The 115343-nt window shown below is 57.2% G+C and carries 96 protein-coding genes, 3 tRNA genes, 8 pseudogenes and 2 riboswitches (2 of these 109 running past the window's edge); of the genes and pseudogenes, 65 read left to right on the forward strand and 42 right to left on the reverse strand.

Annotated elements, in window-relative coordinates; all coding sequences use genetic code 11:
* Positions 1 to 60 (forward strand) — tRNA-His (locus tag LN050_00850) (it extends 16 nt beyond the left edge of the window).
* A 79-nt stretch (positions 61 to 139) separates the two neighbouring features.
* Here the strand turns inward: LN050_00850 and LN050_00855 are convergent.
* Positions 140 to 1126 (reverse strand): NADPH:quinone oxidoreductase family protein, encoded by a 987-nt coding sequence (locus LN050_00855; GenBank protein UFS56469.1) that lies wholly within the window; start codon positions 1124 to 1126, stop codon positions 140 to 142.
* 148 nt (positions 1127 to 1274) lie between these two features.
* Between LN050_00855 and surE the strand changes: the two genes are divergently transcribed.
* The 4 genes from surE (at position 1275) to rlmD (ending at position 5426) form a co-directional block, all read left to right on the forward strand.
* A complete protein-coding gene (gene surE, locus LN050_00860) occupies positions 1275 to 2045 on the forward strand; it encodes a 5'/3'-nucleotidase SurE (protein ID UFS56470.1) in 771 nt (256 codons plus the stop codon).
* 29 nt (positions 2046 to 2074) lie between these two features.
* Entirely contained in the window at positions 2075 to 2938 is an 864-nt protein-coding gene (locus tag LN050_00865) for a protein-L-isoaspartate(D-aspartate) O-methyltransferase (protein UFS56471.1), read from the forward strand.
* A 71-nt stretch (positions 2939 to 3009) separates the two neighbouring features.
* Positions 3010 to 3816 (forward strand): peptidoglycan DD-metalloendopeptidase family protein, encoded by an 807-nt coding sequence (locus tag LN050_00870; protein UFS56472.1) that lies wholly within the window; start codon positions 3010 to 3012, stop codon positions 3814 to 3816.
* A 107-nt stretch (positions 3817 to 3923) separates the two neighbouring features.
* Complete coding sequence (gene rlmD / locus LN050_00875; protein ID UFS56473.1) at positions 3924 to 5426, forward strand: 23S rRNA (uracil(1939)-C(5))-methyltransferase RlmD; 1503 nt, start codon at positions 3924 to 3926, stop codon at positions 5424 to 5426.
* Between the two features lie 37 nt (positions 5427 to 5463).
* Here the strand turns inward: rlmD and LN050_00880 are convergent, their stop codons facing one another.
* Genes LN050_00880 through LN050_00895 form a run of 4 tightly spaced genes read right to left on the reverse strand, consistent with a single transcriptional unit; the run spans position 5464 to position 9190 of the window.
* Entirely contained in the window at positions 5464 to 6738 is a 1275-nt protein-coding gene (locus LN050_00880; protein ID UFS56474.1) for a cytochrome P450, read from the reverse strand.
* An 8-nt stretch (positions 6739 to 6746) separates the two neighbouring features.
* Positions 6747 to 7073 carry a DUF962 domain-containing protein gene (locus LN050_00885; GenBank protein ID UFS56475.1) on the reverse strand — a complete coding sequence of 109 codons (327 nt, stop codon included), beginning with the start codon at positions 7071 to 7073 and terminating at the stop codon, positions 6747 to 6749.
* Positions 7070 to 7885, reverse strand: a complete 816-nt coding sequence (locus tag LN050_00890; GenBank protein ID UFS56476.1) for an alpha/beta hydrolase — start codon at positions 7883 to 7885, stop codon at positions 7070 to 7072. The genes LN050_00885 and LN050_00890 overlap by 4 nt, the downstream gene beginning before the upstream one ends.
* Before the next feature lie 3 nt (positions 7886 to 7888).
* On the reverse strand, positions 7889 to 9190 hold the full coding sequence (locus tag LN050_00895) for an O-acetylhomoserine aminocarboxypropyltransferase (GenBank protein ID UFS56477.1): 1302 nt from the start codon (positions 9188 to 9190) through the stop codon (positions 7889 to 7891).
* A gap of 176 nt (positions 9191 to 9366) precedes the next feature.
* Between LN050_00895 and LN050_00900 the strand changes: the two genes are divergently transcribed.
* The 4 genes from LN050_00900 to aroQ are packed head-to-tail and all read left to right on the forward strand — an operon-like array spanning position 9367 to position 12686.
* Positions 9367 to 9828 (forward strand): CBS domain-containing protein, encoded by a 462-nt coding sequence (locus LN050_00900; GenBank protein UFS56478.1) that lies wholly within the window; start codon positions 9367 to 9369, stop codon positions 9826 to 9828.
* A gap of 45 nt (positions 9829 to 9873) precedes the next feature.
* Positions 9874 to 10980 (forward strand): chorismate synthase, encoded by a 1107-nt coding sequence (aroC, locus tag LN050_00905; protein ID UFS56479.1) that lies wholly within the window; start codon positions 9874 to 9876, stop codon positions 10978 to 10980.
* A 7-nt stretch (positions 10981 to 10987) separates the two neighbouring features.
* The gene (locus LN050_00910) at positions 10988 to 12184 is read left to right on the forward strand and encodes an MFS transporter (protein UFS56480.1); all 1197 of its coding nucleotides are present in this window, start codon (positions 10988 to 10990) and stop codon (positions 12182 to 12184) included.
* 49 nt (positions 12185 to 12233) lie between these two features.
* On the forward strand, positions 12234 to 12686 hold the full coding sequence (gene aroQ / locus LN050_00915) for a type II 3-dehydroquinate dehydratase (GenBank protein UFS56481.1): 453 nt from the start codon (positions 12234 to 12236) through the stop codon (positions 12684 to 12686).
* Here the strand turns inward: aroQ and LN050_00920 are convergent.
* The 6 genes from LN050_00920 to LN050_00945 form a co-directional block, all read right to left on the reverse strand.
* On the reverse strand, positions 12672 to 13691 hold the full coding sequence (locus LN050_00920) for a low specificity L-threonine aldolase (protein UFS57413.1): 1020 nt from the start codon (positions 13689 to 13691) through the stop codon (positions 12672 to 12674). The genes aroQ and LN050_00920 overlap by 15 nt on opposite strands.
* Positions 13692 to 13780: 89 nt before the next feature.
* The gene (gene gcvP, locus LN050_00925; protein UFS56482.1) at positions 13781 to 16711 is read right to left on the reverse strand and encodes an aminomethyl-transferring glycine dehydrogenase; all 2931 of its coding nucleotides are present in this window, start codon (positions 16709 to 16711) and stop codon (positions 13781 to 13783) included.
* 85 nt (positions 16712 to 16796) lie between these two features.
* Positions 16797 to 17159 carry a glycine cleavage system protein GcvH gene (gene gcvH / locus LN050_00930; protein ID UFS56483.1) on the reverse strand — a complete coding sequence of 121 codons (363 nt, stop codon included), beginning with the start codon at positions 17157 to 17159 and terminating at the stop codon, positions 16797 to 16799.
* 46 nt (positions 17160 to 17205) lie between these two features.
* Positions 17206 to 18336 carry a glycine cleavage system aminomethyltransferase GcvT gene (gene gcvT, locus LN050_00935; protein UFS57414.1) on the reverse strand — a complete coding sequence of 377 codons (1131 nt, stop codon included), beginning with the start codon at positions 18334 to 18336 and terminating at the stop codon, positions 17206 to 17208.
* A gap of 53 nt (positions 18337 to 18389) precedes the next feature.
* A riboswitch (glycine riboswitch) is annotated at positions 18390 to 18499 on the reverse strand.
* A gap of 14 nt (positions 18500 to 18513) precedes the next feature.
* Positions 18514 to 18629: riboswitch (glycine riboswitch) on the reverse strand.
* Positions 18628 to 20520 (reverse strand): radical SAM protein, encoded by a 1893-nt coding sequence (locus LN050_00940; protein UFS56484.1) that lies wholly within the window; start codon positions 20518 to 20520, stop codon positions 18628 to 18630. (Overlaps the previous riboswitch by 2 nt.)
* A gap of 216 nt (positions 20521 to 20736) precedes the next feature.
* Entirely contained in the window at positions 20737 to 22422 is a 1686-nt protein-coding gene (locus tag LN050_00945) for an electron transfer flavoprotein-ubiquinone oxidoreductase (GenBank protein ID UFS56485.1), read from the reverse strand.
* Positions 22423 to 22563: 141 nt separating this feature from the next.
* On the opposite strand from LN050_00945, the gene LN050_00950 reads away from it, so the two are divergent.
* Positions 22564 to 23607, forward strand: coding sequence for a DMT family transporter (locus LN050_00950; protein UFS56486.1), 1044 nt, complete (start codon positions 22564 to 22566; stop codon positions 23605 to 23607).
* A 36-nt stretch (positions 23608 to 23643) separates the two neighbouring features.
* Positions 23644 to 24079: pseudogene (locus tag LN050_00955) on the forward strand (acyl-CoA thioesterase).
* 37 nt (positions 24080 to 24116) lie between these two features.
* Here LN050_00955 and LN050_00960 read toward each other — a convergent pair.
* The 5 genes from LN050_00960 to ppc form a co-directional block, all read right to left on the reverse strand.
* Positions 24117 to 24656, reverse strand: a complete 540-nt coding sequence (locus tag LN050_00960) for a LysE family translocator (GenBank protein UFS56487.1) — start codon at positions 24654 to 24656, stop codon at positions 24117 to 24119.
* Between the two features lie 123 nt (positions 24657 to 24779).
* Positions 24780 to 25358, reverse strand: a complete 579-nt coding sequence (locus tag LN050_00965) for a peroxidase-related enzyme (protein UFS56488.1) — start codon at positions 25356 to 25358, stop codon at positions 24780 to 24782.
* A gap of 102 nt (positions 25359 to 25460) precedes the next feature.
* Complete coding sequence (locus LN050_00970; GenBank protein UFS56489.1) at positions 25461 to 26615, reverse strand: alpha-hydroxy-acid oxidizing protein; 1155 nt, start codon at positions 26613 to 26615, stop codon at positions 25461 to 25463.
* A gap of 135 nt (positions 26616 to 26750) precedes the next feature.
* Positions 26751 to 28187: an argininosuccinate lyase gene (gene argH, locus LN050_00975; GenBank protein UFS56490.1), complete on the reverse strand. Its 1437-nt coding sequence runs from the start codon at positions 28185 to 28187 to the stop codon at positions 26751 to 26753.
* A gap of 83 nt (positions 28188 to 28270) precedes the next feature.
* Positions 28271 to 31105 (reverse strand): phosphoenolpyruvate carboxylase, encoded by a 2835-nt coding sequence (gene ppc, locus LN050_00980; GenBank protein ID UFS56491.1) that lies wholly within the window; start codon positions 31103 to 31105, stop codon positions 28271 to 28273.
* 151 nt (positions 31106 to 31256) lie between these two features.
* On the opposite strand from ppc, the gene hemC reads away from it, so the two are divergent.
* The 4 genes from hemC to LN050_01000 all read left to right on the forward strand — a co-directional run bounded on the left by hemC (position 31257) and on the right by LN050_01000 (position 35789).
* Entirely contained in the window at positions 31257 to 32144 is an 888-nt protein-coding gene (gene hemC / locus LN050_00985) for a hydroxymethylbilane synthase (protein UFS57283.1), read from the forward strand.
* Positions 32145 to 32151: 7 nt separating this feature from the next.
* Positions 32152 to 32988: a uroporphyrinogen-III synthase gene (locus LN050_00990; GenBank protein ID UFS56492.1), complete on the forward strand. Its 837-nt coding sequence runs from the start codon at positions 32152 to 32154 to the stop codon at positions 32986 to 32988.
* A gap of 161 nt (positions 32989 to 33149) precedes the next feature.
* A complete protein-coding gene (locus LN050_00995) occupies positions 33150 to 34478 on the forward strand; it encodes a uroporphyrinogen-III C-methyltransferase (GenBank protein UFS56493.1) in 1329 nt (442 codons plus the stop codon).
* 12 nt (positions 34479 to 34490) lie between these two features.
* Positions 34491 to 35789, forward strand: coding sequence for a hypothetical protein (locus LN050_01000; GenBank protein ID UFS56494.1), 1299 nt, complete (start codon positions 34491 to 34493; stop codon positions 35787 to 35789).
* Between the two features lie 70 nt (positions 35790 to 35859).
* Here the strand turns inward: LN050_01000 and LN050_01005 are convergent, their stop codons facing one another.
* The 4 genes and pseudogenes from LN050_01005 to LN050_01020 form a co-directional block, all read right to left on the reverse strand.
* Entirely contained in the window at positions 35860 to 36603 is a 744-nt protein-coding gene (locus LN050_01005; GenBank protein ID UFS56495.1) for an amino acid ABC transporter ATP-binding protein, read from the reverse strand.
* A gap of 47 nt (positions 36604 to 36650) precedes the next feature.
* Positions 36651 to 37754, reverse strand: a complete 1104-nt coding sequence (locus LN050_01010; protein ID UFS56496.1) for an amino acid ABC transporter permease — start codon at positions 37752 to 37754, stop codon at positions 36651 to 36653.
* A gap of 10 nt (positions 37755 to 37764) precedes the next feature.
* Positions 37765 to 38862 carry an ABC transporter permease subunit gene (locus LN050_01015; protein ID UFS56497.1) on the reverse strand — a complete coding sequence of 366 codons (1098 nt, stop codon included), beginning with the start codon at positions 38860 to 38862 and terminating at the stop codon, positions 37765 to 37767.
* 289 nt (positions 38863 to 39151) lie between these two features.
* Positions 39152 to 40229 (reverse strand): annotated as a pseudogene (locus LN050_01020) (amino acid ABC transporter substrate-binding protein).
* A 324-nt stretch (positions 40230 to 40553) separates the two neighbouring features.
* Between LN050_01020 and LN050_01025 the strand changes: the two are divergent.
* Complete coding sequence (locus LN050_01025) at positions 40554 to 42281, forward strand: long-chain fatty acid--CoA ligase (protein UFS56498.1); 1728 nt, start codon at positions 40554 to 40556, stop codon at positions 42279 to 42281.
* Between the two features lie 78 nt (positions 42282 to 42359).
* Positions 42360 to 43296: pseudogene (locus LN050_01030) on the forward strand (oxidoreductase).
* A 20-nt stretch (positions 43297 to 43316) separates the two neighbouring features.
* On the opposite strand, the gene LN050_01035 reads toward LN050_01030, so the two are convergent.
* Positions 43317 to 44138, reverse strand: coding sequence for a DUF2189 domain-containing protein (locus LN050_01035; protein UFS56499.1), 822 nt, complete (start codon positions 44136 to 44138; stop codon positions 43317 to 43319).
* Positions 44139 to 44264: 126 nt separating this feature from the next.
* On the opposite strand from LN050_01035, the gene LN050_01040 reads away from it, so the two are divergent.
* The gene (locus LN050_01040; protein UFS56500.1) at positions 44265 to 45005 is read left to right on the forward strand and encodes a 2OG-Fe dioxygenase family protein; all 741 of its coding nucleotides are present in this window, start codon (positions 44265 to 44267) and stop codon (positions 45003 to 45005) included.
* A 40-nt stretch (positions 45006 to 45045) separates the two neighbouring features.
* Here the strand turns inward: LN050_01040 and LN050_01045 are convergent, their stop codons facing one another.
* The 4 genes from LN050_01045 to LN050_01060 all read right to left on the reverse strand — a co-directional run bounded on the left by LN050_01045 (position 45046) and on the right by LN050_01060 (position 48873).
* Positions 45046 to 46230, reverse strand: coding sequence for an acetyl-CoA C-acyltransferase family protein (locus LN050_01045; protein UFS56501.1), 1185 nt, complete (start codon positions 46228 to 46230; stop codon positions 45046 to 45048).
* A 66-nt stretch (positions 46231 to 46296) separates the two neighbouring features.
* Positions 46297 to 46482, reverse strand: coding sequence for a hypothetical protein (locus LN050_01050; protein ID UFS56502.1), 186 nt, complete (start codon positions 46480 to 46482; stop codon positions 46297 to 46299).
* Entirely contained in the window at positions 46473 to 46985 is a 513-nt protein-coding gene (locus LN050_01055; GenBank protein ID UFS56503.1) for a pseudouridine synthase, read from the reverse strand. Before LN050_01055 ends, LN050_01050 begins: the two co-directional genes overlap by 10 nt.
* 97 nt (positions 46986 to 47082) lie before the next feature.
* Positions 47083 to 48873 carry a glutamine--tRNA ligase/YqeY domain fusion protein gene (locus LN050_01060; protein UFS57284.1) on the reverse strand — a complete coding sequence of 597 codons (1791 nt, stop codon included), beginning with the start codon at positions 48871 to 48873 and terminating at the stop codon, positions 47083 to 47085.
* A 138-nt stretch (positions 48874 to 49011) separates the two neighbouring features.
* On the opposite strand from LN050_01060, the gene LN050_01065 reads away from it, so the two are divergent.
* Positions 49012 to 49836 (forward strand): undecaprenyl-diphosphate phosphatase, encoded by an 825-nt coding sequence (locus tag LN050_01065; GenBank protein ID UFS56504.1) that lies wholly within the window; start codon positions 49012 to 49014, stop codon positions 49834 to 49836.
* Between the two features lie 19 nt (positions 49837 to 49855).
* Complete coding sequence (locus LN050_01070; GenBank protein UFS56505.1) at positions 49856 to 51160, forward strand: MFS transporter; 1305 nt, start codon at positions 49856 to 49858, stop codon at positions 51158 to 51160.
* A 5-nt stretch (positions 51161 to 51165) separates the two neighbouring features.
* Here the strand turns inward: LN050_01070 and LN050_01075 are convergent, their stop codons facing one another.
* Together LN050_01075 and mutS are read right to left on the reverse strand one after the other, a co-directional pair.
* Positions 51166 to 52029 (reverse strand): alpha/beta hydrolase, encoded by an 864-nt coding sequence (locus LN050_01075; GenBank protein UFS57285.1) that lies wholly within the window; start codon positions 52027 to 52029, stop codon positions 51166 to 51168.
* A gap of 176 nt (positions 52030 to 52205) precedes the next feature.
* Positions 52206 to 54845, reverse strand: a pseudogene (mutS, locus tag LN050_01080) (DNA mismatch repair protein MutS).
* 133 nt (positions 54846 to 54978) lie between these two features.
* Between mutS and maiA the strand changes: the two are divergent.
* On the forward strand, positions 54979 to 55617 hold the full coding sequence (gene maiA / locus LN050_01085) for a maleylacetoacetate isomerase (GenBank protein UFS56506.1): 639 nt from the start codon (positions 54979 to 54981) through the stop codon (positions 55615 to 55617).
* Positions 55618 to 55619: 2 nt separating this feature from the next.
* On the opposite strand, the gene LN050_01090 is transcribed toward maiA, so the two are convergent.
* Positions 55620 to 56498 (reverse strand): inositol monophosphatase, encoded by an 879-nt coding sequence (locus tag LN050_01090; GenBank protein ID UFS56507.1) that lies wholly within the window; start codon positions 56496 to 56498, stop codon positions 55620 to 55622.
* Between the two features lie 145 nt (positions 56499 to 56643).
* Here LN050_01090 and LN050_01095 point away from each other — a divergent pair, with 145 nt between their 5' ends.
* Together LN050_01095 and cysE are read left to right on the forward strand one after the other, a co-directional pair.
* Positions 56644 to 57408 carry an RNA methyltransferase gene (locus tag LN050_01095; GenBank protein UFS56508.1) on the forward strand — a complete coding sequence of 255 codons (765 nt, stop codon included), beginning with the start codon at positions 56644 to 56646 and terminating at the stop codon, positions 57406 to 57408.
* 31 nt (positions 57409 to 57439) lie between these two features.
* Entirely contained in the window at positions 57440 to 58213 is a 774-nt protein-coding gene (cysE, locus tag LN050_01100; protein ID UFS56509.1) for a serine O-acetyltransferase, read from the forward strand.
* Between the two features lie 64 nt (positions 58214 to 58277).
* Here cysE and mog read toward each other — a convergent pair whose 3' ends face one another.
* Complete coding sequence (mog, locus tag LN050_01105) at positions 58278 to 58868, reverse strand: molybdopterin adenylyltransferase (GenBank protein ID UFS56510.1); 591 nt, start codon at positions 58866 to 58868, stop codon at positions 58278 to 58280.
* A 57-nt stretch (positions 58869 to 58925) separates the two neighbouring features.
* On the reverse strand, positions 58926 to 59603 hold the full coding sequence (locus LN050_01110; protein UFS56511.1) for a DUF615 domain-containing protein: 678 nt from the start codon (positions 59601 to 59603) through the stop codon (positions 58926 to 58928).
* Positions 59604 to 59707: 104 nt separating this feature from the next.
* Here LN050_01110 and pmbA point away from each other — a divergent pair, with 104 nt between their 5' ends.
* Together pmbA and LN050_01120 are read left to right on the forward strand one after the other, a co-directional pair.
* A complete protein-coding gene (pmbA, locus tag LN050_01115; protein UFS56512.1) occupies positions 59708 to 61048 on the forward strand; it encodes a metalloprotease PmbA in 1341 nt (446 codons plus the stop codon).
* 26 nt (positions 61049 to 61074) lie between these two features.
* The gene (locus LN050_01120) at positions 61075 to 61380 is read left to right on the forward strand and encodes an antibiotic biosynthesis monooxygenase (protein UFS56513.1); all 306 of its coding nucleotides are present in this window, start codon (positions 61075 to 61077) and stop codon (positions 61378 to 61380) included.
* Between the two features lie 38 nt (positions 61381 to 61418).
* Here the strand turns inward: LN050_01120 and LN050_01125 are convergent, their stop codons facing one another.
* The 4 genes from LN050_01125 to cobA form a co-directional block, all read right to left on the reverse strand.
* A complete protein-coding gene (locus LN050_01125; GenBank protein UFS56514.1) occupies positions 61419 to 61865 on the reverse strand; it encodes a GatB/YqeY domain-containing protein in 447 nt (148 codons plus the stop codon).
* 104 nt (positions 61866 to 61969) lie between these two features.
* A complete protein-coding gene (rpsU, locus tag LN050_01130) occupies positions 61970 to 62182 on the reverse strand; it encodes a 30S ribosomal protein S21 (GenBank protein UFS56515.1) in 213 nt (70 codons plus the stop codon).
* Positions 62183 to 62312: 130 nt separating this feature from the next.
* On the reverse strand, positions 62313 to 63569 hold the full coding sequence (locus LN050_01135; GenBank protein ID UFS56516.1) for an NAD(P)/FAD-dependent oxidoreductase: 1257 nt from the start codon (positions 63567 to 63569) through the stop codon (positions 62313 to 62315).
* A gap of 87 nt (positions 63570 to 63656) precedes the next feature.
* Positions 63657 to 64484, reverse strand: coding sequence for a uroporphyrinogen-III C-methyltransferase (cobA, locus tag LN050_01140; protein ID UFS56517.1), 828 nt, complete (start codon positions 64482 to 64484; stop codon positions 63657 to 63659).
* 102 nt (positions 64485 to 64586) lie between these two features.
* On the opposite strand from cobA, the gene tsaD reads away from it, so the two are divergent.
* From tsaD to LN050_01265, 25 genes and pseudogenes are all read left to right on the forward strand, one after another.
* Entirely contained in the window at positions 64587 to 65645 is a 1059-nt protein-coding gene (gene tsaD, locus LN050_01145; GenBank protein ID UFS56518.1) for a tRNA (adenosine(37)-N6)-threonylcarbamoyltransferase complex transferase subunit TsaD, read from the forward strand.
* A 233-nt stretch (positions 65646 to 65878) separates the two neighbouring features.
* Positions 65879 to 67075: a branched-chain amino acid ABC transporter substrate-binding protein gene (locus LN050_01150; GenBank protein UFS57286.1), complete on the forward strand. Its 1197-nt coding sequence runs from the start codon at positions 65879 to 65881 to the stop codon at positions 67073 to 67075.
* A gap of 110 nt (positions 67076 to 67185) precedes the next feature.
* Entirely contained in the window at positions 67186 to 67449 is a 264-nt protein-coding gene (gene rpsO / locus LN050_01155; GenBank protein UFS56519.1) for a 30S ribosomal protein S15, read from the forward strand.
* 317 nt (positions 67450 to 67766) lie between these two features.
* Positions 67767 to 69899, forward strand: a complete 2133-nt coding sequence (pnp, locus tag LN050_01160; GenBank protein ID UFS56520.1) for a polyribonucleotide nucleotidyltransferase — start codon at positions 67767 to 67769, stop codon at positions 69897 to 69899.
* Positions 69900 to 69936: 37 nt separating this feature from the next.
* Positions 69937 to 70934 (forward strand): annotated as a pseudogene (locus tag LN050_01165) (NAD(P)H-quinone oxidoreductase).
* A 40-nt stretch (positions 70935 to 70974) separates the two neighbouring features.
* Positions 70975 to 71715 (forward strand): triose-phosphate isomerase, encoded by a 741-nt coding sequence (gene tpiA / locus LN050_01170; protein UFS56521.1) that lies wholly within the window; start codon positions 70975 to 70977, stop codon positions 71713 to 71715.
* A gap of 48 nt (positions 71716 to 71763) precedes the next feature.
* The gene (gene secG / locus LN050_01175; protein ID UFS56522.1) at positions 71764 to 72132 is read left to right on the forward strand and encodes a preprotein translocase subunit SecG; all 369 of its coding nucleotides are present in this window, start codon (positions 71764 to 71766) and stop codon (positions 72130 to 72132) included.
* A 244-nt stretch (positions 72133 to 72376) separates the two neighbouring features.
* Positions 72377 to 72461: transfer RNA gene (locus tag LN050_01180), tRNA-Leu, on the forward strand.
* A 62-nt stretch (positions 72462 to 72523) separates the two neighbouring features.
* Positions 72524 to 72883: an NADH-quinone oxidoreductase subunit A gene (locus LN050_01185; protein ID UFS56523.1), complete on the forward strand. Its 360-nt coding sequence runs from the start codon at positions 72524 to 72526 to the stop codon at positions 72881 to 72883.
* An 80-nt stretch (positions 72884 to 72963) separates the two neighbouring features.
* Positions 72964 to 73446, forward strand: a complete 483-nt coding sequence (locus LN050_01190; GenBank protein ID UFS56524.1) for an NADH-quinone oxidoreductase subunit B — start codon at positions 72964 to 72966, stop codon at positions 73444 to 73446.
* A gap of 13 nt (positions 73447 to 73459) precedes the next feature.
* Positions 73460 to 74053 (forward strand): NADH-quinone oxidoreductase subunit C, encoded by a 594-nt coding sequence (locus LN050_01195; protein UFS56525.1) that lies wholly within the window; start codon positions 73460 to 73462, stop codon positions 74051 to 74053.
* A 33-nt stretch (positions 74054 to 74086) separates the two neighbouring features.
* A complete protein-coding gene (locus LN050_01200; protein ID UFS56526.1) occupies positions 74087 to 75340 on the forward strand; it encodes an NADH-quinone oxidoreductase subunit D in 1254 nt (417 codons plus the stop codon).
* The gene (gene nuoE, locus LN050_01205) at positions 75337 to 75867 is read left to right on the forward strand and encodes an NADH-quinone oxidoreductase subunit NuoE (protein UFS56527.1); all 531 of its coding nucleotides are present in this window, start codon (positions 75337 to 75339) and stop codon (positions 75865 to 75867) included. The genes LN050_01200 and nuoE overlap by 4 nt, the downstream gene beginning before the upstream one ends.
* Before the next feature lie 5 nt (positions 75868 to 75872).
* On the forward strand, positions 75873 to 77228 hold the full coding sequence (gene nuoF, locus LN050_01210) for an NADH-quinone oxidoreductase subunit NuoF (protein UFS57287.1): 1356 nt from the start codon (positions 75873 to 75875) through the stop codon (positions 77226 to 77228).
* A 24-nt stretch (positions 77229 to 77252) separates the two neighbouring features.
* Positions 77253 to 79355, forward strand: a complete 2103-nt coding sequence (gene nuoG, locus LN050_01215; GenBank protein ID UFS56528.1) for an NADH-quinone oxidoreductase subunit NuoG — start codon at positions 77253 to 77255, stop codon at positions 79353 to 79355.
* On the forward strand, positions 79352 to 80428 hold the full coding sequence (gene nuoH, locus LN050_01220) for an NADH-quinone oxidoreductase subunit NuoH (GenBank protein ID UFS56529.1): 1077 nt from the start codon (positions 79352 to 79354) through the stop codon (positions 80426 to 80428). The genes nuoG and nuoH overlap by 4 nt, the downstream gene beginning before the upstream one ends.
* A gap of 13 nt (positions 80429 to 80441) precedes the next feature.
* On the forward strand, positions 80442 to 80966 hold the full coding sequence (nuoI, locus tag LN050_01225) for an NADH-quinone oxidoreductase subunit NuoI (GenBank protein ID UFS56530.1): 525 nt from the start codon (positions 80442 to 80444) through the stop codon (positions 80964 to 80966).
* Positions 80967 to 81001: 35 nt separating this feature from the next.
* Entirely contained in the window at positions 81002 to 81646 is a 645-nt protein-coding gene (locus LN050_01230) for an NADH-quinone oxidoreductase subunit J (GenBank protein ID UFS56531.1), read from the forward strand.
* A complete protein-coding gene (gene nuoK / locus LN050_01235) occupies positions 81643 to 81951 on the forward strand; it encodes an NADH-quinone oxidoreductase subunit NuoK (GenBank protein UFS56532.1) in 309 nt (102 codons plus the stop codon). The genes LN050_01230 and nuoK overlap by 4 nt, the downstream gene beginning before the upstream one ends.
* A 20-nt stretch (positions 81952 to 81971) precedes the next feature.
* Positions 81972 to 84002, forward strand: a complete 2031-nt coding sequence (nuoL, locus tag LN050_01240; protein ID UFS56533.1) for an NADH-quinone oxidoreductase subunit L — start codon at positions 81972 to 81974, stop codon at positions 84000 to 84002.
* Between the two features lie 12 nt (positions 84003 to 84014).
* Positions 84015 to 85487 (forward strand): annotated as a pseudogene (locus LN050_01245) (NADH-quinone oxidoreductase subunit M).
* A gap of 16 nt (positions 85488 to 85503) precedes the next feature.
* Complete coding sequence (nuoN, locus tag LN050_01250) at positions 85504 to 87000, forward strand: NADH-quinone oxidoreductase subunit NuoN (protein ID UFS56534.1); 1497 nt, start codon at positions 85504 to 85506, stop codon at positions 86998 to 87000.
* Between the two features lie 18 nt (positions 87001 to 87018).
* Positions 87019 to 87327, forward strand: coding sequence for a DUF2818 family protein (locus tag LN050_01255; protein UFS56535.1), 309 nt, complete (start codon positions 87019 to 87021; stop codon positions 87325 to 87327).
* Positions 87328 to 87361: 34 nt separating this feature from the next.
* Positions 87362 to 87973, forward strand: a complete 612-nt coding sequence (locus LN050_01260; GenBank protein ID UFS56536.1) for an NUDIX hydrolase — start codon at positions 87362 to 87364, stop codon at positions 87971 to 87973.
* On the forward strand, positions 87970 to 88494 hold the full coding sequence (locus tag LN050_01265) for a DUF1178 family protein (GenBank protein ID UFS56537.1): 525 nt from the start codon (positions 87970 to 87972) through the stop codon (positions 88492 to 88494). Before LN050_01260 ends, LN050_01265 begins: the two co-directional genes overlap by 4 nt.
* Before the next feature lie 147 nt (positions 88495 to 88641).
* On the opposite strand, the gene LN050_01270 is transcribed toward LN050_01265, so the two are convergent.
* A complete protein-coding gene (locus LN050_01270; GenBank protein ID UFS56538.1) occupies positions 88642 to 89553 on the reverse strand; it encodes a bile acid:sodium symporter in 912 nt (303 codons plus the stop codon).
* A 5-nt stretch (positions 89554 to 89558) separates the two neighbouring features.
* On the reverse strand, positions 89559 to 91286 hold the full coding sequence (locus LN050_01275) for an AMP-binding protein (protein ID UFS56539.1): 1728 nt from the start codon (positions 91284 to 91286) through the stop codon (positions 89559 to 89561).
* Positions 91287 to 91715: 429 nt separating this feature from the next.
* On the opposite strand from LN050_01275, the gene LN050_01280 reads away from it, so the two are divergent.
* A tRNA-Leu gene (locus LN050_01280) sits at positions 91716 to 91808 on the forward strand.
* Positions 91809 to 91967: 159 nt separating this feature from the next.
* Complete coding sequence (locus LN050_01285; protein UFS56540.1) at positions 91968 to 92612, forward strand: hypothetical protein; 645 nt, start codon at positions 91968 to 91970, stop codon at positions 92610 to 92612.
* A 24-nt stretch (positions 92613 to 92636) separates the two neighbouring features.
* On the opposite strand, the gene LN050_01290 is transcribed toward LN050_01285, so the two are convergent.
* A complete protein-coding gene (locus tag LN050_01290; protein ID UFS56541.1) occupies positions 92637 to 93185 on the reverse strand; it encodes a pseudouridine synthase in 549 nt (182 codons plus the stop codon).
* 85 nt (positions 93186 to 93270) lie between these two features.
* Here LN050_01290 and LN050_01295 point away from each other — a divergent pair, with 85 nt between their 5' ends.
* A complete protein-coding gene (locus LN050_01295) occupies positions 93271 to 94572 on the forward strand; it encodes an MFS transporter (protein ID UFS56542.1) in 1302 nt (433 codons plus the stop codon).
* Between the two features lie 35 nt (positions 94573 to 94607).
* On the opposite strand, the gene LN050_01300 is transcribed toward LN050_01295, so the two are convergent.
* On the reverse strand, positions 94608 to 96167 hold the full coding sequence (locus tag LN050_01300; protein UFS56543.1) for a fumarate hydratase: 1560 nt from the start codon (positions 96165 to 96167) through the stop codon (positions 94608 to 94610).
* A gap of 158 nt (positions 96168 to 96325) precedes the next feature.
* On the opposite strand from LN050_01300, the pseudogene acs reads away from it, so the two are divergent.
* Positions 96326 to 98325: pseudogene (acs, locus tag LN050_01305) on the forward strand (acetate--CoA ligase).
* 61 nt (positions 98326 to 98386) lie between these two features.
* Here the strand turns inward: acs and LN050_01310 are convergent.
* Positions 98387 to 98692, reverse strand: coding sequence for a c-type cytochrome (locus LN050_01310; protein ID UFS57288.1), 306 nt, complete (start codon positions 98690 to 98692; stop codon positions 98387 to 98389).
* Between the two features lie 100 nt (positions 98693 to 98792).
* Positions 98793 to 100487, reverse strand: a complete 1695-nt coding sequence (ilvD, locus tag LN050_01315) for a dihydroxy-acid dehydratase (protein UFS56544.1) — start codon at positions 100485 to 100487, stop codon at positions 98793 to 98795.
* Positions 100488 to 100592: 105 nt separating this feature from the next.
* Here ilvD and lgt point away from each other — a divergent pair, with 105 nt between their 5' ends.
* From lgt to LN050_01350, 7 genes and pseudogenes are all read left to right on the forward strand, one after another.
* The gene (gene lgt / locus LN050_01320; protein UFS56545.1) at positions 100593 to 101402 is read left to right on the forward strand and encodes a prolipoprotein diacylglyceryl transferase; all 810 of its coding nucleotides are present in this window, start codon (positions 100593 to 100595) and stop codon (positions 101400 to 101402) included.
* Position 101403: 1 nt separating this feature from the next.
* A complete protein-coding gene (locus LN050_01325; GenBank protein ID UFS56546.1) occupies positions 101404 to 102210 on the forward strand; it encodes an enoyl-CoA hydratase-related protein in 807 nt (268 codons plus the stop codon).
* A 189-nt stretch (positions 102211 to 102399) separates the two neighbouring features.
* Positions 102400 to 104409: pseudogene (locus LN050_01330) on the forward strand (cation-translocating P-type ATPase).
* Between the two features lie 268 nt (positions 104410 to 104677).
* Positions 104678 to 104941, forward strand: a complete 264-nt coding sequence (locus tag LN050_01335) for a ferrous iron transport protein A (protein ID UFS56547.1) — start codon at positions 104678 to 104680, stop codon at positions 104939 to 104941.
* Positions 104938 to 106833, forward strand: coding sequence for a ferrous iron transporter B (locus LN050_01340; protein UFS56548.1), 1896 nt, complete (start codon positions 104938 to 104940; stop codon positions 106831 to 106833). Before LN050_01335 ends, LN050_01340 begins: the two co-directional genes overlap by 4 nt.
* A gap of 21 nt (positions 106834 to 106854) precedes the next feature.
* Positions 106855 to 107004: a FeoB-associated Cys-rich membrane protein gene (locus LN050_01345; GenBank protein ID UFS56549.1), complete on the forward strand. Its 150-nt coding sequence runs from the start codon at positions 106855 to 106857 to the stop codon at positions 107002 to 107004.
* Positions 107005 to 107083: 79 nt separating this feature from the next.
* The gene (locus LN050_01350) at positions 107084 to 108661 is read left to right on the forward strand and encodes a cation:proton antiporter (GenBank protein ID UFS57289.1); all 1578 of its coding nucleotides are present in this window, start codon (positions 107084 to 107086) and stop codon (positions 108659 to 108661) included.
* Positions 108662 to 108712: 51 nt separating this feature from the next.
* Here LN050_01350 and sulP read toward each other — a convergent pair whose 3' ends face one another.
* Both sulP and LN050_01360 read right to left on the reverse strand, forming a co-directional pair.
* Positions 108713 to 110440 carry a sulfate permease gene (gene sulP / locus LN050_01355; GenBank protein ID UFS56550.1) on the reverse strand — a complete coding sequence of 576 codons (1728 nt, stop codon included), beginning with the start codon at positions 110438 to 110440 and terminating at the stop codon, positions 108713 to 108715.
* A gap of 41 nt (positions 110441 to 110481) precedes the next feature.
* Positions 110482 to 112179, reverse strand: a complete 1698-nt coding sequence (locus tag LN050_01360) for a TIGR01244 family phosphatase (protein ID UFS56551.1) — start codon at positions 112177 to 112179, stop codon at positions 110482 to 110484.
* 149 nt (positions 112180 to 112328) lie between these two features.
* On the opposite strand from LN050_01360, the gene LN050_01365 reads away from it, so the two are divergent.
* The 4 genes from LN050_01365 to ccoO form a co-directional block, all read left to right on the forward strand.
* Positions 112329 to 113195, forward strand: coding sequence for an MBL fold metallo-hydrolase (locus LN050_01365; GenBank protein UFS56552.1), 867 nt, complete (start codon positions 112329 to 112331; stop codon positions 113193 to 113195).
* A gap of 23 nt (positions 113196 to 113218) precedes the next feature.
* Positions 113219 to 113359 (forward strand): cbb3-type cytochrome oxidase assembly protein CcoS, encoded by a 141-nt coding sequence (gene ccoS / locus LN050_01370; GenBank protein UFS56553.1) that lies wholly within the window; start codon positions 113219 to 113221, stop codon positions 113357 to 113359.
* Positions 113360 to 113525: 166 nt separating this feature from the next.
* Positions 113526 to 114977 (forward strand): cytochrome-c oxidase, cbb3-type subunit I, encoded by a 1452-nt coding sequence (ccoN, locus tag LN050_01375; protein UFS56554.1) that lies wholly within the window; start codon positions 113526 to 113528, stop codon positions 114975 to 114977.
* A gap of 36 nt (positions 114978 to 115013) precedes the next feature.
* Positions 115014 to 115343, forward strand: partial view of a cytochrome-c oxidase, cbb3-type subunit II gene (gene ccoO / locus LN050_01380; protein ID UFS56555.1) — the 5' portion only. 294 nt of this gene lie beyond the right edge of the window; 330 of the gene's 624 nt are visible here — the first part of the coding sequence; it begins with the start codon at positions 115014 to 115016; the stop codon falls past the right edge of the window.

Below are 115343 nucleotides of genomic sequence, written 5' to 3' on the forward strand. Positions count from 1 at the left end.
TGGTAGAGTCCCAGATTGTGATTCTGGTTGTCGTGGGTTCGAGCCCCATCAGTCACCCCAAATTCAAAAGCCCTTGTCAGCAGCGTTGTGTTGCCAACAAGGGCTTTTTTATTGCTTTATGACAGTCGATAGGGGTGTCTCAGTTGGTGAGTACCAACTTGCCCATCACACCGCGCTGGCTCATCACCTCAAACGCTTTTAACAAGTCGGTCATGGGCATGCTTTGTTCCACTGGCGGTTTAATGGTGCCGGCCACTGTCCACTGCACCAATTCGGTCATCATGGCGTTGTTGGCATGGGGTTCGCGTTTGGCAAACTCTCCCCAGAACACACCCACAATAGAGGCGCCTTTCAGCAGCGCCAGGTTCAAGGGCAGGGCTGGTATGGGGCCGCTGGCAAAACCCACCACCAAGTAACGCCCGCGCCATGCAATAGACCTAAACGCGGGTTCTGCAAACTCGCCGCCAATGGGGTCGTAAATGATGTCAGGGGCCTTGCCGTTGCAGGCTGTCTTGATGGCGTTGCGCAAGCCTTCTTTGGGCGTGTGCTCGCTGTAGTTGATGGTGGCGTCAGCGCCCAGCTGTTTGCAAAAGTTGCATTTTTCGTCGCTGGAAGCGGCGGCCACCACAAACGCGCCTTTGGCCTTGGCAATTTGTATGGCCGAGCTGCCCACACCACCGGCGGCACCCAAAATAAGCACGGTGTCGCCGGCCTTGATCTCACCTCGGTCTACCAGTGCGTGGTGCGAAGTGGCGTAGGCCATGATGAAAGCAGCCGCATCCGCCATGGGAAAGCCGGGCGGCAGGGGCAGACACATGGCAGCTTTGGCAACCGTGTGCGTGGCAAATGCCCCCGTGCCGGCTAAGCAGGCCACGGCTTGACCTACTTGTAAATGCTTGACGTCTTTGCCCACTTGCGTGATCGTGCCTGCAAACTCTGCGCCTGGCACAAACGGTACAGGCGGCTTGATTTGGTACTTGTTTTGCACCATCAACAAGTCTGGGAAGTTCAAGCTGGCCGCAGCAATGGCCACAACCACTTCGTCGTCGTTAGGTTGCGGGTCTGGCAGTTCTGTCCATACCAAAGACTCAACGCCCGTGGGGTTGTCGCATTGCCAAGCGTGCATTTGTAAGCTCCTTCATGTGTGTCGGTGGTGTATCCGTGCTCTCATAATAGTGCGCCGTCCAGATGAATTGTGTTGCCAGGGTGTCTCGGTAGCGAGCAAAACCATGGCGCTTCCATCAATCTGCTGTATTGCACCTACAATTTCGACCATGAATATATTGCTCAGCAACGACGACGGCTATACAGCCCCTGGCCTTGGCGCCCTTCACAAGGCGTTGCTTGCGCTGGGGCACGAAGTGACGGTGATTGCGCCTGAGCACAACAACAGCGCCAAGTCCAACTCCATCACACTGAACTCGCCGCTGTACGTGCACCAGGGGGCCAATGGGTTTCAGTATGTCAATGGCACCCCCGCAGATTGCGTGCACATTGCGCTGAGCGGTTTGCTGACATTCAAGCCAGATCTGGTTGTTTCAGGCATCAACAACGGCGCCAACATGGGGGACGACACCATTTACTCGGGGACCGTGGGCGCGGCCATGGAAGGCTATTTGTTTGGTATCCCAGCGGTGGCGTTTTCGCAGGTTGACAAAGGCTGGGGTCACATAGACGATGCGGCCAAAAAGAGCGCAGACATCGTGGCCCAGCTGATTGAAACCGAGCTGTCACCGCATGCGGACCCAGCGCGCTGGCCCTGGCTGCTGAATGTCAACATACCCAACTTGCCTTACGACCGCATAGGCCCTGTTGAGGTCACCAGATTGGGGCGTCGCCATGCGGCGCAACCTGTGATTGAGCAGCCCAGCCCACGTGGTGAGACCATGTACTGGATTGGCGCAGCCGGTTTGGCCAAAGACGTTGAGCCTGGCACCGATTTCCATGCAACTGCACAGGGTAGAGTGGCTGTTACGCCTTTGCACGTTGATCTGACGCAGCACCAAGCACTGCCCAGGTGGCGGGCTGGCTTCGCGTCCCAGTAGTACAACAAATGGTGACTACCGTCTAGCAAATGGCCAGCAAACCTACTCATACGCCACCTCAAAAGGCTTGGCTATCGGCTTCATTCAAGTCAGGCTCTACCAGCACGCTTAAGCCCAAGCATGGTGGTGTCATGTTGGATGCGCAAACACAGGCCAACGTGCAGGCCAACTTGCTGAGTGCTGCGCGCCCAGCATTGCGCCCGCAAGACAAACTGTTTAGCAAGCCAGCAGCAGCGCCTACGGGTGTGGGCTTGGAATCTGGCCGTGTGCGAGATCGCATGATTCAGCGCATTGCGGCCCAGGGCATCAACCACCCGGCTGTACTAGACGCCATGTCCAGGGTGGATAGGCACAAGTTTGTGGACTCCGCCTTGGTGAACCAAGCCTACGAAGACACCAGTTTGCCCATTGGCCTGGGGCAGACTATCTCCAAACCCAGCGTGGTGGCTCGCATGTTGGCCTTGCTGCTAGAGCACACGCCAGCGCCGCTTGGCCGCGTACTGGAGGTGGGCTCAGGCTGTGGCTACCAGGCTGCGGTGCTGAGCTTTATAGCGCGCGAGGTCTACTCCATGGAGCGCCTAAAAGGCTTGCACGACAAAGCCAGGGCCAATTTGCGCGGCATGCAACGCCCCAATATTCATTTGCTGTTTGGCGACGGCTTTTTGGGCTATCCAGCCGGTGGGCCATACGCGGCCATTATTTCGGCTGCTGGCGGCGAGTCAGTGCCGCAAACCTGGATAGACCAACTCGCCGTAGGCGGGCGTTTGATTGCGCCTACCCATACGCCTGGCGGGCAGCAAAGTTTGGTTGTAATAGACAAGACTGCTACAGGTTTAGTCAGGCAAGTCCTGGAGCCGGTACTGTTTGTACCTTTAAAATCCGGGGTGGCATAAGACTTAGGTGATAATTTCGCAGTCGCGCGGATTTGTCAGTGCTTGTTGCTGTAAGAGGTGAGAGGAACGATATGAGTGATTTGTCAACGGGCCAGTCCAGCGTACGCGCTTGGGGTCGCACGTTTGTAATTGTGGGTTTGGCGGCTGTAATGGCGGCTTGTGCGGGCACGCGCATTGGTCGCGCACCTGTCGAGACCCGAGAGCTGCCACGCGCCAGCGCCGAACCGGTTGCAGCGGGCCAGTACCGCGTACAGCCAGGCGATACATTGCGTGGCATTGGTAATTTGTACAACCAGGACTGGCGAGACTTGGCCAGGTGGAACAGCTTGCCCAACCCAGACAACCTTGAGGTCGGCCAAATACTGCGTGTAACGCCGCCTAACGGCACGGCAATGGCCAAAGCGCCTGAGGACAACGGCGTGGTGGTCAACCCTGTGCAGTCAGGCTCACCAGCGCCCACTCAGGCAACTGAGACTGCCAGCGAAGAGACCAAGCCCGCCAACAATGATGCAGATCGCGTGGCGTTTATTTGGCCAGCCAAAGGCACTGTGGTGAGCAACTACAACGAGGACACCAACAAAGGCATTGGTATTGCGGGCAAAGTTGGAGACCCGGTCGTGGCCGCCGCCGATGGACGTGTGGTGTACGCAGGCTCTGGCTTGCGCGGCTACGGTAATTTGGTGATTCTCAAGCACAACACCACCTACCTGACAGCCTATGCGCACAACCAAGCCTTATTGGTACGTGAGGACCAAGTGGTCAAGCAAGGCCAGCGTATTGCTGAAATGGGCAGCAGCGACGCCGATCGCGTCAAGCTGCACTTTGAAGTGCGCCGCCTTGGCAAGCCGGTGGACCCAACCGCTTACTTGCCCAAATAAGCCAATACGGTTTGCACAACAACCGGCACCGTTAGACGTGCCGGTTTTTTTATGTGCGCGCACAAGTGCCAAGCTGTGCGATGCGCTTTGACTGCGACAATAGGCGCATGAGTTCAGATCAAAACCCTAGCGCAGTTACAGCACCCCTGACACCCAACGAGCAACAAGCCGCCAAGCCCAGGCCAGACACACCGCCACGTGACGGCAGGCCTGAGCATTGGCTTTATGTGCACAGCATGGACTTAAATGCCAAAGGCGTGGCGCACAAAGACGATGGCAAAGTGGTGTTTGTAGACGGAGCATTGCCTGGCGAGTGGGTTACGGCGCAGGTGAATCGCAAGAAGACGCACTTTGAAATGGCCACCCTGGTGCAAGTACAAGAGGGTTCGTCTCAGCGCGTGGCAGCCCCTAAGTGCCCCCACTTTGGCTTGCATGCTGGCAGCTGTGGGGGCTGCAAAATGCAACACCTGCAGCCCAGCACCCAAGTCGCCATCAAACAGCGTGTGCTTGAAGACAACTTGTGGCACTTGGGTAAATGCAAGCCCAGCTTCTTGTTGCGCCCCATAGAAGGGCCCACCTGGGGCTACCGTTTTAGGGCGCGTTTGTCTGTGCGCTATGTCGCTAAAAAAGACGCTGTGCTGGTGGGTTTTCACGAGCGCAAAAGCCGCTACGTGGCCGACATGAGCAGCTGTGCCGTGTTACCCAGACACGTCAGCGACTTGCTGATGCCGCTGCGCGCCTTGTTTATGTCCATGGATGCACGTGAGGCCATTGCCCAGTTAGAGGTGGCCTGCACACACACACAAACCGGCTTGGTATTGCGCCACCTAGTGCCTTTAAGCGACGGTGATATTGGCAAGCTGCGGGCATTTGCCACAGCGCATGGACCTGATCCCCAAATTCAGTGGTATTTGCAAAGCAAAGGGCCAGACACCATCAAGCGACTGGATGCCACCGATGCCGACTTGCACTATGACCTGGCCGAGTTTGGCTTGCGTATGCCTTTCAGGCCAGCCGACTTTACGCAAGTGAATCCGTTTATCAACGAGGTGCTGGTCAGCAAAGCATTGCGTTTGCTGGCTGTGCAGCCCAATGAGCGCGTGATTGACTGGTTTTGTGGCCTGGGCAACTTCAGCTTGCCGCTGGCTACAAAGGCCAAGCAAGTACTTGGTGTGGAAGGCAGCGAAACGCTTGTTCAGCGTGCGCAAGACAACTACGCCGCATTTGCACAAGGCAAGCCAGCCGGTGCTGTGGCGCCTACTGCATTTGCCGCGCGCAACTTGTTTGAGATGACACCTGCCGTGTTGCAAAACGATGGCAGCGCCGACAAGTGGCTGGTAGACCCGCCGCGTGACGGCGCCATGGCCTTGTGCACGGCCCTGGTAGAGGCCATTGAACAGTCATCAGCCCAGAGTAATACGGCTTGGACGCCACCCAACCGCATTGTGTACGTCAGCTGCAATCCAGCCACACTGGCGCGTGACGCCGGTATTTTGGTGGGTAGTGGTCGTTATGCACTCAGTTCTGCAGGCGTGGTCAACATGTTCCCGCACACAGCGCACGTTGAGAGCATGGCGGTGTTTGACCTGGTTTCTTTTGCGACTCGGTAGGCAGGCGTCTGGCCGCATGATTGCAAGCCATACACAGTCAAGCACCGCAGCCAGTCACAAACGGAACGCGCATAAACCCTCTAAAGCGTGCCCGGTGTGAGCGCTCTGGTGGGGCCGCTAGCTGGTAGTTGGGGAAGTGGCGCAGCAGCTGTGCAATGGCTATGCGGCCTTCCAGACGGGCCAGGCTTAGGCCTGCGCATTGATGCACGCCAAAGCCAAAGGCCAGGTGTTTGTTAGGGCTGCGCTTGAGTTGTAGTTGATCGGGTTGGTCAAATACGGCTGGGTCGCGGTTGGCAGCGCCTATGCATAGTGTGATCAGACTGTTAGCCGGAATGATTTGTTCGCCCACAATGCTGTCCACCGTGCTGCGGCGGTTGCCCAGCTGGTTGCTGGACTCAAAGCGCAAAAATTCATCCACCGCCAATGCCATGATGTCTTGCTCGGCTTTGCTGCCACTGTCGCAAGTGGCCAGCTGCTGCTGAAGCTGGGCGCGTTGGGTAGGGTGTTGCGCGAGGGTGACCAAGGCGTTGCCAATGAGGTTGGTGGTGGTTTCGTGCCCGGCATTGAGTAAAAAGATGCAGTTTTGCAGCAACTCCACTTCGCTAAGCGGCTGGCCGTCGCTGTATTGCTCGCTTTGTATCAAGCGCGTCAGCACGTCACGCTGCGGGTCGCCAGGCTTGGCGCGGCGCTTGGCCACCAACTCTTGCAGGTAAGCTGTAAACGCGTTCACGCTGTCATTGCCCAGCTGCATCTGAGCTGGGCTTAGGCTGGGCTCAAGTGCGCCCAGAATAGCCAGCGACCAATCGCGCAAAGGGGCTCTATCCTCTGGCGGTATGTCTAGCAGGTTGCCAATGATGTCTACCGGAATGGCGCTGGCATAGTCGGCTATCAGGTCAAGCGCAGTGTCTCTAGGCTGTTTGGCCATGTTGGCAATAAGGCGTTGCACCAATGCGCGCAAGCCTGCCTCCATGTCGGCAATAGCGCGTCGGCTGAGCGCGCCCATGATGGTGCTGCGTACCCGGGTGTGGCGCGGTGCGTCGTTAAATACCAGGCTGTTGGTGTGGTGCTTGTACAGCGCACTGCTGATGCCGTATTTCGGCGCAAACTCGGCCTGTTTGTCAGAGACAAAGCTGGTGGCATCCCGGTAGACTTGTACCAGGTCTGCATGGCGGGTCAGCAGCCAAGAACCATCGGGCATGCGCTTGACCGGTTCGGTTTCGCGCAAGGCCTGGTAGGTGGGATAGGGGTTGTCAATAAACTGCGCGCTTAAGTTGCGCAGGTCAAATCCTTTGAGGTTTGGGCGCTGTGACATGCCGTGCATCAAAAACTGAGCTTGCCTAGCCACATGTCTTTGTACATCACCCAGTCGCCTATGAAGCTATACAGTGGGCGGCTCAAGCTCGCGGGCTTGTTGTGCTCAAACGCGAAATGACCAATCCAGGCGCAAACGTAGCCGCATAGCAGGCCGTACAGCAAGTACTGCCACTGGCCGCTAGCCAGCAGCATGCCCAGACACAGCACGCCCAGGCTGGAGCCTATGAAGTGCATGCGTCTGCAGCGGCGGTTGCTGTGCTCTTGCAAGTAGATGGGGTAAAACTCTGCAAAGCTGTTGACGGCTTTGAGTTCGTCAGCGGTGGCGTGTGTCATGACTTTAGAAAGCCTTTTAAGGCCGTTAGCGTTTCGTCTGGGGCTTCGCTCATGAGGGCGTGCCCGCCTTGCACAATGCTTGTGCGCGCGTTGGGCGCAAGCGCCGCCAGGGTCTTGATGGCCTTGGGCGGCGTCATTTGGTCAAACGCACCCAGCAAAAAAAGCGTGGGTATATGGGCGCCTTGCACGGTGTTCATGGCGGCTTCACCGTTTGTGTAGTTGTTACACGCATGAAAGCCTATGTTGAAGACGTTGTGCGTCTTGTTGCTGGTCAATACACGTCGCATCAACGCACGCGACGCGCCGTATAACCAGGTGCCCGGTCCCAGGCTGGATGGCGGTGGTGCCAGCGAGCTGTGGCTAAATGTGTTGACCATGTCTATGGCTTTGAGTGGCGCGTTCAGCGATGCGTCTAGCAAGGCAGGTGACACCACCATGGGGTAGGCCGAGCCCACCATGGCCAAGTGCGTGCAACGGTCTGGTGCCATGGATGCAGCCTGCAGCGCAATCAGTGAGCCAAAGCTGTGCCCAACCAGTGCGGCGCTTTCAACGCCGGTTGCGTCTAACAATGCCAGCACGTGTTGTGCTGCATCTTCCACGCTGGCGGGCGGTGTGCCTTGACTGTTGGCGTGGCCTGGCAAGTCAATGGCCATGACGTTGTAGCCGTGGTGTGCCAGGTAGCGTGACTGCAAAATCCAAACGCTGTGGTCGTTGAGTACGCCGTGAATCATCACGACAGTGGCTTGGCCCGCAACCCAGTCTTTGCCGCCTGTGTAGGCGTAATGTTGTTCGCCATTTACGGTGATGTACATGGTTTAAGTCCCCGCTCTTTCCGCTGCCTTCAAGGCACGCTTCAAGTCTTCCAGCAAGTCGGCCTCGTCTTCCAGTCCAATAGACAAGCGCACCGTGCCTGGTTTGATGCCCGCCTTGGCCAGTGCCGCAGCGTCCATGCGGAAGTGTGTGGTGGTGGCTGGTTGAATGACCAAGCTTTTGGCATCGCCAACGTTGGCCAAATGGCTGAACACCTTGAGCGCTTGCACAAAGGCTTGCCCCTGTGCCTTGGATCCCTTGATGTCAAAACTGAATACAGAGCCCGCGCCTTTGGGCAGCAGTGTTTTGGCCAATGCGTGGCTGGGGTGTGTTGCCAGCAGTGGGTGGCCGACGCGCTCAACCATGGGGTGAGTTGCCAGGTAGTTCACCACCGCCTGGGTGTTGCGCATATGACGCTCCATGCGCAAGCCCAATGTTTCTATACCTTGCAAAATCAGCCATGCTGAATGTGGGCTGATGCACGCGCCAAAGTCACGCAGGCCTTCGCGCCTGGCACGTAATAAAAATGCGCCCACGGTTGACTCGTCTGAGAACACCATGTCGTGAAAGCCCGCGTAGGCTTTTGTCAGCGTATCGAATTTGGCGCTGGCCGCCCAGTCAAATTGGCCGCTATCAACCAGTACACCGCCCACCACAGTGCCATGACCGCTCAAAAACTTGGTGGCCGAATGCATGACTATGTCTGCTCCAAAGTCAAAGGGCTTGAGCAACCAGGGCGGTGTGAGCGTGGCGTCTACCATCAGCGGCACGCCAGCGGCGTGGGCGATGTCAGACACTGCAGCAATGTCCAGCACATCCATGCCGGGGTTGCCCACAGTCTCGCCAAATAGCAGCTTGGTGTTGGGCTTTACGGCGGCGCGCCACACGTCCAAGTCGCCAGGTGGCACAAACGTGGTGTCGATACCAAAGCGCTTCAGCGTGTAGTGCAGCAGGTTGTGAGAGCCGCCGTACAGCGCGCTACTGGCCACAATGTGCGAGCCTGCGTCCATAAGCGTGGCGATAGCCAAGTGCAAAGCCGCTTGGCCGCTGGCCGTTGCAATGGCACCTATGCCCCCTTCAAGTGCCGCAACACGCGTCTCAAGCACGGCCGTGGTGGGGTTGCTGATGCGGCTGTAAACGTGGCCAGCACGCTCCAAGTTGAAAAGGGCTGCAGCGTGATCACTGGACTCAAATACAAAAGAGGTACTCAAGTGCAAGGGCACGCCGCGCGCGCCCGTTGCAGGGTCTGGCCCCGCACCAGCGTGCAGGCTGAGGGTATCGAATCCGGGGTCTGAGTAGCCGGGCATGGTGTCTCCAAGTAACAAGTTGCTGCTGAATTGGGACTTATTGTGCTGGCGGCTTGCTTGGTCCGGGTTGCCTTTTGTGACTCACTACGGGTAATGCCTGATGACTTTGTGCCTATTGCCTGCAGGCCTTGGGCTATATTTGGGGCAATAGCCTTGGCACTACTCGGAGATACCTCATGAAAGTCAGCGACATACTGCGCGTGAAAGGCAGCACATTGTTCACCGCCAACCCCAACTCGCCATTGAGCGAGGCCATTGAGGTGATGGCAGAAAAAGACATGGGCTCGCTGGTGGTGATGGAGCACGGCGACTTGGTCGGCATGCTCACCTTCCGCGAAGTGATTGCCCAGCTGGTGAAAAACAAGGGCGTGGTGGGCAATAGTACCGTGCGCGCAGCCATGGATGATGCGCCATTAACCTGTACGGGTGAGACCGACTTGGACGAGGTGCGCCGCATGATGCTGGAGCGCCACGCCCGCTACATGCCGGTAATGGATGCGCGCATGCTCATGGGCGTGATCAGCTTTTATGACGTAGCCAAAGCTGTGGTGGACGGGCAAAACTTCGAGAACAAAATGCTTAAGGCCTACATACGCGACTGGCCAGACGCGGGCGAAGAGCAAGCGCCAGTCAGATAGGCCGATGCGGACCAGGCCGCCGTCAATAGCCGATAATGACAGGCTATGAGCGGCAACACATTCGGACACTTATTCGCAGTCACCAACTTTGGTGAATCCCACGGCCCAGCCATTGGCTGCGTGATAGACGGCTGCCCGCCGGGCATGGCGTTGTCGCTTGAAGACATTCAGCCAGACCTGGACCGGCGCCGCCCTGGCACCTCTAAATTTGTGACCCAGCGTAACGAGCCCGACCAGGTTGAAATTTTGTCTGGCGTGTACGAGGGATTGACCACCGGCACGCCCATTGCGCTATTGATTCGCAACACCGACCAGCGCTCTAAAGACTACGGCGACATCTTGCAAACCTTTAGGCCGGGGCACGCCGACTACGCCTACTGGCACAAGTACGGTTTGCGTGACCCGCGCGGAGGCGGGCGCTCATCAGCTCGGTTAACAGCGCCTATGGTGGCTGCGGGTGCAGTGGCTAAAAAATGGCTTGCCTCGCAGTTTGGCGTGAGCTTCAAAGGCTGCATGACCCAGATTGGCGATGAGGTCATTGGCTTTGAAGACTGGGCCCATGTGGCCAACAACCCTTTCTTTGCCCCCATTGCCGACACCAGCAAACTTGAAGATTACATGAATGCCTTGCGTAAGTCGGGTGACTCGTGCGGTGCGCGTTTGCGTGTGGTGGCCAGCGGTATGCCCGTGGGCTTGGGCCAGCCGCTGTTTGACAAGCTGGACGCCGATATTGCCTACGCGATGATGGGCATCAATGCCGTAAAGGGTGTTGAAATTGGCGCGGGCTTTGCCAGCGTGTCACAGCGCGGCAGTGATCACGGCGACAGCTTGCGCCCTGACGGGTTTGTGGGCAACAACGCCGGTGGTGTGCTGGGTGGTATCAGCACTGGCCAAGATGTAGAGGTCAGTATTGCCATCAAGCCTACCAGCTCCATTTTGGTACCGCGAGACACCATCAACTTGCAAGGTGATGCCGCAGAGGTTATCACCAAGGGGCGCCACGACCCTTGCGTGGGCATACGCGCAACCCCCATTGCTGAGGCCATGTTGGCCCTGGTGGTGATAGAGCATGCGTTGGCGCACCGTGCCCAGTGCGCAGACGTACGGGTTAGTACGCCAGACATAGCTGCCAATCCTGCCAATCGCTGTTAAGGCTGCCATGTTCAGTTGGCTTAAGCGTCCGCACGCCACCGCAGTGTGGCCATTTGCGGCGTTGTCAGCCAGTTACTTTGCCCACGTTGGTTTTTTTACGCCTTACCTGCCGCTGTGGCTTAAAGACCAGGGGTTCAGCCTGCTAGCCATTAGCTTGCTCACCTCTGTGCAAGCCTTTACCCGAACCTTTGCACCCTATGCGTGGGGCTGGCTTAGTGACACCACTGGCGAGCGCGTCAAGCTGCTGCGCTTTGGTGGCACGGTTGCCCTGTTGTTGTCGCTGGCGTTGTGGTGGCCCATGACCTGGCCGTCATTGCTTATTGTGCTGTTGCTGCTGTTTACACACACCAGCGCCATGATGCCCATGAGCGAGGCGGCCTTGGCTCACCTGGTTACGGTGAACGGTAGGTTTGACACCAAGCGCTACGGCCGCGTACGTGTGTGGGGCTCTATTGGCTTTTTGGTCACCGTGCTGTTGGCCGGCGAGTGGTTTGAGCGCCAAGGCATGGGCAGCTTCCCTGTATTGGTGTCGTTGTCATTGCTGGCAGTGGTGATCTCGGTGTGGTGCCTAGCTGATGTGAAGGAAGACATGCCCCTGGGCCAGGCGGCAGTGTCATTGCGTGAGGCGTTTGCCCAGCCGGGTGTGGCCTGGTTGTTTGGCGCGGTGTTTTTTCATGTGCTGGCGCATGTGGGCGGTTATGTGTTTTTCTCGCTGTACCTGGACTCGCTGGGCTATAGCAAGACAGTGATAGGCATCATGTGGGCCATGGCAGTGCTGGCCGAGGTGGTTTGGTTTATCTGGCAGTCCAGGTTTTTGCCGTTGTTTAGCTTGACCAGCTGGTTGCTGGTGGCCGCGGCTGCTGGTGGTTTGCGCTTTGGCGTTACGGGCCTGTTTGCCAACTACTGGTGGCTGTTGGCCGCTGCTCAAATGCTGCATGCCTTGACTTTTGCGGCCCACCATACGGCATGTATTGCCTTGCTGTCGCATTTTTTCCCGGGGCGTTTGCGCGGACGTGGCCAAGCCTTGTACTCCATTATTGGCTACGGCATTACGGGTGTGCTGGGTGCACTAGCGGGCGGTGTGCTCACCACACACTTTGGCTTGGCCAGTGTGTTTTATGTGGCTACCGTGTGCTGTGGCATTGCGTTTTACCTAATACGCCGCTTGCGCCAAGCCACGGGACTGGTACCGCCGCCGACCTAGGTCAGGGCAATAGAATGAACGCAAAGCAACAAGCTGAAAGAACGCGACTATGAAAAAAGTACTGGTACTGAATGGCCCTAATCTCAATCTCTTGGGCCAGCGTGAGCCCAGCGTGTACGGCACGGCGACCTTGGCAGACGTGGAGGCGCTGTGCCTTGCCACCTGCAAAGAGCAAGGCGTGACCCTGGAGTTTGTTCAAAGCAATCACGAAGGTGTGTTGGTAGACGCATTGCACAAGGCCGGGCGAGAGCAAGCAGCTGGCGAGTTGTTGGGCGTGGTGCTCAATGCGGGCGCTTACACCCACACCAGTGTGATCTTGCACGACGCCATCAAAGGCGCCGAGCTTACCGTGATCGAGCTGCACATCAGCAACGTGCATGCCCGTGAGGCGTTTCGCCACCACTCCTACATTTCACCTGCAGCCAAAGCGGTGATGGCGGGCTTTGGTGTGCGTGGTTACGCCTACGCCATTGAGAGCCTGGTGGACTTAGCCACCCGTTAGCATGGCGCCACGCACGGCGGCAACCAGGGCATCGACAGCGTCTTCGGTGGTGTCCCAGGCGCACATGAAGCGGCAGCCACCACCAGCAATAAATTCATAAAAGCGCCAGCCGCCCGCTTGCAGTTTGTCAATGGCGTGCTGCGGCAAGGTGGCGAACACGCCATTGGCTTGGGTTGGGGCTATCAGCGATATACCCGCAATGCCCTCAAAACCGGCGCGCAGGCGTTGTGCCATGGCGTTGGCGTGACGGGCGTTGTGCAGCCACACATCGTCTTGCAGCATGCCCAGCCAAGGCGCTGATATAAAGCGCATTTTGCTGGCCAGTTGGCCGGCTTGCTTTACCCGGTAGGCAAAGTCTTCGCTGAGCTGTTTGTCAAAAAACACCACTGCCTCGCCTACAGGCAGGCCGTTTTTGGTGCCACCAAAGCACAGCACGTCAACGCCTGCACGCCACGTAATGTCGCTGGGGTGGCAGCCCAAGGTGGCCACCGCGTTGGCAAAGCGTGCGCCGTCCATGTGCACTTTGAGTTGGCGGCGTTTGGCAATGGCGGCAATGGCGCGCACTTCCTCTACCGTGTACACCGTGCCCAGCTCTGTGGCCTGGGTGATGGACACCACTTTGGGCTTGGGGTAGTGCAGGTCGCTGCGCTTGGTCACCATCAGCTCAATCGCGTCTGGCGTGAGTTTGCCGTGTTGGCCAGCTTCGCCGCCGGCATCTGCCACCAACAACTTTGAGCCGTTTGAGAAAAACTCTGGCCCGCCGCATTCGTCTGTTTCAATGTGCGCCACCGGCGAGCACACCACCGAATGGTAACTTTGGCACAAGCTGGCCAATGCCAGTGAGTTGGCCGCTGTGCCGTTGAATACAAAGTAAATGTCGCAGTCTGTTTGAAACAGATTACGCAGTTGCTCAGACACCTTGATCGTCCATTCGTCGTCACCGTAGGCGGGCGCATGGCCGCTGTTATTGGCCTCTAAAAACCAATGTGCCGCTGGGCCACACATGCCCGCATAGTTGTCGCTGGCAAAGTGCTGCTTCAAATACGCGGGGTGGTTGATGGCGTTGCCTGCGGTGTGGGCAGTCTGGGTATTGCTCATGGTGTCGCTTTTGCTGTAGCTTGGGTTGCGGCCTTGACCTGTAGGGGCTCGTCGGCATAGCTGGCTAGTGGTACGCAGCTGCAAAACAAATTGCGGTCGCCATAAACGTTGTCAACGCGGCCCACGGGTACCCAGTACTTGTTTTCTTGCAATGAAGGCAGTGGGTAGGCTGCGCGCTCGCGGCTGTAAATGTGCTGCCACTCGCTGGCGCTTACCGCTGTCGCGGTGTGTGGCGCATTGATCAGTGGGTTGTCATTGCTGGGCCACACACCAGTTTCAACCATTCGTATTTCATCTCGAATCGCTTTCATGGCGTCAATAAAGCGGTCTAGCTCGGCCAGGCTTTCGCTCTCAGTGGGCTCTACCATCAAGGTGTTGGCCACTGGAAACGACAGCGTAGGTGCGTGAAAACCATAGTCAATGAGGCGTTTGGCCACGTCTTCGGCTTGTATGCCTGTGGTTTCCTTGAAGTGGCGCAAGTCCAAAATGCACTCATGCGCCACCAAGCCACTGTCGCTGGCGTACAGCGTGGGGAAGTGGTCGCGCAGCGCGTGGCTCACGTAGTTGGCATTCAGTATGGCCACTTGCGTGGCGCGTTTGAGGGCGTCTGCGCCCATCATGCGGCAGTACATCCAGCTGATAGGCAACACAGCGGCGTTGCCCAAGGGCGCTGCGGATACCGCGCCCACTGGGCTAGTGATGCCGCTGGTGGCATGGCCTGGTAAAAATGGCGCCAGGTCTTCCACCACGCACACGGGGCCAACACCAGGGCCGCCGCCGCCGTGAGGGATGCAAAAGGTTTTGTGTAAATTGAGGTGGCTTACGTCGCCGCCAAACTCACCCGGTGCGGCCACGCCAACCAGGGCGTTCATGTTGGCACCATCTACATACACGCGCCCGCCGTGGCTGTGCACCAGCGCGCACAGCTCTTTGACTTGCGTCTCGAACACACCGTGGGTGCTGGGGTAGGTGATCATGATGGCGGCGAGCTCGTCGCTGTAGGTCTCGCACTTGGTGCCAAGGTCTGCCATGTCCACGTTACCCGCCTCATCGCAGGCCACCACTACCACTTGCATGCCCACCATTTGCGCGCTGGCGGGGTTGGTGCCGTGGGCGCTGGCGGGTATGAGGCAAATTTTGCGTTGCAAATCACCGCGTGACTGGTGAAAGCCTATGATCGCCAGCAAGCCTGCGTACTCACCTTGGCTGCCCGCGTTGGGCTGCAAGCTGATGGCGGCGTAGCCCGTGGCTTGACACAACCAGTGGCGCAATTGTTCGTCAAGAAGGGCGTAGCCGGCGCGTTGATCGGCGGGGGCAAAGGGGTGTATGTTGGCGAACTGCGGCCAGGTGACTGGGATCATCTCGCTGGTGGCGTTGAGCTTCATGGTGCAGCTACCCAGCGGAATCATGGTGCGGTCAAGCGCCAAGTCTTTATCAGACAGGCTGCGTATGTAGCGCAGCATGGCTGTTTCAGAGTGGTGGCTGTTGAACACGGGGTGCGTCATGAAGGCGCTTGTGCGGCGCAAGCTTGGCGTAATGAGCAGCTCAATGTCATTGGCCAGGGCTTCAATGCTTGGCAAGTGGTGGCCGTTTGCAGCAAACGCGCCCCACAGCAACTCCAGATCGGCGCGTGTGGTGGTCTCGTCTAAAGACACGCTAAGCGTGCCGTCACAGAGTGCGCGCAGGTTGGCGCCTGCTGCCAAAGCGTTTGCCAGTATGGCTTGCGCCTTGTCGCCTGCTTGTATGGTGAGCGTGTCAAACGCGCTGTGGTTTTGCACTTCAAGACCAAGCTGGCGCAAGCCTTTGGCCAATATGGCCGTGTAGGTCGCCACGCGGCTGGCAATGCGCTTTAAGCCGGCAGGGCCGTGGTATACGGCGTACATGCTGGCCACCACGGCGGGTAGCACTTGTGCGGTGCAAATATTGCTGGTGGCTTTTTCGCGGCGAATGTGTTGTTCGCGGGTTTGCAGCGCCAAGCGGTAAGCGGGTTTGCCGTGTTTGTCTACGCTGACGCCCACCAGTCGCCCGGGGAGTGAGCGCTTGTAGGCGTCGCGGCAAGCCATAAAGGCCGCATGCGGACCGCCATTGCACATGGGCATGCCAAAGCGCTGCGTGTTGCCCACCACAATGTCGGCACCAAATTCGCCAGGGGTTTTTAGCACAGTAAGGGCTAGCAAGTCGGTCACCACTATGAACGCGGCTTTGTGGCTTTTTATCAGTTGGGCACTTGCGGCAAAGTCGGTGATGCCGCCGTGGGTGTTGGGGTATTGCGCCAGTGCGGCAAAGTAGTCGCCGCCCGCTATTGCCGCGTCCCACTCTTGCGCAGAGTGGGTCAGCTGTACCGCAATGCCCAAAGGTTTAGCGCGGGTTTGAATCACCTCTATGGTTTGCGGGTGCGTGTCACCTGACACCACAAAAGTCATGGCTTTGGTCTTGACTGAGCGCAGCGCCAAGGTCATGGCTTCAGCTGCAGCGGTGGCCTCGTCCAGCATGGAGGCGTTTGCAATGTCCATACCAGTGAGGTCGGTCACCATGGTTTGAAAGTTCACCAGCGCTTCCATGCGCCCCTGTGAAATCTCGGCTTGATAAGGCGTGTAAGCCGTATACCAAGCGGGGTTCTCAAGAATGTTGCGCAAAATCACGCTAGGCGTGTATGTGCCGTAATAGCCTTGGCCAATAAAGCTCTTCAACACTTGGTTTTTGTCGGCAATAGCCCGCAGCTCAGCCAAGGCATCAGCCTCTGTAACGGCGGGTGGCAGTTGCATGGCGTTGGTGCGCGCAATGCTGGCTGGCACAATCGCATCTGTCATGGCATCCAGCGAGGGCTGACCAATGGCAGACAACATATGCGCTTGCTCAGCCGCATCAGGCCCCGTGTGGCGTTGCTCAAATGCACCCGCGTTTTCTAACAGTGACAGTTGTTGCATAACAAAAAACAATTGGGGTCAGATCCCAATTAATTGAGAACGCTGACCGGTTGAGGACAATTTAATTGGGATCTGACCCCAATTACTAGCCAGAGAAGCTGCTGTAGGCTGTTTCGTCCATCAGGGCGTCCAGCTCGGCGGGGTTGCTGAGTTTGATTTTGAAGAACCAGCCAGCGCCCAAGGGGTCTGTGTTGGCCAGTGCAGGGTCATCGCGCAGGGCTTCGTTGACGGCTGTGATTTCGCCGGTGACGGGCATGTAGACGTCTGCTGCGGCTTTGACGGACTCCACCACGCCTGCAGTGGCTTTTTGTTCAAAGGTGGCGCCGACTTCGGGCAGTTCTACAAACACCACGTCGCCCAGGGCGTCTTGCGCGTGGTGGGTGATGCCAACCGTGGCGGTATCACCGTCAATGTTGAGCCATTCGTGGTCTTCTGTGTACTTGATCATGGGATGCTCCTAGGGTTATTGGATAACAGTGAGGGTAATGGTTGATTCAACCGCGGAAATAGTTGCTGGGTGTGAATGGCATGGCACATACAGTCATGGCAACGAGTTTGCCGCGCACCACGGCGTGAACGGTTGTGCCTATGGCTGCGTGCTCAATGCCCACATAGCCAATGGCAATGGCTTTATTGACGGTGGGGGCCAGCAGCCCGCTGGTGACCATGCCTATGGTGGTGCCGTTTGGTGCTTGCAGTACGGTGTGGTCTCGCACGGGCACGCGTTCTGTGGCAACTAAACCCACGCGTTTGCGTGTGATGGGGCTGGTGCCGTCTAACTGGGCCAGCACCACATCGCTGCCCAGAAAGCCGCCAGCGCGTGCGCCACCGGTGCGGCGCACCTTTTGCATGGCCCAGTTCAGGTTGGCTTCTACAGGCGTGGTGGTTGTGGTGATGTCATTGCCGTACAAGCACAGGCCAGCTTCTAAACGCAGGGAGTTGCGCGCGCCAAGGCCAATGGGGGCTACGCACGGGTTGCTCAAAATAAGCCTGGCCAGCGCAGTAGCGTGCCGAGCTGGCAGCGATATTTCAAAACCGTCTTCGCCGGTGTAGCCGCTGCGCGTGAGGTAGACCTCAATGCCGCCTAGCGTGGCGCGCGCGCCTGTCATAAACACCAAGTTGGCGACGCTGGGGTCCAGTGCTTTCAGCACGTCAATAGCCATGGGGCCTTGCAAGGCCAGCAAGGCTTGGTTGGGCAATGGCTTCACGGTGCACCGCTGGCCAATGTGGGCATTTATGTGGGCAATGTCTGAATGCTTGCATGCGCCGTTGGCGACGACAAACAAATCGTCGCCACGGTTGACAAACATCAAGTCGTCCAAAATGCCGCCAGTCTCGTTCAGCAGCAGGCCGTAGCGCTGTTTGCCAACGGGCAGGTCCACCACGTCAACAGGCATCAGCGTCTCCAATGCCGTTGCCGCGTCTGGGCCGCTGAGCAGCAGTTGGCCCATGTGTGAGACGTCAAACAAGCCGGCTTTGGTGCGGGTGTGCAAGTGCTCGCCCATCACGCCCATGGGGTATTGCACCGGCATGCTGTAACCCGCAAAAGGCACCATGCGTGCGCCCAACTCGATGTGCAAGTCGTTTAAAGGCGTGGTCAGTAGTTCAGCAGCGGACAAAGCAATACACCTTTGAGAGCAGTTGGCCAGTGGCAAGAAAGCGTTGCCACGCATTGAATAACTGCCCCATGTCCGCTTTACCTGAGAGATTCGCCGCGCCGCACAAGCGGTCTGGTTTGCTCCTTCGGTGGGCACACTCAAGGGTATGCCTCTCTCCAGTGGGGTAACACCGGGCGTTTACACGGTGCTCTGCCAGTCCTTTTGCCTGAGCGTTGCGGCCAGTGCGATGAATGACCTTGCGCCTTCGGCGGCAGCATCTCAAACCCATGGTTTGGCCTGCGCTCTCCTAGCAGGTGCTCAGTATAGCGCCCGCTCTACGAAATCTGGCTTGACCGTGGTGCGTGGGCACACACTTTTGGGCAGATCAAACCAGGTGTGGGCAGGTACGTCCAGGGCCACGCCGTGCATGTAGTTGTAGATGGCCTTTTTGAGGCCAGCGCCCAGCTCGTCGTGGCTGGTACCACTGCCGTCCAGCGTGGTGTCTATGAAGCCCACATCATTTTTAGCAAATTGGCTTGGCGGCAAGGGGGCGAGCTGTATGCCAAAACGCTCTGGGTGCTGGCCAACTGGTGAGTGCACCGTGCACACAAAGCGGTGGAAAAAGCCGCTGTGTATGCAGCCCGCCTCGAACAGCTGGCGTACATATTCCAGCGCGTCCACCGTATCTTGTACTGTTTGCGTGGGAAAGCCGTACATCAGGTAGGCGTGCACCATCACGCCCGCGTCTGCAAAGCCGCGTGTGACGCGCGCCACCTGTTCTACCGATACGCCTTTTTGCATGAGGGTCAGCAACCTGTCGGAGGCCACTTCCAGGCCGCCAGACATGGCAATGCAGCCGCTTTTGGCCAGCAGCTCACACAGCTCTGGCGTAAAGGTTTTTTCAAATCTGATGTTGCCCCACCAAGAAATGTGTACCCCACGCACGATGAGCTCGGTGGCCAGCGCTTTCAGCGCCTTGGGCGGTGCCGCTTCGTCTACCAGGTGAAAGCCGGTTTGACCGGTTTCCGCCACAATGCGCTCAATGCGGTCTACCAATGTGGTGGCGCTGGCGGCGTCGTAGCGGCTGATGTAGTCAAGACTGACGTCGCAAAAGCTGCATTTTTTCCAGTAGCAGCCGTGGGCCACGGTGAGTTTGTTCCAGCGGCCGTCACTCCACAAGCGGTTCATGGGGTTTAGCATGTCCAGCAGCGACAGATAACGCATCAGCGGTAGGCCATCCCAAGTGGGTGTGCCCACGTCTTCAAAACCCACGTCTGGCTCTTGCCAATTGGTGTAAGTCACCGTGCCCTCGGTGTTGCGTGTAAAGGTGCGCACCAAGCGCGACGTACTGCGATTGCCTGCCAAGTGCTCAATGAGGCACAGCAAGGGGCGTTCGCCGCTGTCAAGGCTTACAAAGTCCACAAAGTCAAATACGCGCGCATCAGACAGCTCGCGCAGCTCGGTGTTGACAAAGCCGCCGCCCAGGGCAATGTGTACTTGCGCGTAGTGCGCCTTAATCGTTTGCGCGATGCGAAACGCTGCGTACACAGCACCCGGAAACGGAACCGACAACACCACCAAGGTGGGCTGGTGCTGCGCCATGGTTTGCAGCGTCAAGCGCTCAAGCGTTTGGTCAATAAGATTGGCGGGCTTGGCCAATGCTTGCGCCAGCGCCTCAAAGCTGGGCTGGCTGGCGGCCAGGCTTTCGGCGTAGCGCACAAACTGAAAACTGTTATCCACCGCGTCGCGCAGCACATCGGCAATGTCATTGAGGTACAGCGTGGCCAGGTGCCGCGCGCGGTCGCTGTGGCCCAAGGCGCCAAAGGCCCAGCCCAAGCTGTCTGCATCCTGTTCGTCATCGGGTCCGTCCACGTAGTGGTCAAGCGCGGCAAAGCGCGGCCCTTCAGGCAAAAAACCACGCGCCGCTATGCGGTGACAAAGCGTGCTGTCGCGCCCTTGCAAAAAAGCAATGGTCGGCTCTATGGTTGATATGTAATGCGCGGCTTGGTCTAAAAACGAATTAACCGGCGCACTGCGCAGCGCTTCGTCTTGCGCCAAAGCGGCGTCGCACAATTGCTCCAAGCCCGGTTTGCTGAGCAGTTCCAAAACCGTGGACAGTGCCAAATCGGCCTGCACCGCGTCAATGCCTTGCTCACGCAAAAAGCCTGTGATGTACGCCGTAGACGGGTAGGGCGTATTGAGTTGCGTCATCGGGGGGATGAGGCTTAGGACTTTGGTGGGCTTGGGGGTGAGGACACGGCAGTTTGTGTGTTTTTTTTGCTGGCCTGAGTCTACAGGTGAGGTGATGGGGCTGGCGTTTGTGCGCGTCACAGCAACAGCCTGCGCAGGCTGGCCTACTCGGTAGTTGCACGCGACAGCACCGCCAAGGTGCTTCGCATGTGATCACGCTGGGGTTGGGTGAGCCTTTTACATTCCTGCGTAGTTTGGCCCGCCACCGCCTTCTGGTGTCACCCAGTTGATGTTTTGGGTGGGGTCTTTGATATCGCAGGTTTTGCAGTGTACGCAGTTTTGCGCGTTGATTTGCAAGGCATCTTCGCCCGTTGTGGTTTTGATGTACTCATAGACGCCTGCAGGGCAATAGCGAGACTCTGGGCCTGCGTAGTGCTTGAGGTTGATGGCCACTGGCACGCTGGCGTCTTTGAGCGTCAGGTGCGCGGGCTGATCTTCGGCGTGGTTGGTGTTGCTGATGAACACGCTGCTCAAGCGGTCAAAGGTGATGACGCCGTCTGGCTTGGGGTAGGCGATTTGCTCGCACTCAGTCGCTGGCAGCAAGTAGCTGTGGTCTGGGCGTGTGCGGTGAATGGTCCAGGGTGCTGACTTCATGCCCAGCTTGGGCAGCAGCCATTGCTCGATACCGGTCATGAAGGCACCCATGGTGTTGCCTTTCTTAAACCACTGTTTGAAGTTTTTGGCGGCTTTGAGTTCGTCGTGCAGCCAGCTGTTTTCAAACGCTTCAGGGTAGGCGCTCAGTTCATCGTGGGCGCGGCCTGCGGTTAAAGCGTCAAATGCAGCTTCGGCGCACAGCATGCCAGTTTTGATGGCGGCGTGGCTGCCTTTGATACGGCTGGCGTTGAGGTAGCCTGCGTCACAGCCTACCAATGTACCGCCTGGAAACACGGTTTTGGGCAACGACAACAAGCCTCCTGCCGTGATGGCACGTGCGCCATAGCCCAGGCGCTTGCCACCCTCAAGTACGGCCTTGATGCTGGGATGCGTCTTCCAGCGTTGCATTTCCTCAAAGGGGCTTAGCCACGGGTTTTTGTAGTCCAAGCCTGTCACAAAACCCAGTGTGACCTTGTTGCCCTCTAGGTGGTACAAAAAGCCGCCGCCATAGGTGCTGCTGTCCATGGGCCAGCCAGCGGTGTGCACCACTTTGCCGGGCTGGGCCTTGTCGGGCGTCACTTCCCACAATTCTTTCACGCCTAGTGCGTAGCTTTGTGGATCTTTGCCCTCGTCTAGTTTGTACCTGGCAATAAGTGCTTTGCCCAAGTGGCCGCGCGCGCCTTCGGCAAACACGGTGTATTTGCCCAGCAGCGCCATGCCCAGCTGAAACTCACCTGTAGCTTCGCCGTCTTTGCCAATGCCCATGTCACCAGTGGCTACGCCACGCACGGCGCCTGAGTCGTCGTACAGCACTTCGGCAGCGGTAAAGCCGGGAAATATCTCTACGCCCAGGGCCTCAGCCTGCTCGCCCAGCCATTTGGTGACTGCGCCCAAGCTCACCACGTAGTTGCCGTCATTGTGAAAGCAGTTGGGGACCAAAAAGTCTGGTGTGCGTTTGGCGCCGGTCTCGGTTAAAAACAGCACATCGTCGCCGGTTACGGCTTGGTTCAGCGGTGCGCCCAGTTCTTTCCAGTTGGGCAGCAGCTCGGTGAGGGCGCGTGGGTCCATGACCGCGCCACTCAGTATGTGCGCGCCTGGTTCTGAGCCTTTTTCCAGCACCACAACGCTCAGCTCTGTACCTTTGTCTGCGGCCATTTGCTTTAGGCGAATGGCGGTGGCCAGGCCTGCAGGCCCACCGCCAACCACTACGACGTCGTAGTCCATAGACTCGCGTGGGCCATGGGCTTCTAAGAGGGCGGGTGATGTCATGTAGGTGCTCCAGTTGCTAGCTTGCTTGTTGGCCCATTGTAGTAAACAAGCACCGTGTGTGATGTCGCCTGCTGCCTATGACAAGGCACAATGCTGGGTTACCTTTTGGGCCCCAATTGGGCCCCCGTTGTTCGAAAAATCATGCTCACGCCTTCAACTACCAAAGCCTTTGATACCGCGCCCATTGAGATGGCGACCAAGGCGCAGGCCACTGTTGAAACGGTAGCGCACGCAGCTCAGACGCCAGCACCCGTTGTCGCCGCTGACCGTCGCAGCCACGGCTGGGGTATTGCTGCCGGTCTGGCAGCAGGCGCGTTGTGGGGCTTGGTGTTTGTGGCGCCGCGCATGGCGCCGGGCTTTAGCCCTGTAGACGTGGCCGCCGGACGTTTTGTGGCCTTTGGTGCTGCAGCCCTGTTGTTTTTGCTGTGGAGCTGGATGCGTGGCGCGCCGCGTCCTACACGCAACCAATGGCTGGCGGCTACGGGCATGAGCGTCTTGGGCTTTAGTGGTTACTACGCGTCGTTGGCCTTGGCCATTGCTTGGGCGGGTACTGCGGTGCCGGCACTGGTTGTGGGCACCATCCCTATTGTGGTGATGTTGTTGGGTAAACCTGCTGATATGTTGTGGCGGAATTTGGCGCTAGGGCTGCTGGCCACCGCCAGTGGCATTGCCCTTATGGGGTGGCAAACCTTGGCGAACGCGCCAGCGCTGCAAGCGGGCAGTTTTGAGCAAGTGTTTTGGCAAGGTAGTGCCATGGCCTTGTTGTCTATGGCGAGTTGGACGGTGTTTGCGCTTTGGAACGCCCGCTGGCTAAAGTCAAATGCACACGTGTCGGCCTTTGATTGGACCAGCTGGATAGGCATACCCACCGCCCTGGGCGCTTTGTTGCTGTGGGCCTTGGTCGGTACACCTTTGGAGGCGCTTGGCCAGGCGCCTAGATTGGGGTGGTCGCTGGCGATTTTCGCGTTTACTGGCATTGGCTCGGCGTGGGTGGCAGGGTGGTTGTGGAATATTGCCAGCAAGCGCTTGAGCGCCAGCTTGTGTGGTCAACTCATTGTGAGCGAGACCTTGTTTGCCTTGGTGTTTGGCTTTGTGTGGGACGGCGGCTGGCCCAAACTGTTGGAATGCTTGGCGGCCGTGTTGTTTGTCACCGGCATTGTTGCGTCTATTCGCGCGCATCGTTAAGCTGGGCACTCTATTTTCTTGAAAGCCACACACCGTATGCGCCTGGATTTAGCTACCGATAAAAAGCACGTGTTTGACATGGTGTTGCCCATACGATGGGGTGACATGGACGCCATGGGGCACGTGAACAATACGGTGTACTTTCGCTACATGGAAACAGTGCGTCTTGAGTGGATGTTCAAGGCAGGTATTGCGCCCAACCCGCAAGCCCAAGGTCCAGTAATACTGAATGCGTTTTGCAATTTTTACAAACAGCTGGAGTACCCAGGCGATGTGCTGGTGAAGCTGTTTGTCAGCGACCCAGGGCGCAGCACTTTTGAGACTTGGTGCACACTGGAGCTCACCACCGAGCCCGGCACCATCTATGCTGCCGGTGGTGCTACCACGGTGTGGGGTGGACTTCCCACGGCAAAAGTCCACGACTATGCCCGAGTGGTTGCGTGAACTGGTAAGCCTGCCTGCCGCGCCTTAATCGTGTCAGGTTTGGCTTGACTTGGTCTCTTGGGCGCTTAGCGCCTGGCCAGCAGCAAGCCAAGGCCGGCCAAGCCCAATAGCGCAGCACTAAAGCGGTTAAACCGCATTCGATTGACCGTGCTGCCCATCAGTGCTGCGGCGTAGCGTCCAGCCAGGGCGTACAGGCCAATGGCTACAAATTCAAGCAATAAAAACAGCGCACCTAACAGCGCGAACTGCGGTGCAATAGCACGCTCAGTCTGTACAAACTGCGGCAGAAAAGCGGTGAATATCAAAATGGCTTTGGGGTTGCCCATGGCCAACCAAAACTCGCGCTGTGCCAGTGTTGTAATGGTTTGGCGTTGGGCTTTGGGTGTTGCCGTCAGGGTGTTGACCTTGGTATGCCACAACTGCCAGGCCAGGTACAGGAGGTAGGCTGCGCCGGCCAATTTGATACCTACAAACACCCACACCGACGCATACAGCACGGTCGCCACGCCCACTGCGGCCAGCGCCATCATGAGCACAAAGGCCAGTTGCCTGCCTATGCCCGCTACAAACGCCACCCGCGCGCCTTGCTGTGTGGCGTGGTTCATGGCGAGCAGATTATTGGGGCCTGGCGCCATGTTCAGCGCAAAGCACGCAGGCAAAAAAAGCCACAGGTCTAGTTGCATGAATGTGGGCGCGTTGGCTGGACAGTCGCTGTTGATGGTCAACTTTCAACTTTTAACTTTTGGCACGCGCCCCATCATGAAAAACTCGGGGTTGGGCTGCATGCCTGTTACGCTGGCCATGCGGTTGGATAAGCCAAAGAAGGCTGTAATTGCGGCAATGTCCCAGGCGTCTTCGTCGTCCATGCCTTGCTGGTGCAGGGCTTCAAAGTCTGCGTCTTCAATGGTGTGTGAAGCGTTGCACACCTTCATGGCAAAGTCTAGTATGGCGCGTTGCTTGGCACTGATATGGGCCTTGCGGTAGTTCACGGCCACTTCGTCTGCTACCAGTGGTTTTTTTTCATAAATGCGCAGAATGGCACCGTGCGCTACCACGCAGTAAAGGCACTGATTGGCCGCGCTGGTGGCGGTGACGATCATCTCGCGATCACCCTTGGTGAGGTTGCCCTCGTCTTTGAGCATCAGCGCGTCGTGGTAGGCAAAAAACGCGCGCCACTCTGCAGGGCGGCGGGCAAAGCCCAAAAACACGTTGGGAATAAAGCCTGCCTTTTCTTGTACCTCCAGGATGCGCGCCTGGATGTCTGGGGGCAGGGTGTTGAGGTCTGGGTAAGGGTAGCGTGCGCTCATGGTGTGCTCCTCTAAAAAACCGTTATGCACTGCTTGCAAGTATGCGCAAGCCAGCACACACCAGATGTCGCACAGCTTACCGCCGGCCTGATACGCAGCCCATTACGTTGGGTAAGTGCCAGGTACCAAGATGTCGCGCCCAACATTGGCCAACTGGGTATGCCCGCAAAACGCCATGGTGAGATCCAGCTCTTTGTGAATAATCTCCAGTGTTTTGGTCACACCGGCTTGGCCCATGGCGCCCAGGCCGTACAAAAACGCGCGGCCAATATAAGTGCCTTTGGCACCCAATGCCACGGCTTTGAGTACATCTTGGCCACTGCGAATGCCGCCGTCCATGTGGACTTCAATGTCTTTGCCTACGGCAGCCACAATGCGTGGCAGCACGTTGATGCTGGACTCTGCGCCGTCTAGTTGGCGACCACCGTGATTGGACACAATCAGTGCGTCCGCGCCTGCCTCTACGGCCAGCTTGGCGTCCGCCTCGTCCATGATGCCTTTGATGATGAGCTTGCCGCCCCAGCGCTGTTTGATCCACTCAACGTCGCCCCAGTTCAGCTCTGGATCAAATTGCGAGGCTGTCCATTCAGACAAGGAGCCCATGTCCGACACGCCACTGACGTGGCCAACAATGTTGCCAAACTGGTGGCGTTTGGTTGCGGCCATGCCCAGACACCAACGCGGCTTGCTAGCCATGTTGATCATGTTGGCAATTGTCAGCTTGGGTGGCGCAGACAAGCCATTTTTGAGGTCTTTGTGGCGTTGCCCCAGTATTTGCAAGTCAAGCGTGAGCACCAGTGCTGAGCAGTTGGCCGCTTTGGCGCGGTCTATCAGACGCTCAATAAAAGGGCGATCTTTCATGACGTACAACTGAAACCAAAAAGGGTGGTTGTCTGTGGCTGTCGCAATGTCTTCGATGGAGCAAATACTCATGGTGGACAAAGTGAACGGCACACCGAAGGCCTTGGCCGCTTTGGCAGCCAAAATCTCACCGTCAGCGTGCTGCATGCCTGTGAGGCCTGTGGGCGCGATGGCCACGGGCATGGCCACGTTTTGGCCAACCATTGTTGCGGCAGTGCTGCGGTTGGACAGGTTCACCGCCACGCGCTGGCGCAACTTGATGGCGGCAAAGTCCTCGGAGTTGGCGCGGTAGGTGGACTCTGTCCAGCTACCCGAGTCGGCGTAGTCGTAAAACATGCGGGGTACGCGGGCTTGGGCTAGGCGTCGCAGGTCTTCTACGTTGGTGATGACGGGCATTTGAGTCTCCTTGGGGGCATTTAGTGTTTGATGAGGTATATTAGCCCACCGCCACCCAACAAAAAGCCCCTGGAGTTTGAAAAACACCCAGGGGCTTTTGAAATATTTGATGGGTGATAAGCCACCAGGCTGCGTCTACTGCGCCAGGCGCGCCTCGTGACGGGCTATTTGCAGCAGCACCTGGCTGGGTGCTGTGCCGCCTGTCGTTTGCCGTGCGTTGAGCGAGCCGCGCAGGCTCAAGCAGTCGAACACGTCTGCGTCAATGCGTGCGTCAAAGGCCTGCAGGGCGCTCAATTCAAGTTCGCTTAAGTCAATGCCTTGGGCAATCGCGGTTTTCACGGCATGGGCTACGACTTCGTGTGCGTCTCTGAAGGGCAGGCCCTTTTTCACCAGGTAATCGGCCAAGTCGGTGGCTGTGGCGTAGCCACGCAGGGCTGCTTGCTCCATGGCTCGTGCGTTCACCGTGATACCGCCTTCGCGTTGGCCGGTTGTGGCGTCAAGTTGCCCGCCAATCATTTCGGCAAAAATGCGCAGCGTGTCGCGCACGGTATCTACCGTGTCAAAGAGTGGTTCTTTGTCTTCTTGGTTGTCTTTGTTATAGGCCAATGGTTGGCCCTTCATCAGCGTTATAAGCCCCATCAGGTGACCCACCACGCGGCCGGTTTTGCCACGGGCCAGTTCGGGCACATCTGGGTTTTTCTTCTGCGGCATGATGGAGCTGCCTGTTGTGAAGCGGTCTGCAATGCGCACAAAGCCAAAGTTTTGGCTCATCCACACAATCAACTCTTCACTTAAACGGCTGACGTGCACCATGATGACGCTGGCCGCTGCAGTGAACTCAATGGCAAAGTCGCGGTCGCTGACGGCGTCCAGGCTGTTTTGACATACGCCTTCCATGCCTAGCAATTCAGCCACCATGTCGCGGTTTAGCGGGTAGCTGGTGCCGGCCAAGGCGGCTGCGCCCAGTGGCAATACATTCACGCGTTTGCGCACATCGCGCAAGCGCTCGGCGTCGCGTTTAAACATTTCTACATAGGCCAGCATGTGGTGGCCAAAACTGACCGGCTGGGCCACTTGCAAGTGGGTAAAGCCCGGCAATATGACGTCTACATGGCGCTTGGCCACGTCTATCAGCGACAGTTGTAGCTCATTCAACAAATCGCTGAGTTGATCAATTTCGTCGCGTAGCCACAGGCGGATGTCTGTGGCCACTTGGTCGTTGCGGCTGCGTCCGGTGTGCAAGCGCTTGCCGGCGTCGCCCACCAGCTGGGTGAGGCGTGCTTCAATGTTGAGGTGTACGTCTTCGAGGTCCAGCTGCCAGTTGAACTCACCCGCGTCAATCTCAGCTTGGACTTGCGCCAAACCGCTCTTGATGGACGCATGGTCGTCGCTGCTGATGATGCCTTGTGCCTGCAGCATGTGCGCGTGCGCCAGAGAGCCGCGAATGTCTGCGCCGGCCAAACGCTTGTCAAAAAACACGCTGGCTGTGTAGCGCTTGACCAACTCGCTCATGGGCTCAGAAAAAAGAGCCGACCAGGCTTGGGCTTTGGTATCGAGTTGGTTTGATGACATAGGTTGTGAGCGGTATATAAAAAACGGGCAGTCCACGCAGGCGACCCCCTCATTTTAGCCAAGGCCTGATCGCACGCACCCAACTAGCCCGTATTGCGCAAGCCTGCCGCAATGCCGTTGATGGCAATGTGTATGCCGCGTTGCACGCGCTCGTCGGTTTTACCCTCCCGGTAACGGCGAATCAGCTCAACTTGCACGTGGTGTAGCGGGTCAATGTAGGGGAAGCGGTGCTCAATAGAGCGGCGCAGCGCCGGGTTGGTTGCCAAGCGTTGTTTGTGTCCTGTAATGAGTGTGAGCGCTTGTGCGGTTTGTTGCCATTCGGCTTCAATTTGCGCCAGCACGCGTTTGCGCAGCTTGGCGTCTGGCACTAGGTCGGCGTAGCGTCTGGCCAAGGCCAGGTCGCTTTTGGCCATCACCATGTCCATGTTGGACAGCAAGTTGGCAAAGAAGGGCCAGTTGGCCGCCATGTTGCGCAGCTCACTGAGCCGCTTGTTGCGACCGCTGGCTTTTGCATTGCTGTCAAGCTCGCCATTGAGGTAGGCCATGACGGCAGAGCCAAAGCCGTACCAGCCCGGTAGCGTGAGACGACATTGCCCCCAGCTAAAGCCCCACGGTATGGCGCGCAAGTCTTCAATACGCTGGCCTGATTTGCGCGAGGCTGGGCGGGAGCCAATGTTGAGCTCGGATATTTCACGCACCGGCGTGGCGGCAAAGTAATACTCGGCAAAGCCTGGTGTCTCGTATACCAGGGCGCGGTAAGAGGCCATGCTGGCATTGGACAGCTGCTCGGCCAGCACCAAAAACGCTGCGGGTACCTCGCCAGCGCTGGGTAGCAAAGTGGCCTCAAGTGTGGCGGCAACCAATGTTTCCAGGTTGCGCCTGCCAATGTCAGGGTTGGCGTACTTGGAGCCAATGACTTCGCCTTGCTCGGTGAGTCGAATTTGCCCGCGCACAGTGCCGTGCGGCTGGGCAAGAATCGCTTGGTAGCTGGGGCCGCCGCCTCGGCCAACGGTGCCGCCGCGGCCGTGGAACAAGCGCATGGCAATGGGTGAGCCGGGCAAGCCGTCAAACAGCTTGGCCAATGCAATTTCGGCGCGGTACAACGACCAGTTGCTGGTCACAATGCCGCCGTCTTTGTTGCTGTCTGAGTAGCCCAGCATGATGTCTTGCTCGCTGTACTGGTCTGCGCTGGCGCGGCGAATCATGGGCAATATGCCGGGCAGGGCGAAGTACTCGCGCATGATGGACTCCGACTGCGCCAGGTCTTCAATGGTTTCAAACAGCGGCACCACGATGAGTTCAGCAGTGGCGTCTTCGCTGAGCAAGCCGTTGAACAAGCCCGCCTCTTTTTGCAGCATCAATACTTCAAGCAAGTCGCTGACAGACTCTGTGTGGCTGATGATGGCGTGGCGTATCGCTTGTGGGCCAAAGCTGGCGCGTGCCGTGGCCGCGCCGTGAAAGATGGCCAACTCCGTCTGGGCCAATTCGCTGTAGCTGAGGGCGGGCACATACAAGCGGCGCACATCACTGAGTTGCGACAGCAATACAGTGCGTTTGTCAGCCTCACTCAAACTGCTGTAGTTGCTACACACACGCGCTTTGGCCAACAACTCTGCCACCACAGCCTCGTGTTTGTCTGAGCTCTGCCGCAAGTCCAGCGTGCCCAGATGAAAGCCAAACACCTTTACAGCGCGCAGCAGGCCACGCAAGCGCTGGTTGGCCAGCATGCTGCCAAAGTTGGCGTTGAGTGAGTCAAAAATAACCTGCAAGTCAGCGCCAAACTCGGCTGCGTTGGCATAGGGCTCACTAGGTGCCAGAGCGTGGCGTGTGGCCTCGGCGTTGCTGAGCTGCTTCAGTGTGGCAGCCAAGCGCGCGTAAATGCCTGTGAGCGCGCGGCGGTAGGGCTCGTCTTGCCGGTGTGGGTTGGTGTCTGGTGACTTCACCGCCAGCGCCTGCATGTCGGCGCTGATGCGCATCAGACGTGCCGACATCGACAGCTCACCACCTAACAAATGCACTTCGGTTAGGTAGTGGCGCAGCGCAACCGCACTTTGGCGGCTTAGCGCCAGCTTGAGCGTATCGGCTGTTACAAAGGGATTGCCGTCGCGATCGCCACCAATCCACTGGCCCATGCGTAAAAAGTTGGACAAGCTTGCTGTGCCCAGCTTGTCTTCTATGTCGCGGTAGATCTTGGGGATTTCACGTAAAAAAGTGGACTCGTAGTAGCTCAGCGCGTTGTCAATTTCGTCCGCTACGGTTAGCTTTGAGTAGCGCATCAGGCGTGTTTGCCACAGCTGCACCACGCGTGCACGGATGTTGTTTTCGTTGTCTTGCAGCTCACGCGGTAGCAAGTGTTCGCGCTGCAACAGCAAAGAGGCAATGGCGCGCTCTGCGTCCAAGATGCTGTTGCGCTGCACTTCGGTAGGGTGGGCGGTGAGCACTGGCGACACGTGCATGTTTGACAGTGCTTTGGTGAGCGCGCGCTTGGAGACACCTTGCTGCTCAAGACTGGTCAGCGCTGCGCTTAAGCTGCCATTTTGTGCCAAGCCCTCACGCTCATAGTGCGCACGCCTGCGAATGTGGTGGCGATCTTCGGCCAAGTTGGCCAAGTGACTGAAGTAGGTAAACGCGCGCGCAACCGTAACGGTTTGGTCACCTGTCAGTCCTTTGAGTAATTTTTTAAGCGCACGGTCTGCGTTGGCATCGGCTTGGCGTCTGAAGGCTACCGACAGCTGACGTATGTTCTCAATCAGGGCGTAGGCCGCTTTGCCCTCTTGGTCTTGAATGACCTCGCCCAAGATACGACCCAGCAAACGAATGTCGTCTACCAGAGGCTGGTCTTTGTTAATGGCTGTTGCAGTGGCAACAGACTTTGACAAAGCCCTGGATGCAGGTGATTTTTTTGCAGCGGTGACCATGGCAACTTTCAAAAAATGCGGCGGTGCAACAATGCTAGCATTGCCACATCAATTGATTTACCAAGCTGTTACCAAAGTGCATACAACTCCAACAACGCCAGCCACTGACAAGCTCAGCATCACCATAGCCACACGTGAAAGCCGCTTGGCCATGTGGCAGGCCAACCATGTGCAAGCTTGCTTGCGAGCGCTGGGCCACGACGTCACGCTGTTGGGCATGACCACGCGCGGCGACCAAATACTAGACAGGTCGTTGAGCAAGGTAGGCGGCAAGGGTTTGTTTGTGAAAGAGCTGGAAGTGGCTATGGACAACGGCCAGGCAGACTTGGCTGTGCACTCTCTGAAAGACGTGCCCATGAATTTGCCTGAGGGCTTTGAGCTGGCTTGTGTGATGCAGCGCGAAGACCCGCACGACGCCTGGGTCTCGCCCGTGGCCGACGACCTCGCGGACTTGCCGCCGGGCGCAATAGTAGGCACCTCCAGCTTGCGCCGTGTGGCCCTGTTGCAAGAGCGCCTGAGCGCCATAGGCAGAGACGATGTGCGCATAGAGCCGCTGCGGGGCAACTTGGATACCCGCTTGGGCAAGTTGGACAGCGGCGCGTATGCTGCCATCGTATTGGCGGCTGCGGGTCTGAAGCGCCTGGAGTTGCCCCAGCGCATTCGCCGCATATTCACCCACGACGAGATGCTGCCAGCAGCCGGCCAGGGTGCTTTAGGGATTGAGATTAAAAGCGACCGTGCTGACTTGCGTGCTGCTTTGGCACCATTGGTGGATATGCCCACGTGGCTGCGTGTGGCTGCAGAGCGTGCGGTTAGCCGAGCCATGGGTGGCAGTTGCTCGGTGCCGCTTGCCGCACACGCGCGCTGGCAAACCGGCGATGTGTTGTTGTTGGACGCGGCGTGGGGCGATGTTGAGCTGGCTCACCCTGTGCTGCGCGCCTCTTCAGTGGCGACAGTGAGCACGCTGGCGCAAGCTGAAGCGTTGGGTTTGGACGTGGCCAAGGCGCTGCAAGCGCTGGGCGCTAAACCGCTGGTATAGCCCCTGTATGGCTCACACGCCCGTGCCTGTGGTGTTGACCCGCGCGCCAGCAGACGCAGGACCATGGACTGAGGCCTTACAGGCTGAGCATTTTGAGGTGTTGCACCTGCCGCTGATGACGGTGAGCGCTGCCTCGCCAAGCGCACACTTGCTGGAAACACTTGGTCGTTTGGCCCAGTACACAGCCGTGATGTTTGTAAGCGCCAATGCAGTGCGTTTTTTCTTTGAGCGGGCCAGTGCGGCCGATGTGCAATGCTTCACCACAACTCAGGTGACCAGCAAAGGACCTCGCTGCTGGGCACCGGGCCCGGGCACGGCGGCTGAGCTGCAGCGCTTTGGCGTACCAGCACACCTGATTGACCAGCCACATATTCATGCTGCGCAGTTTGACTCAGAGGCGTTATGGCAGCAGGTGTCGCCTCAAGTGGGACATAACAGCCGGGTGTTGGTGGTCAGGGGCGATACAGCTGGCGCTGCCAATGCCCAAGGCGCCGGCCGCCAGTGGTTGGCCAACCAGTGCCAGGGCCAAGGCGCAGTGGTAGATGTTGCAGTGGTGTACCAGCGAACACCGCCCCTGTTTACCAGTCACACCGCTCAGCTGCTGGATGCTTGCGCGCACAGCCCAAACACCATTTGGCTGGCCAGTAGCGCTGAGGGCTTACAGAACTTGCAAGCCTTGATTCAAGCCTGGGCAGGTCGCCCACACGCCTTGTACGCGCAGCGCATGTTGGCCACACACCCACGCATTGGGCAGCAGGCCAGGCAATTGGGCTGGCAGCGGGTGTTTGACAGCAAGCCTGCGCTGCCAAACGTACTGCAAACACTGGCGGGTCTGACCGGCTAGGCGGCAGAGCTGATACATCAAAAGCATCAGCTTTGCGCCCTACAATGCATTCAACAACCTGCAATCAGTTTCAAAGCCACCGCAAGGCTGCAGGTGCAAACCGTCAAGTGCTCGTGCTCAGCAACCTGCCCACTTGACGACTTGAATTCAATGAGGCCAAGATGACCGACAGCCAGACTCCCACACCAACAGGTGCTACCGAAAACACCACTGAAGTGAGCGTACAGGCCAGCAAGCCGCTGGGCCCAGAAGCCAGTAAAACTGCGGACAAGTCTACAGACCAGGCTGCGCCCGTGCAGGAGCCGGTCAAGGAATCGGTCAAGGAGCCGGTGAAGTCAGCCGTTAAGACGCCCGCAAAAAAGCCTGAACCTGCCAAAGACAACAAGCGACATAACACCACGACTGCCTCAACGACAGATTTATGGGTGGTTTCTGTACTGGCCTTGGCGGTGGCTGCCTTGGCCGCAGGCGGCTCGTTTGTGGTGTGGCGTCAACTAGACAACGTGCGCGTTGATGCGCAGCAGCGCGTGGACGCGGTCTTGGTGCAAACAAAGAGTGCCGCGTCGCAGGCACACACCAGTCAAGAGTTGGCGCAGGCTTTGCAGGGCCGCATGAGTTTGGCCGAGGCCAAACTTGGCGAGCTTAATTTGCAGCGCTCACAGCTTGAAGAGCTGATGCTCAGCGTGTCGCGTTCACGAGACGACACCCTGGTGCAAGACCTGGAGTCGTCTACCCGCTTTGCGGTGCAGCAGTCTCATTTGATGGGCAGCCCCAATGCGCTGATTGCCTCACTGCAAGCGGGTATTGAGCGCATTAACCGCTCGGCCCAACCGCGCTTAAACCCGGTGTTGCAGGCCATGGAGGCCGATCTTGAGCGTTTGCAAGAGGTCGCCGGTGCGGACGTGCCCATGCTGGTCGCCCAGTTGGCACTGGTGGCCAAGTCCATAGACACCCTGGCGCTGCGCAGCATGGCACCGCCGCTGCCGCTGCCGCATACCGTAGGCCGCGTTGATGCGGCACCGACAGACGCGACTGCAAGCACTGAGCCCACTGCTGTTGAAACAACAGTGGCCAGTGGTGGCACGTGGCTGTCCAACGTTTGGCATGGTGTCAGTGCCCAGGCTCAAAGCTTTTGGCGCGACTGGTCTGGTGTGGCGGGTCAGCAGCTAAGCGGCCTGGTGCGTGTGCGCGCCATTGATAACAGCGACACTTTTTTGCTAAGCCCTGAGCACGCTTGGGTGTTGCGCCAAAACTTAAAGCTGCGAGTGCTCAATGCCCGACTGGCATTGGTGGGTGCGCAGCATGATGTGGCCGCACAAGACTTGGCGGCTGTGGCGCAGTCTGTCACGCAATACAGCGAGCCGGGTAGTACCGATGCTCAGGCTTTGCTAGAGAAGCTGCAAAGCCTGCAAGCCAGCATTCAAGGCTTGCAAGTGCCCATGCCTCAGTCCACCCTCAGCGCGCTGGCTACAGCGGCTGCTGGTCGCTAAAGAGGTGTTGCTATGAAATGGTTAACTTCTCTGGTGTTGTGGGTGGTTTTGGGTGTGTTCGTGGCATGGGCCCTGGACAACTCAGCCATGGTGTCGCTGTTTGTGGGCGGTCAGCGCGTTGACTTGTCGCTGAACTTGGCGCTTATTGTCCTGGCTGCTTTGTTTGGCTCACTGTTGTGGTTGCAGCGCATGGGGGCAGGACTGCGCATGGCTTCTGCCAAGGCCAGGTGGGCTCGCGTGCAACGCGCTGAGCGCGGCGTGATGGCGTTATTGATAGACAGCATCAGTTTGCACTTGGCAGGTCGGCACGGCAAGGCCCACAACGCTGCGAGCGAGGCCTTGTCGCAACTTGACCAGTATCACGCGATAGACGGTATGCAGCTGCCGCGCTTGGCAAGTGCTCGTGTGCTGGCGCTGTGGGTGATGGCCGAGAGTGCGCAGGCCATGCGCCAGCTGGACAACGCACAGGCTCACCTAGACGCGGCCCTGGCTGTGGACGTGCGCAACGATGGCGCTGCTGCCAAAGAGGGCGTGATGCTGCGCTCACTGCGTTGGGCCTTGGAACTCAGAGATACTGCGCTGGCCAATGCGCGCCTGAATGGCTTGCCCAAGGCAGTGGCAAGGCGTGTACAAACATGGCGCTCGCGCCTGGACTTGGCGCAGCTGGAGGACAAGCCTTTGGCCGCCTTGGAGGCCGTACGCACACTCACCAAGCATGGCGCGTTTACAGGCTTCGCATCAACCAGTTTGCAGCGTTCGCTGGCCGTTAAAGTCATCAACGCCGCCAGCGATGAGGTTGCATTGCAATCGTTTTGGAAGACCTTGCCCAGCAACGAGCGCGATACGGCTGATGTGAGCCTGGCTTGGGCCAAACGCTATTTAGAAATCAATGCCGCATTTGATGAGGCCGATATGGCCAAGCCCGCGGCTGAGCGCGTGATGCAGCAGCTGCAGCCACTGTGGAAGCGCTATGACGATCTCACGCAGGCCCAGCAAACCCGCTTGGCCTTGTGTATAGAGCCCTTGGTGCCCTATCTTGAGCAAGAGTGGATCGCGCAAGTGGAGGCTGCCCAAAGCCAGCGTACCTCTGACGCCGTGCTGCAATACCTGGCTGCACAAACCTATATGAAGCGCCAGTTGTGGGGCAAAGCCCAACCGCTTCTTGAGCGGGCCACCAAAGGCTTGGGTCATTTGTCGCTGCGCCGGCGCGCATGGGTGGCATTGGCCCAGCTGGCTGAGCAGCAGGGCGACCAGGTTGCCGCGCAGGCAGCCTGGCAAGCGGGTGCCCAGTTGCAAGAAGCAATCAGGTAGCGCTGAGAGCGCTCGCACCGTGTGCGAGAGCTTGGTCCGCAAGGGCTTTTCAGCGCAGTGCAGCTGGGGTTTAATGCCCCAATATCTTGGACAAGAAGTCCTTGCTGCGTTCGTTTTGTGGGTTGTTGAAAAACTCTTCTGGCGTGTTCTGTTCAACAATTTGACCCTGGTCCATAAAGATCACGCGGTCTGCCACGGCCTTGGCAAAGCCCATTTCATGGGTCACGCAAATCATGGTGATGCCCTGATCGGCCATCTCCACCATCACGTCCAGTACTTCCTTGATCATCTCTGGGTCAAGCGCAGATGTGGGCTCGTCAAACAGCATGATTTTGGGGGTGAGGCACAACGCGCGCGCAATCGCCACACGTTGCTGTTGGCCGCCTGACAGCTGCAGTGGGTACTTGTCAGCCTGCTCGGCAATGCGCACGCGCTCAAGTTGCTCCATGGCGCGGGCCACCGCTTCAGACTTGGGCAGCTTGCCTACCCACATGGGCGACAGCGTCAGATTCTCCAACACGGTGAGGTGAGGGAACAGGTTGAACTGCTGGAACACCATGCCCACTTGCCTGCGCACTTGGTCAATGGCCTTGACGTCATCGCCTAGTTCTATGCCGTCCACAATGAGGTTGCCCTCTTGGTGCTCTTCCAGGCGGTTGATACAGCGAATCAGTGTCGATTTGCCAGAGCCGGATGGGCCGCAAATCACAATGCGTTCGCCTTTGGCAATAGACAGCTCAATGTCGCGCAACACATGAAAATTGTTGCCGTACCACTTGTTGACTTTGTCGAATGTAATGATGGGTTCAGACATATTTAAATCTCGGTTTTATATTGTTGGGTGCATGCGTGGCCCAGGGGCTAACGCGCTTTGCCTTTATTCACCTGTTTTTCTACCCAGGCGCTGTAGCGCGACATGGAGAAGCAAAACACGAAGTAAATCAGAGCAATGAACAAGTAGCCTTCAATGTAGAAGGAGCGCCAGTCAGCGTCTGAGCCCAGGGCCAGTCGCAAGGCGCCGGTGAGCTCGTACAAGCTCACGATAGTGACCAGCGAGGTGTCTTTAAAGATGGCGATAAAGCTGTTCATGATGCCAGGCACCACCATGGCCAAAGCCTGTGGAAGCACGATCTTGCGTTGGGTTTGCCAGTAAGACAAACCCAGCGTGGCAGCCGCCTCAACTTGACCTTTTGGAATGGCCTGCAGTCCACCACGGATAACTTCTGCCATGTACGCCGTTTGGAACAGGGTAATACCCACCAATACCCGCAGCAACACGTCAATGGTGACACCCACTGGCATAAACAGCGGGAACAAAAACGAGGCCATGAACAGCACAGAAATGAGTGGAACGCCACGGATCAGCTCGACAAAAATGGTGCACAGGCTGCGAATGGCAGGCAAGTCCGAGCGCCTGCCCAAGGCCACCAACAGCGACAGTGGGAAAGCCAAGGCAATAGAGATAGTTGCCAGCATGATGGTCAGTGGCAAGCCACCCCAGCGGCTGGTCTCTACGGCTTGCATACCCAGCACGCCGCCGCCCATGAGGGTGAAGAAGCCGCTGAGCATGAGTACCCACAAAACGGCCAGCCAAGGCTTCCAAAACGAGCGTGTGCAGCTTGCCACCAGCAAGGTCAGCATCATCAGCGTGGCGACCAGCGGGCGCCATTGCTCTTCGTAGGGGTAGCGCCCAAAAATAACCAGTCGGTATTTCTCTGTTACCACGCCCCAGCATGCGCCCACGCCATCAGCTCTGCAAGCGTTGGAGTCGGCCAGCCAGTAGGCTCTGAAAATTGCCCAGTCGGCCAGTTGGGGCAGGTACCACACCAGCAGGCCGCCAAACATGATGGTGGCAAGGGTGGTACGGGCATCACCAAACAGGTTGGCGCGAATCCAAGGGATGAAACCCTCGGTGTTCACTGGCGCTTGGCGTGGCTCAATCGGTGTAAATGTTGTTGTATTCATGGTTGGCCGCTTATCTCTCTTTGATCGCCGAGCGTTTGTTGTACCAATTCATCAGCAGGGATGTGAGCAGCGATGTGGTGAGGTAGACCAACATCACAATGGCAATACACTCCACAGCGCGACCGGTCTGGTTAAGCGCAGTATTGGTGACCGACACAATGTCTGGGTAGCCCACAGCCACAGCCAAAGATGAGTTTTTGGTGAGATTCAAAAACTGGTTGGTCATGGGCGGGATGATCACGCGCAACGCTTGCGGCAACATCACCAGCTTCATGGACTGGCCTTTGGACAGGCCTAGCGCTGCTGCGGCCTCACTCTGGCCTGCGGCCACGGACTGAACGCCTGCACGCACCACCTCGGCTACAAAAGCGGCGGTGTACATGGTCAGGCCCAGTAATACCGTCAAGAACTCGGGCGTAACCGCGGCACCGTGCTCGATAGCAAAGTCGCCTTTGACGGGTGTGTTGAATTCTGAGGGTGCGCCGCCCAGCAACCAGCCCAATACAGCGCCGCCAACAAGCATGGCCAAAGGCACAAACATATTGCCGGTTTGTTGCCCGGTTATCTCAAAATGGCGGATGGCACGGCGCTTGTACATGACAATGCCGACAATGCCCAGGGCCAAACCGATAAAGCCGGTTAAGTGACCAAATGCCCAGATTGGCGCAGGAAAGGACAAGCCACCTTTGCTCACAAAGAAGTTGCCAAACTGCCATGGCTCCCAGCTGTCTGGCAGCAACTCGGTAAGGAAGATGTACCACATGAACAATTGCAACAGAATCGGAATGTTGCGGAAAAACTCAACGTATGCCGTGCACATACCCCGCACCAGGGCGTTGCGCGAGAAACGGCCAATGCCCAGGAGCGTGCCCAAAATCGTGGTGAGCACAATGCCTACCACCGCCACGCGCAGCGTGTTGGCGAGACCCACCAAAAATGCGCGCCAGTAGCCTTGGCCAGAGTCGTAAGGAATAGGGGTCTCACCAATATCAAAGCCTGCGGCCTGGGTGAGAAAGTCAAAGCCACTTTGAATGCCGCGCGCAGCCATGTTCGTCATGGTGTTGCTGGCTAGCAGCCAAATCAACGAGATGATGGCGGCAATGGCCATGCCCTGGTAAACCAAACCCCTGAAGGCCTGACTGCGCCAAGACAATTGATTTTTTTGGGTGGCACGTGGATGGTGCTCATCGTTATTACTTCAGCTGATGTCTGCGTTTGCCAGGCCTTGCGGCACCGCAACTACACAGCACATGTGGTTGAAAGAGGGAGAGTTGTGTAGGGCTTTCACAGCAAACAAGCCGCATGCCAAGACAGTCTCAGCACGCGGCTTGTCGGTGTTTGCCAACTGCCTAAATCACAACAGACCTAGGCGGTGTTAACCAATAGACGCTGACGGCTTAGCGGATGGGGTAGCCGTACATCAGGCCACCTTTGTTCCACAAGTTGTTGGTGCCGCGTGGCAAACCCAGTGGTGAGTTAGGGCCAACGTTGCGCTCAAAGATTTCGCCGTAGTTGCCAGTCGCGGCAATGGCACGTGCCATCCAGGCGGCGTCCAGGCCAACCAGCTTGCCGGTGTCGTCTTTGGAGCCCAGGATACGGCCGATAGCTGGGCTGTCGTCGCCCTTCATCTGTTCAACGTTGGCTTGCGTAATGCCCAGCTCTTCGGCTTCCAGAAGACCATGGATGGTCCACTTCACAATAGCAAACCACTCGTCGTCGCCGCGGCGAACCATTGGGCCCAGTGGCTCTTTGGAGATCAGCTCAGGCAGGATCACGTAGTCTTTTGGATTTTGTGCTTCCTTGTTGCGAATAGACGCCAGGCCTGACGCGTCGGTGGTGTAAGCAATGCAACGGCCAGCAAAGAAGGCTGCAACTGATGCGTTGAAGTCTTCAAATACAACAGGCTTGATGTTCAAGTCGTTGGCCTTTGAGAAGTCGGTGAGGTTTTTCTCGGTGGTGGTACCAGACTGAACACAAACCGTTTGGTTCTTCAGCTGCATGGCGCTTTCAATTTTTGTGCGTGTTGGCACCATGAAGCCCTGGCCGTCGTAGTAAGTAACGCCAGTTGCGTGCAGGCCCAAAGAGGCGTCACGAGACATGGTGAACGTGGTGTTGCGCGACAAAATGTCGATTTCGCCTGACTGCAGTGCCGTGAAGCGCTGTTGTGCGTTCAATGGCACGTATTTCACCTTGTTGGCATCGCCCAATGTGGCGGCTGCCACAGCTTTACAGATGTCAACGTCCAACAGACCACTCGCCCTGAGAGTCAGCTGCTGAAAAACCTGCCAAACCCGTGTTGACTCCGCATGCAATGCTGTCTCGCGCCTTGATGGCGTCAAGCGTTTTTGCAGAAGCTACTGGCGCGGCCTCGGCGGGCGCTGCAGCAGGTGCTTGAACAGCGGCATCTTCGTTGTTACCGCAGGCGGACAACACAAACGCAGCGGCTAAAGCTGTCGTTAGTACGGATATTTTCATGGGGGCTCCTGTTTCAAACAGTTAGTTTTAAATTGAGATAAGCCGCATGCTTTGCTGTTTGACAGCATCGCAGGTTCAGCGGCCCTCACTATAGTTCAACCCGTGTGTACAAATGCTTGGGGTTTACGCCAGCAGCCCATGCATAATTTGCATACATACCGTTTGACGGTTCTATGCATTGGTTGTTGGTGTGCGTTTTCGCTGCGTTATGGGCCTTGGGCCTGTCAGGTCTCTATGGCGACATCAGCCACACACGCAGGTGTTGCCGCGTCCAGTGCTTGCGCCTTAAGCTGTGCAACATATTGACCTTCAGGGCATTTGAATATGACCACCACACCGGCACACTTTCGTTATTGGCCGCCGCACCTGTCGCGCGAACTCAACGCGCCACAAACCAATTTGGTTGAAAACCTGCGCGTCAGCGCCATGCGCTACCCCGACAAGGCAGCCGTTGTGTTTTTTGACTGCGTGATGACTTATGCGGAGTTGGCGCGTCAAGTGGACGCCATGGCCGCCTACCTGCAGTCGCTTGGTGTGGCATCTGGCGACCGTGTGTTGCTGATGATGCAAAACAGCCCGCAGTGGGTCGTGGCGCACTTTGCCATACTGCGCGCCAACGCTGTGGTGGTGCCCGTGAACCCCATGAACCGTGCCCACGAGCTGTCGCACTACATCGCAGACGCACAAGCACGGGTAGCCGTGGTCAGTGCTGACCTGGCTGGGTTTATGGCCACAGCCGACGCCGCACTGGCTGCAGATGAGCAACTGCACCACGCCGTGGTGACCAACTTGGGCGAGGTGCTTGACTGCAGCGGTGCGGGTTTTGCCGAAGAGGTGCCGCACACGTGGGCTGCATGGCTTGCCACGCCAATAGAGCCGCCACAGTGGGCACAAGCCACCAACCACTCGTGGCAGCAAGCCACCACCTGTACCGCGCAGCCCGGCGAGCTGAGCGCCAAACCCAGTGACTTGGCGGTATTGCCCTATACCAGCGGGACCACCGGGCTGCCCAAGGGCTGCATGCACACACACGCCAGCGTGATGCACAACGCGGTGGCCAGCAGCTACTGGGGCAGTGGCACAGCAGAGGTGGTCTCGCTGGTTGTGGTGCCCATGTTTCACATCACTGGCATGGTCTCTGGCATGCACAGCGCTGTGTTTGGTGGCGCCACCATGGTGGTCATGCCGCGCTGGGACCGCGACCTTGCAGGCCGCTTGATCTCCAAGTGGGGCGTGACCCACTGGACCAACATACCCACCATGATCATGGATTTGTTGGCCAGCCCCAACATGTCCAGCTACGACTTGAGCAGCTTGAAGTACATAGGTGGCGGCGGCGCGGCCATGCCGCAAGCCGTTGCGCAGCGCTTGTTTAATGAGTTTGGCCTGCGGTTTGCCGAGGGCTATGGCCTCACCGAGACGGCTGCCCCTTCTCACAGCAACCCGCCCTTGGCGACCAAGCAGCAGTGCTTGGGCGTGCCGTTTATTGGCGTGCGCTCTATTGTTGTAGATCCAGAGACGCTAAAGCCCTTGCCGGTGGGTGAGTCGGGTGAAATCCTCATCAACGGTCCCATGGTGTTTCAAGGCTATTGGCGCAGGCCAGATGCCACGGCCCAGGCCTTTGTCGAGATTGAAGGCGTGCGCTACTTCCGCTCTGGCGACCTGGGTCGCATGGATGAGGACGGCTACTATTTCATGACCGACCGATTGAAGCGCATGATCAACGCCAGCGGCTACAAGGTGTGGCCCGCCGAGGTTGAAGCCTTGATGTTCAAACACCCTGCAGTGGCTGAGGCCTGCGTGATTGGTGTGCCTGACGCATACCGAGGTGAAAACGTGAAAGCCTTTGTGGTGTTGCGAGCGGGTCAAAGCGTGACAGCGCAAGACATGCTGCAATGGTGTCACGATGAAATGGCGGTGTATAAAGCGCCGAGGATTGTCGAGTTCGTCGACTCGTTGCCCAAAAGCGGCAGCGGTAAAGTGATGTGGCGTGCGCTGCAGGACCAAGCCAAGGCACAAGCGCTTGAGGCGTCAGCCAAAGCTGCCTCGTAAATTGAAACCCAAGGACTGATTGTTTTGAAACTCTTACGTATAGACAAAGAACCCAGCTACCAATGCAACCTGGTGGACATGGACGACCAGGCATTTTTTGAGCAACTCTCACCTGAGGGCGACGTCGTGGTGGAGGTGCTCTACTCCACCATCAACTTCAAAGACGGCCTGGCCATTACAGGCAAATCGCCTGTGGTGCGCAAACCCAGTTTGGTACGGTATTGACCTGGCTGGGCGGGTGCTCAGCAGCGACAACCCCAGCTTCAAAGCGGGTGACGAGGTGTTGCTCAATGGTTGGGGCGTTGGCGAGGTGCACAGCGGCGGTTTGGCGCAAAAGGCGCGGGTCAAGGCGCAGTGGCTGCAGCTGCGCCCCAGCGCCATCAGTGCGCGTCAGGCCATGGCCATAGGCACGGCGGGCTACACGGCCATGTTGTGTGTGCAAGCCTTGCAAGCCGGCGGCGTTAAGCCACAAGATGGTGAAGTGCTCGTAACAGGCGCTACCGGCGGTGTGGGGTCGGTGGCGACTTTGTTGCTGTCGTCACTGGGCTATAAAGTGGTGGCCACCACTGGCAAGGCCAACGAGCATGACTATCTAAAAGGGCTTGGTGCAGCCGAGGTGATGGACAGAGCGCTGCTGAGCGAGCCTGGCAAGCCACTGCAAAAAGAGCGTTGGGCCGGTGTGGTGGACGCCGTTGGCAGCCACACGTTGGTGAATGCCTGCGCCAGCACACGCTACGGCGGCGTGATTGCGGCTTGTGGTTTGGCGCAGGGTATGGACTTCCCGGCAAGCGTGGCGCCGTTTATTTTGCGCGGTATCACGCTGTGCGGTATTGACAGCGTAATGGCACCCATGGCCAAGCGCGAAGCGGCGTGGCAGGCCTTGGCCGGCCAACTTGACTTGGCCAAACTGGACAGCCTGACCACCGAAGTGGCGTTGGCTGATGCGCCTCAAGTCGGTGCCGACATCATGGCCGGCACAGTCAAAGGGCGTGTGGTGGTGAACGTGAACGCGTGACCGCCTGACGGGCTGGTCCTTCAGCTCATTGGCTTGGTGGTGGCGCAGGCACAGGCGGCATCACCAGGGCTTGATAAGCGTGCCAAGTGGCGTGGCCCAAAACAGGGCCAATCACCAATAGCCCCACAAACCACGGCAACATGGCTGCCACCACAGATACCGTGATCAGCATGCCCCAAAAAGCCATGGTGATGGGGTTTTCCCAGGCAGGCCCTGATGCTGGTCAGGCCTGCAGCAATAGCGTCTACACGCTTGTCCAGAATCATGGGTATGGCTATGGCGCTGGTTGTAAAAATGAGGCCCGCAAACACCGCGCCTACCACCAGGTAGGCAATGATGAAATCAATGTTCTCCAGGTTGAGCAGGGCTGCCCAGGTGCTGCTGGCCTCTGGCATGGTGTCGAAGCTGACCGCAAATACAATGAGTGAGGCGCGTCCCCACAGCATTTCAAGCACCAACAACACACCCGCAAAAATAGCCATGGATGATTTGGTGGGCAGCCACGCGCACAACGAGCGCTTGAGTTGAGGCCGGCGTTTGGCCTGCAAGTCTTTGCTGATCTGGTACAAGCCCAGGGACAAAAAGGGCCCCACCAACAAAAAGCCAGCACTCAGCGCCAACACGTAGGCGGGCGCAGACTCAAACACCACCATCAGCGCCTGGCCCATGGCGAAAAAGCACAAGCCATAAAACAAACCGGTCATGGGCGAACGCACAAAGTCAAGCCAGCCCAGGCTTAGCCACTGAAGCGGCTCATTGAGGCCAACGTTGTTAATGGGCATAGACAAAACCGATGAGCTTTGAACCGTCTCTTCGTTGGGGCTTTGTGTGTCTTGCATCATGTGGGGGCGATTAAGCGTTGTCAGTTGTCAAGGGCGTTTGTTTTTTGGCCCATTTCCATAGTATTGCGGCTAGCGCATGCTGTGCCCATCAGGTTTTCCCCTCGTTTGTGCAGAGATAATAGGTCCATGCCTACATTGTTTCCGCCCCCGACTGCGCCGCTGGCGCAGCTGCATGCCCATGTTCAAGTCAACGGTTTTGCCGTGCTGGACGCCGCTGACAGCCCTTCTTGGCTGGGTTGCCAGCAAGCTGACCTGGACGCCTTGAACAGCAGCTGGCACCACTTGGAAGACGACCACTACCTTAAGGACGGTGGTCGTTATCGCAAACGCCGCCACAGTTGTGCCGTGGTGAATGGCGCGGTGGTGGAGCAAGTGGCGCACCGAGCGCACTGGCAGCCTGTGGCGTACAACGCCTTGCACGGCGGTATGCAGCGCTGGTTTGAGCCTGTAGAGCCGCATGTGTGGGCCAACCCAGCGTGGCAGGGGCTGTTGGTGGCGGGCGCGCAAGTGGCCAGTGCCTTGCGTGGTGAGCAAGCTTGGTATACCGAAGCGCACCAGTTTCGCATTGACACCAGCGACGGCATAGGCAGGCCCACGCCAGAGGGTGCTCACCGCGACGGTGTGGACTTGGTGATGGTGTGCATGGTCAGCCGCGAAGGTGTCAAGGGCGGTGAAAGCCGTGTGTTTGAAGCCAATGGCCCCAGCGGCCAGCGCTTCACCATGACCAAGCCTTGGACAGTGCTGTTGCTGGACGATGGCAAGATGATTCACGAAACCACACCCATACAACCAGAAGACGAACACGGTTGGCGCGACACCCTGGTGCTGACCTTCAGGGCGGGCAGCTTCCAGGGTGAGGGCGTTTAAAGGGCTTGAGCGGTGTTAGAGGTCCTGCGACGGCTTCACTTCAGACACGTTCAAAAATGGCAGCAATGCCTTGTCCGCCACCAATACACATGGTGACCAAGGCGTAGCGGCCTTTTATGCGGTGTAGCTCATGAATAGCCTTCACCGTAATCAACGCGCCAGTTGCGCCAATCGGATGACCCAGAGAAATGCCAGAGCCGTTGGGGTTGACTTTGGCAGGGTCCAGCCCCAAGTCCTTGCTGACGGCACAGGCTTGAGCAGCAAAGGCTTCGTTGGCCTCAATAACGTCCAGGTCAGCCACTGTCAGGCCTGCTTTTTTGAGTGCTGCTTGTGTGGCGGGGACTGGGCCAATACCCATGTAGCGCGGGTCTACACCAGCGTGTGCATAGGCTACCAAACGCGCCAGCGGTTTGGCATTTTGCGCGCTCACTGCTTTGGCGCTCATCAGTACCAAAGCCGCTGCCGCGTCGTTGATGCCTGAAGCGTTGCCAGCTGTGACGGTGCCGTTTTCCTTAACAAACACCGGCTTGAGCTTGGCCATGTCTTCAGGCTGGCAGTTGGCGCGGAAGTGCTCGTCGACTTCAAAGGCGGTGTCGCCTTTGCGCGACTTGAGCATGACCGGCACGATTTGATCTTTAAAGTAGCCAGCTTGCGTGGCGCGTTCTGCGCGGCGGTGGCTTTCTACGGCCGTGGCGTCTTGCTGCTCACGTGTGATGCCCCACTTGGTGGCCACGTTCTCGGCCGTCACACCCATGTGTATGTTTTCAAATGGGTCGTGCAAGGCACCCAGCATCATGTCTATGAGTTTGGCATCGCCCATGCGTGTGCCAAAGCGGGTGTTGAGGCTGGCGTAGGGCGCGCGGCTCATGTTTTCAGCGCCGCCGCCAATGGCCACATCGGTATCACCCAGCATGATGGACTGGCTGGCCGACACAATGGCCTGCAAGCCGGAGCCGCATAAGCGGTTCACGTTAAAGGCTGCTGTGTGTTGCGCGCAACCGCCTTCAATGGCCGCCACACGTGACAGATACATGTCGCGTGGCTCTGTGTTCACCACATGACCAAAAGCCACATGGCCCACGCTATGGCCGTCCACGCTGCCACGCGCCAGCGCCTCCTTCACCACCAGGGTGGCCAGTGCGGTGGGTGGCGTGTCTTTCAGTGCTCCGCCAAATGTGCCAATGGCTGTGCGCACAGCGCTTACAACAAATACGTCTTGGGTCATGCTTTTGTCTCCAGTTGGTGTGATGAATAAATGGTGAACGCCAATAGGCGCCAGTCAACGTGCAAGCTAGAAGGGTACTGGGCTGTGCCAGTTCAATGTGTCGCCGCCGCGCAAGCTGGGCACGCTTAAGTCGGTGGCATGCAGTAGCAGGCGGGCAGGCGCTGGCGCCCCTTTCGGACCAGCTTCGTTGCTGAGATGCTGGTAGTTGGGGTGGTACAGCGCGTCACCCACTATGGGGTGGCCTATGTGCATGAGGTGTACACGCAGTTGGTGGGTGCGCCCGGTGATAGGGCGCAAGCTGACGCGTGTAGTTTGGGGGGAGCATGCACCGAGGCGGTGGTGGCGCTGGCTGCCACTTGCCAGAGTGTGCGTGCTGGTTTGCCGGTATCGGTGCATACCTTTGACCTGGGCCGGTTGGGCCAGTCGATGATGAGTGGCGCGTCAATGCTTTGCCATTCATTGGTGACGTCATCTGTTGGGCCAAGAAGCGCCCCTTGCACCACGGCTTGATAGGTTTTGTGGGTGAGGCGTTGAGCAAAGGCCTTGCTCAAGAACTGTTGCGCTTTGATGTGTTTTGCAAACACCATCACACCAGAGGTTGCGGTGTCCAGGCGGTGTACCACCAAGGCAGCGTAGCCCAGGCTGTGCAGCATGGACAGCAGGCAGTGCTGTTTGTCTGGACCTCGCCCAGGCACAGACATCAAGCCCGCGGGCTTGTCCACCACCAGTAGGTCATCGTCCTCAAACAGCAACACGGCCGGCAGCGCTTTTGGAGTACAAGCGGTGTTGCATCGGTGGCAAAGCCGACGCCAGTCGCACGGTCTGGGCGATGGTGGTTTGCATCACGCGCCCTTACCTGACTGCCCAGCCGTCTTTTAGTCCAACGCTTCTGTTGAATACGGGTGCCCCGACTTGGCTGTCTTGCAAGTCTGCGACGAAATAGCCCAGGCGCTCAAACTGAAAGCTTTGGCCAGCGCTGGCTGTGGCCAGGCTGGGCTCCACAACGGCCTGTACCGTGTGCAGGCTGTCTGGGTTGAGGGCCGCCATAAAGTCGCGCCCGCCAGCGTCGGGCTGCGCTTCTTTAAACAGGCGGTCGTACAAGCGCACGGGTGCGCTGAGCGCATCGCTGGCACCCACCCAAGTGATAACACCCTTGACCTTGACGGCAGAGGCGCCCGGCGTGCCGCTTTTGGTGTCGGGTATCAGGCGTGCGTTGACTTGCAGCAGCGTGCCGTTGCTATCGTAGTCAGCGCCTATGCACTCCACCACGTGGCCGTATTTCAGTCGCACCTTGTTGCCGGGAAACAAGCGGAAGTAGCCTTTGGGCGGTTCTTGCTCGTAGTCTGTGCGCTCAATCCATAGCTCGGAGCCAAACATGAATTGGCGCTCCCCGCGTTCAGGGTGGTGTGGGTGTACGGGTGCGGTACAGGTATCTAAATAGCCTGCACCCATTAGCTCGTCCCAGTTGTCAATATGCAGCTTGATGGGGTCCAGCACGGCCATGGCGCGCGCCGCGGTGGTGTCCAGCGTGTCGCGCAGGCTGCCCTCCAGGGTGGAGTAGTCAATCCAAGCGTCAGACTTAGATACGCCAATGCGGTCTGTAAACAAGCGAATGGCTTCAGGTGTGTAGCCACGACGGCGCAAACCCACAATCGTGGGCATACGTGGGTCGTCCCAGCCTTGTACGTGTTGCTCATGCACCAGTTGCGCCAACTTGCGTTTACTGGTGACCACATAGGTGAGATTCAGGCGGGCGAATTCGTATTGTTTGGGTGGTGGCGTGTTCACGATGCCACCGGCACCCAGCTTGTCCATTAGCCAGTCGTAAAACGGGCGCTGGTCTTCAAACTCCAGTGTGCAAATACTGTGGGTGATATTTTCCAGCGCGTCTTCTATGGGGTGCGCAAAGGTGTACATGGGGTAAATGCACCAGGCATCGCCAGTGTGGTGGTGGGTGGCGTGTCGTATGCGGTAGATGGCTGGGTCGCGCATGTTGATGTTGGGGCTGGCCATGTCAATTTTGGCGCGCAGCACGGCAGCGCCATCTGCCAAAACGCCAGCGCGCATGTCGGCAAAGCGAGCCAAGTTTTCAGCCGCAGTGCGGTTTCTAAAGGGGCTGTCGGTGCCGGGTGTGGCAAAGTCGCCCCGGTTTTTGCGCATGTCCTCACCGCTTTGTTCGTCCACATAAGCCAAGCCTTGCTCAATAAGGTAGACGGCCGCATCGTGCATGGTGTCAAAGTAGTCACTGGCCTGGTAGCGGTGGCTGGTACCAAACGCTTGCCAGTCAAAGCCCAGCCACTGCACCGCGTCTACGATGGCGTCCACAAAGGTTTGGTCTTCCTTCTCGGGGTTGGTGTCGTCAAAGCGCAAGTGGCACACGCCGCCGTAGGCTTGCGCCAAGCCAAAGTTCAGGCAAATGCTTTTGGCGTGACCAATGTGCAAGTAGCCGTTGGGTTCTGGCGGAAACCGTGTGCGAATGCTGGCCGGGTCAGGCTGGCCTTGCGCGTGCTGAGCCGCCGTGCCGGGTTGGCCAGCCCACAAGCGCTTGGCATGTGTGCCTTTGCTCAGATCGGACTCAATGATTTGGCGCAAAAAATTACTGGGCTTGGCGGCGGTGTCTGGTGTGTTGCTGTCGGTCACAATGGGGCGCTGGTGGGTAGGTTGTGGCTAAAAAATAGCGCGAATCCTGTGATTTTATGCGGTTGTGGCGTGATCACCTTAGCCACTTAGAATTAGCGCATTCAATACACAAAAGCTCTTACTGGGCGGGAAGCTATTCGCGTGGACTATTTATTACTGGCCAAAGCCGTTGTGATGGGTTTGGTAGAGGGCATTACCGAGTTCTTGCCTATTTCTTCCACCGGCCACCTGATTGTCACGGGCTCGCTGATTGGCTTTCACGACGACAAGGCCAAGGTGTTTGATATCGCCATACAAACCGGCGCTATTGTTGCTGTTGTTGTGGTTTATTGGCAGCGTATTTGGACAACCGTCAGTGAGCTGCCCACGCAGCCCCAGGCTCAGCGCTTTACGCGCAATGTCCTGATTGCTTTTTTCCCGGCGGTTATTTTGGGCTTGTCCTTTGGCAAAGCCATTAAGGAAAATTTGTTCAACGCCAACGTAGTGGCTATTGCGCTGATTGTGGGCGGCGCCATTATTTGGTGGGCGGAAAAGCGCCAAGCAACCACCGTGCGCGTAGACAGCGTTGACGAAATGACTGGCATGGATGCGCTAAAGGTTGGTCTTATTCAGTGTGTTGCCATGATTCCTGGTACCAGCCGCAGCGGCGCCACCATCATTGGCGGCATGCTCATTGGCCTTAGTCGACGTGCAGCCACCGACTTTTCGTTTTACTTGGCGATTCCCACGCTGATAGGCGCTGGTGTGTACAGCCTGTACAAAGAGCGTGACTTGCTGGAGTGGGCCGACTTCCCCATGTTTGCTGTGGGCACAGTGGTGGCGTTTTTCAGTGCGCTGTGGTGCATACGTTGGTTGTTGCGCTACATCTCTACCCACAGCTTTATGCCTTTTGCGTGGTACCGGGTGGCGTTTGGCTCGTTTATTCTGGCCACATCGGCTACAGGCTGGATTGAATGGGCGGCCTAGTCTACGAGGCAAGATCAGCATGAAAGACTTGCGCGGGCACTTGGTGGCCATTCTCAGTGGTGTTGCCATGTTGATAGTGGGTATCAGCCTGCTGTTTTCTGTGGTGGGTTTGCGCGCGGGCATGGCCGAGTTCTCTACGGTGGTTACTGGGCTTATCACATCAGCCTACTACTTTGCAGGCTATGTGGCCGGCGTGTTGGTGTGCCCTGCATTAATCAGCCGCGTGGGGCACATACGCGCTTATGCTGCGATGGCCAGCATGGCGTCCACCATGCCCATATTGCACGCCTTGTGGATTGATCCCTGGTTTTGGGGTGCATTGCGTTTTGTTGCTGGCGTATGCCTGGTGGGCTTGTACATCGTGATTGAAAGTTGGCTCAACACACTGGCACCCAAAGACCAGCGCGGGCGCGTGTTCTCTATTTATTTGTTTGTGTCTTTCATGGCGCTGGCTTTGGGCCAGTGGCTTATTTTGGTGGGCGACGCCATGGGCTTTGTGCCGTTTGCCATGGTGTCGGTGTTGCTGTCGTTTGCGTTGTTGCCCATTACATTGGCACCTGTCACACAGCCTGATGCGGTAGAGCCCCCACGCTTGAGCATTAGCAGTTTGTGGTTGGCTACGCCGCTAGGGGTGAGCGGGGCGTTTGCGTCGGGACTGATCAGCAGTGCGTTTTTTGGTTTGGGCGCTGTGTTTGCCCAACGTGTTGGCTTTGACGCCGCGGGTGTGGCATCGTTTATGGCGGCCACGATTGTGGGGGGCGCCTTGTTTCAGTGGCCTGTTGGTCATTATTCAGACCGCATAGACAGGCGCCGGGTCCTGTTGCTGGCGCTTGTGGCGGCCGTGATGCTGGGTGTTGTGGCCTATGTGTTTGCGCTCACAATGACATGGGCCTTGGTGCCGCTGGGTTTCTTGCTTGGTGGCGTGTTGTTCACGGTGTACGGCCTGAGTGTTGCGCACGCCAATGACATGGTGGACCCGTCTAGAACACTGGAAATAACCGGTGGCTTGCTGTTGGTGCACGGCATAGGTGCAGCCCTTGGTCCAACGCTGGCGGGTGTATGGATGGACTCAGCGGGCCCAGGCAGTTTGATGCTTTACTTCGCGTTGGTGTGCGCTGCGTTGGCTTTGCATACCCTGCAGCGCATCAAGGCGGTGGCGCCGGTGGCGGATGAAGATAAGGTGGACTATGTGCTGATGGGTACCGGCACCGAGACCACCTTGCAGCTGGATCCGCGCACGCCAGATCCCTCAGAGCCTTTGGAGACTCTAGCCGACCAGGACAGCGATCAAGAGGCCACGCCAGTGCCCGCACCAACGAGCTAGGAGCCTCATACCTCGCCGCTCATGGCTTGAAGCGCCAGCACGGCGGCAGCGGCGGTTTCTTTGGGGGACTCCATGGGAAACAAATGCGTGCCCTCTATATGCTGCCAGCGCCCAGGCGCGTCAGTGCCCACCAGGCGGCGCGACAAGCCTTCGCCTACCTGGCGCATCTCCACCGATTGTGTACCAGCAATAAAAGACAGGGGACACCGCAACGGGTGGCGGCGCAGCATGGCGTCTACGTTGTGGGGCAGTGTGTTGTAGATTTTGGTTTCTATGTCACGGTCAAAACGCAGCACACAATGCGAGCCGCCGTTGTTGTCGCTGATGGTCTCAAAGCCGTGTGTCATGTAGTCGTCAAGAGCGGCTGGGTCCCAGCGGGAAAATACGCGCTTGCTACCCAAGTGCCTGCGTGTTTCGGCCAGGCTGGGCCAGGTGTTGCGCCGCTTGCGACTGATGCGCCCCGGGGATACTGAGCCTATGAGCTGTGTCAGCTTGGCTGCAGCCAGGCCCTTGGCTTTCCAACCGGTGAGCACAGGTGAGTCAAGTAGCAAAACGCCTTTAACGCGCTGGCCGCCCAGCATGGGGTGCTTGGCCGCGCACAGCAAGCTCACTATGCCGCCCAACGAATGCCCCACAAGCCACGCTTCTTGCTGGGCTGCATGCATCTCGGCACCGGCAAAGTCGTGCAATTGTTTGACCAGGTTGGGCCAGTTGCTGGTCACCGCGTACTGCGGCTCGTGGCCAAAGCGGTCTATGGCTTTAACGGTGTAGCCGCGTGCGCGCAAGCTTTTAAACAATTGCCCGTAAGTGCCACCGGGGAAGCTATTGCCGTGAGAAAAAATAATCAGCGGCGTTGCGGGTGTTGTCATGGTCTGAATGTTTTTCTCGGTTGGGGTTTTAATTGTTTTGAGTGCCATGGCCGCATTGCGCGCGCTGCAAAGCGAGTAGCCTTCGCCGGGTAGGTGGTTAAAGGCTGGCGTTGGTAGTCGAGTCAGGTAACAACACCCAATCCGCATCGGGCTTGGCGGCTGCGCAATCAGTCATGTTAAGCGTCTCGCTGGCTCAAAGTTTTGAGCTGGTACACCCAGTCCAACGCTTCTCGCGCAGACAGGCTGTCTGGGTCTAGCTCAGCGATGGCCTGCTCTACGGCGCTTGGCTCGGCAGCTGGCAGAGGCGGCGGCTCGGCAAACAAGTCTACCTGGGGCTGGCTGCTTTGGTTGTCCCGTTCAAGGTTGGCCAAACTTTGTCTGGCCTGCTGCACCACAGCGGCTGGTACGCCGGCGAGCTTGGCCACTTGTACGCCAAAGCTGCGGCTGGCTGGCCCGGGCTCAATGTGGTGCAAAAAGGCAATGCCGCTGTTGCCAGACTCCACCGCACTGACGTGCATGTTGATGGCTTGGTGGTGGCTGGTGGGCAGTTGTGTGAGCTCAAAGTAGTGGGTGGCAAACAAACTCATTGACTTGCATTTGTTGTGCAAGTGGGTGGCGATACCTGCTGCCAACGCCAATCCGTCGTAGGTGGATGTGCCGCGCCCGATTTCGTCCATCAGCACCAGCGACTGCTCGGTGGCGGCGTGCAGTATTTGCGCCGCCTCAGTCATCTCCAACATAAAGGTGGACTGGGCGTTGGCCAAGTCATCGGCCGCGCCAATGCGCGTGTGTATCGCATCAAGCGGACCTATGCGGCACTTGGTGGCTGGTACATAACTGCCCATGCTGGCCAGCAGCGCAATCACGGCGACTTGGCGCATGTATGTTGACTTACCGCCCATGTTGGGGCCAGTGATAACGTGCAAGCGCGCCTTGGCGTTGAGTGTGGTGTCGTTGGGGATAAAGTTCACGCTACCGGTGTTGGTGGCTTGCAAACGGCTCTCTACTACAGGGTGACGTCCACCTTGTATGTAAATGCCAACCTCGCTACTGAACTCGGGTGCACACCAATTCAGCGTATGCGCGCGCTCAGCCAAACAACACACCACGTCCAGGCCAGCCAATGCGCGTGACAGGTTGGTAAGTGGTGCAAGCCAAGTCAGTAGTTGCTCCAGCAATTGGTCATAAAGCCATTTTTCACGCGCCAGCGAGCGCTCCTGGGCGCTGAGCGCCTTATCCTCAAAGGCCTTGAGTTCTGGCGTTGTGAAGCGTTCTGCGTTTTTAAGCGTTTGGCGGCGGCGGTAGTTGTCTGGCACACGGCCTAGCTGGCCTTGACTAACCTCAATAAAAAAGCCGTGCACGCGGTTGTATTGCACTTTGAGGTTGGCTATGCCTGTGCGTTCGCGCTCGGTCGCTTCAAGTTGCAGTAAAAAATCATCGGATTTGGTGGCTATGGCGCGCAGCTCGTCTAGCTGCGTCAAAGCCGTCAGCTATCACGCCACCTTCGCGCACCAGTGCAGACGGCTCTGCCAGCAAGCTGGCGTCCAGCAAGGCCACTACTTCAGGCGCAGGCGTGAGGTCTTGTGCCCACTGTGCCAACAAGCCTGTCAGTTCGTTGCCGGGCTGCGCTTGCAAGGTGTTGGCCAAACTGCCAGCGCGCTTGAGGGTGTTGCAAAGCGCGACCAGCTCTCGCGGCTTGGCTTGCGCCAGTGCAATGCGCGCCGTGATGCGTTGCGCGTCACCGCAACCTTTGAGGTTTGTTTGCAAGCGCTGGTAGTGCAGGTTGCCTGGGGCGCTAACCGTGGCAATGGCTTGCAGCCTGGCCTTGGCTGTGGAGCGGGCGCGCTCTGGCGTTAGCAGCCATTCGCGCAGCATGCGGCTACCCATACTGGTGGCGCAGGTGTCTAACAGCGACAACAGCGTAGGCGAGGTTTCGCCGCGCAGTGTGTGCGTGAGTTCGAGGTTGCGCCGCGTGGTGGCGGGCAGGTTGATGAGTGCGTCGTTGTGGGCAACACTCAGTTCGCGCACGTGCACCAAGTCCCGGCCCTGGGTTTGGCGCGCGTACTCAAGCAGCGCACCAGCGGCGGCGTGTGCTTGGTTGAGGTCTTGGGCGTCAAAGGCTTGCAGATTTTGTGTCAGCAGTTGTGCCAGCAGCAAGCGCAGGCCAAGGCTTTCATCAAACTGCCATGCTGGGCGCAGTGTGAGCCCCAAGCGTTGGCCACCCGCACTGGCGTTTGAGGCCAGCTCTTTGAGCACCGCCTCAAATGCATCGGTGTTGTCTGCGCTGTGCAGCAACTCTTGGGGTGCGACGCGGGCCACCCATGTTGCCAGCTCGCTTGGCTTGCACTGTGCAATGTGCACCACACCTTGTGTCATGGCCAGCCATGCCAAGCCCAATGTATTGCGTGGCCCTTGGTGTACCGCGATGACTTTGGCCTCGGCCTTGTCACCCAGCAGCTCAGACTCGGTGAGGTGCCTGGCGTCACAATGCGGACCACGCCACGCTCTACCGGACCCTTACCCGTGACTTCGCCAATTTGCTCGCAAATAGCCACCGATTCGCCCAGCCGAATGAGTTTGGCCAGATAACCATCTACGGAATGAAAAGGCACACCCGCCATGGGGATGGGTTGGCCTGCAGACTGGCCGCGTGTGGTGAGCGTGATGTCTAGCAAGCCCGCCGCGCGCTCGGCGTCTTCGTAAAACATCTCGTAAAAATCGCCCATGCGGTAGAACAAAAGCGTGTCTGGGTACTGCGCTTTGATGCTCAAATACTGGGCCATCATGGGCGTGTGGGCGTTATCCTTGTCTGTCATGAAAGGCGTTTGGGCAATGTACTAAGGTATGAGGGCGTCTGATGCGCAAGCCCACCAGTCTACCGGAGCCAAAGCCAGCACCCGGCATGGCCTCAAAGGTATTTGCTGTCATCGTGTATTTATAGGTATTGATATGGATCTCTACAGTTTTTTCAGAAGTGGCACTTCTCACAGGTTGCGTATAGCGCTAGGCCTTAAGGGGCTGGCGTACAACTATGTGGCCGTTGATTTGCGGGCTGATGAGCACTTGTTGCCCGCATTCAAAGCGCTTAACCCGCAGGCTTTATTGCCGGTGTTGGACACGGGTGCGCACAAATTGATACAGTCACCCGCGATTTTGGAGTGGCTTGAAGAGGTGCACCCAAACCCTTCTTTACTGCCTAGCGATGCTGCGGCCAGAGCCCATGTACGCGCCATGGCCGCGATTGTGGGCTGCGACATTCACCCCCTGAACAACAAACGCATTCTTACGCAGTTGCGCAGCCAGTTTGGCGCCAATGAGCAGGTTGTTAATGCTTGGTGTGGCCAGTGGATTAGCGCGGGCTTTGATGCCCTAGAGACCATGCTGGCCGCTGATAGCCAACGTGGTGATTTTTGTTTTGGTGGGGCGCCAAGCATGGCAGATGTTTATCTGGTGCCGCAAGTAGAGAGTGCCAGACGCTTTGCTGTGGACTTGAGTGTGTGGCCACGCATCGCCGCCGTTGAGGCGGCTTGCATGGCGCTACCAGCCTTTGCCAATGCCGCGCCCAGCCAGCAGCCAGACGCAGCGTAGGTTTACTCGTCTTGGGCTGGGTCGGATTGGGCGTTGGCCGCTTGACGCACAGCGGCTTTGTCGCCCGCGCTGGCAAATTTAGAGTATTTGCCCAGCAGGCTTACCAGCTGGCCGTAAATGCGTGGATTGGCGGCCATGCATTCTTTTTGGTCTAAAAAATCAGCCTCGCCGGTGAAGTTGCCGATCAGGCCGCCGGCCTCTGTCAGCAGCAAGGAGCCGGCTGCAGCGTCCCAAGGGGCCAAGCCTTTTTCAAAAAAGCCATCGCTAAAACCAGCGGCAACGTAGGCCAAATCCAAGGCGGCAGAGCCTGGGCGGCGAATGCCGGCGCAGCGCGGCATGATGTCACCAAGCATCGCAAGGTAAGGCTTCATCGCGTCGCCCGGACGGAATGGAAAGCCTGTGCTGAGCAAGCAGTCTTTTAGTTGGGTGCGCTTGCCCACGCGAATACGGCGCTCGTTCAGGTAGGCGCCGCGGCCTTTGCTGGCGTAAAACAAGTCGTTGCGGGTGGGGTCGTAAATAACGGCGTGTTCGATGACGCCTTTTATTTGTAACGCAATGCTCACACAGTACACGGGAAAGCCGTGTATGAAGTTGGTTGTGCCATCCAAGGGGTCAATAATCCACACATGGTCGGCTTCGCGACCGCGCCCAGCTTGAACGCCAGACTCTTCGGCGTGTATGCCGTGGTCAGGGAAGGCGGTGAGCAAGGTTTCAATAATGGCCTCTTCAGCGGCCTTGTCCACTTCGGTGACAAAGTCGTTGGTTTGCTTGGCAGCGACGCGCACGGACTCTATGTCCAGTGCGGCGCGGTTGATGATGGTGCCAGCAGTGCGAGCGGCCTTGATGGCCACGTTCAACATGGGGTGGATATTGGATGACATAACAGTGTTTAAGAGCAAAGAATTGGGGCTTGGCGCTAGGTGCCAAAGACGCGTGTGCACATTCGATGATGGCTAGCCTTACATTTTAGCGCTTATAGTGCCTGCGTACGCGCGCATAGGTGCGCCGCTAACTGAATGTGTTGTTTTGAAAACCCGCTTTATTCTTATTCAGACCAGCCACGCCGGTAATGTGGGCGCGGCAGCCCGTGCTCTAAAGGTGATGGACTTTGACGACTTGGTACTGGTACAGCCGCGCTGGGACAACGTGTTACGTCGCGAAGAAACCATACAACGCGCCAGCGGTGCCAACAATGTCCTGGAGCAGTGCCGCGTGGTGGACACCCTGGATGAGGCCTTGGACGGCATCAATCATATTTGTGCCACCGCCATGACACCACGCGACTTTGGTCCGCCCACACAAAGTCCGCGCGTGCACTTTGAGCAGTTGCTGGGTCGCCCGACAAGCAGCAATGCAGGTGATGCTGTGGTGCGTCCAACCGGCGTGGCATTTTTGTTTGGCAGCGAGCGCTTTGGCATGCGCAACGACGATGTGTACAAAGCCAACGTGTGTTTGAGCATTCCGACCAATCCCAACTTTGGCTCTTTAAATCTGGCCGCTGCCGTGCAGTTGGTGGCCTATGACTGGCGCTTGGCGCTAGATGATTGGGCGGTGGATGCACCCGCGCCTCAAAACCAGCAACTGGCCGACAGCCAAACCGTGCAAGCCATGTTGGCACACTTGCAGCAAGCCTTGGTCGCTATTGAATTTTTAGACCCTGATGCGCCCAAAAAACTAATGCCTCGCTTAAACCAACTGATGAGCCGCGCGCAGCCCAGCGTGGAAGAAATACATATTTTGCGGGGTATGGCAAAGGCCATGTTGCAAACAGCGGCGCAAGCGAAGCGATAGACTGGCAGCCTAGAAAACAACACGCCAAGCCATGTTTGACCGCCTACACAAAGATATTGACTGCATTTTGGAGCGCGACCCCGCGGCACGCAGCCGCTTGGAGGTGTTGACCTGTTACCCGGGCTTGCACGCGCTGACCTTGCACCGCTTGGCGCACGCGTTGTGGGAGCGTCAGTGGCATTGGCTAGGGCGCATGGTGTCCAACATCAGCCGCTTTTTAACAGGCATAGAAATTCACCCCGGTGCGCGCATTGCGTCTGGTGTGTTTATTGACCACGGCATGGGTGTTGTCATTGGCGAGACCGCCGAGATAGGCGAGGGCTGCACCATTTACCAGGGTGTGACCCTGGGCGGTACGTCTTTGCACAAAGGCGCCAAGCGCCACCCCACACTGGGCCGTAACGTGGTGGTGGGCGCAGGTGCACAAGTATTGGGTGGCTACGAAGTGGGCGACAACGCCAAAGTTGGCTCTAACGCTGTGGTCACCAAACCCGTGCCAGCCGGTGCCACTGCCGTGGGCAATCCGGCGCGCATCATTGCGGCCGAGGTTGATGCGCAGCGTGAAGCGGCGGCCTCAAAAATGGGCTTTTCGGCCTATGGTGTGACACAAAGCGATGACCCAGTCAGCTTGGCCATGCGCGGCCTGATAGACAACGCCGCCACGCAAGAGCACCAAATTGCCTTGCTGTGGCAAGCCTTGGAAGCCGTGCGCAAAAATCAGCCAGACTGCGGTGAGCTGCCCGCAGATGCGGCCAAGGCAGAGACCTTCGAGGCCACCCGGCTCAGCGACATGTTGGGTAAGTAAACCAGCAACTGGTGCCGGCGCCGTTTCTTCGCTTGTTGCACAAGCGCGGCCATCACGCCAAGGGCTACGCTCTGCGCGCGCTTTTGGGTCTGAACGCGTTGCACAAGGCCGCGTTGGTTTCCAGGTAGGGCCCGCCAATGAGGTCAATGCAGTAAGGTACAGCCGCAAAAATACCCGCTGCCAGCATGGAGCCATCGGCGTTGCGCGCACCTTCCAGTGTCTCTGTGATGCTTTTGGGTTGGCCTGGCAGGTTGATGATCAGCGTTTGCCCGCGAATCACCGCCACCTGCCTGGACAAGATAGCGGTAGGTACGAAGTTCAAGCTGATTTGACGCATTTGCTCGCCAAAGCCTGGCATTTCCTTGTCGGCAATCGCCAAGGTGGCCTCTGGTGTGACGTCTCGCACGGCTGGGCCTGTGCCGCCAGTGGTTAGCACCAGCGAGCAGCCTGCATGCACGCAGGCCAGCAAGGTTTGACTGATCAGCGGCTTCTCGTCTGGAATAAGGTGGGCGTCAAAGGTAATGGAGTTGAGCAAAGCGCTGCCAAGCCACTCTTTGAGGGCCGGTAGGCCCTTGTCTTGGTAGTCGCCGCTGCTGGCCCTGTCGCTGATGGAAACAATGCCAATTTTGACGGGATCGTAAGTTTTGGTAGGCATGGTCTTAGAGGCTTTCGTCGCTTTGGTCTGTGTCTGAATCTGGCTTGGTGTCGTTGCTCAAGGCCTTGCGCACCTGTTGAAACAACTCTTTGTAGGATTTGCTGGTTTTGGGTGCGAGCTTGACAGGCTCGCGTCTACCGGTTCTTCAGCGGGTGGCATTTTGGCCAGGTCTTTTCTGGCTTGGCGCACCAGGCTTCTAAAGGCTTGCACGTCGCTGGTGGCCTGGCCCGCACTAGAGGCAAACCACTCAGTGACCGCTTCATCGCCGGCAATCAGGCGTTCACGCCATTGTTCGGCCAACTTGATGGTGGCCGCTTCCGAGGCGCTGCCGGTGTGCTGCTCTTGCAAAGCAAGCTCAGCCGCTTGCACCGTTTCTTCGTCCAGGTAACGCATGAGCTTGCCAATGAGCTGCATGTGGCGACTGCGTGCACCGTGCTGGTGTATGCGCTTGCCATCGGCCAAGGCTTGCATCAAGCGGTCTGGCAGCTGCAAGCCAGCCAGCAATTTGGGGCGCAGGTCTATCAGTGCTTCGCCCACCGCTTGTCTGTGGTCGCTGTCTTTCTTTAAGTCGGCGCGCGACTTGTCTGTGGTGCCTTTGAGCTCGGCTTTGAGCTCTATGTCTAGTTCGCTACCTTCGGCTACGAAGTGGCCGTTGACGTAGTAGCCTTTTTTGGGTTTTCTTGCCATGGGTTTTTCTGTGTGCGCACGCACGTGTTGCGCGCTGGTCTGTATCATAGCCGCCAGTATGAAAAAACGCACGCACCAAAGCCCCAGCAGCTGCTCAAGCCGCTTTAAACACCAACCAACAGCAGGCGCAGTTTCAATTTGCGCAGGCGGATTTGCAAGAGCTGGTGTTTGACGCCTTGCGCAGCGCCAAGCAGTTGGGCGCGGCCGATGCCGTGGCTGAAGTGTCTGAGGCTTATGGCTTAAGCGTGTCTGTGCGCAACCGTGATCTCGAAAACGTGGAGCGCAATCGAGACAAGTCGTTGGGCGTGACGCTTTACTTGGGTCATCACCGAGGTCATGCAGCCACATCAGATTTTTCAAAAGCGGCGATTGAGCAAACGGTCAAAGCCGCCTACGACATTGCACGCTTTACTGCCCAGGACACCATGGCGGGCTTGCCCGATGTGCAAGACGTGGTGGGCGAGGTGCGAGACCTGGATTTGTTTCACCCGTGGGCAGTGGATGCGGCGGCGGCAGCCGATATTGCGATGTCTTGTGAGCGCGCAGCGCTTGGCACCAGCAAGCTCATTACCAACAGCGAAGGGGCGTCGGTTTCTGCCCAGCATTCGCATTTTTATGCGGCGCACATGCGCGAGGGCCAAACCAATCAGGCTGGTATTTTTGCCGGTGGTTACGCCAGCACTCGCCACGCTATTGGTGTCAGCGTGATTGCAGGCAAGGGTGACGGTATGCAGCGTGATGCATGGTTTAGCTCTATGCGTGACCAAGCCGACTTGGCAAGCCCCAAGGCCATTGGTCGCTATGCCGCCCAGCGTACGTTGGCGCGCCTCAATGCCCGCAAAATCGCCACCACCCAATGCCCTGTGCTGTTTGAGGCGCCACTGGCCAGTGGCTTGCTGGGCAGTTTTGTGCATGCCATCAGCGGCGGCGCGCTGTACCGTAACAGCAGCTTTTTAATGAACAGCCTTGGTGAGCAAGTGTTTGCCAAACACATTGATATTTTCGAGGACCCGTTTGTCTCAAAAGGTAAGGGCAGCTCACCGTTTGACGACGAAGGCGTGACCGTAAAAGCCAGAGACGTGGTGAGCGCAGGCGTGGTGCAAGGTTACTTTTTAGGCAGTTACTCAGCTCGCAAGCTGGGTATGCGCACCACAGGCCACTCAGGTGGCTCACACAATCTGTATATGCGCAGTCGCAAAACAGCCGCTGGCGATGACTTGGACGCCATGCTGAAAAAACTGGGACGAGGTTTGTTTGTGACTGACTTGATGGGGCACGGCGTGAATGGCGTCACCGGTGACTACTCGCGCGGTGCATCTGGCTTTTGGGTGGACAAGGGCGAGATTCAGTTTCCGGTGGAGGAAATCACCATTGCCGGTAACTTGAGGGATATGTTTATGGGTATCAAGGCCATAGGTGCTGACGCCTACAACCACGGCGCAAAGACGGTAGGCTCTGTGCTGATTGACCGCATGAAGATTGCGGGTGCCTAACAACAAGCTACATATTGGAGACCAACATGATTTTGGAACTAGCAGACATTCGCATCAATCCAGGCCAAAATGCAGCTTTTGAAGCCGCTATTGAGCAAGGCATCAGCACCGTGGTGTCTGTTGCGACTGGTTTTTTGGGTTACACCGTGCACAAAGGCATTGAGTCAGCAGAGCGCTACGTGCTTCAAATTTCGTGGGCCACTCTGGAAAACCACACCGTAGATTTTCGCGAAGGCCCACTGTTTCCACAGTGGCGGGCCATCGTGGGGCCATTTTTCGCACAGCCCCCCGTGGTTGAGCACTTTGACTTGGCGCTGCAATCAGCCAAGTAAAGTACTTCAAAGGCGCTCGAAAGCGTCTGCGTGGCTTGTCAGGGCTTTAGCGCGGCCTTTACGGCTGCGGACACTTGGCCCATGTCGGCTTTGCCGGCCAGCGCTGTTTTCACGGCGCCCATCACCTTGCCCATGTCGCCAGGGCCTGTAGCGCCGACTTGGGCGACTATGGCTTTCACAGCGTTTGCCACCTCTTGCTCGCTCATGCGCTCGGGCAGGTAGGCCTTTAGCACCTCGATTTCGGCTTGCTCTATTGCGGCCAACTCGGGGCGCTGCGCTGTTTCGTAGGCTGCAATAGAGTCTTTGCGCTGCTTGATCAGTTTGTCAACGATTGCAATGGTGGCGGTGTCGTCCACCACAATTTGCTCGTCAATTTCCTTTTGCTTGATAGCCGCCAGTAGCATGCGAATAGTGCCTAAGCGCTGTGCTTCTTTGGCGCGCATGGCGTCTTTCATGTCTGCGGTGATGGTGTCTTTTAAGCTCATGGTGATTCTCTCAATGATGGCGTAGGCATAAAAAAAGCCCGGTGAAGCGTCCTTCAGCGGGCCTTGTCAGGTGCGGCGCTGCGTGAGCGCTGCAACTGGTGTGCTTAGTACAGCTTCTTGGGCAACTGCATGGAGCGGATGCGCTTGTAGTTGCGCTTGACAGCGGCAGACTTCTTGCGCTTGCGCTCTGTAGTTGGCTTTTCAAAGAACTCGCGTGCGCGCAGTTCGGTCAACAGGCCCAGCTTTTCAATAGTGCGTTTGAAGCGGCGCAGTGCAACTTCGTAGGGCTCGTTGTCTTTTACACGGATAGTCGTCATGACGGCAAAAATTCCAATGGTTATGCGCTAAGCGGATCAAGCCAGTAGCGCGGGTTTGCTAGCAAAGCCTTTGATTATAGGCTGATTTGCGTGGCTATCCAAGCGCTGATCTTTTTGAGGGGATAAAAAACTACGCCGCGCCAGCCTTCATGGCCTGCGCGGCGGCATAGCCACTGGCCCATGCCCACTGAAAGTTATAGCCGCCTAGCCAGCCCGTGACGTCTGTGACTTCACCAATAAAGTACAGGCCAGCATGCGCTTTGGCTTGCATGGTTTTGCTGTTCAGCGCTGTGGTGTCTACACCGCCAGCGGTCACTTCGGCCTTGGCATACCCCTCGGTGCCACTGGGTTTGATGCGCCACTGGTGTACCGATTCGGCCAAGCGACGCAGCGCCTTGTCTGGCATGTCCATCATGGGTCGCTCGCGCAGCGAACTCAGCAGTTCATCAGCTTGCAGCCACTGCTGTGCCAGGCGGCTGGGCAGCAGCGTCGCCAGTTCGTTGCCCAGTTGTTTGCGTGAGTTTGCTTTGAGGCTGGCAAAGCTGTTCTCCAGGTTTTCTTGCGGGTGTAGGTTTAGTCGCAAGTCAGCGCCGGGTTGCCAATAGCTGGATATTTGCAAAATCGCTGGACCGCTCAGACCCTTGTGCGTGAACAACAAGTCTTCATCAAAGCTGGTTTTGTCTGCACCACCCGCTACCTGTATGTGTACGGGCAAGGCCAAGCCGGCCAGGTCCTTGAAGGCTTGCCAGTGTTCGCCGTCAAACGTCAGCGGCACCAGAGCGGGCCTTGTAGCGACCATGGGCATGTCAAATTGCCTGGCCAGCAGATAGCCAAAGTCTGTCGCGCCAATCTTTGGAATGGACAAGCCGCCCGTTGCCACCACCAAGTTGGCGCTGGTAAACGTGCCTTCGCTGCTGCCAACGGTGTAGCGGTCGCCTTGCTTGCCAGCGCTGAGTACTTGCACACCTTGCCTATGGTCTACCCCGCCTTGCTGCGCCTCGGCCAACAGCATGTTGATGATGGCGCCTGCTGATTGGTCGCAAAACAGCTGCCCCTTGTGTTTTTCGGTGTACGTCAAGCCGTGGCTGGCCATTAACGCTAAAAAGTCATTGGGGGTATAGCTGGCCAGCGCATGTTTGCAAAAGCGCGGGTTGTTGCCAATAAAGTGACGCTGTGGGTTACGTGGGTCCAGGTCCTTGTTGGTGAAGTTGCATCGCCCGCCACCGGATATGCGTATTTTTTCGGCCACCTTGCTGGCGTGGTCTAGCAGCAGCACGCGCAAACCCAGCTGACCAGCCACACCTGCACACATCAAACCTGCTGCGCCCGCGCCAATGATGATGGTGTCGTAATGGTGATGGGGTTGGTTTGCTGGCGTGTGCGTCATGGCTTAAGTGTAGATTGGTAAGCGTTGCCATTCGCATTCACTTGCCAGCAATCCGCCAGACCGGCTAAACCGTGTGCTGGTGCGCTGTTACGCTACTTTTTGAATACCCATTGGTGGGTCTTGTGCGGCTGTTAATTGGGCTGCCAGCAAGCCCTGCACCACATCGCCCACCACCATGATGGCTGGGCTTGCGATGTTGTTGATACGCATGGTGCTTGTCAGCGTTGCCAGCGTGCCCACAGCGTGGCGTTGGCTGGGCAGTGTGGCGTTTTGAATGAGGGCGACGGCTGTATGCGTGGGCAGGCCCTGCAACAAGCCAGCTTCTATGTCTTGGGCGTTGGTGACGCCCATGTAAATCACCAAGGTCAGCTTGGCTTGGTGAGCGGTGCGCGACAAGGCCTCCCAGTCCGTGCCTGCGCCGCCGGGTTTGGCGTGGCCAGTGACAAACACCACGCCTTGAGCGTGTTCGCGGTGGGTGAGTGACACATTGAGGCCAGACAGCGCCGCCAGGCCAGATGTGATGCCGTTTACCGCGGATACACCCACGCCCGCAGCTTGCAGCGCTTCTACTTCTTCGCCGCCACGCCCAAAAATAAATGGGTCTCCGCCCTTGAGCCGCACAACTTGCTCGCCATTGCTGGCCGCGGCAATCATGGCCTTGATGATGAAGGACTGAGGTGTGGATGCACAGCCACCGCGCTTGCCCACGTACACCACGCGGGCTGTGGCGCTTGCATGCTCAAGCACTTGCGGGTTGACCAGGTCGTCTACAAACAGCGCGTCGGCAGCGGCAATGGCCTTGGCCGCTTTGAGGGTGAGCAAGTCAGGCTCGCCCGGGCCTGCTCCGACCAAAGTGACATGGCCAGGCGCCTTTGTGGTTGGTTTTTTTGGAAGATGTGTGACTGCGTTTGTCATGGTGCGGCCATTGTGTGGCGCGTGTTATGACTTTGGGGCATAAAGCCAGTTTTTCTGCGCCGCCGTCCAGCCCACGCGCGCTCGCGTCTACACTTGTCGGCTATGTACATATTGGGAATTGAGTCGTCTTGTGACGAAACTGGCGTGGCGGTGGTGCGAGCCGATAGCCTGGGCACGCCGCAGCTGCTTGGCGCGGCTTTGTACAGTCAAATTGCCATGCACCAAGACTTTGGTGGTGTGGTGCCGGAGCTGGCCAGCAGAGACCACATTCAGCGCGTATTGCCGCTTACAGAGCAAGCACTGGCGGATGCCCAGCTGCGCTTGCAAGATATCAATTTGGTGGCGTTTACACGCGGGCCCGGTTTGGCTGGCGCCTTGCTGGTAGGTGCTGGCGTGGCCAGCGGCATGGCCATGGGCTTGGGTGTGCCAAGCGTGGGCATGCACCATTTGGAGGGGCATTTGCTGTCGCCGTTTTTAAGTGAAGACCCACCCGAATTTCCGTTTGTGGCGCTGCTGGTGTCTGGCGGTCACAGCCAGTTGATGCGTGTGGATGCAGTGGGGCGCTACACCTTGCTGGGCGAGACCATAGACGACGCCGCGGGGGAGGCTTTTGACAAATCAGCCAAGGTCATGGGGCTGGGCTACCCGGGTGGCCCAGCCTTGTCCAAGCTGGCCGAGCGGGGTGATCCCAAAGCCTTTGCATTACCGCGCCCCTTGTTGCACAGCGGCAACCTGGATTTTTCATTTGCGGGTTTGAAAACAGCGGTGATGGTGCAGCACCGTAAACTGGGCGAGAGCCCCACAGACCAGCAAATTACAGACTTGGCCGCCAGTACGCAGGCCGCGATTGTTGAGGTGTTGGTGAAAAAAAGCATGACAGCGCTGCGTGAATCAGGCCTTAAGCGCTTGGTGGTCGCTGGCGGTGTAGGGGCCAACAAGGCCTTGCGTGAGCAAATGAATGCCGCTTGCACCAAAGTCAACGCGCGTGTGCATTACCCAGAGCTGCATTTGTGCACCGACAACGGGGCCATGATTGCCATGGCGGCGGCGCTGCGTTGGCAAGCAGGTTTGTTGCCTCAAACCAGCCCTGATGCGCAGTCACCAATGGGCTACAGCTTCAACGTACGTCCGCGTTGGCCGCTGGACGCTATAGACGCTTAAATGCATGGGTCAGCATGCAGGAGAGGCTCTACTTTTGACAACTGTAGTGTCCTACACTGTGCGCCAGCTGCGCTGGGCAAGCGCATTTACATAAAGGTTTTTTGATGTTTGATCTGTCGTTTGTTGCGCGCTTGCGCGCATGTGTTGTTGTTGGCGCAACTGGTTTGCTCTGTGCGCTCAGTGCTGTGCCAGCCATTGCCCAGCTTGCAACCGGTGAACCAATAAAAATCGCCATGATTGAGGGGCTGAGCGGCCCTTTCACCAATACAGGTGAGGCGGTATATCGCAACTTGGCGTGGTCTGCACAAACATTGAACAGCCAGGGTGGTGTGGCTTGGGGTGGTGCGGGTGTCAAGACGCAGCGCCCTATCGAGGTGGTACGTTTTGACAGTAAAAGTCGCCCCGAAGAGGCTTTGTCAGCGCTTCGCTCGGCTATAGACCAAGGCATTCGCGTGGTGGTGCAGGGCAACTCGTCGGCAGTGGCCTTGGCATTGGTGGACGCCATCAACAAACACAACGAGCGTGACCCGGCCAACCGCGTGGTGTTTTTAAACTACTCGGCAGTAGAGCCTTCGCTGACCAATGAGAACTGCAGTTTCTGGCACTTTCGCTTTGACGCCCATGCCAACATGCGCATGGCTGCACTCATGCAGTCCATTCGAGAGAATAAGGATCTTAAAAAGGTCTACCTCATTGGCCAAGACTACAGCTTTGGTCAGAGTGTGGTGAAAGAGGCCGCCGCCCAGCTGGGCCGTCAGCGCCCAGATATCGAGGTGGTGGGTCGCGAACTGCACGCCATGGCGCGCATCAAAGACTTTGCACCCTATGCCGCCAAAATAAAGGCCAGTGGTGCACAAGCAGTGATCACCGGAAACTGGGGCAACGACTTGACGCTACTGGTCAAAGCAGCCAAAGCCGCTGGTTTTGAGGGTACTTTTTACACCTTTTACGGCAACGCCCTGGGCGCACCAGCGGCCATTGGCGAGGCGGGTGTGGGCAAGGTGCTGGCTGTTGCCGAGTGGTTTCCCAACTTGGGCGGTGAGGCCTCAGACGCTTTTTACCAAAGCTTTCAAGCAGCGTTTCCCAAGCCCCAACACGACTATGTGCACATGCGCATGCAAGGCATGATGGTGGCATTGGCGCAAGCCTTGTCTGGCGCAAGTCAATACGCCCGCGGCAACGAGGTTGATGCTTACCAAGTGGCCTTGGCGCTCGAGAAGACCGATGTAACAGTCGCTGGTCACCGCATGGTGATGCGTGTTGCAGACCACCAAATTGAGCAACCCTTGGTTGTGGCCGTGATGGACAAGGCTGGCCAGCCAGGCGTGCGCTTTGATACAGAGGGCAGCGGCTATGGTTTTAGGGTGTTGCAAGCGCTGTCTGCACAAGAGGCTGCGTTGCCAACAGCCTGCGCTATGACGCGGCCATAAATCAGGCTATAATCAGCGGCTGTGCAACGAATGTTTGTTGCACTTAACACGTGCCAAGCGGCGAGCCCATGCGAGCTGCTGGTCACGCAAGTATCAAAGAGAAAACACTCATGACCGGAATTGTTAAAGCTGACATCGTTAAAGACAACGCCCGTGGTACGGGCGATACAGGTAGCCCTGAGGTGCAGGTTGCATTGCTGACTGCGCGCATCAACTACCTCACACCGCACTTTAAAGAAAACAAAAAAGATCACCACGGTCGTCGCGGTTTGTTGCGTATGGTGAGCCGTCGCCGCAAGCTGTTGGATTACCTGAAGTCCAAAGACGCTGACCGCTATGTGGCCTTGATTGCCAAGCTGTCATTGCGTAAGTAATGTCGGTGCCTTTGGCTGGTTTGGCCATTCAGGCCAACTAATCAGATACGACGCCTGAGTCAGTTCGCTGGCTCAGGCGTTTTGCACATTGGCGATGCGCATGTTGCGTGTTGCCATTGGGGGCGAAAGCCCCAAAAGTTCCCAACGCATGCAGTGGGTCGAAGCTGTGTCATTCCAAAAAGCCAATGTCAATCATTGCCTTTTTGGGATGGCATCGTGTTCTGCTGGTGTGGTTGGGTCGTAAGCGAAGACGCCGTTTTTCCATTTTGGGCCTTTGATGTCAAAGGTGCGGCGCACCACAACCAGGAGTTCAACGCATGACTATGTTCAATAAAGTTACCAAGACTTTCCAGTGGGGCCAGCATTCGGTCACCATGGAAACGGGCGAAATTGCCCGTCAATCCAGCGGCGCCGTGATGGTAGACATCGAAGGCACCGTGGTGCTCGCTACGGTGGTGGCCAAGTCCACTGCAAAAGCAGGGCAGGACTTTTTCCCGCTAACCGTCGATTACCTCGAGAAAACATACGCGGCTGGCAAGATTCCAGGCAGCTTTTTCAAGCGCGAAGGTCGCCCAAGCGAATTCGAGACACTCACATCACGCTTGATCGATCGTCCTATTCGTCCGCTGTTCCCGGAAGGCTTCTACAACGAAGTGCAAGTGGTGATACACACCTTGTCGCTGAACCCAGAGGTTGACGCCGACATTGCCGCCATGATTGGTACCAGCGCAGCCTTGTCCATCAGCGGCATCCCATTCAACGGCCCTATTGGTGCGGCTCGCGTGGGCTACATCAACGGCGAATACGTGTTGAACCCAGGCCAAACACAGCGCAAGACGTCCTTGATGGACTTGGTTGTTGCAGGTACAGAAACCGCCGTGTTGATGGTTGAGTCAGAGGCCCAGCAACTGAGCGAAGAGGTGATGTTGGCCGGTGTGGTGTTTGGCCACGAGCAGGGCAATATTGCCATCAACGCCATCCATGAGCTGGTGCGTGATGCTGGCAAGCCTGTGTGGGACTGGAAAGCGCCTGAGCAAGACCAGGCCTTGGTGGCCAAGGTGCAAGAGTTGGGCGGCGCCAAGTTGGAAGCCGCTTACCAGAACCGCAACAAGCAAGCGCGCACGCAAGCTTGCCGCACAGCCTATGCCGACGTAATGGCGGGCTTAACAGCTGCCGGCATGACGTTTGACACCGTCAACGTTGAAGGTTTGTTGCACGACATTGAAGCCAAGATTGTTCGCGGCCAAATTTTGGCTGGTGAGCCGCGTATTGACGGACGCGACACACGCACCGTTCGCCCCATAGAGATTCGCAACAGCGTGTTGCCACGCACACACGGTTCTGCCCTGTTTACGCGCGGCGAGACACAAGCGTTGGTTGTGACCACACTGGGCACCGAGCGTGATGCACAACGCATTGACGCTTTGTCTGGCGAGTTTGAAGACCGCTTCATGTTGCACTACAACATGCCTCCCTTTGCCACTGGCGAGACAGGTCGCGTTGGTAGCCCCAAGCGTCGCGAAATCGGCCACGGCCGTCTGGCCAAGCGTGCCTTGAACGCTGTGTTGCCCGCCAAAGAAGACTTCCCCTACACCTTGCGTGTGGTGAGCGAGATCACGGAGTCAAACGGCTCGTCTTCCATGGCCTCTGTGTGTGGTGGCTGCTTGTCCATGATGGACGCTGGCGTGCCCTTGAAGGCGCACGTGGCCGGTATTGCGATGGGTCTGATCAAGGAAGACAACCGTTTTGCGGTGTTGACCGACATCCTGGGTGATGAAGATCACTTGGGCGATATGGACTTTAAGGTTGCTGGTACCACTGATGGTGTGACGGCGCTGCAAATGGACATCAAAATCCAAGGCATTACCAAGGAAATCATGCAAGTGGCGTTGGCACAGGCCAAAGAGGCGCGCATGCACATTCTGGGCAAGATGCAAGAAGCCATGGGTGAGGCCAACGCTGAGGTGTCAAGCTTTGCGCCTCGTTTGTTCACCATGAAGATCAACCCCGAGAAGATTCGTGACGTGATCGGTAAAGGCGGCGCCACCATCCGCGCCTTGACCGAAGAGACCGGTACGCAAATCAACATCGAGGAAGACGGCACCATCACCATCGCATCTGTTGACGGTGACATGGCCAACGAAGCCAAGCGTCGCATTGAAGAGATCACTGCTGAAGTGGAAGTGGGCGCCATTTACGAAGGCCCTATTACCAAGTTGCTGGACTTTGGCGCCTTGGTGAACTTGCTGCCAGGCAAAGACGGTTTGTTGCACATCAGCCAGATCGCGCACGAGCGCGTTGAGAAGGTGTCTGACTACTTGGCTGAGGGTCAAGTGGTGCGCGTGAAAGTGCTGGAGACCGACGAAAAGGGCCGCATCAAGTTGTCTATGAAGGTGCTGCTTGACCGTGACAACGGTGGTGAGCAACAGCAGGAACAACAGCAGCAATAATCAGCTGCCTGGCCCAAGCCACAGTAAACCAACCGCCATGCAAGTCGTTGACATCACCGAGTTTGGCCCGCCTAGCGTGCTGGGCTTGGGCGTGCGCGACCGCGTGGTGGCTGGTGTTGGTGAAGTGCTCATCCAGGTACACGCGAGCGGCATCAACCGCCCAGACGTGTTGCAGCGCACCGGCGTCTACCCCCACCCGCAGGCGCATCTGATGTGCTGGGCTTGGAGGTGGCGGGCGTTATCGTCGGTGGCGACGAGGCCGCGATGGCCTTGGCAGGTTTCAAGCGTGGCGACGCTGTGTGCGCCTTGGTTGCAGGTGGTGGTTACGCGCAGTTGTGCGTCGCACCGATTGGTCAGTGTTTGCCAGTGCCCAAGGGCTTGGATATGGTGCAAGCTGCATCATTGCCTGAGACCTTTTTTACTGTTTGGAGCAACTTGTTTGACCGTGCGGCCTTGGGTGCAGGCGAGACGGTGTTGATTCAGGGCGGCTCAAGCGGCATTGGCGTGACGGCGATTCAAATGGCCAAGGCATTTGGTGCTACGGTGATTGTGACAGCCGGCAGCGCTGACAAATGCCAGGCGTGCAAAGCCTTGGGCGCAGACCATGCCATCAACTACCGCGAAGCCGACTTTGCCCAAAAAGTGATGCAGATCACGCAGGACAAGGGCGTTGACGTGGTGCTGGACATGGTTGCTGGCGACTACGTGGCGCGTGAAGTCTCTTGCATGGCTGATGATGGTCGTTTGGTCATTATTGCGGTGCAAGGTGGCATCAATGCGAGCTTTAACGCCGGTTTGGTGTTGCGCAAGCGGCTGCACATTACGGGCTCTACCTTGCGCGCGCGCCCGGTGGCCTTTAAATCCAGTATTGCGGCCAAGCTGCGCGAGCATGTGTGGCCAAAACTACAGGCGGGCGCCATCAAGCCTGTGCTGTTTAAAACCTTTCCAGCCAGCGAGGCAGCTGCTGCCCATGAGCTGATGGAGTCCAACGCACACGTGGGCAAAATAGTGCTCACGTGGCCGGTTGACCTATAGGGTCGTCCTGTAGCGTCATTGAACTGTAAAGGCATTCGTTATGAACAAACTCATTGCAGGCAACTGGAAAATGAACGGCAGCAAAGCTGACAACGCGGCATTGTTGGCCGACATTGTTGCGGGCCTGCCAGCCAAAGCCTGCGATATAGCGGTATGTCCGCCATCTATTTACGTGAGCGATGTGTTGCAAGCCGTTGCGGGCAGCCCCTTGGCGGTTGGCGTGCAAGACGTATCCGTCGCCGACAAGGGCGCTTACACCGGTGAGCTGAGCGCAGCCATGCTGGCCGATTGCGGCGTGCGCTACGCCATAGTGGGTCACTCTGAGCGTCGTCAATACCACGGTGAAACCGATGCGCAAGTCGGTGCCAAAGCGCAAGCGGCCTTGTCCAAAGGCGTGACACCTATTGTGTGCGTGGGCGAAACCTTGGCGCAGCGTGAAGCGGGTGATACTCAAGCGGTGGTCAAGCGCCAGCTGGCCGCAGCCATTCATGCTGTAGGCCATTGCGTCAGCGAAATTGTGGTGGCCTATGAGCCTGTATGGGCCATTGGTACTGGCAAAACAGCCACGCCAGCGCAAGCGCAAGAGGTGCACGCCGTATTGCGTGCCCAATTGGCGGCAGCCACTGAAAAGGCTGCTAGCGTGCGTATTTTGTACGGCGGCAGCATGAATGCAGCCAACGCTCAGAGCTTGTTGGCCCAGGCTGACATTGACGGCGGCCTCATTGGCGGTGCGGCTTTAAAGGCCTCAGATTTTTTAACCATTATTCAAGCAGCGTCTTAAAGCCTGCCTGAGCCCAACCTACAACAAGTTTTCTCGGAGTAATTTGACATGAGCGTTTTATCCAACATCCTGATGGCCGTGCAGCTGCTGTCAGCGCTGGCCATGATTGGCCTGATTCTGATGCAGCACGGTAAAGGTGCTGATGCCGGTGCGGCCTTTGGCGGCGGCAGCTCAGGCAGTTTGTTTGGTGCCAGTGGCAGCGCCAACTTCTTGTCGCGCAGTACAGCGGTGTTAGCGGCTGTATTTCTGGGCACCACCTTGTTTTTGTCATACATGGGCTACCGCCCGCCAGCATCATCTGGTTCAAGCGCGCTTGAGCTGATTGCGCCTGCGGTAAGTGATATTCCTGCGCCAACAGTTGAGGGCACTAAGCCACCAGCAGCACCGGTCACCCCAGACGCCATTCCCGGCAACTAAGTCGCATCGGCGTGAGCTGAGGCAACTGTGACCAGGCCACCCTAAGCGGTGGCCTTTTTTTGGGCTGCTGCCGCGGGGCTTTGTTTATATGTGAATTGGCTTATATAAAAACACTGTTAATTTGCACGTTTAGCAGACATACAGGCTCTGAAACGCAATGTTTTTCGGGGTAAACTCTAGGGCTTGTCTGATTGGAGTGCTGCGCAGGACATACCCCTGTGAGCCGGCACAAACAATGACAAATGCCGTCGTGGTGAAATTGGTAGACACGCTATCTTGAGGGGGTAGTGGCGAAAGCTGTGCGAGTTCGAGTCTCGCCGACGGCACCATCACAGTTCTCAGTGTGGCGCAAACACAAGTTTGCGCGGTACTGCTTGCCCGGACCGGACCTATGAATCTAGAACAATACCTTCCCGTTATTTTGTTTCTGCTCGTGGGCATCGCCGTGGGTATCATCCCGCAGGTCATTGGCTACGTGTTGGGCCCTAATCGTCCAGACGCGGCCAAAAACTCTCCCTACGAATGTGGCTTTGAGGCATTTGAAGACGCGCGCATGAAATTTGACGTGCGCTACTACCTCGTGGCCATTTTGTTTATTTTGTTTGACTTGGAGATCGCCTTCCTATTCCCTTGGGCCGCCGTGCTGCAAGAGTTGGGAGCAACTGCTTTTTGGGCGGTTGTGGTGTTTTTGGGTATTTTGGTGGTCGGTTTTGTGTACGAGTGGAAAAAGGGCGCTTTGGACTGGGAGTAACCCACCAGGCACTCACCGCGCTACACCACAAACCCTAGCGGCATTCCCCGCGCACAACGAATTAAGAACGGACACGCAACATGGCTATCGAAGGCGTTTTCGAAAAAGGCTTTGTCACCACCAACTACGACTCGTTGGTGAACTGGGCTAAGACAGGCTCTTTGTGGCCTATGACTTTTGGCTTGGCGTGCTGCGCCGTTGAAATGATGCATGCAGGCGCTGCCCGCTACGACTTGGCGCGTTTTGGTGCTGAAGTGTTTCGCGCCAGCCCGCGCCAGGCGGACTTGATGATTGTCGCTGGCACGCTTTGCAACAAAATGGCGCCGGCCTTGCGCAAGGTTTACGACCAAATGAGCGAGCCGCGTTGGGTGATCTCCATGGGCTCTTGCGCCAACGGTGGCGGCTACTACCACTACAGCTACTCTGTGGTGCGCGGTTGTGACCGTATTGTGCCGGTAGATGTTTATGTGCCTGGCTGCCCGCCAACAGCTGAGGCCTTGCTGTACGGCATCATCCAGCTGCAGGAAAAGATTCGCCGCACCAACACCATTGCGCGTGTTTAGGGGAGAGCCAGTTATGTCCATTGAAACCTTAAAAGACACGGTTCTTGCCGCCCTTGGTGACCAGGTTGTTGGCAGCAGCACCGACCTGGGCGAGCTCACCATTCGCGTGGCACCCTCGGATTACGCCGCTGTTGCGCTGACGCTGCGCGATCACGCCGAGTGCCAGTTTGGTCAACTTGTCGACTTGTGCGGTGTTGACTACAGCGAGTACAAAGACGGGCAATACGAGGGCCCACGCTTTGCAGTGGTGGTGCACTTGTTGTCGGTCACGTTAAACCAGCGCATACGGGTCAAGGTAATGTGCGCTGACGACGATTTCCCTGTGTTGGCCTCTGTCAACAGTGTGTGGAATTCGGCCAATTGGTACGAGCGTGAGGCGTTTGATTTGTTTGGCATCATGTTTGAAGGTCACGAAGACCTGCGTCGCATCCTGACCGATTACGGTTTTATTGGTCATCCTTTCCGCAAGGACTTTCCCATCACCGGTCACGTTGAAATGCGCTACGACGCGGAACAGCGCCGCGTGGTGTACCAGCCCGTCACGATTGAGCCGCGCGAAATCACGCCGCGTGTCATTCGCGAAGACAACTACGCAGGCTTGAACTAAGCCCGGCCACGCACCAGTTGAACGGATAAACAAATGGCTGAAATTAAAAACTACACGCTGAACTTTGGACCGCAACACCCAGCAGCGCACGGCGTGTTGCGCCTGGTGTTAGAGCTGGACGGCGAAGTTGTGCAGCGCGCTGACCCACATATAGGCTTGTTGCACCGCGCCACTGAAAAGCTGGCCGAGACCAAAACCTATATACAGTCACTGCCCTACATGGACCGTTTGGACTATGTGTCCATGATGGCCAACGAGCACGCTTACTGCCTGGCTATTGAGAAAATGCTGGGCCTTGAAGTGCCCAAGCGCGCGCAATACATACGCGTGATGTTTGCTGAAATCACACGCGTGATGAACCACCTCATGTGGCTAGGCGCACACGGCCATGACTGTGGTGCATCCACCGTGTTGATTTACACCTTCCGTGAGCGCGAAGCCCTTTTTGACATGTACGAGGCGGTGTCGGGTGCGCGCATGCACGCGGCCTACTTTCGCCCAGGTGGTGTCTACCGCGACCTGCCAGACACCATGCCTCAGTTCAAGGCCAGCAAGGTGCGCAACGCGCGCGGTGTGGCCAAGCTCAACGAAAACCGCCAAGGCTCGTTGCTGGACTTTATAGATGATTTCTGCGCCAAGTTCCCCAACTACATTGACGAATACGAAACCCTGCTGACTGAAAACCGCATTTGGAAGCAGCGTACCGTCGGTGTGGGTGCCATCAGCGCCGAGCGCGCCATGAATATGGGCTTTACTGGCCCAATGTTGCGTGGCTCTGGTGTGGCGTGGGACTTGCGCAAGACGCAGCCCTACGACGTGTACGCCGAGATGGACTTCGATGTGCCTGTGGGCGTAGAGGGTGACAGCTACGACCGCTATGTGGTGCGTGTGGAAGAAATGCGCCAAAGCAATCGCATCATCAAGCAATGTGTGGACTGGTTGCGTGTGAACCCTGGCCCCGTGATAACGGACAACCACAAAATCGCGCCGCCTAGCCGTGAAGGCATGAAGTCCAACATGGAAGACTTGATACATCACTTCAAGCTGTTTACCGAAGGTTTTCGCGTGCCAGAAGGTGAGGCCTATGCGGCGGTTGAGCATCCCAAAGGTGAGTTTGGCATTTACATGGTGAGTGATGGTGCCAACAAGCCTTATCGCCTGAAAATCCGCGCCCCTGGCTTTGCACACCTTGCAGGCCTGGATGAGCTAACCCGTGGCCACATGCTGGCTGACGCGGTGGCCATTATTGGGACCATGGACATTGTGTTTGGAGAAATCGACCGATGATCTCGCAATCTACGCTGGCACGCTTTGACAAAGAAGTCGCCAAATACCCCGCAGACCAAAAGCGCTCCGCCGTGATGGCTTGCTTGTCTGTAGTGCAAGACGAACAAGGCTGGGTCAGCCCTGCATCTGAGGCGGCCATCGCTGAGTACCTGGGCATGGCCACCATGGCGGTGCACGAAGTCACCACGTTTTACAACATGTACAACCAGGCGCCTGTTGGGCGCTTCAAGTTGAACGTGTGTACCAATCTGCCTTGTCAGTTGCGCAGCGGTCAAAACGCTTTGCACTACATGGAAGACAAGCTAGGCGTCAAAATGGGTGGTACCACGCCAGACGGCTTGTTCACCCTGCAACAAAGCGAGTGCCTGGGTGCCTGTGCCGACGCGCCGGTGTTGCTGGTGAATGACCGCAACATGTGCTCCAACATGAGCAACGAGCGCCTGGACGCCATGGTGGAGGCGCTCAGGGCTGAAGCCGCAAAGCACCCTGTGCCCTCGACACAAGCCAAGGCAGGAGCAGCAACATGAGCGACATGATGGATTTGGCCAACGTGTTGGCACATTTCAAAGCCAGTGGTGACGAGACCTGTTTTCACGGTCGCCATATCAATCCGCAAATCTACGCCGACTTGACCGGTGCCAATTGGGGCCTCAAAGACTACGAGTCGCGAGGTGGCTATGCGGCTTTGCGTAAAATTCTGGGCGCCGACGGTGGCGAAGGTCTCACGCAAGACGAAGTCATCGCGACCTTGAAAGAGTCTGCCCTGCGTGGACGTGGTGGTGCAGGCTTTCCAACGGGTTTGAAGTGGAGCTTCATGCCCCGCCAGTTCCCCGGCCAAAAGTATTTGGTGTGCAACTCAGACGAGGGTGAGCCCGGTACTTGCAAAGACCGTGACATTCTCAATTACAACCCACACATAGTCATTGAAGGCATGGCCATTGCCGCTTATGCCATGGGCATTAGCGTGGGTTACAACTACATTCACGGCGAGATTTTTGCCACCTACGAGCGCTTTGAAGTCGCCCTCGAACAAGCCCGTGCAGCAGGCTTTTTGGGCAACGCCATCATGGGCTCTGGCTTTAACTTTGAGCTGCATGCCTTCCACGGTTTCGGTGCCTACATTTGCGGCGAAGAAACCGCCTTGCTGGAGTCACTTGAGGGCAAAAAAGGCCAGCCGCGCTTCAAGCCGCCATTCCCAGCCAGCTACGGTTTGTACGGCAAGCCCACCACCATTAACAACACCGAAACATTTGCGGCTGTGCCGTGGATTATTCGCAATGGCGGGCAAGCCTATCTGGAGTGCGGCAAGCCCAACAACGGCGGCACCAAGATTTTCTCTGTCAGTGGAGATGTGCAGCGCCCGGGCAACTACGAAGTGCCGCTGGGCACACCGTTTGCCAAGCTGCTTGAGCTCGCCGGTGGTATGCGCCCAGGGCGCACGTTAAAAGCGGTGATTCCAGGTGGCTCATCAATGCCAGTGTTGCCTGCCGACATCATGATGGCCACGGACATGGACTACGACTCCATCGCCAAGGCGGGCTCTATGCTGGGCTCAGGTGCTGTCATCGTGATGGACGACACGCGCTGCATGGTCAAGAGCTTGTTGCGCTTGTCTTACTTTTACATGCACGAAAGCTGTGGTCAATGCACACCTTGCCGCGAAGGCACGGGTTGGTTGTGGCGCATGGTTGATCGCATAGAAAACGGTCAAGGCCGCGAGAGCGACCTGGAACAACTCAATCGCGTGGCTGACGGGATTCAGGGTCGCACCATTTGCGCCCTGGGCGATGCGGCGGCCATGCCGGTTCGCGCCATGATCAAGCACTTCCGCCACGAGTTTGAGCACCACATTGCCCACAAGTCCTGCATGCCAGGTACTGGCGAGTAACGGCTGAAAAATAGGTAATACCCCATGGTTGAAATCGAATTAGACGGCAACAAGGTAGAGGTACCAGAAGGCAGTATGGTCATGCATGCGGCTGAAAAGGCTGGCACCTATATTCCTCACTTTTGTTACCACAAGAAATTGTCAATCGCGGCCAACTGCCGTATGTGCCTGGTTGACGTGGAAAAGGCCCCAAAGGCCATGCCTGCCTGTGCCACACCCGTGTCACAAGGCATGGTGGTGCGTACCAAGAGCGACAAAGCCATCAAGGCGCAACAGTCTGTGATGGAGTTTTTGCTCATCAACCACCCACTGGATTGCCCTATTTGCGACCAGGGCGGCGAGTGTCAGTTGCAAGACTTGGCGGTAGGCTACGGCAGCGGCAACTCGCAGTTTGAAGAAGACAAGCGTGTGGTGCACCACAAAGACGTGGGCCCACTCATTTCCATGGAAGAGATGAGCCGTTGCATACACTGCACACGCTGCGTGCGCTTTGGCGAAGAAATCGCGGGCGACATGGAGTTGGGTATGTCCAACCGTGGCGAGCATGCTGAAATTGAAACCTTCCTGGGCGAGACGGTGGATTCTGAGCTATCGGGCAACATGATCGATATCTGTCCGGTAGGCGCACTGACCAGCAAGCCGTTTCGTTACAACGCCCGTACATGGGAGTTGTCACGCCGCAAATCTGTGAGCCCACACGACAGCACGGGTGCCAACCTCATCGTGCAGGTTAAAAACCACAAAGCCATGCGCGTGGTACCACTGGAAAACGACGCGGTGAACGAGTGCTGGATTGCTGACCGTGATCGCTTCTCGTACGAGTCTTTGAACAGCGACGAGCGCTTGACAAAGCCCATGCTCAAGCAGGATGGACAGTGGCTGGAGGTGGACTGGACGACGGCGCTTGAGTACGTGGCCAACGGCTTGAAGCAGATTAAGGCAGAGTTTGGTGCCAACGCGATTGGCGCTCTGGTCAGCCCACATGCCACTGTCGAGGAGTTGTCGCTGGCCGGCACGCTGATGCGCGGCCTGGGCTCAGACAACATCGACTACCGCTTGCGCAATGCCGAGTTCGGCGAGTTTGAAGGTGCGCGTCACCTGGGCCGCTCCATTGCGTCACTGAGTTCGCTGAAACAAGCCTTGGTGGTCGGCAGCCGTTTGCGTAAAGACCATCCGTTGTTTGCACAACGCATTCGCCAAGCTGCGCGCCGCGGCTGCAAGGTAGACGTGATTGCCTCTGCGCGCGAGTTCAAGGGCGGCCAAGATTGGGCCATGCCCGTACGCACCTTTATGTCTGGCAGCGCCCAGGAGTGGGGTCAGCTGTTGGCCAATGTGGCCGCGGCTGTGGCCGCTGACAAAGGCGTTGCAAGCCCTGTTGCGGGTCGAGTCACTGATGCGGCAATGGCCGTTGCTGGCAAGTTGGGTGAGGGTAGTGCCATTTTGCTGGGCAACGCCGCCGCACACCACGCCAATGCTTCTAGCCTGTTGGCCATAGCCAACTGGATTGCCCAACAAACCGGTGCAACAGTGGGCTATTTAACGCAGGCGGCCAACACGGTTGGTGCGCAGTTGGTAGGTGCGCAACCTAAAACCGGCGGCCTGCACGCAGGTGACATGTTGGCTGGCAAGACCAAGGCCCTGGTCCTGCTGGGCGTTGAGCCTGGCAAGGATACAGCACCGGCCAGGCTGGACGGCGTTGAGATGGTCGTGTCCATGAGCCCATTCAAGGCCAACCTGGATGTTGCCGACGTGTTGTTGCCTATTGCCCCGTTCACCGAAACGTCGGGCAGCTTTGTGAATGCCGAAGGCTTGCTCCAAAGCTTTCATGCGGTGGTCAAGCCCCTGGGCGAAACCCGCCCTGCGTGGAAAGTGTTGCGCGTGTTGTGCAACATGCATGACCTACCCGGTGTGCAGTTTGAAACTTCGCAAGACGTGTTGGCTGCGACAGGTTTGTCGGCTGGTTTGGTAGACGCTGCGCTTTTGAACAACGCCACCAAGGCCGCAGCTTCTGTGGCCGCAACCGCTGGCGAGCCTGTGGTTGCTGGCATTTACGAACTGGACGGCATGGTGCGCCGCGCGCCAGCCTTGCAGCATACGGTTGATGCCAAGCAGGAGGTGTTCGCATGATAGACACCATGTACAACGCAGGCTTGGGCTTGTTTGCCGCCACATGGTGGTCACTGTATGTGTGGCCAGTGGCGTGGGGCATGATCAAGATCGTGGCCGTGCTTGCCCCGCTAATGGGTGCTGTGGCCTACCTCACCTTGTGGGAGCGCAAATTGTTGGGTTGGATGCAAGTGCGTCACGGCCCCAACCGCGTAGGTCCCATGGGCTTGTTGCAGCCTATCGCTGATGCCCTAAAGTTACTCACCAAAGAGCTGATCAACCCCAGTGCTGCCAGTATGGGTTTGTTCCGATTGGGCCCAGTCATGGCCATCATGCCGGCCTTGGCCGCTTGGGTGGCGATTCCGTTTGGCCCTGACCTGGTTATTGCTGATGTCAATGCGGCCTTGCTGTTGATCATGGCGATTACCTCCATAGAGGTATACGGCGTCATCATTGCCGGTTGGGCGTCCAACTCCAAGTATGCGTTTTTGGGCGCGCTTCGTGCGTCTGCGCAAATGGTGAGTTACGAAATCGCCATGGGTTTTTGCTTGGTCGTGGTGATCATGGTTTCAGGCAGTTTGAACCTGGGCGAAATCATTGCCGTGCAGGGCAAGGGCATGTTTGCCGACATGGGCCTCAACTTCCTGTCCTGGAACTGGCTGCCATTGCTGCCCATTTTTGTGGTGTTCGTCATCTCTGGTGTTGCCGAAACCAACCGCCACCCGTTTGACGTGGTTGAGGGCGAAGCCGAGATCGTGGCTGGCCACATGGTTGAGTACTCAGGCATGGGCTTTGCCATCTTCTTCCTGGCCGAATACGCGGCCATGTGGTTGGTGTCTATTTTGGCGGTGCACTTGTTCTTGGGCGGCTGGCTGCCTGCGTTTGAGTTTCTGAGCTTCATTCCAGGCTGGGTTTGGCTGGCTGCAAAAACATTCTTCATGGTGTCGCTGTTCATTTGGCTGCGCGCTACCTTCCCACGCTTCAGGTATGACCAGATCATGCGTTTGGGTTGGAAGATTTTCATTCCCGTGACCTTAATCTGGTTGCTGGTCGTGGGCGGATGGTTGATCTCCCCATGGAACATTTGGCTATAACAGCGAGCTAGACATGTCTACTGCAGTCGCATCAAACACCAAGTCCTCAGCGTTTTCGCTGCGCGACTTTCTGTCCAGCTTTATGCTGCTGGAATTATTCAAAGGCATGGCGCTTACGGGCAAATACATGTTCCGGGGCAAAGTCACGGTGCAGTTTCCCGAAGAAAAAACGCCGCTAAGCCCGCGTTTCAGAGGCTTGCATGCCTTGCGCCGTTACGAAAATGGCGAAGAGCGTTGTATTGCTTGTAAGTTGTGCGAGGCTGTTTGCCCTGCTATGGCCATCACCATAGAGGCGGGTGTACGTGATGACGGCAGCCGCCGCACCACGCGCTACGACATTGATTTAACGAAGTGCATTTTTTGTGGCTTTTGCGAAGAGAGCTGCCCGGTGGACTCCATCGTTGAGACCCACATCCTGGAGTACCACGGTGAGAAGCGCGGGGACTTGTACTTCACCAAAGACATGCTGCTGGCAGTGGGCGACCGCTACGAGCCAGAGATTGCAGCGGCCAAAGCGGCTGACGCCAAGTACCGCTAAAGCGCGCTTAGCGTTCGACTGAAAGACAAACCATCATGGATGTGACTTCAATTCTGTTTTATGTGTTCAGCGCTGTGTTGCTGGGCGCCGCCTTTATGGTGGTGACCGCGCGCAACACTGTGCATGCCACCTTGTTTTTAATGCTGGCTTTTTTCCAGGCTTCCATGGTTTGGATGCTGTTGCACGCCGAGTTCTTGGCCATCACCCTGGTGTTGGTGTACCTGGGTGCGGTGATGGTGTTGTTCCTGTTTGTGGTGATGATGCTGGATATCAACATTGAAGGAATGCGCAAAGGCTTTTGGCGCAACTTGCCACTGGCCGCTGTTGTGGGTGCTCTTATGGCCGCTCAAATTGCAGCCGTGGTGAACGATGGTTTCTCTGGCGTGCCGCAACCGGTGTTGGTACAGGGCGTGTCTAACACCCATGCGCTGGGCACCGTGTTGTACACCGAATACCTGTACCCGCTAGAGGTGGCGGCTGTGTTGCTGCTGGTAGCGATTATTGCGGCCATTGCACTCACGCTGCGCGAGCGCAAAGACACGCGCAACACAGTGGCTTCGGAGCAAGTCAAAGTGCGCAAGGCGGATCGCTTGCGCATTATCAAGATGGATGCGGTGGTACCGGCAACACCCGCGCCAGACTCAGAGCCTGATGCAGCCGCAGGGGAGCAAGCAAAATGAGCGTGACACTTGGCCACTTTTTGACCCTGGGCGCGGCACTGTTTGCCTTGTCCATTGTGGGCATCTTTTTAAACCGCAAAAACTTAATCGTGCTGTTAATGGCCATTGAGTTGATGCTGCTCGCTGTGAACACCAATTTTGTGGCGTTCTCATATTTCCTGAATGACATGCACGGCCAAGTGTTCGTGTTTTTTATTCTGACTGTGGCTGCGGCCGAATCGGCCATTGGTTTGGCCATTCTGGTGCTGTTGTTCCGCAACAAGTCCACCATCAATGTGCAAGAGCTCAACGCCCTTAAGGGTTGAGCCAGAAAAGACGAAACAGCATGAGTAACACATTGTCTGCAGGCCTGCTATTGGCCGTGCCGCTAGCGCCTTTGTTTGGCGCCATTTTGGCTGGTGTTTTTGGCACCAAACTGGGCGGTAACCTGTTAGGGCACAAGACTGGCCACAGCGTCACGATTGTGGGTGTCCTGATCGCGTTTGTACTGTCGGTCATGACGCTGCTGGACGTGATGGATGGCGCGCGCTTCAACCAAACCATTTACGAGTGGATGGTGATTGGTGGTTTGCGCATGGAAGTGGGCTTTATGGTGGACGGCCTCACCGCCATGATGATGGTGGTGGTGACCTTTGTGTCGTTAATGGTGCACTTGTACACCGTGGGCTACATGGCTGGAGACCCCGGCTACAACCGCTTTTTCTCCTACATCTCCTTGTTTACCTTTTCCATGCTGATGCTGGTGATGAGTAACAACTTGCTGCAGTTGTTCTTTGGCTGGGAAGCCGTGGGTTTGGTGTCTTACTTGCTGATTGGTTTCTGGTTCAAGCGCTCTACAGCGGTGTTTGCCAACATGAAGGCCTTTTTGGTGAACCGCGTGGGTGACTTTGGCTTTATCCTGGGCATTGGCCTGATCGCCGCCTACACCGGCACGCTGAACTACACGGAGATTTTTGCCCAAGGCGACTCGCTGGTTGGCCAGACCTTGCCCGGCGGTGACTGGTTGCTGCTGTCTGTCATCGGCATTTGCCTGTTTATTGGCGCCATGGGCAAGTCGGCACAGTTTCCATTGCATGTGTGGTTGCCAGACTCCATGGAAGGCCCCACACCTATTTCTGCGCTGATTCACGCGGCCACCATGGTGACTGCAGGTATCTTTATGGTGGCACGCATGTCGCCGCTGTACGAGTTGTCTGACACAGCGCTGAACTTCATCATGGTGATTGGTTCCATCACGGCCCTGTTCATGGGCTTGTTGGGTCTGATTCAAAACGACATCAAGCGCGTGGTGGCTTACTCTACCTTGTCGCAACTGGGCTACATGACGGTGGCCTTGGGCGCTTCAGCCTACTCGGTCGCTGTGTTTCACCTGATGACGCACGCGTTCTTCAAGGCGCTGTTGTTCTTGGCGGCGGGCTCGGTCATCATGGGCTTGCACCATAACCAGGACATTCGCTGGATGGGTGGCGTGCGCAAGTACATGCCCATCACTTGGGTGACGTTCTTGCTGGGCTCTTTGGCGCTGATCGGTACGCCTTTGTTCTCAGGCTTTTACTCGAAAGACTCCATTATCGAGGCGGTACATGCCAGCAATTTGGCTGCGTCTGGCTTCGCCAATATCGCAGTGTTGGCGGGTGTATTTGTAACCGCGCTGTACTCGTTCCGCTTGTACTTTTTGGTCTTTCATGGCGCAGAGCGTTATGACCAAAACCCCGATGCCCACCATGACGATCACGATCATGCGCACGACGAGCATGGCCACGGTCATGACGACAAGCCGCATGAGTCGCCCTGGGTGGTGACTGTGCCGTTGGTGCTGTTGGCCATTCCCTCCGTGCTCATTGGCTACTACACCATAGACGGCCTGTTGTACGGCAGGTTCTTTGCTGACGCCATCGTGGTGGACACCTCAAAGCACCCAGCCATGCTGGAGATTGCCGAGATCTTCCACGGCCCCATTGCCATGGCTTTGCACGGTTTGCAAACCGCACCCTTCTGGCTTGCTTTGGCGGGTGTGGTCGCGGCCTATTACATGTACATGGTGAACCCGGCTGTACCAGCGGCATTTGCACGTATTTTTGCACCCATCATTACGGTGATGGAGAACAAGTACTACATGGACTGGTTCAACGAAAACGTGTTGGCTAAAGGTGCTCGCCTGCTGGGCACTGGCCTGTGGAAGGGCGGTGACCAAGGCGTGATTGAGGGCGGCATAGTGAATGCCAGCTGGAAGCTGGTCGGTTTTATTTCGTCACTGGTTCGCAAGGCACAAAGCGGTTTTATTTACCACTACGCTTTTGTGATGATTTTGGGCATGTTCGCGTTGGTGACCGTGTTCGTTTGGCTGGCGAAGTAAGGAGAATAAAAAATGGGTTCGTTAAGCCTTGCGATTTGGACGCCAATTGCGTTTGGTATTTTGCTGCTGCTCATCGGTAATGAGCGCAACGCCGCCACGGTCAGGTGGGTGGCCCTGGCGGGCGCCTTGGCCGGTTTGCTGGCCACAGTGCCCCTGATCAGCGGCTTTGTATCGGGCGAGGCTGGCTTGCAGCTGGTAGAGCGTAGCGCCTGGATTGAGCGCTACAACATGTACTACCACTTGGCGGTAGACGGCATCTCGTTTTGGCTGGTGGTGCTCACGGCGTTTATCACCGTGATCGTGGTGATTGCGGGCTGGCAGGTCATTGAGCAGCGCGTACACCAGTACATGGCTGCGTTTCTGGTGCTCAGCGGCTTGATGATTGGCGTGTTCTTGGCCATGGATGCCATGTTGTTTTACGTCTTCTTTGAAGCCACGCTAATTCCCATGTACCTCATCATTGGTGGCTGGGGTGGCCCTAACAAAATCTACGCGGCCTTCAAATTTCCTGTACACCTTGTTGGGCTCTTTGCTCATGCTGGTCGCGCTGGTCTATTTGTACAACCAGTCCGGCGGCAGTTTCTTCTTGAATGACTGGTACCAGTTGCCGCTGAGCAGCACCGCGCAGACATTGCTGTTCTTTGCTTTCTTTGCAGCCTTTGCGGTAAAGGTGCCCATGTGGCCGGTACACACATGGTTGCCAGATGTGCACGTTGAAGCGCCAACAGGTGGCTCGGCTGTGCTGGCGGCCATCATGCTCAAACTGGGTGCTTACGGCTTTTTGCGCTTCTCCATGCCCATTGCACCCGATGCGGCGCACGAGTGGGCGTGGTTGATGATTGCGCTGTCCCTGGTCGCTGTGGTGTACGTGGGCTTGGTGGCCATGGTACAGACCGACATGAAAAAGCTGGTGGCTTACTCATCGGTGGCGCACATGGGCTTTGTCACACTGGGCTTCTTCTTCTTTGACGACTTAGGTATGTCAGGCGCGGTGGTGCAAATGATGCCCACGGTTTTGTGTCTGCCGCCATGTTCTTGTGCATTGGCGTGTTGTACGACCGCATGCACTCGCGCGACATTGCCTCTTACGGTGGCGTGGCCAACGCCATGCCCAAGTTTGCCGCCTTTGCCATTTTGTTTGCCATGGCTAATGCTGGATTGCCAGGCACAGCAGGTTTTGTTGGTGAGTGGATGGTTATTTTGTCCGCAGTTGGCTTTAACTTTTGGGTGGGCTTGGCGGCTGCCAGTGCCTTGATATTTGGTGCGGCTTACACCTTGTGGATGGTCAAGCGCGTGTACTTGGGCGACGTGGCCAATGCCAACGTGGCCAAGCTCACAGACATCAACACACGCGAGTTTGTGATGTTGACCTTGTTGGCGCTGGCTGTGTTGGCCATGGGCGTGTACCCCAAGCCCATGACAGACGTCATCAATCCCTCTGTTGAGTTGCTGCTGCAGCATGTAGCGCAGTCCAAACTGATTTAAATACGCGAGCCAAGACATGATCGACAAACTCAGCTGGGTGGCTTCTTACCCCGAAATTTTCCTGTTGGTGATGGCTTGTGTCATTGCCCTGGCCGACCTGAATGTAAAGGGCGAGAAGCGTACCTCTACCTACGTCATCACCATACTCACTTTGGCAGCACTCACGTTGCTCAATGTGTTGTACGCGGTGCAGGGCCAAACCATTGTGGCCTTTGGTGGCATGGTGATGTCAGACCCCATGTCCAATTGGCTGCGCGCGTTTGCCTCGCTGGCCGTGATGGTGACATTGATTTACGGACGTCAATACGCCTTTGACCGCAGCATGCTGCGCGGCGGTGAGTTGTTCAGCTTGTCGTTGTTCGCACTGTTGGGCATGTACGTCATGATCAGCGGACACCATTTCCTGGTGATCTACATGGGCCTGGAGCTGCTCACGCTGTCTAGCTACGCGTTGGTGGCGCTTCGCCGCGATGACCCCAACGCCTCCGAAGCAGCCATGAAGTACTTTGTGCTGGGCGCTATGGCCAGCGGCTTCATGTTGTATGGCTTGTCCATGATGTACGGCGCAACTGGCTCACTCGACATCTCAGAGGTGGCAAGAGCATTGAGCACCGGTGCGTTGGACCAGCGCGTACTGGCTTTGGGTGCCGTGTTTGTGGTGGCTGGCTTAGCCTTCAAGCTGGGTGCTGCACCGTTTCACATGTGGGTGCCAGACGTTTACGACGGCGCGCCTACTGCCGTAACCCTAATGATTGCGGGTGCGCCCAAGTTGGCTGCTTTCGCCATTGTTATGCGTTTGTTGGTAGAGGGCATGTTGCCGCTGGCCTTTGACTGGCAGCAAATGCTGGCCCTGCTGGCGATTGCGTCGCTATTGGTGGGTAATTTGGCTGCTATTGCGCAAACCAATATCAAGCGCATGCTGGCGTTTTCTACCATCGCACAAATGGGTTTTGTATTGTTGGGCTTTGTTGCAGGCGTCAGCTTCACAGCAGAGGGTGCCAGTACCGCCAACACAGCCAATGCGTACAGTGCCACCATGTTTTACATCGTCACTTACGTGCTCACGACCCTGGCTACGTTTGGTGTGTTGCTGCTGCTGTCTAGCGACAAGTCCGATGTGACACAGCTGTCTGACCTGGCTGGCCTAAACCAGCGCAACCCGGTCATGGCCGGTGTAATGGCTGCTGCCATGTTCTCTCTGGCGGGTGTGCCGCCACTGGTTGGTTTTTACGCCAAGCTGTCTGTATTGCAGGCGCTCATGGCGTCTAGCCAAGCCATTTACATTTACTTGGCGGTGTTTGCCGTTGTGATGTCGCTGATTGGCGCGTTCTATTACTTGCGCATTGTCAAGATCATGTACTTTGACGCGCCAACTGTTGACGATGCCATTGAGGTGGCCGCTGATGCACGCTTGGTGCTGTCACTCAATGGCTTGAGCCTGTTGGTGCTGGGCATAGTGCCAAGTGGTTTGATGGCTATTTGTGCCTACGCGATCGTGGAACTTCTGGTCTAAGACTACACTCGAAACACCATGGACAACACAACATCTGTATGGCTGGTTATTGCCCTTGGCACACTGCTGGCTAACTTGCCGTTTATCAACAACCGGTGGCTGGCCATCGTGCCCAAGCGCGATGCCGACGTTGGCAAAGGCCTGCAGTGGCGCTTGCTGGAGTTGGTGGTGTTGTATTTTGTGGTGGGTGGTGTTGGCTTGGCGCTTGAGTACAAGCTTGGTCAAAACGCGCCGCAAAACTGGGAGTTTTATGCGGTAACAGCCTGTCTGTTTGCCACATTGGCTTTCCCGGGTTTTGTCTACCAGTATTTGTGGAAAAAGCGCTAGCAAGCGCAGCTGCGAAGGCCTTGCCGGCTGAGCTATGACCACCTCCATACCCAATGTGTTTGATTTGCCGCCGGGTGCTGCGCATTTGCGTGAGCACGCGGTGCAGTCCAAAGCCCTGGCCAGTGGCGATTTTCTGAAGGTGGTACGCGATGATGTCCGCCTGCCCAACGGCCTGCACGCAACAAGAGACTATGTATTGCACCCCGGTGCAGTAATGGTGGTGGCTTTGTTGGACGATGGCCGTGTGCTGCTAGAGCGCCAATACCGCCACCCTGTAGGGGATGCCTTGCTGGAGTTGCCAGCGGGCAAGTTGGACGCAGGTGAGGGCGTTTTGGCGTGTGCTGCCCGCGAGCTGCGTGAAGAAACCGGCTGCAGCGCGACCCACTGGGCGGTCGCCGCGCGCATGCATCCTTGTATTGGCTATTCCAACGAGGTGATACACATCGTGTTTGCCAAAGGTGTCGTCCACGGCGCGCAGTCGCTTGACGAGGGCGAGTTGCTGGATGTGTGCGCAGCCACGCCTGAACAGCTCATGGCCATGGTTTCTGACGGCCGCATAACAGATGGCAAGACCTTGTCTGGCTTGTTGTGGTTGCAAAACGTGTTGAGTGGCGCCTGGGCGCTGGACTGGACCAGCGTGCCGTGAAAGTGCTAGACCTGCAGTGTGATGCGGCCCATAGCTTTGAGGGCTGGTTTGCCAGTGAACAAGCCTATCAGGATCAAGCCGCCAAGGGCTTGGTGGCGTGCCCCATGTGCGCCAGCACGGCCATTGTCAAAAAGCTCAGTGCACCGCGCCTAAACCTTAAAAGCACAGGTGCTGGTTCTGCCAGCGGTGTGTCTGAGCCGCCAGTGGCAGTGGGGTCAACAAACGATTCCTCTTCAAACACCGCCAGTGCAGCCGTTGCCACCAAGGACTTAGCGATCATGCCTGCCGTCAGCAACGAGCTGCAAGCGCGCATGTTGCAAGTCATGCGCGAGGTGATCAGTCAAACCGAAGACGTTGGTGACCGGTTTGCAGATCAAGCCAGAGCCATGCATTACGGAGAGGCACAACCCAAAGCCATACGCGGGCAAGCCACGCCAGAGCAAGCTCGCGAGCTGGTCGATGAGGGCATTGATGTCATGCGGCTTGCGTTGCCCGAGGTGCTCAAAAAGCCGTTGCAGTAAGCTTTCTTTCCCATCAATCAGCCACCTCGTGTGCGCGTATGGGTCAAGCAACACCAACCCACGTCGCTACTGAACCAGCATGGAGCGGTTGCAGCTTGGTGAGGCAGCCCCCTTTGATTGCTGCAACAGCCTATGGCGTTTTTAAGCCTAGGCCTGCATCACACAGCCCATCTTGCGTTGATCTCTGGCCAGTGCCTCACGCGTGGAAATGCGTCTGAAGAAAAACGCCACAACACTTGAGCTGATGACTATGAACAGTGAGTAAAGCACTGGTATGAGCAAGACGTCTTGCTGCATGGCGCCGGTGATGCTCAGTGTGATGATCAGCACCGCCATGGGGCCGTTTTGTATGCCCGTTTCCATGGCAATGGTCCGGCTGCGATTTCGGTCTTGCTTGAAGGTGCGCGCCAACAAGTAGCCCAGCGACATGCCGACCAAGCCTAGCGCAATCGACACGCAGTAAACCGACCAGTGGGTGGTGGCCAACAGCATGTGGTTGCGCGGTATCCAGGTGAGCACCAAAAACAAGATAACCAAAATACCCATCAGGCCGCCAAACAGCTCAAGCGTTGCACCGATGTTGGGGTTGAGCTTGCGCACCACCATGCCAATGATGGTTGGCACCAGCAGCACCAGTAACACCTGCGCGACGTTGGTGGCAGGTATCTTGAACTGACCGCTCAAGCCTGCAGCGTTGGAGTAAAACTCCAGCAAGGCTGGTACCGCCACCAAAGCCACCAGGGTAGACACACTGGTCATCATGATGGACAAGGCCAAGACGGCCTTGCTGAAGTAGGTGAAGATGTTGGATGTGGTGCCGCCAGGCATACAGGCCATCAAGATCAGACCCAGCGTCCATGCAGGTGACAGCTCCAGCAGCATGGCCATGGCGTAGCCCAAAAACGGCATGATGGCGTACTGGCACATCAGACCTATGAGCACGCCTTTGGGCTTGCGAAAGGCAATTAAAAAATCTCGCCATGTGAGCGATGCGCCCATGCCCAGCATGATGAGCATCATCATGGCGCCTAAGAGTTTGGTTTCAAATTCGGTGACCATGGCGTTTAACCCGATACGTTCATAGAAGCTACGGCTTGGACTTTCAAGTCTTTGCGCAGCACTTTACCCACTGGGCTCTTGGGTAGCTCGTCGCACACTTCAATGTACTTGGGCACCTTGTAGCTGGTCAGTTGTTGTTTGCAGTGCGCCAATATGGCCGGAATGTCTGGCGTCTGTTCTTGCTCGGGATTGGCCACAATATAGGCACGCACTGCCTCGCCGGTGCTGCTGTCCGGCACGCCAATAACGGCCACCTCAAGCACGGCTTCGAGTTGCGCAATCACGGCTTCGACTTCGTTGGGGTAGACGTTAAAGCCTGAGACCAGCACCATGTCTTTCTTGCGGTCTACGATTTTGAAGAAACCGTCTGGCGACATCACGCCTATATCACCTGTCGCAAACCAGCCGTTGTTCATCACGTTGGCGGTTTCGACATCGTTGTTCCAGTAGCCCAGCATGACTTGTGGGCCTTTGACCCAAATTTCACCGGGCTCACCCACTGCGGCGTCTTGTCCGTCGTCTTTCACCAAACGCATGTCAGTGCCCGGTGTGGGCAGGCCAATGCTGCCCAGGCGCACATCGCCCACCAGTGGATTAAAGCTCACCACAGGCGACGTCTCGGTGAGGCCGTAGCCCTCTGCAATGGGTGTTTGCGTGACTGCCCGCCAGCGCTGCGCGACCGCGTCATGCAGCGCAGTGCCACCTGCAATAGAGGCCTTGAGGTGCTTGGGCGGGTAGGCCACAAACCACTCCTCGTTGAGCAAGCCGTTGTACAAGGTATTGACACCAGTCATCCAGGTGATGGGGTAATTTTCAATGGCGCGTTGCAGGTTTTGCACCGGGCGCGGACTGGGCACCAAAATATTGCGGCCACCCAGCGCAACAAAGCCCAGCAAGTTGGCCGTAAACGCAAAGATGTGATAGAGCGGCAGCGCAGTGAGCACGCATTCGTCGCTTTCTGTCATGAGCGTGCCGCCCATGGCCAGCATTTGCTGCACGTTGTTCAGGATGTTGCTGTGGGTGAGCATGGCAGCTTTGCTCACACCTGTGGTGCCACCTGTGTACTGCAACACCGCCAAGTCGCTGGGCTGGGTGTTATTCCAAAACGTGGCAGCGGGTGCGCTTGCACCACTGGCCTTGCCTTTGACCAATGCCGTTTTTAAACGTGTGTGTGGCACTGTGACGGGCGGCAGCACTTGGCTCCAAACCTTTTGAACGGCGCGAATGATACCGCGTGGCACCATAGGGAAAAACTCTGCCACGCTGGCCACCACCACATGCTCTAGCTGGGTGTTTGCCATGACCTCTGGCAACTTGTCTGCAAACATGTCAACGATGACCAGCACGCGTGCGCCTGCATCGTTGAACTGGTGCACCATTTCACTGGCCGTATACAAAGGGTTTGTGTTCACCAGCACACAGCCGGCCTTGAACACGCCGAAGGCCACCACTGGGTAACTCAAGCTGTTGGGCAGCTGCACGGCTACGCGGTCACCGGCCTGCAGGCCTAGGTCATTGCGCAAGTAGCAGGCAAAGGCGTCTGACAGCGCATCAACCTCAGCAAAGTTCAGGCTGCCATTCATGCCGTTGGGCATGACGCAGGTGAACGCCTTTTGCTTGGGGTCTTTGGCTGCAAAGTGGGTGCAGCGCTCATGCACCAAGGCTGCAATAGAGTTGTGCGTCTGAGGGGGAGGTCGGCGCGTATGCCAGCGGCACGCGCTGCTGCATGCCATGGCCTGTTGCTTGTTGACGGAGAATCCATGCTGATCGTATTTAAAAATTGTTGTCGGTATTGGACGCGAAACGGGGCGAAGCAGCGATTGAAACCAGGGTTAACCCTAGGCTGCGTCGCCCTGAAACCCGCGCCAGTGCTGGCGTTGCGTGGTTTTGTCGGCTTCTTTTTTCAGTTTAACTGAGCTTTTTGATGACTTGACAACGGCGTGCTAAACACTGTTTTTTGCAGGGTTAATGCTCGCGCCTGGTGTGCGCCCGTAAATGCCAGCTGGGGTAGCACGTCTACACCCTACCGATCTGAAACTGCAGCCAAGGTTTGGCCTGAATGGCCTGAACATTCAGTGTTTTGGGTTCGCATGTGTACATGCGGCGGTGTTGTGCCCCGAGTGGCCCAAAACGGTGGCAAACCAATGCCATAATCACAGGGTGCCCCGGTGGTGAAATTGGTAGACACAACGGACTTAAAATCCGTCGCTTCGTTCATAGCGGGCGTGCCGGTTCGATTCCGGCCCGGGGCACCATTTTCATGCGGCTGTTGATCAGCCGTTCAGTAAGGTCTCATGTGGCAGTGGCTTGTGAGGCTTGCGTATCCGTCTCATATGCCGGTCGCATGGGTTTGTTGCCCAGGCCGATGTCGGCACTGTAAGCTAGAGGCAGTTCTAGCGCTTTATGGGTTGGTTATGGCGAACTATCAAACTCCCTTTGAAATTCATGTACACGGCGATGTCGTCTTGCGCGAAGGCGTTACTGCTGACGAGCTGTGGGATGCACTCAAACCGCTGTGGCAGTACAGTGGTGAGACCAGTTTGGCCGCAGGACGGGCGAGCTCTTACGACGAAGAGCCTGGCTTGGTGTTTGACCCAGCCGCCCACCGTTTGCAAATGTGCTGGACGGTGTCTGGTGACGAGGACTTCCGTCAAGTGATGGAAGATACCTGCATGGGGCTTAATGACCTGGCAGACACCGGTGCTGCCATTGAAGTGTCTTTCTACGACACCGACTTTGACGACGACGAAGCCATGAGCGACGGCAATGAGCCGCAGTCGCGTGACGATTTTTTGGTGTGCTTTGTAGGCCCTACACCTGCAGCCATCATGCAGGTACAGCGCGACATGCTCATCAAAGATGTGGTGCACATGATGGAGCGCCACTTTGACGCCTCAGAGCTGGGCCCAGTGGTGGCCGCCATTGACGGCTTGTTCCAGGACCGGTTGAGTCACCTGGTGAGTTCTATGCAGCTTGGTAAACCACCACGTGGAGGCTCGGGCGGGACGGGCGGACGGAGCCCAGGCGGCGGCGGTCGCAAGCCAAAGCATCTGCATTGAGCGCCCATTGTGGCTGGCAGTGGTCTAGCTGGCGTCCAGTACACGCCACTGGCCTGGCTGCAGATCTGCCAACGCATAGTCGCCAATCTGCACACGCACCAGGCGCAAGGTTGGCAGGCCCACCGCGGCCGTCATGCGACGAACCTGTCGGTTACGCCCTTCATGAATAGACAGCGATAGCCAACTGGTCGGTACGCTTTTGCGAAAGCGCACAGGTGGGTCTCTGTCCCACAGTTTGGGGGCGGCTATCAGCTGGCATTTTGCGGCCTTGGTAGGGCCGTCGTTGAGTGCCACGCCTTGTGCCAGTTGTGCAGCTTGCGCCTCGTTTGCAACACCTTCTACCTGTACCCAGTAAGTCTTCCAGGTTTTGTGCCTGGGGTTGCTTAAGCGGTGTTGCAGTTGCCCATCTGAGGTCAGCAGCAGCAGACCCTCGCTGTCCCTGTCGAGTCGGCCGGCGGCGTACACGCCGTGCAAGTCAATGTGGTGCGCCAGGCCGGGATGGCCGTCAGCGTCTGTAAATTGGCTTAGCACACCAAAGGGTTTGTTAAAAGCGATCAGCCTAGGCGTGTTCATGGGTGGTCATGGGCTTGATGTATCGTGGCTGCACTTGGGTTTAATCGCCTATCTTAGTTGTTCGTTTATTGAATGGGGCATCGCTATGACAACACACCTGAGTTTGCTCAACCCCGGCGTTGCCAAACGCGAAGTGTTTGGCTGGGCCATGTATGACTTTGCCAACTCTGGCTTTACCACGGTGGTGATTACGGCGGTGTTTGCAGCCTACTTTGTAGGCGGCGTGGCTGGTGGCGCTGCGTGGGGTCCGCTGCTGTGGACCAGTACCTTGGCCTTGTCCTATGCCATTGTCATGTTTTCCATGCCTGCGTTGGGTGCGTGGGCAGACTTGCGTGGTGCGAAAAAACGTTTGTTGGCCATGGTGACCACGCTTTGTGTGGTGAGCACTTGTGCGCTGGCGTTTGTGCAGCCCGGTGACTTGTTGCTCGCTTGTGTGCTGGTGGTGGTGGCCAATACAGCTTACAGCTGGGGTGAGTCCACGTCTTATGCATTTTTGCCTGAGCTGGCCACTGCAAAAGGCATGGGCCGCGTGAGTGGCTGGGGTTGGGGTCTTGGTTATGCCGGCGGTATGCTGACCCTTGGTGTGTGTCTGGCCTATGTCTTGCAAGCGCAGGCCAACGATGAGCCCGCAGCCAGCTTTGTGCCCGTTACCATGGTGATCACAGCGGTGATGTACGGCGCCGCCGCACTGGTGACCTTTGCCTTGCTCAAAGAGCGCAGCACTGGGCAACCGTCATCTACACACAATGCTGGCCTGCGCGCTTGCATTGGGCAACTCAGGCGCACGTGGCAACAAGCCAAACACTTTGCAGACTTCAAATGGCTGCTGCTGTGTACCGTGTTGTACCAAGCCGGAGTGGCGGTAGCGATTACCCTGGCAGCTATTTACGCTGAGCAAGTGATTGGCTTTCAGCCGTCCGAGACCATGGTGCTGATATTTGTATTAAACATTGCGGCCATGTTGGGAGCCCTGGGTTTTGGTTATTTGCAAGACGCCATTGGTCATAAACGTGCGCTGGCCATCACCCTGGTGGGGTGGACAGTTACTTGTTTTATTGCTGCGGCCACAACAGACAAGGCCAGCTTTTGGTGGGCTGCTGGCTTGGCCGGCGTGTGCATGGGCTCTAGCCAGTCGTGTGGGCGCGCCATGGCAGGCTTGTTTGCGCCGCTGCAGCAGTTGGGTGAGTTTTACGGACTGTGGTCGTTTGCCATGCGCCTGGCTGCCATTGTTGGGCCTGTGATGTATGGACTCATCACATGGGCCCTGGATGGCAACCAGCGCGTGGCTATTGCTGCTACAGGGTTGTTGTTCATGGCGGCGTTGTTTGCACTAAGACCCATTGATGTGGCAAGAGGGCAGGCTGCGGCACAACGGGTCAGCACATAGCGTTGCCGGCGCGGTGTCGGCAGTCATTGGGGGCTTTAGCCCGCCTTCACCGCAATATGTTTGAACTCGCCTGTTGCAATGCGCTGCTGCCATTGTGCCGGGCCAGTGATGTGGGCGCTGGTGCCGCCCGCGTCTACTGCCACAGTCACTGGCATGTCTACCACGTCAAATTCGTAAATAGCCTCCATGCCCAAGTCTTCAAATGCCACCACTTTGGCTTTCTTGATGGCTTTGGACACCAGGTAAGCGGCGCCGCCCACGGCCATGAGGTAGGCGCTTTTGTGGTTTTTAATGGCCTCGATAGCCACCGGGCCGCGCTCGGCCTTACCCACCATGGCGATGAGGCCAGTTTGCTCCAGCATCATGTTGGTGAACTTGTCCATGCGCGTTGCGGTGGTGGGGCCTGCAGGACCTACCGCCTCGTCGCCGACTGGGTCAACAGGGCCGACGTAGTAAATGATGCGGTTGGTGAAGTCCACGGGCAAAGGCTGGCCTTGGGCCAGCATGTCTTGTATGCGCTTGTGCGCGGCGTCGCGCCCGGTGAGCATCTTGCCGTTTAGCAACAGGGTTTGGCCTGGTTTCCATGCAGCCACTTGTTCTTTGGTCAGTGTGTTGAGGTCAACGCGTTGGCTTTTGGTAGTGTCTGGTACCCAGTTCACTTTAGGCCATGTGTCCAGGCTGGGTGGTGTGAGGTACACCGGGCCTGTGCCGTCCATGACGAAGTGGGCGTGGCGCGTGGCCGCACAGTTGGGGATCATGGCCACGGGTTTACTGGCCGCGTGCGTAGGGTACATGTTGATTTTGATGTCCAGCACGGTGGTCAAGCCGCCCAAGCCTTGGGCGCCAATGCCCAAGGCATTGACCTTGTCAAACAACTCCAAGCGCAGCTCTTCGGTGGGCGTTAGCGCAGTGCCCTTGGACGACTTGGCTTGCAGCTCGTACATGTCCAGGTCGTCCATCAAAGACTCCTTGGCCAACAACATGGCTTTTTCTGCCGTACCCCCTATACCTATACCCAGCATGCCGGGTGGGCACCAGCCAGCGCCCATGAGCGGCACAGTTTTAAGCACCCAGTCCACCAATGAGTCGCTGGGGTTGAGCATGACGAACTTTGTTTTGTTTTCACTGCCGCCGCCCTTGGCCGCTACGGTGACGTCCAGTTTGTTGCCTGGCACCATTTGCACGTTGATTACGGCAGGGGTGTTGTCTTTGGTGTTTTTGCGGGCAAAGTGCGGGTCGGCCACCACGCTCGCGCGCAGGCGGTTTTCGGCCAAGTTGTAGCCACGGCGCACGCCTTCGTTGACGGCGGCTTCCAAGTCGCCGTCGAAGCCTTCAAAGCGCACGTCCATGCCGATTTTTAGAAATACATTGACTATGCCTGTGTCCTGGCAAATAGGGCGCTTACCTGTGGCACTCATGTAGCTGTTGGTGAGAATTTGTGCCATGGCGTCTTTGGCCGCAGCCGACTGCTCTTGCTCGTAGGCACGAGCGAGGTGGGCAATATAGTCAGCAGGGTGGTAGTAGCTGATGTATTGCAGGGCAGCTGCAACAGATTCAATGAGGTCGTCGCGCTTGATGGTGGCTGTGGTGGTCATAAGTGGCCTTGAAAAAAATGCTTTGTGTGATTGTAGGCGGGCATATTTCCGAACCGGTACACATTTTGTGTAAGTGGCTCGTAAGAGCGTGGCCCCACAGTGCAGTGCAAAGTACAGCGTGTTAGCTTCTGTCCAAACAATTCGTAAGGAGACCGTTTATGTCAGCCACACCATCTAACAACATCGAGTCCACATTGGTTGAAAATCGTGTGTTTGAGCCCAGCAGTGCCATGGTGACCGCGGCCAACGTGGGTGGCATGAACGCCTACAACGCGCTGTGTAAAGAGGCTGCCGATGATTTTGAGGGTTTTTGGGGGGCGCGCGCCAAGCAGCACCTGAGCTGGTCCAAACCATTTACCAAGGTGCTGGACGAGTCCAACGCGCCGTTTTACAAGTGGTTTGACGATGGCGAACTGAACGCCTCGGCCAACTGCCTTGACCGCCACATGGGCACGCCCACTGAAAACAAAACCGCCATCATTTTCGAGGCCGATGGCGGTGAAGTGACCAAGGTCACTTACAAGGAGCTGCTGGCACGCGTGTCCAGGTTTGCCAACGTGCTCAAGTCGCAAGGCGTTAAGCGCGGCGATTGTGTGGTCATCTACATGCCCATGACCATTGAGGGCGTGGTGGCCATGCAGGCCTGTGCGCGCATAGGTGCGACGCACTCTGTGGTGTTTGGTGGCTTTTCTGCCAAGGCCTTGCAAGAGCGCGTGATCGACATTGGTGCTGTGGCCATTGTGACGGCCAATTACCAAATGCGCGGTGGTAAGGAACTGCCACTCAAGAGTATTGTTGATGAAGCCATGGCCATGGGCGGCTGTGAAGCGGTCAAGGCCATCATCGTGTACCAGCGTACGCAAACCGCTGTCAACATGGTGGCCGGGCGTGACCACTACATGCACGAGCTGGAAGCTGGCCAAAGTGACCAGTGCGCTCCCGAGATGGTGAATGCAGAGCACCCACTGTTTGTGCTGTACACCTCAGGCTCAACTGGCAAACCCAAAGGCGTGCAACACGCCACTGGCGGCTACGTGCTGTGGGCCAAGATGACCATGGAGTGGACCTTTGACCTCAAAGACACTGACGTCTTTTGGTGTACCGCCGACATTGGTTGGATCACTGGACACACCTATGTGGCCTACGGCCCATTGGCAGCAGGTGCCACGCAAATCGTATTTGAAGGCGTGCCCACATTCCCCAATGCAGGCCGTTTCTGGGAAATGATCGAGCGCCATAAGTGTTCCATTTTTTACACCGCCCCCACGGCCATTCGATCTCTCATCAAGGCATCGGACAGCGACGACAAGGTGCACCCCAAAAACTGGGACTTGTCCAGCTGCGCATCATGGGTTCAGTCGGTGAGCCCATTAACCCGGAAGCCTGGATGTGGTATCACCGCCATGTAGGTGGTGAGCGCTGCCCCATCGTGGATACCTTCTGGCAAACCGAGACCGGCGGCCACATGATTACGCCGCTGCCGGGTGCCACGCCTTTGGTGCCAGGTTCTTGCACCTTGCCGCTGCCGGGCATCATGGCGGCTATTGTTGACGAAACTGGCAACGACTTGCCCAATGGTGCGGGTGGCATGTTGGTGGTCAAGCGTCCATGGCCGTCCATGATTCGCAACATCTGGAACGATCCAGAGCGTTTCAAGAAAGCCTATTTCCCTGAAGAGCTGGGTGGCACCATTTACTTGGCTGGTGACGGTGCTGTGCGCAGTGAGGACCGTGGCTACTTCCGCATTACCGGTCGCATTGACGACGTGTTAAACGTGTCTGGTCACCGCATGGGCACCATGGAGATTGAGTCTGCCCTGGTCGCCAAAACCGACTTGGTAGCCGAAGCCGCTGTGGTGGGGCGTCCTGATGACTTGACGGGTGAGGCGATTGTTGCTTTTGTGGTGCTGAAAGGTGAGCGTCCAAAAGGCGAAGAGGCGCAACGTATCGCCGCAATTTTGCGCGATTGGGTGGGTAAAGAAATCGGTCCTATTGCCAAGCCCAAAGAGGTGCGGTTTGGTGACAACTTGCCCAAGACCCGCTCAGGCAAAATCATGCGGCGTTTATTGCGTAACCTGGCCAAAGGTGAGGCCATTACGCAAGACACCAGCACTCTTGAAAACCCAGCCATTTTGGAGCAGTTGGCCAAGCCCCTGTAAGGCTTGCCAGCCATAAAAAAAGCCCGCATTTGCGGGCTTTTTGCTGTCTGGACGCTGCGCCTTATTTGGTAGACAAAATCCAAGCAGCCAGTGTCTTGGCTTCTGCAGCAGACACCTGTGGGTTGGCGGGCATTGGGATGGCACCCCATACGCCTGATCCGCCCTTCATGATCTTGGTGGCCAGCTTGTCAGCGGCGGCGGCATCACCAGCGTACTTCTCGGCAACAGCCTTGTAAGACGGACCTACGAGTTTTTTGTCAACTGCGTGGCAGGCCATACAGTTTTTGGACTTGGCCAAGGCCATGTCGGCCATGGCGGGGGCTGCCAACATGGTGGTGGCTGCGATTGCGATGAGAATGCGTTTCATGGACTTCATACCTTTCAGTGAATGGTCAGATCAAGAGTTTGACACACAAGCCACTGCTTTTACCGACCTTGTGCTGAAAGGCCACAGTGGTTGATAGACTTTAAAAATTATCCAGAACAGCCCCTTTACTGGCGCTGGAGGCGTTGAAGGCAAATTTGGCTTGCACGCCGCGTGTGTAGCGTGGCGCCGGTGCAGTCCAGTTGGCGCGGCGTTTGGCCAGCTCGTCGTCGCTGACGTGCATTTCAAGCTTCAGGTCTATGGCGTCTATGGTGATGCTGTCGCCCTCTTGTACCAGCGCAATGTTGCCACCAGCGGCTGCCTCTGGCGCCACGTGGCCTACGACCATGCCCCAGGTGCCGCCAGAAAAGCGGCCATCGGTGATGAGGCCTACAGACTCTCCCAAACCAGCACCAATCAGCGCACCCGTGGGGGCCAGCATTTCAGGCATGCCAGGGCCGCCTTTGGGACCCAGGTAGCGCAGCACCATCACGTCGCCAGCCTTGATGTTGCCGGCCAAAATGGCTTCCAGGGCAGACTGCTCGTCGTCGAATACGCGCGCAGGGCCTGTGATAGTGGGGTTTTTGAGACCGGTAATTTTGGCCACAGCGCCCTCGGGGGAGAGGTTGCCCTTGAGAATGGCCAGGTGGCCTTGCTTGTACATGGCGTTTTCAATGGTGTGAATCACGCCTTGCTCGGCTGGTGCATCTGGTACGTCTTTGAGTACCTCGGCAATGGTTTGTCCGGTGATGGTGATGCAGTCTCCGTGCAGCAAGCCTGCATTGAGCAGAATCTTCATGACTTGCGGGATGCCACCGGCCTTGTGCAGATCAACAGCCAATGCTTTACCGCTTGGCTTTAAGTCGCATAACACGGGTGTGCGCTGGCGCACGCGCTCAAAGTCATCAATGCTCCACTCCACGCCTGCGGTGTGTGCAATGGCCAGGAAGTGCAGCACGGCGTTGGTTGAGCCACCAGTGGCCATGATGACGGCCACGGCGTTTTCAATCGACTTGCGCGTCACGATGTCGCGTGGCTTGATGTCTTTTTTTACTGCTTCTACCAACACGCGGGCAGACTCTTTGGCCGACTCGACCTTTTCGTCGTGCACGTTGGCCATGGTTGACGAGTAAGGCAGTGAAATGCCCAAAGCCTCAAACGCCGATGACATGGTGTTGGCCGTGTACATGCCTCCGCATGATCCTGTGCCTGGGATGGCGCGCTTTTCGATTTCTTCCAGGTCTTGGTCGCTGAGCTTGCCTGCGGCGTTTTCTCCCACCGCCTCAAATACGCTCACGATGTTGAGGTCCTGGCCTTTGTAGCGTCCTGGAAGAATGGTGCCACCATAGACGTAAATCGCTGGCACGTTGGCCCGAAGCATGCCCATGAGGCCGCCAGGCATGTTTTTGTCACAGCCGCCTACAACAAGCACGCCGTCCATCCACTGGCCTTGCACGCATGTCTCCACGCAATCAGAGATGACTTCACGCGAGACCAACGAGTACTTCATGCCTTCTGTGCCCATGGCCATGCCGTCAGAAATTGTCGGCGTGCCAAAAATTTGTGCGTTGCCGCCTGCAGCCTCAATGCCGTCAACGGCGGCATCAGCCAACTTTTGCAAGCCACTGTTACAAGGCGTGATGGTGGAGTGGCCGTTGGCCACGCCAATCATGGGCTTTTTAAAGTCACCCGCTTCGTAGCCCAGTGCGTAGTACATGGAGCGGTTGGGGGCGCGTGACTTGCCTTCGGTGATGTTGGCTGAGCGGCGGTTGACTTTGATGACTTTTGTCTCTGACATGGTGGCCCTACATTTAGAAGTAAAAGTGGTTGGGGTTGCTTTAACGCTTGGGACCATTTTAGAGGCTTGTGAGTAGCGCCTCGGACTAAGGGCAAAATACACTGCATGTTGATACATCCAAACATTGACCCTGTCGCTATCGCCATTGGCCCCTTGGCCATTCACTGGTACGGCCTCACTTATCTGCTGGCTTTTGGCCTGTTTGTGCTGCTGGGCAGGGCGCGCCTAAACCACCAGCCGTTTTCAACGCAGGCCGATGGCCGCGACTGGCGAACCAACGACGTAGAAGATATGTTGTTTCTAGGCGTGCTGGGTGTGGTGTTGGGCGGGCGTATTGGCTATTGCCTTTTTTACCAACCAGCTTATTACGCAGCCAACCCACTGGAGGTGTTGGCCGTATGGCAGGGCGGTATGAGTTTTCATGGTGGCTTGCTGGGTGTGTTGGCAGCCATGATGTGGTTTGCCTATTCACGCCGTGTGCGATTTTTGCGTGTTACCGACTTGATCGCACCGTGCGTGCCAACTGGCCTGGCAGCAGGGCGTTTGGGTAATTTCATCAACGGTGAGCTGTGGGGCCGTGTGAGCGACCCATCGCTGCCTTGGGGCATGGTATTCAGAGGCGCAGGCGACTTACCACGCCACCCCTCACAAATTTACCAACTGTTGCTGGAAGGCTTGTTGCTATTCGTGGTGCTGTGGTTGTACGCACGAAGGCCTCGTGCCTTGGGGCAGGTGTCCGCGCTGTTTTTAATGGGCTACGGTGTGCTGCGTTTTATTGCCGAGTACTTCAGAGAACCAGACGCGCATTTAGGCCTTCTTGATTTAGGACTGAGCATGGGGCAGTGGCTTTGCGTGCCTATGGTGTTGGGCGGTGCGTTGCTGATGGTGTGGGCCAGCAAGAAAAACTTGCCTTGACATGAACACGGCTTCAATCAGCGCCTCTGTGGCTTTAAGCTGGCCCCGGCCTTGGCTGGCGAGGGTCACTATCAGCAACAAGGCCCGCATGAATGCCATGACTTGCGCCATGTGGGAGCAACTGCCCCCTGTGTTTGAGGCTATCGCCAAGACCCCACAGGCACGCGTGGTAGAGCTGGTGGGCGACGCTGACGGGCTTTCATTTTGTGCCGGTGGCGATATCAGTGAATACGCCAGCTTCAGGTTCCAAGAAGACACGCTTGCCTACTTTCATGAGCAACAGGTGTGGCCGGGCTTGCGTGCCATATTGGCCTGTGACTTGCCCGTGGTGGCGCATATCAATGGCACTTGTATGGGCGCAGGCCTGGAGATGGCAAGCTGTGCAGATATTCGCATTGCCAGTAGTGCGGCGATGTTTGGCGCGCCCATCGCCAAGCTGGGTTTTCCCATGGCACCCAAAGAGGCCGCTGTTGTTGCCCATGCTGTCGGAGACGCGGTAGTGCGCAACATATTGCTGCAAGCAGCCTCTTACAGTGCCACACAGCTACACCACACCGGTTTTTTGGCGCAGGTGTGTGCTGATGCAGAGCTGGCTGCTGCGGTAGACAAAGCGGTGCAACGCCTGAGCGCGTTGTCGCCGCAAGCGGCACGGCTCAACAAGAAAGGCCTGCGTGCCTTGTGGCCGCAGGCGTTGCAGCAGGCTGTGGGTGTGGCGCAGTCAGTCGGCAGTGCGTATGCCTATGCCAACTCTGAGCAGCACCGCGAAGGCATAGCCGCTTTCCTGGCCAAGCGGCCAGCACAGTTTTAAAACATGGCGGCATCCGCAGATACCACTTGGCGCTGGGGCGAGGGCCATCAGGGCCCACTCACGGTTGACGATGACTTTGCAAGCCTTGACGACAACGTCGAGCAAAGTGCCTTTACACAGTTGGCAGAGGTGACACTGCCGGACGGTTCTACCCGCCAGCAAGCGTGTTCAGTGCTGGTGGTGCAAGGTATGTACTGCGCTGCCTGCGCAGACGCCGTAACCGCCGCTGTTGAGCGCGTTGAGGGTATAGAGGGCGTAGAAGTCAGCGCGGCCACCAGGCGCGTCACTGTGTACTGGAATCCTGGCGCTACCAATGTGTCAACCTGGGCCAAAGCGGTTGGTGACAAGGGCTACCGCCTGTTACCAGCGCGCGATGCGCTAAGCCTGACAGAGCGTATGAAAACCAGCAGGCGCGCTTTATGGCGGTTGTTTGTAGCGGGTTTTTGCACCATGCAAGTGATGATGTATGCATGGCCTGCTTATGTCGCAGAGCCAGGTGACATACCGCCAGACATTGAGCAGCTGCTGCGCTGGGCCAGTTTGGTGTTGACCTTGCCGGTGCTGTTGTTTGCGGCGCAAACTTTTTTTACGGTGGCATGGCGTGATGCCAGGCAATTGCGCATAGGTATGGATACGCCTGTGAGCATTGGCATTGCAGTGGCGTTCTCGGTGAGTGTGGCGGCCACGTTCAATCCCGACGGTGTCTGGGGCGCAGAGGTGTGGTTTGACTCGCTCACCATGTTTGTATTTTTCTTGCTGTGCAGCCGCTATTGGGAGCTCAAAGCCAGAGACCGAACGGCTGGTGCATTGGACGCCATTGCTCACCGCTTGCCGGACTCGGTGCTGGTGCAAACGGCCAACGGCGAATGGCAGCGTTTGTCCAGCCGCAACGTGCGCTTGGACCATGTGCTGCAAATCGCAGTGGGTCAAGCCTTGCCCGCCGATGGTGTGCTGCTGAGCGAGCAGGCGACCACGGACGAGGCCTTGCTAACCGGTGAGTCCACGCCTGTGCACAAATCGCTTGGCGATACGCTGGTGGCGGGTTCTATCAACGTGGGACAGGCCCTGCGTATGCGGGTTACGCAGCTGGGCACGCACACCCGGTTTGCCCATATCGTGGCGCTGATGGAGCGCGCAGCCACTGACAAGCCGCGCTTGGCGCAGCTGGCTGACCGTATGGCCGCTCCTTTCTTGGTGGTGGTATTGCTGCTGGCCACAGCCACCGCCGTTTATTGGTGGACAGTGGCACCAGCCCAGGCGTTGGCTATTGCTGTGTCGGTACTGATAGTGACTTGTCCTTGCGCCTTGTCCTTGGCCACGCCGACGGCCATGTTGGCCAGCGCTGGGCGGTTGGCCAAAACCGGCGTGTTGCTGCGTCGTTTGCAAGCGCTAGAGTCTGTCAGCCACGCCACCACCGTGGTGTTTGATAAAACGGGCACACTCACCACCGACCAGCTGCTGGTGCAGCAAGCGCATGTTGCGGCTGGTGCACAGCGCACGCAGGTGCTTGCTATTGCCCAGGCTTTGGCGGCCACGTCTATGCACCCGTCTTCCAAGGCGATTAACCGATTTGTAGCTGGCGCTGAAGAGGTCAGTGCCACTGCCTCGCCAGGTGCGCTTGCTCACTTGCGTGAGCAAGCTGGCGCTGGCGTTGAGGCGCAAGTGAACGGACAACTGTGGCGCTTGGGCTCAGCCGCTTTTGCCGGGGGGACTGGCTGCATATTGGTGCTTGGGCAGGGCCGCGCGTATATGTGAGTTGCAACGGTCAGCCAATGGCGCACTTTGACTTGCAAGAGTCTGTGCGCGCGGATGCGCGTGCTGCGCTTGATGCGTTGGCCGCGCGTGGCCTCAGCTTGCGCTTGTTATCTGGTGACCAAAGCGGTCCGGTACAAGCCGTGGCGAGTTGTTTGAGTGATGGCGCGGCTTGGTCCTGGGCCAGCGTGCAGGCGGCCATGTCGCCGCAAGACAAGCTAGACCGTATCAAGGCGTGGCAAGCCGCGGGTGAGCGCGTGGTCATGGTGGGCGACGGCATCAATGACGCGCCTGTCTTGGCGCAAGCCGACGTGTCTGTCACCTTGGGTCAAGCCGCCGCCTTGGTGCAAAACCGTGCTGATGTGGTCATACAAGGCGGGCAGTTGCTGCATGTGGCCACAGTGCACGGCATCGGCCACAGCAGCCTGCGCGTGGTCAAGCAGAATCTGATATGGGCGCTGGGCTACAACGTGTTGGCAGTGCCGTTGGCCGTGTGTGGTTTGCTGGCGCCTTGGGCTGCGGGCTTGGGTATGGCGATCAGCTCACTGGTGGTGGTGGCCAATGCCATGCGCTTGAGCAAGTAGTTGGTAATGGGTCTTAGCTGTGCATGGACTGACGCGCTTTTTATTGATGGTATTGCGCTAAATCAATAAAACCTAATAAGAATCATTCGTATTTGAGATACACTGGCAGTCAGTCAATGATTCCTGTTGTTATGAATCTCACCAACATTCCCATTAACCAGTGGCATAGCGTGGCTGGTCTCAACAGCGCTGAGAACAAGGCGTTTGCGGGCGAGCCAAACACCTGTGTTCGTTTGCAAGCCTTGGGTTTTGTGACTGGCGAGGCCGTGCGTATACTGCGCCGAAGCTGGCTCAAACAGGGCCCGTTGGTGGTGCAAATTGGCAACGCCACATTTGCGCTGCGCCAAGATGAGGCGCGCCACGTTGATGTCGTTAACCTGGTGCAGGCGTCATGAGCGTGATAGACGTGAGCGGCTTGTCAAGGCGCCGTGCTGCGCTACTGGGTAACCCCAACTGCGGCAAGACGGCCTTGTTCAACCGTCTAACCGGTAGCCACCAAAAAGTAGGCAACTATGCGGGCGTTACGGTTGAGCTTAAGCGCGGGCTAGTCAAAACGCCTTTGGGTAAGCGCATGACCCTGGTGGATTTACCGGGTACCTACGACCTGGTGGCGGCGTCCGACGACGAGGCCGTGGCATGCGATGTCATCAGCGGCGCCAGCTTGCGAGAGCCCAAGCCAGACTTGGTGGTGTGTGTGCTGGATGCGACCCGCTTGCGCAGAGGTCTGCGCCTGCTGGCAGGCTTGCGCGCGCAAGCTGTACCCGTGGTGGTTGTAGTCAACATGCTGGACCGTTTACCAAACGCCGGCGAGTTGGACTTGCCCCAGTTGCAAGCCGCATTGGGCGTACCTGTGCGGGGCACGGTAGGTACCAAAGGTGACGGTATGGACGCCTTGCTGCAAACCCTGGACGACGACAGCGTATGGGCTGGCACATTGGCAGACGCACCCAATAGCAACATGGCTTTGTCTGTTGATGCCCAAGCATTGGCGTGGCTGCAAGCCGCTGGCGTGGCTGTGCAAACGCACCACCATGTCTGGACGCAGCGCCTGGATGCGTGGGCACTCAACCCCGTTAGTGGCAGCCTGACGCTGCTGGCCCTGTTGTTTGTGATGTTTCAAGCGGTTTTTGCGTGGGCAGAAGCGCCCATGGGCTTCATAGAAGACGGTACGGCCTGGGTGGGCGAGCTGGTAACCAGCGTGCTGCCCAGCGGCTTGTTGCAAAGCCTGCTGGTAGACGGCATTGTGGCGGGTGTAGGTGGCGTGCTGGTGTTCTTGCCGCAAATTGTGGTGTTGTTTTTATTCATTTTGGTGCTGGAAGAGTCTGGCTATTTGCCACGGGCAGCCCTCATGCTGGACGGCTTGATGGGGCGGGTGGGCTTGTCTGGGCGCTCATTCATTCCATTGTTGTCCAGCTTTGCGTGTGCCATTCCTGGCATCTTGGCGTCTCGCACGGTGTCCAATCCGCGAGACCGTTGGGTCACCATCATGATTGCGCCACTCATGACCTGCTCGGCACGCTTGCCTGTTTATGCCTTGCTCATTGGTGCATTCGTTCCGGCAAGCAGCGTGAGCGTGTTGGGGCTGAGCGTGAATGTACAAGGCTTGGTGTTATTGGGCTTGTACTTGCTAGGCATTGTGTCCGCCGTGGCGGTGGCCTTGGTGCTGAAGTGGCAAGGTCAATGGGCTGCACGCAAGACTGGCCAGCACAGGTACAGCTCAGCGCTCATGATGGAGCTGCCCGATTACCACTGGCCAGACCCGCGCAGCATTGCCATTGGCTTGTGGCAGCGTGCCAGTATTTTCTTGCGCAATGTGGGTGGCATTATTTTGTCGCTCACCATTATTTTGTGGGTGTTGGCTACTTTTCCCAGCCCACCAGAGGGATTCACCGGTGCGGCCATCGAGTACAGCTTGGCTGGGCGCATAGGTCATGCCTTGGCCGTGGTGTTTGAGCCCATAGGCTTTAACTGGCAAATTGCCATCGCGCTCATTCCTGGATTGGCCGCGCGCGAAGTGGCGGTGGGCGCGTTGGCCACCGTTTATGCACTGTCGCAAACGCCAGATGTGCAAGGCGCCCTGAGTACAGTGATTGCACAAACGTGGGGGCTGCCCACAGCGTTGTCGCTGCTTATTTGGTATGTGTATGCGCCGCAGTGTCTGGCAACTTTGGCTACCGTTAAAAGAGAGCTGGGTGGCTGGCGCGCGCCAAGCATTATGGCGATGTATATGTTTGGCCTGGCCTACGCTGCGTCGTGGGTGACTTACCGCCTCGCGTTGGCGTGGTGAATAGAGACATTGGAGCGCCTTATGGATTGGCAAGAATGGGTTGTTGGTGCGATGGTGATGGGCGCGGCTGCTTACCTTGTGAGGCGCTGGTTGCGCAGCCGCGCAGGCAAGGCACCGGCTTGTGGCAATTGCGACACCTGCCAATGCCCTACGGCTACCAACAGCGATTAATAGCAAATCTGATAACCTTTCAGGTGGTGAAGAGTTAAACGAAGCGGCTTCCCGCTGTAAGGAGTGTCCCTTGCTGGTCATGCTGGTTGGATTTGCATTTTTCTTTGGCGTGTTGATCAGCCGTGTCGGCTTGCCGCCTATGGTGGGTTTTTTGGTGGCGGGCTTTGCCTACAACATGGCAGGCTTTGAAGTGCCTGACGGCTTAGAGTTGGTGGCCAATCTGGGCGTTACGCTGCTGTTGTTCACCATTGGCCTGAAGCTAGACCTGCGCAGTTTGTCGCAAGGTGAAATCTGGGGTACCTCGCTGGCGCATATTGCTGTGTCCACTGGGTTTTTCACCGGCGTTATCTGGCTGGGCCAGTGGCTGATCAACATCGAGTTGTTTGCGTTGTCGTGGCCCGCCATGCTGGGCTTGGGTTTTGCGCTGTCATTTTCCAGTACCGTGTTTGCGGTCAAAGTCCTGGAGGACAAAGGCGATATTGCAACGCTGTATGGCAAAGTTGCGATTGGTATTTTGGTGATGCAAGACATCTTTGCTGTGGCGTTTTTGGCCGTGAGCGAAGGTAAGTACCCCAGCATATGGGCGGCAAGCGTGCTGTTGCTGTTGTTGCCCATGGTGCGCCGCGTTATGTTTAAGCTGCTAGACCTTGCTGGCCATGGTGAGCTGCTGATTTTGAGTGGCTTGTTCTTTGCGTTGGGTTTTGGCTACGAGTATTTCTACGCGGTTGGGCTTAAGGGTGATTTGGGCGCCTTGGTTCTGGGCGTTTTGATTGCCAGCCACCCAAAGGCCAGCGAGCTGGCCAAGTCGTTGTTCAGCCTTAAAGAGTTGATGCTGGTGGGCTTTTTCTTGTCTATTGGCATGCAAGGCTTGCCCAGCTTGCCAATCGTGCTCGCAGCGCTTGCCTTGTGTGTGTTGCTGCCTGTTAAAACCCTGTTGTACTACGGCATTTTGGTGCGATTCGGCTTGCGTGCGCGCACCTCGTTGTTTGCGTCGCTTAGTCTGGCTAACTTCTCCGAGTTCGGCCTGATCGTGGCCGCTTTGGGCGTGGCGCAGGGCTGGCTGCCCGTGGACTGGTTGATTGTGGTGGCGATAGCAGTGAGTATCAGCTTCGCATGTGCCTCGCCTTTTAGCGTGGGTTCTGAAAGTGCTTACCAAAAGCTCAAGCGCTTTTGGGACAGGTTTCAAAAGTCGAATTTGCACCCATCTGACCGCATGCTGGATACGGGTGATGCGCAAGTGCTGGTGTTGGGTATGGGGCGCGTAGGCTCCGGTGCCTATGACGAGCTGCTCACCACCTGGCCAGATAAGGTGCTGGGTATTGAGCAAATAGCGGACAAGGCCATTGCCCACCAACAACAGGGGCGGCATGTACGTGTGGCCGATGCCACCGATACTGACTTCTGGAGTGGCATCAAGGCCTGCAAACCGAAAGCGTTGATTGTGTTGGCCATGCCCATGCACCACAGCAACCTGGATGCAGCCCAGCAAATTCGCGATGCGGGTATCAGCTGTCCGGTGGTTGCGATTGCCAGGTTTGATGAAGAAGTGAAAGACTTGGCCGAGCTGGATGTGCCAGCCTTCAACATGTACGCTGAAGCTGGTTTTGGCCTGGCCCGTCATGCTTTGGATACCCCACAAGCGGGCGATCAAGCCTAAGCCTGTGGGCTGTGCATGGCCCAGTCACAGCGACCATGCCTGCAACTGTGGCTAGTGTGCAACCACCTCAGGCGTGAGCGTCTCAATGGCCTGGTAGTGACTTAAAAAAACCTGTCCACTCAGGTGTAGCAAAAAATCAGTTTTGCCCAGTTGGTCCATCACCGGGCCTTTGACTTCAGACAGGTGTAGCTTGATTTGGGCGTCTTTCAGTCTGGCGTCAATGGCCTCCAGGCTTTCAAGCGCGCTGGCGTCTATGGTGTTGATGGCCGCACATTGCAGCACCACGTGTTCAAGTGTGGGGCTTGAGGCCACGGTGTCGTTGATGTAGTCCTCAAGCGCGCGGGCGTTGGCAAAGTAAAGGCTTTCATCGACGCGCAAGCTGGCAAGCTTGGCGCTTGTTTGTACGGTGTGGCGCTTCACGTTTCTGAAGTGCTCTGTGCCGGCGACCAAGCCAACTGTCGCAATGTGCGGGCGGCTGGTTTTGAGCACGAACAAAGCCAGTGAGGCACCTACGCCGCACACCAGTCCCACTTCAACGCCTGCCAGCAAGGTCATCACCAGTGTGAGTGTCACAGCGACAAAGTCAGGCTTGGAGTAGGCCCAAGTGCGCTTCAAAATGCCCAGGTCAACCAATGACAACACAGCCACCACAATGGTGGCGGCCAAGGTGGCCTTTGGTAAAAAGTACAGCGCTGGTGTGAGTAACAGCGAGGTCAACAAAATGCCCACTGCGGTAAAGACACCCGCTGCAGGCGTTTGTGCACCCGCATCAAAGTTCACCACCGAGCGCGAAAAGCCGCCTGTTACCGGGAAGCCACCTGTAAAAGAGGACGACAAATTGGCTGCACCCAGGGCCACCAACTCTTGGTCGGGTTCAATACGTTGACGGCGCTTGGCGGCCAAGGTTTGCCCCACCGATACGGACTCTACAAAACCCACCACGCTAATCAGTAGCGCCGGTATGGCAAGGTCGCGCCACAGCGCCATGTCTAGTAGCGGGGCGGTCAGTGGTGGCAAGCCCTGGGGTACAACACCCACAATACCCACACCTAGCTCGTGCCAGTTGGCTCCCCAGGTGAGCAAGGTGGTGGCCACAATAGCGGCAACAGGTCCTGCTTTGGTGGCAATGTCTGCCAATTTGTCGCCCATGCCAAGCCGCTTGAGTAAAGGCTTTAAGCCCTTGCGTACCCACAGTAGAAATACCGTAGCGCTCAAGCCAATGACCACGGTGCGCCAGTTGCTGTTGCCAGCGTTGGCGGCTAGGTTGATCACCAGGTCTACAAAGTTATGTCCTTCAGCCTTGATACCCAAAATGGTTTTGAGTTGGCTGGCCGCGATCAAAATACCCGACGCGCTGATAAAGCCAGAAATAACGGGGTGGCTTAAAAACTGCGCCAAAAAGCCCAAGCGCAGCAAGCCCATGACCAGCAGCATGGCGCCTGACAGAAATGCCAGCGTAATGGCAATAAGCCAATAGGCATGTGTGCCAGCCGCAGCGTACTCTCCGACAATGGCAGCTGTCATCAGAGATGCCACCGCAACCGGGCCAACTGCCAGCACGCGGCTGGTGCCGAAGATGGCGTACAACACCAATGGCGCCACGCTTGCGTACAAACCCACCTCAGGCGGCAAACCCGCCAGCAAGGCGTAGGCCAAGCTTTGCGGTATGAGCATGATGGTGACAATGACGGCTGCGACCAGGTCACGCACCAAGGTGTCACGGTCGTAGCGTCGCCCCCAGTCCAATACGGGTAAGGCAATGAGGGCAGGCAGTTTCATACGGTTGAGGGGTATTGGTAGTTGGTTTGTTGAATGTTTGTTTACTTAATCGCAGGGCCAGCTAGCCACTCGCGACCTTTGAGCATGGCGTTCCAGTACAACGGCGGCAAGATGCGCTCTTTCAGATACCATGCCAACGCGGATGGCTTGGTGCCGTCAATCAACCAGCTGGGGAAGCTGGGTGCCACTTTGCCGCCGTACAAAAACTCCGCCAGCACAATCTTGCCGCGCTCTACCGTTAACGGGCATGACCCGTAGCCGTCGTAGTGCGCCTGGCCCTTCAGTTTGCCCAACGCCACCAGCACATTGTGTGCAACCACGGGTGCTTGCTTGCGCGCAGCGGCGGCGGTTTTGGCGTTGGTGGTGTTGCCCACGTCGCCCAGTGCGTGCACGTTGGCAAACTGTTTGTGGCGCATGGTGGCAGGGTCAATGTCTACCCAGCCTGCAGCGTCTGCCAATGGACTTTGGCGGATAAAGTCGGGTGCAGTTTGTGGCGGCACCACGTGCAGCATGTCAAAGTCCTGCACGACGGTTTCAACTTCACCGTCTGCTTTGGTCTGCTTGAATGTGGCCTGCTTGGTGGTGCCGTCTACAGCCACCAAGTTGCGGTTAAACCGCAAGTTGATGCCGTATGTCTCAACGTATTCCATTAGCGCAGGCACGTAAGCCGCCACGCCAAACAGCACGCCACCGGCGTTACAAAAGTCAATGTCAATGTCGTTTAGCACACCGCTGCGGCGCCAGTGGTCTGACGACAAGTACATGGCCTTTTGTGGCGCGCCTGCACACTTGATAGGCATGGGCGGCTGCGTGAATATGGCTTTGCCACGCTTCAGGTTTTGCACCAGCTCCCAGGTGTAGGGGGCCAAGTCATAGCGGTAGTTGGATGTCACCCCGTTTTTGCCAAGCGTGTCTTTCAAGCCTTCAATGCCATCCCAGTTCAGCTTGAGGCCAGGGCACACAATGAGTTGCTGGTAGCGCAGGGTGCGGCAGCCCTCCAGTGTGACTGCGTTTTGTTCGGGTTCAAAAGACACCACAGCCGCTTGAATATGCACCACACCAGAGGGCAGTACGCTGGCCATGCTGCGCGCGGTGGTGGTGGCGTCAAAAATGCCGCCGCCCACCATGGTCCAGCCGGGTTGGTAGTAGTGCACGGTGGCTGGGTCAACAATGGCGATGTCCAAGTTGGGTTGGCGCGCCAGCAGGCTGGAGGCAACAGAAATACCCGCTGCACCGCCGCCAATGATCAAGATTTGGTGTGTTGGCTCAACAAGCTCGCGAGGAGAAGTGGTCGCTTGTCCATCAGCCACGGGCATACCCGAACCCAAGTTGGCCAAACGCGTTGCTAAACCAGACAAGTCAAACCCGGCATTGGCGGTGATGTGCAGCAAGCTGGCTGCGTCTGTGTGCGGCGCTTGGGCCAATGCCCACATGGTGGCGCAGCGTGTGCCTGTGCGGCAGTACGCCAGCATGGGGCCAGGCAGTTCAGCCATCAGCTGGCCAAAGGCCATGCCCTGGTCGTCGGTCACTTTGCCTGAGTCTGCAGGTAGGTAGGCTGCTTGCAGCCCTGCGGCCTTGGCTGCTTGCTCTATTTCGACAAACGTGGGCTGATCAGCCCCTTCACCGTCAGGGCGGTTGCACACAATGCTCTTGAAGCCTGCAGCAGCAATGGCTGTCAAATCGCTTTGCGTGATTTGAGGGGTAACTGACAACTGTGTGCTGAGGTGTTTGATGTCCATGAACGATCTCCAGTGATGATTGTGGTTATGTTGGCTCGCACATGTTCTTGTGCGCTTGAGCTAAATCAAGGTGGCCACATTAAATTAGCAATAGAGTAAATGTCAATAAATTGATATTTAACCGGTAACACGACAAAAAGGACTTGCTCATGACCCCCAAGCCTATCGTTCACGGCTTTTTTGATGCCGCCACATACACCGTGACTTACGTGGTGCATGCGGGTCAGGGCACGCCCTGCGCCATTATTGACGCTGTGTTGGACTACGACCACAAGTCGGGACGCACCAGCCACACCAGTGCTGATGCGGTGATTGACTTCGTACGTGCCAACAGCCTGGATGTGCAATGGATACTAGAGACACATGCCCATGCAGACCATTTGTCAGCGGCACCTTACCTCAAGGCCAAGTTGGGCGGGCAAATTGGTATTGGCAAGCACATCACCACGGTGCAAAGCACGTTCAAAGGCGTGTTCAACCTGGAGCCCGAATTTGCTGTAAACGGCGCGCAGTTTGACCACTTGTTTGGCGAAGACGAGACGTTTGCAGTGGGAGCGTTGAGTGGCAAGGCCCTTTATGTGCCTGGCCACACGCCCGCTTGCGTCGCCTACCAGTTGGGTGATGCCGTGTTTGTGGGGGACACCCTGTTTATGCCCGACGTGGGCACAGCGCGTTGTGACTTTCCTGGCGGTGACGCCAAAACCTTGTACGCGTCAACCCGTCGTATATTGAGCTTGCCCGCAGACACGCGCTTGTTTATGTGCCACGACTATCCGCCAAACGGGCGCGATGTGGCGTTTGAGACGACTGTTGCGGCGCAGCGCGAGGGCAACATCCATGTTCATGACGGCATCAGCGAAGCCGAGTTTGTGGTGATGCGCACAGCACGTGATGCCACGTTGGCCATGCCTGTGCTGATACTGCCAGCGGTGCAAATCAATATTCGCGCAGGTGAGTTGCCTCCAGCTGAAGCCAATGGCATTGCTTACGCCAAAATTCCGCTTAACGCCCTGTAATCACCGCGCTACACTCACACCGTATGGACATCCTGTACTTGTTGGTTCCCATCTCGGTTGCGCTAGTGCTGGTCATCATCGCGCTGTTTGGCTGGGCGCTGCACAGCGGGCAGTTTGATCATCTGGAAGGTGAGGGCGAGCGAATTTTGCGTGATGACGACTAAAGGCTGACAGGCGGCCTCTGACCGCTCGTTTGTCCACGACAAACCAGCTTGAGAGCCCAGTGTTTCTGGGCTTTTTTGTTCACAACACGGGCGCGCTTGACTTATGTCAACCCCCAAGGGTTTTCACCAGTACACACTCACATGCATCAAGCTTTAGGAGTTTTGCATGTCTTTGAGTGCAGTCAACGCAACCACCTACAACGACCGTGTTGTAAGGCAGTTCGCCATCATGACCATCGTATGGGGTGTGGTGGGCATGTTGGTCGGTGTCATCATCGCCGCCCAATTAACCTGGCCCGAGTTGAATATGGGCATATCGTGGTTGAGTTACGGGCGCTTGCGTCCCTTGCATACCAACGCGGTGATTTTTGCGTTTGGTGGCTCAGCGCTTATAGCCACCAGCTACTACGTGGTGCAGCGTACCTGCCACACGCGGCTCATTTCTGACAAGCTTGCAGAATTCACTTTTTGGGGCTGGCAGGTGGTGATTGTGGCGGCCGCTATCTCCTTGCCGCTGGGCTACACCCAGTCTCGCGAATACGCTGAGCTTGAATGGCCTATTGATCTGCTGATAGCCGTGGTGTGGGTCGCCTACGCGGTTGTGTTTTTTGGCACCATTGGTATTCGCAAGGTAAGCCACATCTATGTGGGCAACTGGTTTTACGGTGCTTTCATCATCGCAGTGGCCATGCTGCACATAGTCAACAACATTGCGTTGCCCGTTGGCATGATGAAGTCTTACTCGGTGTATGCCGGTGTGCAGGATGCCATGGTGCAGTGGTGGTATGGCCACAATGCGGTGGGCTTTTTCTTGACGGCAGGCTTCCTGGGCATGATGTACTACTACATCCCCAAGCAAGCAGGCCGCCCGGTTTACAGCTACCGCTTGTCTATCGTGCACTTTTGGGCGCTGATTTTCACCTACATGTGGGCCGGCCCTCACCACTTGCACTACACCGCCTTGCCTGACTGGACACAGTCTGTGGGCATGGTGTTTTCACTCATTCTGTTGGCTCCCAGCTGGGGCGGCATGATCAACGGCATCATGACTTTGTCTGGCGCTTGGCACAAGTTGCGCGACGATCCGATTCTGCGCTTTCTCATTGTGTCGCTGTCGTTTTACGGTATGTCTACCTTTGAAGGCCCCATGATGTCTATCAAGACCGTGAATGCCTTGAGTCATTACACGGACTGGACTGTTGGTCACGTGCACTCGGGTGCGTTGGGTTGGGTGGGCTTTATCACCATGGGCTCTATGTACTACCTGATTCCGCGTTTGTTTGGCCAAAAGCAAATGCACTCCATCAAGGCCATTGAGGTGCACTTTTGGGTGGCCACCATGGGCATTGTGTTGTACATCGCCGCGATGTGGATCGCCGGCGTGATGCAAGGCCTGATGTGGCGCTCCATCAACCCAGACGGCAGTCTGACCTACACCTTTGTAGAGTCTGTAAAGGCTACGTTCCCGTTCTACGTGGTTCGTCTGGTGGGTGGTCTGATGTACTTTGGCGGCATGTGTGTGATGGCTTGGAACGTCTACATGACCAGCATGGCTGGTGCACGCGCCAAGGCCATACCTACCGTGGGTATTCCTGCGCCACGTATGGCTCACGCCTAACGTTGGCACGCAGATTTGAACAAGGACGACTACACCATGTCTGATAACAAAATCAATGGTTTCGTGCACGAGCGTATCGAAACCAACAACTTCTTAATGATTGTCCTCATCACCATCGTGTTGTCGGTGGGTGGTTTGGTGGAAATCGTGCCGCTGTTTTTTCAGCGCTCAACCACTGAGCCTGTTGAGGGGCTCAAGCCCTACACACCGCTGCAGTTGGCTGGCCGTGATGTCTACATTCGCGAGGGTTGCTACAACTGCCACTCGCAAATGATTCGTCCGTTTCAGGCTGAAACACTGCGCTACGGCCCTTATTCACGCGCTGGCGAGTTTGTTTATGACCACCCATTCCAGTGGGGCTCAAAG

The organism is Comamonadaceae bacterium M7527 (assembly GCA_021044545.1).
Taxonomy (GTDB): Bacteria; Pseudomonadota; Gammaproteobacteria; order Burkholderiales; family Burkholderiaceae_C; genus RS62.

Coding starts and splice junctions, on each gene's coding strand:
- LN050_01135 (UFS56516.1), bottom strand. CDS start 63,569: ATGACGCACACGCCAGCAAACCAACCCCATCACCATTACGACACCATC.
- gcvP (UFS56482.1), bottom strand. CDS start 16,711: ATGCAACAACTGTCACTGTTAGAAAACGCGGGTGCATTTGAGCAACGC.
- LN050_01015 (UFS56497.1), bottom strand. CDS start 38,862: ATGGCCATTGCCGCCATCATCTCGTTGATTTGGCTGCTAGCCAGCAAC.
- nuoL (UFS56533.1), top strand. CDS start 81,972: ATGAGTAACACATTGTCTGCAGGCCTGCTATTGGCCGTGCCGCTAGCG.
- rlmD (UFS56473.1), top strand. CDS start 3,924: ATGAGTTCAGATCAAAACCCTAGCGCAGTTACAGCACCCCTGACACCC.
- LN050_00870 (UFS56472.1), top strand. CDS start 3,010: ATGAGTGATTTGTCAACGGGCCAGTCCAGCGTACGCGCTTGGGGTCGC.
- LN050_01340 (UFS56548.1), top strand. CDS start 104,938: ATGAGCGTGATAGACGTGAGCGGCTTGTCAAGGCGCCGTGCTGCGCTA.
- nuoF (UFS57287.1), top strand. CDS start 75,873: ATGATGGATTTGGCCAACGTGTTGGCACATTTCAAAGCCAGTGGTGAC.
- LN050_01275 (UFS56539.1), bottom strand. CDS start 91,286: ATGGCATGCAGCAGCGCGTGCCGCTGGCATACGCGCCGACCTCCCCCT.
- rpsU (UFS56515.1), bottom strand. CDS start 62,182: ATGACGACTATCCGTGTAAAAGACAACGAGCCCTACGAAGTTGCACTG.
- LN050_01350 (UFS57289.1), top strand. CDS start 107,084: ATGCTGGTTGGATTTGCATTTTTCTTTGGCGTGTTGATCAGCCGTGTC.
- LN050_01195 (UFS56525.1), top strand. CDS start 73,460: ATGTCCATTGAAACCTTAAAAGACACGGTTCTTGCCGCCCTTGGTGAC.
- LN050_00990 (UFS56492.1), top strand. CDS start 32,152: ATGGCTCACACGCCCGTGCCTGTGGTGTTGACCCGCGCGCCAGCAGAC.
- LN050_01120 (UFS56513.1), top strand. CDS start 61,075: ATGATTTTGGAACTAGCAGACATTCGCATCAATCCAGGCCAAAATGCA.
- ilvD (UFS56544.1), bottom strand. CDS start 100,487: ATGTCAGAGACAAAAGTCATCAAAGTCAACCGCCGCTCAGCCAACATC.
- LN050_01255 (UFS56535.1), top strand. CDS start 87,019: ATGGACAACACAACATCTGTATGGCTGGTTATTGCCCTTGGCACACTG.
- LN050_00960 (UFS56487.1), bottom strand. CDS start 24,656: ATGAACCACGCCACACAGCAAGGCGCGCGGGTGGCGTTTGTAGCGGGC.
- nuoI (UFS56530.1), top strand. CDS start 80,442: ATGTCTACTGCAGTCGCATCAAACACCAAGTCCTCAGCGTTTTCGCTG.
- LN050_00995 (UFS56493.1), top strand. CDS start 33,150: ATGACCGACAGCCAGACTCCCACACCAACAGGTGCTACCGAAAACACC.
- LN050_01110 (UFS56511.1), bottom strand. CDS start 59,603: ATGATACAGACCAGCGCGCAACACGTGCGTGCGCACACAGAAAAACCC.
- LN050_01075 (UFS57285.1), bottom strand. CDS start 52,029: ATGACAACACCCGCAACGCCGCTGATTATTTTTTCTCACGGCAATAGC.
- cysE (UFS56509.1), top strand. CDS start 57,440: ATGTTTGACCGCCTACACAAAGATATTGACTGCATTTTGGAGCGCGAC.
- tpiA (UFS56521.1), top strand. CDS start 70,975: ATGAACAAACTCATTGCAGGCAACTGGAAAATGAACGGCAGCAAAGCT.
- LN050_01150 (UFS57286.1), top strand. CDS start 65,879: ATGATTGAGGGGCTGAGCGGCCCTTTCACCAATACAGGTGAGGCGGTA.
- aroQ (UFS56481.1), top strand. CDS start 12,234: ATGAAAAAAGTACTGGTACTGAATGGCCCTAATCTCAATCTCTTGGGC.
- LN050_01125 (UFS56514.1), bottom strand. CDS start 61,865: ATGAGCTTAAAAGACACCATCACCGCAGACATGAAAGACGCCATGCGC.
- LN050_01260 (UFS56536.1), top strand. CDS start 87,362: ATGACCACCTCCATACCCAATGTGTTTGATTTGCCGCCGGGTGCTGCG.
- LN050_01335 (UFS56547.1), top strand. CDS start 104,678: ATGAATCTCACCAACATTCCCATTAACCAGTGGCATAGCGTGGCTGGT.
- LN050_01325 (UFS56546.1), top strand. CDS start 101,404: ATGAACACGGCTTCAATCAGCGCCTCTGTGGCTTTAAGCTGGCCCCGG.
- nuoN (UFS56534.1), top strand. CDS start 85,504: ATGATCGACAAACTCAGCTGGGTGGCTTCTTACCCCGAAATTTTCCTG.
- pnp (UFS56520.1), top strand. CDS start 67,767: ATGACTATGTTCAATAAAGTTACCAAGACTTTCCAGTGGGGCCAGCAT.
- hemC (UFS57283.1), top strand. CDS start 31,257: ATGTGGCAGGCCAACCATGTGCAAGCTTGCTTGCGAGCGCTGGGCCAC.
- LN050_01090 (UFS56507.1), bottom strand. CDS start 56,498: ATGTCATCCAATATCCACCCCATGTTGAACGTGGCCATCAAGGCCGCT.
- LN050_01290 (UFS56541.1), bottom strand. CDS start 93,185: ATGAACACGCCTAGGCTGATCGCTTTTAACAAACCCTTTGGTGTGCTA.
- ppc (UFS56491.1), bottom strand. CDS start 31,105: ATGGTCACCGCTGCAAAAAAATCACCTGCATCCAGGGCTTTGTCAAAG.
- LN050_01360 (UFS56551.1), bottom strand. CDS start 112,179: ATGGACATCAAACACCTCAGCACACAGTTGTCAGTTACCCCTCAAATC.
- gcvH (UFS56483.1), bottom strand. CDS start 17,159: ATGATCAAGTACACAGAAGACCACGAATGGCTCAACATTGACGGTGAT.
- LN050_01010 (UFS56496.1), bottom strand. CDS start 37,754: ATGAATACAACAACATTTACACCGATTGAGCCACGCCAAGCGCCAGTG.
- LN050_01310 (UFS57288.1), bottom strand. CDS start 98,692: ATGAAACGCATTCTCATCGCAATCGCAGCCACCACCATGTTGGCAGCC.
- LN050_00950 (UFS56486.1), top strand. CDS start 22,564: ATGCTCACGCCTTCAACTACCAAAGCCTTTGATACCGCGCCCATTGAG.
- nuoE (UFS56527.1), top strand. CDS start 75,337: ATGATCTCGCAATCTACGCTGGCACGCTTTGACAAAGAAGTCGCCAAA.
- argH (UFS56490.1), bottom strand. CDS start 28,187: ATGTCATCAAACCAACTCGATACCAAAGCCCAAGCCTGGTCGGCTCTT.
- sulP (UFS56550.1), bottom strand. CDS start 110,440: ATGAAACTGCCTGCCCTCATTGCCTTACCCGTATTGGACTGGGGGCGA.
- ccoN (UFS56554.1), top strand. CDS start 113,526: ATGTCTTTGAGTGCAGTCAACGCAACCACCTACAACGACCGTGTTGTA.
- LN050_00965 (UFS56488.1), bottom strand. CDS start 25,358: ATGAGCGCACGCTACCCTTACCCAGACCTCAACACCCTGCCCCCAGAC.
- LN050_01185 (UFS56523.1), top strand. CDS start 72,524: ATGAATCTAGAACAATACCTTCCCGTTATTTTGTTTCTGCTCGTGGGC.
- LN050_01070 (UFS56505.1), top strand. CDS start 49,856: ATGAAAGACTTGCGCGGGCACTTGGTGGCCATTCTCAGTGGTGTTGCC.
- maiA (UFS56506.1), top strand. CDS start 54,979: ATGGATCTCTACAGTTTTTTCAGAAGTGGCACTTCTCACAGGTTGCGT.
- LN050_01025 (UFS56498.1), top strand. CDS start 40,554: ATGACCACCACACCGGCACACTTTCGTTATTGGCCGCCGCACCTGTCG.
- ccoS (UFS56553.1), top strand. CDS start 113,219: ATGGACATCCTGTACTTGTTGGTTCCCATCTCGGTTGCGCTAGTGCTG.
- LN050_01045 (UFS56501.1), bottom strand. CDS start 46,230: ATGACCCAAGACGTATTTGTTGTAAGCGCTGTGCGCACAGCCATTGGC.
- nuoG (UFS56528.1), top strand. CDS start 77,253: ATGGTTGAAATCGAATTAGACGGCAACAAGGTAGAGGTACCAGAAGGC.
- nuoH (UFS56529.1), top strand. CDS start 79,352: ATGATAGACACCATGTACAACGCAGGCTTGGGCTTGTTTGCCGCCACA.
- LN050_00865 (UFS56471.1), top strand. CDS start 2,075: ATGGCCAGCAAACCTACTCATACGCCACCTCAAAAGGCTTGGCTATCG.
- aroC (UFS56479.1), top strand. CDS start 9,874: ATGAGCGGCAACACATTCGGACACTTATTCGCAGTCACCAACTTTGGT.
- rpsO (UFS56519.1), top strand. CDS start 67,186: ATGACCGGAATTGTTAAAGCTGACATCGTTAAAGACAACGCCCGTGGT.
- LN050_01050 (UFS56502.1), bottom strand. CDS start 46,482: ATGCACATAGGCCACCCCATAGTGGGTGACGCGCTGTACCACCCCAAC.
- LN050_01035 (UFS56499.1), bottom strand. CDS start 44,138: ATGATGCAAGACACACAAAGCCCCAACGAAGAGACGGTTCAAAGCTCA.
- secG (UFS56522.1), top strand. CDS start 71,764: ATGAGCGTTTTATCCAACATCCTGATGGCCGTGCAGCTGCTGTCAGCG.
- LN050_01365 (UFS56552.1), top strand. CDS start 112,329: ATGACCCCCAAGCCTATCGTTCACGGCTTTTTTGATGCCGCCACATAC.
- LN050_00885 (UFS56475.1), bottom strand. CDS start 7,073: ATGACACACGCCACCGCTGACGAACTCAAAGCCGTCAACAGCTTTGCA.
- LN050_01190 (UFS56524.1), top strand. CDS start 72,964: ATGGCTATCGAAGGCGTTTTCGAAAAAGGCTTTGTCACCACCAACTAC.
- LN050_00970 (UFS56489.1), bottom strand. CDS start 26,615: ATGCCCGTCATCACCAACGTAGAAGACCTGCGACGCCTAGCCCAAGCC.
- LN050_01005 (UFS56495.1), bottom strand. CDS start 36,603: ATGTCTGAACCCATCATTACATTCGACAAAGTCAACAAGTGGTACGGC.
- LN050_01300 (UFS56543.1), bottom strand. CDS start 96,167: ATGACCACCACAGCCACCATCAAGCGCGACGACCTCATTGAATCTGTT.
- LN050_00900 (UFS56478.1), top strand. CDS start 9,367: ATGAAAGTCAGCGACATACTGCGCGTGAAAGGCAGCACATTGTTCACC.
- LN050_00895 (UFS56477.1), bottom strand. CDS start 9,190: ATGCCCGGCTACTCAGACCCCGGATTCGATACCCTCAGCCTGCACGCT.
- lgt (UFS56545.1), top strand. CDS start 100,593: ATGTTGATACATCCAAACATTGACCCTGTCGCTATCGCCATTGGCCCC.
- LN050_01270 (UFS56538.1), bottom strand. CDS start 89,553: ATGGTCACCGAATTTGAAACCAAACTCTTAGGCGCCATGATGATGCTC.
- LN050_00880 (UFS56474.1), bottom strand. CDS start 6,738: ATGTCACAGCGCCCAAACCTCAAAGGATTTGACCTGCGCAACTTAAGC.
- LN050_01000 (UFS56494.1), top strand. CDS start 34,491: ATGAAATGGTTAACTTCTCTGGTGTTGTGGGTGGTTTTGGGTGTGTTC.
- nuoK (UFS56532.1), top strand. CDS start 81,643: ATGAGCGTGACACTTGGCCACTTTTTGACCCTGGGCGCGGCACTGTTT.
- LN050_01200 (UFS56526.1), top strand. CDS start 74,087: ATGGCTGAAATTAAAAACTACACGCTGAACTTTGGACCGCAACACCCA.
- LN050_00890 (UFS56476.1), bottom strand. CDS start 7,885: ATGTACATCACCGTAAATGGCGAACAACATTACGCCTACACAGGCGGC.
- LN050_01285 (UFS56540.1), top strand. CDS start 91,968: ATGGCGAACTATCAAACTCCCTTTGAAATTCATGTACACGGCGATGTC.
- mog (UFS56510.1), bottom strand. CDS start 58,868: ATGCCTACCAAAACTTACGATCCCGTCAAAATTGGCATTGTTTCCATC.
- LN050_01040 (UFS56500.1), top strand. CDS start 44,265: ATGCCTACATTGTTTCCGCCCCCGACTGCGCCGCTGGCGCAGCTGCAT.
- cobA (UFS56517.1), bottom strand. CDS start 64,484: ATGACAAACGCAGTCACACATCTTCCAAAAAAACCAACCACAAAGGCG.
- LN050_01345 (UFS56549.1), top strand. CDS start 106,855: ATGGATTGGCAAGAATGGGTTGTTGGTGCGATGGTGATGGGCGCGGCT.
- tsaD (UFS56518.1), top strand. CDS start 64,587: ATGTACATATTGGGAATTGAGTCGTCTTGTGACGAAACTGGCGTGGCG.
- LN050_00910 (UFS56480.1), top strand. CDS start 10,988: ATGTTCAGTTGGCTTAAGCGTCCGCACGCCACCGCAGTGTGGCCATTT.
- LN050_00920 (UFS57413.1), bottom strand. CDS start 13,691: ATGTGTGGCCCAGCGGCACATTGGTTTTTAGAGGCCAATAACAGCGGC.
- surE (UFS56470.1), top strand. CDS start 1,275: ATGAATATATTGCTCAGCAACGACGACGGCTATACAGCCCCTGGCCTT.
- LN050_00940 (UFS56484.1), bottom strand. CDS start 20,520: ATGACGCAACTCAATACGCCCTACCCGTCTACGGCGTACATCACAGGC.
- LN050_00945 (UFS56485.1), bottom strand. CDS start 22,422: ATGACATCACCCGCCCTCTTAGAAGCCCATGGCCCACGCGAGTCTATG.
- LN050_01295 (UFS56542.1), top strand. CDS start 93,271: ATGACAACACACCTGAGTTTGCTCAACCCCGGCGTTGCCAAACGCGAA.
- LN050_00855 (UFS56469.1), bottom strand. CDS start 1,126: ATGCACGCTTGGCAATGCGACAACCCCACGGGCGTTGAGTCTTTGGTA.
- LN050_01230 (UFS56531.1), top strand. CDS start 81,002: ATGGATGTGACTTCAATTCTGTTTTATGTGTTCAGCGCTGTGTTGCTG.